Consider the following 115343-nt stretch of genomic DNA (forward strand, 5'->3'; position numbering starts at 1 on the left):
GCGTCAGCACGCCTAGCGTCAGCACGCCTAGCGTCAGCACGCCTAGCGTCAGCACGCCTAGCGTCAGCACGCCTAGCGTCAGCACGCCTAGCGTCTGAGCGCCCGGCGATCAGCTGTATTTACCGAGCAGCCGGGAAAGCAGGGCTTTCATTTCCGCCAGAAGCTCGGGTGAACGCTCAACGGCTGCTTCGCTGCCCAAGCCGATAAAAAACTTCGCGAAGTAGGGTACATCCTCCTTCGAAACGGTTCCGTGAAGCCAGCCGGAGCCGTCTTCGCGGACCGTAAGCCTGGGCTCCGGCCATGGCTCCGCTTCGCACGCCTCGACCCCTTCACGGGTCAGCTCCGCGAATACCGGCACCTCGTCCCGCCTTTTATGTTCCGCAGACACCTTATTTTCGAGATGAACATGGCGGAGATCCAGCGGTTCAGCCGCCGAAGGCACGGCCGAATGGATGCGGTCGCACCGGAATACGCGCATCCCTTCCGACAGGCGGCAATAGGCGGAGCAGTACCACAGCCCGTTTCTTGTGTAAATGCCGATCGGCTGAATTTCACGGTCGGAGTTTTTTTCCCGGGCTTCGTACCGGATGAGCAGAACGTTCTGCCGTACGGCCGCGTCGAGCAGAACAGACAAGAAAGGAGCCGGAGCGTTTCGCACCGGTGTAATGAAATCTACCCGATTTTTCATTTGATCGATACGTTCGCGGACATCTTCGGGCAAAAATGCGTAAAACTTTTTCAAGGCGGCGGAAGACTTTGCTTCAAACGGGAGGGAGGAATAGTGCCGGAGAGCGTGAACGGCGAAAAAGATAGAAACGGCTTCTTCCTCGGTAAAGGCGATAGGAGGCAGCAGTCTTTCCCTCAGCACTTGATACCCGCCGTGCGGACCGACCTCCGAATAAAGGGGAACCCCCAATTCGCCCAGTTCCTGCAAATCCCTTAAAATCGTTCTCTGCGAGACGCCGAATTCGCGCGCGAGCTCTCCTACCGTAAACTTGCGCTTCCGGTTTACGGTCAACATCAGTTCCATGAGGCGTTTTGATTTGGACATCGGGCAGCCTCCATCGACTTTTTTAATTATGACAATAGTTGTCACTATTATGCGATATACTGAGTACAAAGTCCAGAGAAACGCTTTAAGGGGCATACAGAAGCGCCCGTACAGGCCGGGAAAAAAGAGGTAGCGGCCATGCAAAGTTTTCCGCAATGGACAGTAACGCGATAATCGCATGGTTTCAGCCCGCATATTTACGCTTACCAAACGGTCATCGAAGAAAATCAATAAAATTTGAACGAGAAAGAGGAGATTACAAGATGGAACATGCCAAAGAACAATTATCCGCAGAACGCCGCTATTTCAGATCGGGAGCCAATGAGCTTTCTTACGTGGATTACGGTGGGGACGATAAACCGGTCCTGCTGCTGCTGCACGGACATATGAACGATGCCGGGACATTTGCGGACCTGGCCTCCCGCCTTAAAAAAGAGTGGAGAGTGATCGGTCTCGATCAGCGGGGGCACGGCTGGAGCGGACATCCGGCCGATACGGATTATTCCCGGGAAAGCTACGTTACCGATATTCTGAATCTGGTCCGTCAGGAGCTTGGCGGCCAGCCCGTTGTTATGCTGGGCCACTCGCTGGGCGGCATCAACGCTTATCAGTTCGCTGCGCGATACCCCGAGTATGTCCGGGCCGTAATTGTCGAAGACGTAGGGGCGGAAATTCACGCCGACCTTTCTTTTGCGGACAAGCTTCCCGAACGTTCCGCGACCCTGGGGGATTTGAGAGATTCGCTGGCACGGCAGGGACTTAGAGCCATCGATTATTTTTCGGAAAGCGTGTTTGAGGATGAGAGAGGCTGGGGATTCCGGACCGATTTGAAAGGAATGAAGGCTTCCCAGGAAAACAGCAACGGACAGTGGTGGGAAGACTGGCTGGCTTCGACATGCCCGATTCTGCTCATTCACGGTAAAAAAAGCTTTGTCATGAACGCCGAACACGCGGAGCTGATGAAATCCCGGAGGCCGAATACTTCGCTTGAGATTTTTGAACATTGCGGCCATGGAGTTCATTCCGACGATCCCGACGGGTATTATGCCGTTGTGAAACAATTTCTCGACGGTCTGGGCGAAAGCGGGAACGTGAACAAGAATGGGTTAGTGAAAGACTAGACGTGGAAAAGCAAGGCATATCGCCTCCAGATGAAGTGACCGAAAGGCTGGCATGCGGCGAAAGCACAAAAACAAGATAAGGCAAGACAGAAGCAAGAAAATTTCCCGGCATCATAGGCCAGTGGGCACCGCAGTAAGTAAGTGAATTATGCAGAACCTAAGTGAACTTTCTTATAAAAGGAAAAAACATAAGAAAAGGAAGAAGGGCGAGATATGCCTTTCTTCCTTTTTCATGCTTTAAAACCCGGCCAAAGCCAGTACTCCGACCCCTGAGAGACCACAAACAAGTCCAGCCATGTTTCGAAAGAAGCCTTCAGGTTAAGTGGCGTATCATCATTGCAATCCTGCCAGTACAAATACGCCGGCTTTCCTTGCCGTACATCCTCCGACCGGATAAAAAGAACGGCGGCGTTTAGAAACGCAACGGGGTAGCTTCCTTTTGCAAACAGATAGCCGTACTCTTTTCTCACGGCAGCTATATGGTCAAGACTTAGCAAATCTAACCCGCCGCTTTGAGAATCCGCATTCCGAAATAACCCGGCTCCGTTATGAAGCTCCAAGAAAAGTCTATAATCGTCCGGCAAGGCCCAGTGATTTTTTGTAAAAAATTTAGTGACCGCATCCGGGGGGTTCGGAGGCTCGAAAGAACATACCGTCTCCGTAATACAGCCGTCTCTGTTTTGCTGTGTAAAAACGGAGCTTTGCCGGCATCTGGCTTTTAAGCTCCCGAGAGTTTTTTCGAGCAGAGTTTGCATTCGGATTCTCCTCTATCTGTAGTTGAGTGAAATACAAGGAGGAAGATGTCTTCCTCCTTGTGCAAGTTAGTATGAGGCCCACCAGCTTGTTAATTGTGAATGTTTCAGAATACTGCTAGACGAATTGTTATAATTCATAAGTGGAATTAAATTATACACATCATTGCTTCCTCCATATTTTAAAGGCTTCATGTGGTGGATCTCAACCTGATTCCATGAAAACTTGTACGGATTTCCCCAACTTTGTACGTAATGACTTTCGAATTTTGATCGATAGTCACTTGATCTGTCTATGGGATTAATGGGAAGATCTGTCGGAGGGACATATAATTTTATTCCAGACTGTGGATCAGAATAGTTAAGTGGATAACTGGCCCCTTTTCTGTTTAAAAGAAAGGCGCCCCCTGATTCCGAGCCTGCCGGCCAATTTGGGTCTTTTTCAGCATAAATTATATTGTCATATTTCCAAAAATGCGTATTATAGATTTTTTCAATATCAACAACATCTTCTAATACTTTGGCATCTTCAGATTGTTGGGAATATACTCCATAATAACCAGATTGATTTGTTGATACAAGCATTTTCAACCTAACTTCATATTCTTTAGGACAGCCAACGCCCCAACACTTAGTTACTGTGCCAGTATTAACGATTTCGGCACTTGTAGTGTCTGGATTACCTACCACAAAATAAAATTTTACTGAAAAGAAAGCAAGGCTTGATTTCTGGGGAGATATTAGTGATGTAGTTTTTCCGGCCTCGATAATACTTTGAACATCCGAGATTTGCTTTTTAGTTTTGGTGTCAAAGGCTACTAAGTAGGTACCTTGCTTCAATACTTCTAAGTTGCCTTTATATTTTTTTATGGCTTCAGGCTCATAGTTGGTAAGTAACTCGTTAGTATAATCTTTATCAAGATAACCAAGCTGGTGAAGAGCTTTTAATTGTTCTTTTGCTTTCTTGTCCTCTTTTTCTAAAATTTGATTGTCATTTGTTGTGTAGGGAGGTGCTTGCTCAGCATACATCGGTGATGACAGACTAATAACCAAGGTAATGATCAATACAAAGGCAAATAAATTTTTCAAGCTAATACCTCCTTAAATTTTTCTGTCAAAAATAAAAGAAAGATTATAAATCACCTCCACCAATATTTGTAATTTAATATAAAATATGTAAATTAAAATATCAATACCTAAACTGAAATGTTCAAAGATAAATAAAAAAAAGCCATCCCCGAAGATGGCTTCATTCATTTCCCGAACCGGTCTCCCTGACATTCTTGCACAGCAGCAGCGCTTCTTCCCAAGATAAGGAAGGGGCGGCCTGCGCAGGTTTTTGTTCGTCCGGACCGAACTCGATCTCGATCAGCTCAAGGGGGCCTGAGGAATCCGCCAGCAGGGCATGCCCTGTTCCGGCTTCCAGATGAAAGACGTCCCCGGCTTTGACGCCGGTTAAATGCCCGTCCATTATCATCCGGCCGGAACCGGACAGCAGTGTCCAGCTTTTTTTCGCGTTGTCATGGGTCCGGTAAGGGAAAGATTTGCCGGGCAGCAGGGTGATCCGGCGAATTACCGCTTCCGCGTCTGCGCCGTCCTCCGTACGGCCGAGCGTAGTGACGGTGCCCCACCTGTACTCCTCGTACATGGGGGTGCGGTCTTTGCCCGGATTGATTTGCTTGATCCGGCTGCTGCCGGCTTTGCTGGCAACGAGAATTCCGTCTGCGCTTGCCGCCACGATAATCCCCGATACATCGATGACATGGACGGGGGAGGCAAGCTCGTTGACGATGTGCGTGTCCGCCGAATCGTCCGATACTTCCCCGGGGCCGACGGCCCGGCTTTCCAGATGCGGAGCAAGCGCCTCCCAGTTCCCCAGGTCATCCCACCTGCCTTCGTACGGAAGGACGACGATGGGCTCCGTCTTCTCGACGACTTCCTCGTCAAAGCTCAGTTCCGGCAGCCCGCCGTACAAGCTGAGCAGATCCTCGCAGCTGCTTGGCAAACCATGCGATGCCAACACTTTCAGCATAAAAGAATTCGCGAAAGCGAACACGCCGCTGTTCCACAGAGCTCCCCGCGACAAGAGCGCCGCAGCGCCCTGTTCGTCCGGCTTTTCCGCGAATTTCGCCACGGGCAGATAGGGCGCTTTCTCCCCGTCCGGTGCGGCTGCCGGTACGATATACCCGTACTGGGTGGACGGGAAGGACGGTTTGGTGCCGATCAGAGCCATGCGGGCACCGGACTTCGCGAGCACAGAAGGAAGAGAGGCGACCTGCTCGAAGAAAGCGGCGTCCACGAAAGGATCGGCCGGCATAAAGCAGATAATTTCATCGGGGCTTGCGCCTTGAGCGTGAAGATACAGGCTGGCGAGGCCGATGGCCGTGAAGGTACCCCTCTTGTACGGCTCAGCCAGAACGGGGATGTTTTCGCCGATCTGGCTCTTGACGATTTCAAGCTGGCTGAAGTGGGTAACGATAGATGTCGAACTGAGCAGACCCGCCTCGTCCAGCTGTCTGCATACCCGCTGCAGCATGGATTCCCTGCCGCCGTCCGGCGCCGGTAACAGCTTTAGAAACGTTTTGGACCGGATTTCGTTGGACAGCGGCCAAAGCCTTTTGCCGGATCCCCCCGACAGCAAAATGATTTTCACGGCTCTTCCTCCTTGTCTGAAAAATTCCGGTCAGAAAAATAACCGGGCGCCGGGCGTTACTTGGCCTTCTTGGCTTTGAAATAGTAGCCTCCGCGTTTATGAAACGAGAGTGAGCGGAATTTGCCGGCCCATTTCTCCCTTTCGCTGTGCGGGACGAACCGGATGCTTTTTTTGAACTCCTTGTTGCGGGCGGGTTTTAACAGGGAAGTACCCGGATACCGGGCACGAACGAAGTTGCCGTACGTTTCGAATTCGGAAAAACCGAACTGCTTGGCGGTGTTCAGGTTTTTGAGAATGGCTCTGTACCACGGCATTTTGTGACGGGCCGAGATCGCTTTTTTCAGACGGGAAAGCTTGATTTTGTCGTAGAGCATATAGTGATTGACATAGGAAGGGCGGGAGGTGGCTTTCTGCCCCAGAAGCTTGGCATGAATGCGGAAATATTCGGCGTGGCTCCAATTCCGGGTAAAAAACACCTGTTTGCCGTTTTCCAGAAACCGGTGAGGGCGTATAAGCACGGTATCCGCATCGGTGACGAGGAAATAGCGGTTGCCGCAAATTTTATCGCCGTTCAGCTTAAGCAGCTGCTGATACAGCCAGCCGGAACGGTCCCACCGTTTGGAACGGTAGCGGATGTCTTTTTTCGTCAAAGGAAGAACGGAATTTTCATGAACAAACTTGCATTTCTTAACCTTACAAAGTTTTTTGATCCGGGGACTGTCGGGCGAAACGATATAAATGCTGCCGATCGGATGCTTGACATGCCGGCGGAGGCCGTCGATTACGAAGGGGAGAGTTTCCAAATCTTTGTCGATAGCCGGGATCAGCACATCGATGGGTGTTCTGCCGCTTCCGGAAGCTTCGCTCATTCTTGCTTCATCTCCATTTATCAAAATCTATCGATAGTCATGCAGTAAGATATGCGAGGGCGGTCCAACCCGTTTGTGTCACCGTCTACTTCTTTCTTTCATAGACAAAAGAGGGCGGAGGCGGGATAAGAGAATCCTTATCGACATTAACTAAAGCAGGAAAATGCGGCGAAATGTCGAATGTGATACTAAAGACCTAGGTCAATTCGACTCGCTGCCTGCATCGGGTCCTTTTATGTTTTCGCCCGGGGGCGGGAGCGGTCGGGGTGCGGGAAGCTTGCAAATAAACGGAAAGTGACGGAAACACCATGAAAACTAGACAAGTAAAAATCTTGGGAACAGGAGCCTATCTGCCGGAAAAGCGGGTAACCGCGGAAGATTTGGATGCAAAACTCGGCAAACCCGAGGGCTGGGTATATAAAAAATCGGGCGTTAAGGTCAGGCATTACGCCGAAAACGAAAGTGTGTCGCAGATGGGAGCGAAGGCCGCCTTCGCGGCACTGGCGGACGCCGGTCTTGAAGCGGGCCGGCTCGACTGTATTATTTGCACGAATGCGGTGCCGGAACAGCCCATTCCATGTACGGCGGCGCTTATTCAAAGCGAGATGGGACTGGGCGATTCGGGCATTCCGTGTCTCGACGTCAACTCCACCTGCCTGTCGTTTCTTGCCGGTCTGGATCTGATTTCCTACCTGATCGACGCGGGGCGGTATGAGCGCGTTCTGCTGGTGGCCCCGGAAATCGCCTCGGTCGGCCTGAATTACAGCCAGTCCGAAAGCGCGATTCTGTTCGGGGACGGAGCGGCCGCCGTAGTAGTCGGGCGAACCCCTGCGGGCGAAAGCTCGGGTATCCTGGCTTCCCGGATAGAAACCTACGGCTCCGGTGCGGCGCTCTCCGAGGTGAGAGGGGGCGGCTCCAAGCTGCCGTCGATCGCTTACAAACCGGAGCGAATAGATGATTTCCTGTTTGATATGCAGGGGGAAGCCCTGTTTAAGAAAACGTCGAAGCTGCTTCCCCATTTTCTGAAAAAGCTGTTCGGAGAAGGCGGTGTCACGATGGAAGACGTCGGCCTCGTCATTCCCCATCAGGGAAGCGCCATGGCGATGAGGCTTTTGCAGCGAAAGCTGCAAATCCCGGACGGCAAGCTGATGAACATCATCGAACATCACGGCAATATGATTGCCGCCTCGCTGCCGATGGGCCTGCATGAAGCGGTCCGGCTGGGCAGGCTGAAGCGCGGGGATTTGACGGCCGTTATCGGCATCTCGGCCGGACTGTCCCTGGGCGGGCTTCTCCTTGAGTATTAGGAAGAAGCCGGAGAGCCTCCGCATCCTGATTACCGGAGGCCGGGCGCCCGCCGCACTGGATTTGGCCCGCCAGCTTTCCGCCCTCGGCCATACGATTTGCGCGGCGGAAAGTCTGGGGAGCCCTCTGCTGCGCTTTTCCCGCTGCATAGAGAAATTTACCCGCATTCCGGGGCCGCGGGAAAATCCGGACGCGTTTGCGGAAGCGCTGCAAACCGTCGTCCGGGAACAGCGCATCGATCTGCTGATCCCGACATGCGAAGAGATCTATTACATTGCGGCCATCAAGGACCGGCTCCACGGCTGCACCGTGCTGACCGACAGCTTCGCCAAACTGACCGCGCTTCACGACAAAGCGTCTTTTATCCGGCTGGTTGAGGCCATGGGGCTGCCGGCACCTCATACGATTCTGTTGGAAACGGAGGAGGAATTTCGCGCGCTTCCGGAAAAGGATGACGGCCGTAAATGGGTACTGAAGCCCGTTTACTCCAGATTTGCGAACCACGTGCGCCTGTACAGTCCGGGAGAAGATATGCCCCGGATTGACGTTTCGCAGAAGAACCCGTGGGTTGCCCAGCATTTCGTCGAAGGACGGGAGTACTGCACCTATGCGATTGCCCATGAAGGCCGCCTGACCGCCTATGCGGATTATGCCCCCGATTATACGGCGGGGCGCGGGGCCGGTATTTATTTTAAATCGTGCGGCCGGCAGGATCTTTACGGATGGGTGGAGCGATTTGTCCGCGAAACCGGATTTACGGGACAAATCGCGTTTGACTTTATCGTCACTGAAGCCGGGGTTATCTATCCGCTGGAGTGCAATCCGCGGGCAACGAGCGGGCTTCATCTTTTTACGCCCGAAGAGGGGATAGACCGGGCTCTGCTGGACTGCTCGGAAACGGTTGTAACGCCTTCTCCCGGCGGCCGTCCCGCCATGATTACCGCCGCGATGCTGATGTACGGAGCGGCCGCGGACCGTACGCCCGCCGGGTTCCGTCACTGGATCGCCAGCCTTGCGCGCGGCAGGGATGTGATTTTCAGCCCGGGCGATTGGGGGCCTGCCCTTGCCCAAGGGCGGATTTTGCTGGACTTATGGAGAGAGGCGCGGGCAAAACGCGTGCCGCTTAAAGAAATGACCACATACGACATCGAATGGAATGGTTGCTATGAAAGCTTTGGTGACGGGGGCGACAGGTTTTCTCGGAGGAAATCTGGTGCGCCGCCTGCTGGAGGAAGGCTATGAAGTGACGGCGATAGGTCGCAACCCGGAAGCGGGAAGAAGACTTATGCTGGAAGGAGCCGGCTTCCTGCGGATGGACCTGGCGTCTGAGGAGATGCCGGCAGCCGTACGGGGCCACGAGCTTGTTTTTCACTGCGGAGCGATGTCCGCTCCGTGGGGGGCTTACCGGGACTTTTACACCTCCAATGTGACGGGGACGCGGCAGATCATCCGGGGGTGCATGGAGCACGGCGTCCGACGGCTGATCTACGTGTCGACGCCGTCGATCTATTTCGATTACCGGGACCGACTGGGAATCTCCGAAGAAGAACCCCTGCCGCTAAGAGGCGTCAACGGCTACGCACAGACGAAACGTCTGGCGGAAAACGAACTCGATGCCGCCCATAAAGCCGGGCTCCCGGTAATCACGATCCGCCCGAGAGGGCTCTTCGGACCCGGAGACACGGCGATTTTCCCGCGGCTGCTGCGCGCCAACGAGGAGAAGTTCGTGCCGGTTTTCGGCGGCGGACGCGCATTTATGGATGTCACTTACATCGACAACGTGACGGAAGCGCTTCTGTGCTGCGCGCGCGCCGATCAAGCCTGCGACGGGCGGAAGTATAACATCACCAACGGCGAGCCCGTTTATGTGTACGAGCTGCTGGAGGAGCTTTTCCGGCTGCTGGAAATGCCCTTCCGCGCGAGGAAAATACCGTATCCGGCCGCATACGGTGCCGCCGCGGCAATGGAAGCCTTCGCGGCGCTTCCTTTCGTGCGCAAAGAACCGATGCTCACGAGATACACGGTAGCGCTGCTCGCTTTCAGCCAGACGCTGGATATATCCAAAGCGCAGCGTGAGCTCGACTACAGGCCCCCGGTGTCCGTCGCTGACGGTATCCGGCGCTTCAGCCGGTGGTGGAAGGAACAGGAGGAACGAGCATGAAACTGACGATGCACTGCACAGGTACATGCAAACAGCTGGAGAGTTTGTCTATGCGCGGAGGGAAATGGAAGTCCATCGCGTTTCCGGGTCTTTTTGCTATGATAGAGCATCCTTCCGAAGGGTTAATTTTGTTTGACACGGGATATTCCCCGCGGTTTGCGGAGGCGACGAGGCGGCTGCCTTATGCCCTCTACCGCTGGACGACTCCGGTAGATACGGAGGGATATCTGTCCGCGGCAGAGCATGTAAAGGCGGCCGGATACGTTCCGGAGGATGTGACTTCGGTCATTATTTCGCATTTTCATGGAGATCACATCTGCGGGCTGGGAGACTTTCCGAACGCGAAGTTAATCTGCTCCAAAGCGGGCTACGAATCGGTCGCTGCTTTAAAAGGGCTGGCCGCGGTAAAAAGGGCGGTGCTTCCGGACCTGATTCCGCCGGATTTCGAGGCCCGGGCGAGCTGGGTGGAACAGTGCCCGGAAGCGGACCTGCCGGCCGTGTGCCGCCCGTTCGAACGGGGCCGGGACCTGTTTGGCGACGGAAGCGTGACCGCCGTGGATCTTTCCGGCCATGCCGCGCACCAGATCGGCGTTTTCCTCAGAGGAACGGACGGAACCCCCGTGCTGCTCGGCGCGGACGCAAGCTGGTCGGCGCAGGCCGTCCGGGAGAACCGGCTGCCCAGTCCGCCCGCTTTTATTTTGTTCGACGGTAGGCGGGACTACAAACGCACTTTCGGCAATCTCGTCGAGCTGCAGCGCAGGCAGCCGGGGATGCGCCTTCTTTTTACCCATTGCGCGGAAGCGTGGGAACTTTGCGGAAAGGAGGGCATTGAACTCCCGTGAAACTCGCCCTGCTGCTTAAACAATACGCTTTGACCAAATGGAACAAACATAGATGGAAAAGCCGGGAACATCTTGAAGCGTGGCAAAATGCGCGAGTCCGCGCTTTTCTCGAAGAAACCCGGCGCAAGTCGCCATTCTACGCCCGCCTGTATGACGGTCTTCCGCTTGAAAACTGGCGTGAATGGCCGACTATCGACAAGGCGGCCATGATGGACGGCTTCGACGAGCTGAACACAGCGGGCATCACGAAGGACGAAGCGCTCCATGCGGCACTTCAGGCGGAGCGCGAACGCGACTTTACCCCCGAGCTAAACGGCGTTACCGTCGGGCTCTCCTCCGGCACGTCGGGCAGCCGCGGGCTGTTCATCGTCAGCGCCGGGGAAAGAGCGGCGTGGGCAGGGGCCGCACTGGCAAAGGCGCTGCCGGGCTCTCTGCTGCGCAAGCACCGGATCGCCTTCTTTCTCCGCGCGGACAGCAACCTGTACCAGACGGTACAGTCACGGAGAATCCGGTTCAGCTTCTTCGACATGATCCGCCCGGTCCGGGAGCATATCGAGCGGCTCGGCGGGCTGCAGCCGACCCTTCTGATCGCTCCGCCGTCCATGCTCCGGCTGCTGGCGGAAGCGAAGCGGCGGGGGGAATTGGCGATTGCGCCGGACAAGATCATTTCCGTCGCGGAAGTGCTGGAGCCGATTGACCGGCAGGTGATCGAGCATGTTTTCGGTACCCGGCTGCACCAGATTTACCAGTGCACCGAAGGGTTTCTGGGCGCGACGTGCGAACACGGGACGCTGCATCTCAACGAGGATATCGCCGTGATCCAGCGGGAGTATGTGGATGCGGAGCGGCGGACGTTCATGCCGGTGATTACGGATTTCTCGCGTACATCCCAGCCCATCATTCGCTACCGGCTGAACGATCTGCTCACGCTCCGGGATGAGCCTTGTCCCTGCGGTTCGGTGTTCACGGCGGTCGAATCCGTCAGCGGACGCGCGGACGATTTATTCTTCGGCCGGAGTACGGAGGTGGGCGGAGACGTTCCCCTCTTTCCGGATTTTATCCGGCGGGCGGTTATGATGGCTTCGGACGAAATAACCGAGTACAAAGTCGTCCAGCTCGGTCCGGAAAGTCTGGAAGTATCAGTCCGCACAAAAGAAGGAGCGCCGGACGTCACAGGAGCGCTCCGGCGGGAACTGACCGGCATTTTCGGGCAGCATGGCTGCCTGCCTCCCGAAATTACGTTTACGCCTTACTCGTTTCAGCCGGGGTTAACGAAATTGCGTAGAATTGAGCGCGCTTTTTCCGTGGAGAAGGGTAGGGGGGCCGACGAAGAGAGGAACGTCAGAAGATGAATGTGCTTCTCACAGGCTGCCGCTCCTACACGGCTCTGGATCTGGCGAGACGGTTTCGTGCCTGCGGGTGGAATGTTTTTGCCGCAGACAGTGTAAAATTTCCGGTCTGCCGCGGTTCACGGGCGGTGAAAAAGTTTTTCCATATTCCTTCACCGAGAGAAGGATACCGGGAGTTTATTGACGCGCTGTCGGCCGTTATCCGGACGGCCGGAATCGATCTGCTTCTGCCCACGAGTGAGGAAATCTTCTATATCGCTCATGGCCGGGAAGAACTGGCCCGATACTGCCGCGTGTTCTGCGACGATTTCGACGTGCTGAAATCGCTGCACAACAAGTGGACATTTTCCTTGCATACGGAAGGAAAGTCCGTGAAAACTCCCGCGACGAAGCTGCTCACGTCCGCCGCCCGGCTTGAAGAACTCGGCGATCCTTCCGCTTTCGCGTTCAAGCCGGTGTACAGCCGCTTCGCTTCGGAGGCGCTTCTGGCTCCGTCCCGGCTTCCGGCGGGATTTGCGCCGTCCGTGGAGCGCCCCTGGATCGCGCAGAGGTATGTCCGCGGCCGGGAGCTGTGCAGCTATCACTTGGCCGCGGACGGCAAAATCACGGCCTCCGGCTCCTACGAGCCGCTGTACCGGCTCGGCCAGGCTTCCGGCTATTACTTCAAGCCGGTACACCGCGAGAAAATCGACAGCTTTGCGGCCGAACTGGTCCGCAAGCTCGATTTTACAGGGCATGTGGCGTTTGACTACATAGAGGAAAAGGACGGGACCCTGCATGTGCTCGAATGCAACCCGCGGGCGACGAGCGGGCTGCATCTCGCCGGCACCGCGGGGCTGATGAAGCCGTTCGGCGGAATGCGAGAAGCAGTTCCGGAAACAACCGCGGAGAAGTTTTTGGAGGAAGGCGCTGCTCCTGGGGCTGTATATTGCGGGTGGAAACCTGGCGAATTATCATCACATCATGCGCCGGACAACCGACCGGCAGGATCGGCCGGGCGGGCAAGCCCGTCAAACCCGGCAAACCCAGCAAACCCCGAGTCCGCGGAAGCTCCCCGGATGATCGGGTATGCCATGCTGGGAAATCCCTTTTACCACGGCTTTGGGCTCTCCGGAATCGCGCGGTGGCTGAGCGATTTCCGCAGCGGACGGGATGTGCTTTTCAGCCGGGAAGACCCGTGGGTGCCATTGCTGCATGGAGGCAGTCTGGCCGAAACGGTTTTCGACTCGCTGCGGAAGCGGGTCGCTTTTAAGGATGCGGCAACGGCCGACATCGAATGGGACGGCGAAGATTTGAAGTGAAGGTCTGATGCCTGATGCGCTTAAGAACCTTTTTTAACCGCAAAACCTATAACGGAACGGGAGGTGCCGCCGGTGCGGGACTATACTTTTGACGAAACGTTTGTAAAACGAGCGGGGGCGCGGGAAGAAATTTTGGAGATGTTCCTTCGGAATTGGAAGCTTCCCCTGACGGAAGACGAAACTGAAGAGATCGCCGCAAGACAGAAAAATCCTTTTCCGGCGAACTCGCCCTTTTACGATTCCTACATCCCGATCGATCCCGCCGGATGGCGTATGCCGCAGGGGGAACTGCCGCACGCGTATGCGGATTTATTGCGCTACTCGGACGGAGGAGAATTTCAGAACGGGGAACGATATTTCCAATTTTTCTCCACATCCGACTTCCGGGAAATGAACCTGGCGTACGAGCTGCCCGAATATATGCCTTTGTCCGTTTCTTTTGCGATGGACGGCTGCGGAAACCATTATCTTTTCGATATGAGACAAGCGCCGGTGAAAGGCGAATATCCCATCCTTGCCGCGCATTCGGGCAGCCTGGGGTACGATGACTGCGTCCGGGTGGCGGATTCCTTCGAGGAGCTGTGCCGGGGAAGAAGCTCGCTGGACGATGAATTAGACAGCCGTTACACCTGAACGGCCGGGGAGGGACTCAATGACACAGCCGGCTGAATCTACAGAAGAATGGCAGGCGGAGCAGAATAATTTGAACGGGGCTGAGGAGTGTACTCCCGTGAATGAAAGCGGCCCGGGGAAATCTCATCCGGCGAACGAGATGACGAGGGCCTACACAGAGCCGCTGATCGACGGCGGCACCGAAGCGTATATCCGGAACGTGCGGACGACAATGGAACTGGTCCGGGCCGGAGAGCAGCTGCTTCCCGTAACGGTGAACGAAACGGAGTACGAGAACTCCTATGTTTGTTCGCCTTATTCGACCTACGTGTCCTACGCGCTGGAAGAGCTGGTGCTGTTCAAGAGCGAGCTGCTGAAAAGCGTATTGCGGGGAGTGATAGGCTTCCTATCGCCGCTGCTGAAAGGCGCCCGGATCAACCGGAACGTGCATGTCAATAACTGGCTGCTTTCCACGAATTTGTACGAGGAACTGCCGCGGGAGGATATCCGTGAGCTGACCGGCGGTCTGCTGAAGCGTTATCCGTCGCATGCTATCATTTTCAGGTCGCTGAATGAGGTGACCAATCCGCAGCTGATGAAGGATCTGACGAAACTGGGATGGATTTTCGTTCCGAGCCGGCAGGTGTACTTTTTCGACGGGCGCGAGCCGGATTATATGCACAAATCGAACAACGTATGGGACAAAAAGCTGCTCAGGCGCTCACCGCTGCGGATTGTGGGGCACGAGGAGATTGTACCGTCCGATTATCCGCGCATCGTGGAGCTTTACGAGGATTTGTACATCCGTAAATATTCCCGGCTGAATCCGCGGTTTACGGAAGCTTATATCGCCAATTGCCATAAGCACGGGCTGCTTCGGATCGGCGGTTTGAGAGACAGCTCGGGGATATTGCAGGGTGTGATCGGCTGTTTCGAAAAAGCCGGCGTCATCACGGCGCCGCTGGTCGGCTACAACACCTCTCTTCCGCAGAAGGACGGGCTTTACCGGATGCTGATGAATCTGGTGCTGACCCGGGCGGCCGAACAATCGAAGCTGCTGCATTTAAGCTCCGGCGCAGCGCATTTCAAGCGTATCCGGGGAGGAAGCCCGGCCATCGAATACAGCGCCGTTTATATCCGGCATCTGCCGCTGAGGCGGCGGGCCGTATGGCTCGGATTAAGTCGACTTTTGAATGGAGTTGGGGTACCCGTGATGAGGAAGTACCGGTTATGAATCGGACGAGGAACGATGTTAGCAAAACGGACGGCGCGAAGGAATCCGCCGTGTACGCGGAGCTGGAAAAGCACTGGCTGCCGCTCTGCCCGTCGCAGGATCTGAAGCGCAAGCCGCTCGGGCTGACGGTGCTTGACGTGCCGCTCGTCCTGTTCCGCACGGAGGAGGGCGTACACGCCCTGCTGGACCGCTGCCCGCACCGGAATGTGCCTCTGTCGGGAGGGCGACTGAAAGCGGGAAAGCTGGTCTGCCCTTACCACGGGTGGGAATTCGACGGAACCGGAACATGCACCCGGGTGCCGGGTCTGTGCACGTTCAAGCCGGGTCCGCACCAGGACGCGTCTCCGGTTGCCGTGCGTGAGCGGGACGGCTTCGTCTGGGTCCGGCTCGGTGAAGGGAAGGCCGCCGGGGAGCCGGATGGAATGCCCGGTCCGGAGCCTTTGTCCCTGCCGTTTATGAACGACCCGGAGTACTACTCCTTCGTCTGGAAAACGGCCGTCCGGGGATCGCTGCTGAACGCGGCGGAAAACCTGCTGGACGCCACGCACACGCACTATGTCCACGCGGGACTCATCCGGACGGACAGCGGTCGCCAGACCGTGAACGCCCGCATCCGGGCGGAAGGTGCCACCGTTGAGATCGAATATACAGGCGAGTCCGGGCAGGCCGGTCTTATCTCGCGCTTGTTCGAGCGGGACAGGCAGCGGAGCTACGGCCGGTTCTTTATGCCGGGTGTCGCCCAGATAGAATATTCCTCCGAGAAAGGCTTAACGCTGCTCATCACCGCCGTGATGAGACCGACTTCCTACGCTTATCAGGATATTTACGCGGTCATTACCATGAAGCGCGGCCGGTTCACGAACGGGCTGAAGAAGCGGCTGCTTACCCCTTTTCTGAAAAAAGCGCTAAACCAGGACATCGCGATCGTCGAGACCCAGCAGAGGGCCCTGGAACGCTGGGGCGGCGAAAGCTTTCATTCCACGCAGGCGGACCTGATCCGTCCTTACCTGGAGCAGCTTATGAAAGGGAAAGTATACGACGCTCCTTATGAGAAGAAGGTCCAGTTGTTTGTGTAGGCTCTGCATTCGAGCATTCGACATCCGGCTCTTCTTTTAAAATCCGCAGAATTTCAGATAAATGTTGTTATTTCCGTGAATAGAGATGGGATTTCTGGAAAATCTCTTATTTTTTCGAAACCTTTATGCCTGAAAGAGACGGAAGTATAGTACACTTAATAAGATCTTATCTGAAAGTATAGAAAGCTGTGTGATAGCTGTGACAAGAGAGCATCAGGACCAACTCGGTTTTTATAACAATATAGAAGAAGCTGCGGCTCATATCATTGAGGTTGTCAGCGGCCTGCTTCAAGTGAATACCATTTTTGTCGCAACCAACGACGGACGGACCAATACGATTCTGAAGGCGTTCAACCGTCAGGAACAGCTCGTTAGAGAAGGCGACGAGCTCCCTTATGACATCAGCTACTGCAGCCTGGTAGGACGCAATACCGGTGAGCCGCTTGTTATTGCCGACACGGCGGTTAGTTCGCTTACTGCGGATCTGGAAGTAACCCGTGTGCTCGGAAGCCGTTCTTTTATCGGGCTGCCCATCATTTTGAAGAACGGGCATTTTTACGGTACGATCTGTATTCTCGATCATCCGTCTTATCCCGTTTCGGACACGGATCTCAAAACCCTGAGCGCGATGGCGGTCTTTCTGGCCCACGTGGTGGAGCTTGAGCATACGGTCACGGAACTGCGGGAAGCCCAGCAGATCCTTCGGGAGTCGCATGCCGCTTCCGAGCAGTCATCCAAGATCAAGAGCAAGCTTCTTGCCATGATCGGCCAGGAGATCAAGACGCCGATGACCGGCATTATGGGCATGACGGACTTGATGCAGGATACGGAGCTGAGCGAGGAGCAGAAGAGCTACATGAGCATCATTGAAACGAGCAACAACTCTCTGCTCAATCTCGTAACGGACATTCTGGACTACAGCAAAATGGAATCGGGCGGCGTATCGGTAGAGGCGGAGCCGTTCGAGCTGCTCCCCGCCTTGGAAGAAGTCGTGAATCTGTACGGGATCAGGCATGCTGGCGGGCGGGCAGTCCGTCTCGACGCGGCTCCCGGACTTCCTGCGGTTGTCGTAGGCGATCCCGTGAAGATCCGGGATGTGCTGATCAAGCTGCTCGATCATGCTTCCAAAAACGCCCGTGCCGGCGATCTTACACTGGCGGCGGTCCAGATGGCGGATAGGGATCATCCCGATGTGCATCATATCCGTTTTGCCGTTAAAGCGCCGCTTATTACTCCCGATAAACTGGAATTTCTCATGGAAGGAGCCGGCTTCAAAGCCGACGCTTCGTCCGTTCCCGTCTATGAAACGAGTCTGGATCTGGCGATCAGCAAGAAGCTGGTCGATCTCATGGAAGGGCAGATCTGGACGGAGAGCGACAGGCAGAGAGAGACGGATTTGCTCTTCGCCCTTACGCTGAGCAAGTATGCCGAAGCAGCCGAAGCGGCGGCAGTTGAAAAACATAAATAAAAGATGACAGAAGCGCCTCCGCGTTTCTGTCATCTTTTTTTCGTTTGGCGGTCATACTTGTCTTATGGAGAAGGAATCCGGAAAGAACGCGGCAATTGAAAAGCGGCATGGAGAGGAAGGAGGGAAGCCGTGAAAGCCGATCATGAATTCAAAACCATCCGGGCGTCGCTTCCGCAGTGGATAGAGGAAAGCTGCAAGCTGACTTCCCGGGGAAACGTGGCGTCTTATATTCCGGAGCTTGCAAAAGCCCCGGCTTCCGCCCTGGGCATTCACCTGCTGAACGGACAGGGGGAGCATTTGTCCGCGGGAGACTGCGGGCTGCCTTTTACGATGCAGAGTATTTCCAAAGTGTTTACGCTGATTCTCGCACTGATGGATAACGGGGAAGAAGCGGTCTTCTCGAAAGTCGGCAAAGAGCCGACGGGCGACGATTTCAACTCCATGCTGAAGCTGGAGCTTGTGGAGCCCGGCATTCCGTTCAATCCGCTGATCAACGCGGGAGCGATTGCCGTGTCTTCGTTAATCAAAGGCGCCGGTCCCGAAGCGAAGTCGGCGAGAGTGCTGTCGTTTTTCCGGGAGCTCGCCGCTAACGGCAAGCTGGATTACGACGAGGCGGTATACCGGTCGGAGAATGAAACCGGGCATATGAACCGTTCGCTCGCGTATTTTCTGAAAGAGAACGAGGTTCTCGACGGTGGTGTCGAGGAGGTTCTCGAGGTGTATTTCCGCCACTGCTCGATCCGGGTCACATGCGGCGATCTTTCGCGGATGGCTCTGATTCTCGCTTTCGACGGGTACGACCCGCTTACGGGTAAAACGCTCATTCCGCGGCGGTACGTTCAGATCGCGAAAACGTTTATGACCACCTGCGGAATGTACAACGCTTCCGGAGAATTTGCCATCAGCGTTGGGCTGCCGGCGAAAAGCGGCGTTTCCGGCGGCATCCTGACCCTCGTGCCGGGCCGGTACGGAATCGGTCTTATCGGGCCCTCGCTCAACCGCAAAGGCAACAGCGTCGCAGGCGTCGATCTGCTTGAGAAGCTGTCGGCAAGCTATGACTGGAGCTTGTTCTGAATGAATTATTTCCGCCTTGCGCGTGCGGTTTTCGCCCGCCCGGGGCGGCTTTTGGCGCGGGAGCGTGCGGATAACCGGAGCTCGATCCGCTGGAGCTTCACTTCAAGTTCCTTTAAATTTTGCTGGATTTCCAGGTTCTCCTGTTCGGCTTTATAATTGATGGCGATGTCGAGCATTTGCTCCTGTTTATCTTTGGCGGCCTGGCGGTTTTGGCTTTTCTGAATCAGGGTCGATTGGAACAGGGAAAGGATGGACAGGGCGAAGCTGAGAATAAACAACGAGTTTCTTTCGCTGTTGACGAGCATCCAGATCGTAATAATGACCGCCGAGGATGTAACGAACCACCAGCTTCCTGCCAGGACGGCAACGTGATCGGCCAGACGGTCCCAGCGGTTCGTCTTTTTCTCCTGCTGCTCGTGCAGATGGGCCTTGATCTTTCCCTGGTAGTCGCGGACCATATCGGTGACGCGCTCGACATCTCTTTTGTGCAGCTTCTGCCTCGGATATTTCTCCAGCTCCTTCAAAAGCCGTTCTTCGGAAGTTCTCTCCGTCTCGCTTTTATAACTCATGGTGTCTGTTTCCTCCCGGTTTATAGCCTGTTTAAATTTACTGCGGAAATGTTAGCCAATTGGACAGAATCGGGGTAAAATAGGGAATTACCCGGTATACTTCTTCTTTTAACTGGAAAAGTATAGGGGCATCATCGGAATGCGCCCCTTTGGACAGGGCAAATTAAGCAGAAGATACCTACTAAACGACAAGGGAGAAGCCCAATGCGCGCTATTGCGATGCTTCAAAATCCTAAGCAGCGGAAGCTGCTGTTCAGCGCCGGTTTAAGCTGGCTGTTCGATGCCATGGATGTCGGCATTATTTCATTTATCGTCGCGGCTTTAACGGTTCACTGGAAGCTCAGCGCGGGACAGGTCGGCATTCTGACCAGCATTAACTCGGTCGGGATGGCCTTCGGGGCGGCGATCGCGGGGTATTTGGCAGACCGTTACGGACGCAAATCCGTCCTGGTCTGGACCCTGCTCATTTTTTCGGCCGCCAGCGGCTTGTCCGCCCTGGCCGCGAGTTTTACCGTCCTCTGCATCCTGCGGTTTATCGCGGGTGTCGGACTGGGCGGAGAGCTGCCTGTCGCATCCACGCTCGTATCGGAGAGCATGCCCGTGCAGGACAGGGGAAGAGCCGTCGTGCTGCTCGAAAGCTTCTGGGCGGGAGGCTGGATTCTGGCGGCGCTCATCGCTTATTTCGTCATCCCGAAGTACGGCTGGCAGTCCGCCTTCGTCATCGGAGCCGTGCCTGCGCTCTACGCGCTGTATTTGAGGCGGGCGATTGAAGATCCTCCGCGGTTCAGAAAAGAACGGTCGGGCGAATCTTCGTTTACGGCCAAATTGAAATCCGTCTGGTCCCGCGATTACCGGCGGTCGACCGTTATGCTGTGGGTATTGTGGTTTACTGTCGTGTTCTCGTATTACGGCATGTTCCTGTGGCTTCCGACGGTTATGGTGATGAAAGGTTTTACGCTGGTCAAAAGCTTTCAGTACGTGCTCATCATGACGCTCGCCCAGCTTCCGGGTTATTTTACGGCCGCCTATTTTATCGAGAAATTCGGCCGCAAATTCGTTCTCGTCACCTATCTGGTGCTGACCGCTTTCAGCGCCATATGGTTCGGCGGAGCTTCCACGGAAGGCATGCTGATCGCGGCGGGCATGTGCTTGTCTTTCTTTAACCTCGGAGCCTGGGGCGGCCTGTACGCCTATACGCCCGAGCTGTATCCGACGGCGATCCGATCGACGGGGGCGGGTCTGGCCGCCTCGTTTGGCCGCATAGGCGGTATTGTCGCTCCGCTGCTGGTCGGGGTGCTCGTCGGATGGGGAATCGGCATTCAGGCGATTTTCATCCTCTTTTTCGTCATGATCCTGATCGGCGCGCTGGCCGTGCTGTTTTGGGGAGACGAGACCAAAGGCAGAGAGCTTTCTTCCTGACCTGAGGCAAGGCGCAGTTTATGACAACGAATACCGAAACGAGCGGCGTTTGTAAAAAAAGCATATCCCGTCCGTGTGCCGGAAGTCGCCGGCAGACTACCGCAATGTTTCGCCGAGCAATGCGTGCTGTGAGCTTCGCGGATGCGGAAAGCAAACTGCGAAGGCGCAATGAATCAAGGATTGTCTCTACATGGGACAATCTTTTTTTGTCGGCGGATGAAAGTGCCCGATAGGCGGATAAGACCGACTCGCCGAACGGCTGGACTCCGAACAGGAATACACCGGTGACTGGACTGTCATGATGCGGTACCGGCATGAAACTGACATGAAACCGTCATGAAACCGTCATGAAACCGACATGCGGTCCTTTCTTGTGATACTGTCATGCGATCTTTCATGCGATACCGTTATGAGATGCCGCAGTGTGCCCGAAATGATTCGCGGGAAGTGTTTTACAGATCGTAGTTTTTGTGCTATTTTAGATAAAAGACCAATCATCCTATGTTTGGAGGTATAAAAAGACATGCTGGAAAAACCGAAAAAATTAACGCTGGTCGAGCAGGTTGCCGATCAGCTTCAGACTTTAATCGAATCCGGCCGCTGGCCTGTCGGAACGCGTATTCCTCCGGAGCCGGAGCTGTCGGAGACACTGGGCGTCAGCCGCAATACGATCCGCGAAGCCGTGCGGGCGATGGTTCATGCGGGGCTGCTGCAGACGAAGCAGGGGGACGGCACGTACGTGTGCTCGTCCAGTGTCCTCGGCGTCGTTCTGCAGAAGCGGGTCCGCCAGTCCACGCTGATCGAGACGCTGGAAGTGCGGCAGGCGCTGGAGCGCGAAGCGGCCAGGCTTGCGGCGGAGCGCAGGACGGACGAAGACGTCGCTTCCCTGAAGCATCATCTGGACGCGTGCACGGCGGCTGCGGAAGCCGGAGATATGGCCTCCTATTCGGGCGCGGATATCCGGCTTCACCAGGCGGTCGTCACGGCGGCGCATAACGAGCTGTTTAGCGAACTGTACGCTCACATGACCGGAGCGCTGGATCTTTCCGTACGAAGTTTGACGGAGGTTGTCACGGAAGTCGATCTTCATCACCGCAGTCATGCCAGAATGATCGACGCCATTATCCGGCAGGATGTGGAAGAAGCCGCGGAGGCGGTGCACGAATATATCTCGCATTCCAGAAACGATTTGAAACGCTTGGAGGAACTTTCATGAACACTAGAAATATGACACCATCGGAAGACCTGCCGCTTGCGGGACAGGATCAAGCTGCGGCGAGAACGGCCGGCTGGCTGCTGATCGTCGGCATTTTATTTATCGGAGCCGTACTGAGAGCTCCGCTCACATCCGTCGGACCTTTGATCGGCACCATTAAAGGAGAGCTCGGCATCTCCAACACGCTGGCGGGCACGCTGACGACACTGCCTTTGCTCATGTTTGCCGTTATTTCCCCGTTCGCCCCGAAATGGGCCAAGAAGTACGGGATCGAAACGGTATTGCTTGTCGCCGCAACCGTGCTGACCGCCGGAATTATACTCCGGTCGGCATCGGGAGCGGGAACGCTTTTTCTGGGAACCGCCCTGCTGGGGGTGGCCATTGCCCTGTGCAACGTGCTGCTTCCCAGTCTGATCAAGCGGGATTTTCCCGCCCGGATCGGTCTGATGACCGGCGTATACTCCGTGTCGATGAACTTGAGCGGCGCGGCGGCATCGGGCGTCAGCGTACCGGCGGCAAGCAGCCTGGGTCTCGGCTGGAAAGGCTCGCTGGGAATCTGGGCCGCGCTGAGTATGCTGGCTCTGCTGTTTTGGGTGCCGCAGGTGACAGGCGTCCGCAAAGCGCGCCGGGTGGCCCGGATATCCGCCATTTCGGCGAATAATTCCGGCGATAAAACCACTTCCGTCTGGAAATCGCCACTAGCCTGGAAAGTCACCCTGTTCATGGGACTTCAGTCGACGTTTTTCTACGCATTTATCGCCTGGCTGCCGGCAGTCCTGAACACCAGAGGATTGTCCGCGGGGTATGCGGGATGGATGCTTTCCCTTATGCAGCTCGCGCTTCTGCCCATTTCGTTTGTGGTACCCGTCCTGGCGGCGAAAATGGCTAATCAGCGCTTCCTGGTCACCCTTACGTCCGCGCTGTTTCTGGCCGGAATTCTCGGACTGCTGCTGGGAAGCACGGCTCTTGTGCCGCTGTGGATTATGTTGACGGGGATAGCCGGAGGCTGCGCGTTCAGTCTGGCGATGATGTTCTTCAGCCTGCGCACGCGAAGCGCCCAGCAGTCCGCCGAACTGTCCGGCATGGCCCAATCGTTCGGTTACCTGCTGGCGGCGGCCGGCCCGATTTTGTTCGGTTTTCTGCACGATACGACAGGCGGGTGGACGACTCCGCTTCTCCTGCTTGCCGCAATCGCCGTTCTGCTCTTTATCGTCGGGCAGGGTGCCGCGGCTAACCGGTTCATCGGAGAAGAACACGGAACGAAATAAAAGCTTAACGCTGCACGCGTTCACGAGACACGGAAGAAATCCGGCGTTCATCTGTGGTAAGATAAGGAGCATGAACCCGGTAAATGGAGTGAAGCTTTTTGACGAAAAAACAAATCAAGCTCATACTTGCTTTCGGACTGTTCATTGTCCTGATGTTCGCGTTGAAAAACGCGGGAACTTTTCTCGTCTATACGGAAGAGCCGGTTAAATCCGATGTGATTCTCGTGCTTTCGGGAGACAGGGGAGATAGGACAGAGAAGGGAGCCGAGCTGTACAAAAACGGAGTCGCCCCTTTTCTTATGTTCTCGGGGGGTGAAGTGTACCGGAACAGCAAAATGGCCGGCCTCATGAAAGATCACGCCATGGAACTCGGAGTCCCCGAACAAGCGATCGTCCTCGAAGACCGGGCGGACAGCACCTATGAAAATGCCGTTTTTTCCAAAAAAGTCATCGGGCAGCACGGGTTTAAATCCGTGACCGTCGTTTCTTCGGACTTTCACATGAGAAGGGTCAAGCTTCTTTTCGACCGGGTCTTCAAAGATTCAGGCATCCAGCTTCATTACGTGGCCGCTCCTGACAAAAATTTTACTCCCCTGAAATGGTGGGGCAACAATAAAAGTCTGATGGTTACGTTTACGGAATATCTTAAGCTAACCGGTTATTTTTTCGGTAAAAATTCATAAGTTCGCAAGCCGCGCTTTATGCGGCTTTTTTTATTTGGCGCAAAAAAGGCGGCCGGAACGAGAGGCTGACGGGTACACATCCTTTCGGATACGCGGCCGTGCAAAAGCGGTCAAATCTCCGTCCGCACCGCGGCACCATTCCGATGACAAAGTACATGGGCTTTGAGGGCGCAGTGCTTGTGTCCATGCCGATGGCGGACCGCATGCTGCTCTCATGCAGCGGTGCAGCCGTGTATCCTGCCTGAACGGAGTGCCTGTACTAAGCTACCTCCGCTGTGAATACAAATAAACAGAGGGGCCGGTCGAATGCGGAACCGGCCTGCCGTATTGCTGTTTTCGGCCGATCAGGCCTATTCATAGACGAGGAGATGAACCTGTAGATGAATCAGAACAAGACGACTCCCGCAACCGCAATTCTTGGGATAGGCACGGCAGTCCCGGCCCACCGGCTGGAACAATCGGAAGTGGTTCTCCGTTTGGCTCAGGCATTGGAACGTTATCCCGATTCCGCGCGCTGGGCCAAAAGGTTGTTCAAGCAGTGCGGCGTGCAAACCCGGTACACCTGCGAGCCCGGCCTCCTGGAGCCTGTCTCTTCCTGCCGCTATTTGCCGGATACGGAGCCGGGCCTTATCCCGACGACTGCCGAACGGATGGCGGTTTATAAAAAGGAATCGCTGCCGCTGGCGCATCAAGCGGCCGGACAAGCTTTGGCGGACAGCGGTCTCCGCGTTTCGGACATCACGCATCTGATTACCGTAAGCTGCACGGGGCAGTTCCTGCCGGGGCTGGATGCCGTGCTCGTAAGAGAACTGGGCTTATCTCCGGAAGTTTCCCGCATCCCGCTTCAATTTATCGGATGCGCGGCCGGCCTGCGTGCCGTATGCCTCGCCCGTGAAATTGCCGATTCCGCTCCGCAGGCGAACGTGCTGATCGTGAGCGTCGAACTGTGCACGCTGCATATACAGCCCTCGGGCAGCAAAGAAGCTCTTTTCGGCGCGTCTTTTTTCGGAGATGGGGCCTCCGCCTGCGTTATCGGCCGCACGGGACAATCGCGGCACGGAATATTCGGGCTCGGTGAACACCGGTCCGTCCTTATTCCGGAAGCGGCGGAGGAGATGACCTGGGAAGTGGGCAACTTCGGTTTCGATTTATACTTGTCGCCCCATATACCCAAGCTCATCACAAACCGCATTCCGCCGGAAGTCGGTAAACTGCTTGGCGGGGAACGTCTGCCCGAGCTGTGGGCGATACATCCCGGAGGCAAAGGGATCGTGGATGCGGTCCAGCAGGTATATGGCCTGACGGAGGAACAGACAGCGCCCAGCAGACAAGTGCTGCGGGATTTCGGCAACCTTTCTTCCGCTACGATTTTTTTCGTCCTGCAGCAGATGCGTACGGAGCTTCGGACAGCGGGAGCGGATACCGCCGATGGAATCGCTCTGGCTTTCGGTCCCGGAATAACGGCCGAGCTTATCCGCTTCACCTACATGCCGGTAGGCGCGGCGGAGGAGAAAACAGCGCATGCCGCCGTTTGACCGTCTGCGCAGCCGTTCGCCGGAATCGGAGTATATGGACGATTTCACTCGCGGCGGAGCCGAACTCCGGGAAGCTCTGCGGCATCTCCGCAGGCTCAACCGTCTTTTCGCAGCGCCGGGTCCGACTTTGTACGGGATCGGGAGATTGTGGGCGGCCGCCGGAAAACCGCAGCATTTGACCGTGCTTGACGTCGGTTCCGGCTCCGGCGACATAAACCGTCATGTGCTTCGCTGGGCGGATGAACGCAAGGTAAGCGTGAAGATCACCCTTTGTGATATTACGGAAGAAGCCTGCGAGGAGGCACGGCATTTGTTCCGCGGGGAACCTAGAGTGGAGATCCGCCGGGCGGATTTGTCCGAGCTTCCCGAAGGGTGCGCCGATATTGTGACCGCCGCCCAGTTTCTCCACCACTTCTCCCGGGAAGATCTCCCGGACGTCGTGAGGACGATGCTCCGGGCTTCCCGCTTCGGCATCGCCGTCAACGATATTCACCGTCACTGGCTTGCCTGGTCCGCCGTCTGGCTGGCTTCCCGCATCTTATCGGGGAACCGTTACATCCGCCATGACGGACCGCTGTCCGTCGCCAAAGGATTCTCCCGGGAGGACTGGTCCGAGCTGAGAAGAGTACTGGAGATGCCGGATTATCACGTTTCGTGGAGACCGCTGTTCCGCTATGCGGTCGTAATTCCCCGGCAGCCCGGGCCGGAAGCGGACCCGGAGCCGAACCCGTGACTGTAACCGAGACGGATGCTGCCGTTCTGGGAGGCGGCTTAGCCGGAAGCCTTATCGCTAAAAGTCTGGCGGAAAAAGGATGGCGGACGCTCCTGGTGGACCGGAACCGCTTTCCCCGCCATAAGGTGTGCGGGGAGTTTCTGTCGCCGGAAGTCCGGCAGATGCTGGATGCGGCCGGATTGACGGACCGCGTGTCGGCCCTTCGCCCCGCCGCGGTGGAGCGGGTGCGGCTGATTTCCGCGGAAGGCGGACGTGTCGACATCCCGCTGCCGGGAATCGCGATGGGACTCAGCCGCTTCCGGCTTGACGAAGCGCTGCATGAAGCCGCCGCAGAAGCAGGAGCCCGGGTCCGGACATCTTCGGCCGTTCTCTCGGTTGAGAGGCTTTCGGACGAGAGCTGCGAGGTGAGAGTGAGGAGAGGCAGCGGCATTGAGATCATCCGGGCCCGCACGGTTATTGCCGCCTGGGGGGCGAACGGGCAGGCTGCCGTAACCGGTTTTTCGGGCCCGGCAACACCCGGTAACCCAGCAAATCCCGCCCCCTCCGCATTGGTGGATCGCGGCCGGAGCACCTTGTACCCGTGGAGCCGCAGCGCCCCCGACTATATGGGCGTCAAATCCCACTACACGGGCATCGAGATGGAGCCGGTCGTCGAGCTGTATCTCTTCCCGGGCGGCTACCTAGGGCTGTGCCCCGTCGAAGACGGCCTCGTGAACGCGTCCGCGCTGCTGTCGCGGGATGCGTTCCGCGGCGCGGGCAAGAGCGTCTCCGCGCTGCTCGAAGCCGCGGCGCAGCGGTGCCCCCCGCTTCATTCGAAGCTGAAGCGGGGGCTGCCTGTGCCCGGTGCTCAGGCAGCGGTCGCGCCGGTGAAGCTGAACCGGCGCCCGAACCCTTGGGACATGGTGCCGCGTCTGGGGGATTCATCGGTGATGATTCCCCCGCTGTGCGGGGACGGCATGTCCATGGCCCTCCGCTCGGCGCGCCTGTGCGCCCCCCTGGCAGACGGATATCTGCGGGGGGAGCTGAGCCTGGCCGGGTGGGAAGAGCAGTACGTCCGCGCCGTTAAGCGGACCTTCGGGGGGCCGCTGCGGTGGGGAAGGCTGCTGCAGTCGTCCCTCGGCAGTCCGGCCGTGGTCCGCATGCTGCTGCGTCTTGCGCAGCTTTCGCCGGGCGTGGCCTCCGGATTATTGAAGGCCACCCGGCTGAAGCCGGAAGGAGAAAACTGATCTTCGGCACCTATTCGAAAAAGAGGGGAGGACATGGGCTTGCACAGACTGGCTGTCCTCTCTTTCCGCTATCCGAAAATCATTCTCGTCTGTTGGACGGTATGCCTCGTTATTTTCGGGGGCGGCGCCCTCCGCCTTCCCACCGTGCTTGGAGGGCACGGTCTTGATCCCGACGGATCGTCAGGAACGGTCCGGCAGCGGCTGGATGAGGGCTTTAACCGGCCTGCCGAACCGGTCGTGATCTGGTTTGAACAGAACAAACCCGGTTCCAAGGAGGCGTTTAAAGCTTATATCCGGTCCGCTTTGCAGAGTGCCGAAGGCTTGCCCGGACTGGAGAGAATCGTTTCACCCCTCGGTAACGGGGAGATGCTCCGTTCCGGAAAAGCCTACGCGCTGCTGGACATCCGCTTTACCGGACGGGATGAACGAGCGGTGCTGGCCGAGCTGCGCGGGCGACTGCCTGTCCAGTCCGGCTTCGTGTGGATGCTCACCGGGAAGCCGGTCGTTCAGGCGGATGTGAATGCGGCGAGCGAAACGGATATGAGAAAAGCGGAGCTGATCGGACTTCCGGCCGCGTTTCTTATCCTTTGGGCAGCCTTCGGCGGAGTGGCGACCGCTTTGATTCCGGTCGTAATCGGGTCGGTTTCGACAGTCGTCTCGATGGGAATCGTTTACGGGCTGGGGATGCGGACGGAGTTATCCAATTTCGTACTGAATGTCATTCCGATGGTGGGGCTGGCGCTGAGTATCGATTTTTCCCTCATGCTGGTCAGCCGGTTCCGGGAAGAAATGAGCTGCGGGAGGGCCGAACAGGCGCTTCGGGTGACGATGCGGACCTCGGGAAGAGCGGTATTGTATTCGGCCGGCTGTGTGGCGCTTGGCCTGCTCGGCATCCTGTTCATACCTCTGCCGATGTTCGCTTCGGTGGCCTGGGCCGCTCTTACCGTGCTGTTTGTGTCCGTGTTCTTGTCATTTACGCTGCTGCCTGCGGTATTGTCCTTCCTGAGAAAAAGGATCGCAGCCGAGAATACCGTCCGGTCCGACGGAACAGGAGGCATCTTCTGGTATCGCCTGTCCGAGGCCGTTATGAAAAGACCGCTGCGGATGGCGGTGCTCGCTGCCCTGGTCGTTGTCATGTGCATCCTGCCGGTGGGCAGCATGAAAATGGCGGTCCCGGATGCGGCATCGCTTCCGGAGGGTACGGAATCTCGCGCCGCCGCCGAACGGCTGGCCGCTCGTTTTCCTTCCCCGGATGCGACCTTTCTTCTCGGAGTGCGGGCTGCAAGCCCCGGCAGCGGACAAAGTTTTGACTGGCAGTATGCTTACCGGAAGTTTCTACAGCTTCGGCGGGACCCGCAAGTAATCCGGGTAGATTCGGTTTTCTCCAGACTGGACATGAACGGCGAACAGCTATCTCTGCTTCATAAACAGGCGGATATTCGTCACGAAGCCGCCCTGCTTCCCTTTTATTTTCATGAAAATCAGCTGGTCATGGACGTTTATCTCCGCACGGACCCTGATTCGGAAGAAACGAGGCAGTGGCTGCGCAAATGGGAGACGGCCGGAATTCAGGAACGGATTCCTTTCCGGCTTGGCGGAGAAGCCAAGTATCGTCAGGAAGTGTTCGACGCCATTTTTGCAAACTTGTATAAAGTGCTGCTGTTTGTTATCGTTACGAATTTCGTCCTGCTGTACAGGGCGTTCCGGTCCGTGTTTATTCCGCTTAAGACGCTCCTGATGAATGTTCTCGGCATTACCGCTTCCTTCGGCCTGCTGACCTGGATCTTTCAGGAAGGGGCGGCAGGGGACGGCTCTATCGCGATCATGATACCCGTATTCATTTTCGGCCTGGTGTTCGGCATCAGCATGGATTACGGGGTGTTCCTTGTCGCGCGCATTGCCGAGCTTTACGGGCAGACAAGGGACAACGATTACGCGGTTGCGGCGGGTCTGGCTGCGACAAGCCGGATCATTACTTCGGCCGCCGCTATTATGATTGCCGTTACGCTTCCGTTTGCGGGAGCGGACGTAGCGGGGGTCAGACAGCTGGGAACCGGAATCGCGGGGGCGATTTTACTGGATGCGACTTTGATCCGCATGATTCTGGTGCCGGCTTTAATGAAACTTCTGGGCAAATGGAACTGGTGGTCGCTTTAACCGCATATAAGCTGCGAAACCGCAGGTGCTGCGGTTTTTTTGTGTGTTTAATGGGGTTTGAGGTTGTTTTTCAATAAGAATTACTTGTCACTTTTTACGAAGTTATAAATATATCGGGGGTAAGGCCGTTTATTTGTGCTACAATCGAAGTAACTTTGTGCCTTGCGCTTGATCTCTAGTCCAAACTTCGTGAGTGAGGAGCAATCGCTATGTCAGATGATGAACCCGATGATTACCAGGAAACCGGAAGTATCAAGAAAGCCGAACCGGCCGGTATTTCAGCCGGCTTGGACCGCGGGGAGGAACATGCGCCCACGGCCCGTGAAGCGGTTACTTTCTGGAAGCTGCTTGTCTTCTTTGTACCGCTCGGCATAGCGGCCAGTCTGGTCACGATGTCCCATTCGATCATTAACAGTACGCTTGCCCGCGCGCCTGATCCCGAACATGTTATCGCGGGCTACGCCATTGCGATGAGCCTTCTCGGTATAACGGAGAAGCCGGCCGTGCTGCTCCGGCAGACTTGTTCCGCTCTTGTCCGCGACCGGGTTTCGTTCCGCGCCATGCGGCGGGTCGCGTTTTATGTGTTCGCGTCCATTATGGCGGCCGGGCTCATCTTGTCGTATTTGCCGCCCGGTAAATGGCTGATGGGCGCCGTTTTCGGAATCGGCGGCGCTCAGCTCGAAAACGTTCTGAACGTTTACCGGATTCTTATGTTTGTCAGCCTGTTTTCGGGGCTCAGGTGTCTTTATCACGGATTGATCATCTATAACAAAAGAACGTTCTGGCTGACGATCGGAATGGTCGTCCGTCTCGTCGGCATGTATCTGGTCGCGCAGTATTACATACGGGTACACGGAGTTACCGGAAGCAGCGTGGGCGCGATTATTTTTCTGGTCGGCATGATCATTGAGAGCGCCGTTGCGGTATGGGAGGGCACTGCGCTGCTTAAGCGTAAAATACCGGAGAAGGACCCGGAGCATACCGTTGAAAAGACGGGCGATGTTTTCCGGTTTTACAAGCCGCTCCTTTTCTCGTCGTTTATTGCGGTGGTGATCGGTCCGTCGCTGAACGCGCTGCTCGGCAAGGCGGGAGATGCGGTTATCGCTATCGCGGCGTTCGCCGTCGCTTCCAATTTGACGCAGCTCGTGCAAAGCTTTTTTTCGTATATTCATCAGATTGTGCTGAATTTTTACCGGATTCATCCCGAACGCGTCAAACGTTTCGTGCTGGTCATCAGCTTCATTCCGTCCGTTCTGATCGGTTTACTGGCTTATACGGCGGCCGGACCGTGGTTTCTGAGCGAGGTTATCGGTGTCGGCGACCGGCTGATGGAGGAAGTGATCAAAACGCTGCGCGTGTTTATGATTCTCACACTCGTATTTCCCTGGCTCGATTACTGCAACGGCATTCTTATGCTGCGGCGGGAAACTCGGACGATGGTCTATTCGCAATCGGCCAACGTCACCGTGATGTTCGTCTCGCTTGTGCTGCTGATCGTGTTAACGCCGGGCTGGAACGGAGCCATCGGCGCATTTGCCCAGTCGATCGGAACGCTGGCGGAGTTTATCGTCGTCCTTTTTGCGGTAAAGCGGGGCAGGGGAGAAGCACAGATAGACAGCCGTCTGCCACAGGGAAAATCCGTCTGAGCTTTCCGGAAATTTAAACGGAATTTAAACAAAATGCCTCCTCCTTTTAAATGACAGGGTCTAGTATATAGGTGGTCATCCTCGTTATGACGCTATTACTTACCGGTTTACTAGGGGGAATTTCTTTTGCAATATCATCATCAGAAACTAAAAACAATCCGGACGACGATCGCCTTGACGATTGCCGCCGTCTGCGCGTTTCCCACCGCAGGTATGGCAGCCGCCAAACCCGGCGCGGACAGCAAGCCATCCGCCGTCAGTACAACACAGCAGTACGGACGGAACTGGGCGAACTGGATTCAAAGCCATGCTTACGCGCTGGACCGCATTCAGCCTGAAGCAAGCGAGAAAGGCGTCATCGAAAAAGACCGGTTTAAAGATCTGGAATTTCTGAAGCCGCTCCTTATCGATAAAAGACTGGTCTACCTTGGCGAAAACACGCACGGGGCGGCGGAATACAGTTCTTCGAAAGTCCGTCTCATCCAGTATCTGCACCAGGAGCTCGGTTACGATGTCATTGCCTTCGAATCGGGACTCGGGAATGCGTCGGCCGCCCTTGCCAAGAGCGCCGACACGACCCCGGAACAAATGATGAAAGAAGCCGTTTTTGGAGTATGGTGGTCCAAGGAGACGCTTCCGCTTTTTGACTATATCAAGCAGACTCTAGCAACGGACAAGCCGCTGATTCTGAGCGGTTTCGATATGCAGATCCAGTCGCCGTATTCGGATTTCGTCCGTGAATGGATCGGGTCCGGGAACGCCAAACTTGCGGCGGCTTTCGCGGATGCGGAACAGGAGCTGGGCGACTGGAGCTTCAGCGAAGACGAAGCGGGATATGCCAAGGCGAAACCGCGCCTCCTGGAAACGTATAAAAGCATGAGGGCATTTGTGAACGAGAACGCCGGCAAGCTGAAAGCGGACTACCCCCGCAATCCGCACTTGGTCGAGATGACGCTGCGCGTTCTGGATAACCGGATCAAGGTCATAAATACGTATACCGAGGCGAATATCCGCAGCAACCTTGCGCTCAAGAAGAACGATATCGTCCCTTTCCAGGAAACGGTAAGGATGCGTGACGAGATGATGGCGGGCAATCTCACTTGGCTTGCCGACGAGATTTACCCCGACAAGAAAATCATCGTCTGGGGACACAACGTACATATCCGGAAGAAAAACTCGGCGGTTTTAAATTCGGCCTACTCGGGGCTGAGCCTTATGGGCGAGAGCATGCCGGCCCGTTTAAAGAAACAGAGCTATGTGATCGGCCTGTACACGTATCAGGGCGAAGCCGCCAACAATATGGGGCAGAGCTATTCTATCGTTAAGCCGGATAAGGGTTCTCTCGAAGACATTTTGAAACAGCACGGACATCCCTATACGTTTGTCGACCTCAAATACCGCAAAGACAAACCGGGAACTTCCTGGATGTTCGAACCCCGCCTTTCCCTCGATTGGGGATTGATGCAGGAAAGTTTCATTCCGCGCGATCAATTTGACGGGCTGCTGCTGGTCGATACGGTCCATCCGCCGTCTTATATGCGCGATAAACCGGGGCCGCAGTAACACCGCCCCGTCAAAATGCACGGCCGGAATCCGCCCAGGCGGATTACCGGCTTTTTTGTGCAACCGGCACCCGTTATAAAGCCGGAGTATCTTTTTTACTATGGATTAATTATTCATCCGAAACGGGCTCAATGGAAGGATGACGCTAGCATCGTTGCACCTGAAAAGATGCAAGCTGCCGACAACTTCCGCTATAATAGATAGCAAAGTAAAAATGTTCCAGTAACGGGAGGTGGAAGGATGGACTTTTTTAAGGGGCGTATTGAAGCGGAAGCGGAACTGCGGGAGATGCTCGGGTACCCGAACAAAATCGTGGAAGCGATGAAAATTTCGTATATGGAGCGGCACTGCAGGGAGTTTATCGGACTGTCGCCCATCCTGTTTGCGTCAACGGCCGATCGCCGGGGCAATTGCGACGTTTCGCCGAGAGGCGACGCGCCCGGATTCGTCAAGGTGCTGGACGATCATCACCTCGTTATACCGGAAAGGCCGGGCAACCGGCGGATGAATACATACCGCAATGTCCTGGAAAACCCTCATATCGGACTTATTTTTATTATACCGGGCCTCGAAGAAACCTTGCGGATCAACGGAAAAGCGTGCCTGACGAGAGATCCCGGTCTGCTCGCTCCGCTTGAGGCGCACGGCAAGATCCCGAAGCTGGCGATCGGAGTCGAGGTGGAAGAGGTTTTTCTGCACTGTGCAAAAGCGTTTAAGCGCTCGGAACTGTGGGACAGTGGCACCTGGCCCGCGACTTTGCCCTCCGTGCCGGAAATGATCGCCGCCCATGCCAATCGTCCGGATATTACGGCGGATGAGGTTTCCAAAGGGTTGAAGGAAAGCTATGAGAAGAGAATGTACTGAGACGTGGCGGTATACAAATGAAGGAGGCGGGCTTGATGTCAAGCGCCGAGGAAGAAAAGGAGCCTGCCTGGGAACGTCCCGGCTTTGTTTCCTTGTGGGTCGGACGCTTCAGCGGGGATGAAGAACTTGGGCAGTATACGGAATTTACGTATGATGAAGACGGGGAAAGCGTACTGCCGGCATTTTGCGGCGATTTCGGGCTCGGCTGGTTCGACGAAGATTTTATCGAAGCCTATCTCGTTGAGGAAGAAACTTCATCGCTGGCTGAGCTCCTGGAAGGATGTTCGTACGATGAACAGATCATTCCTGCATTTGAGGCGCTAGGTCTTCCGGAGGGAACCGTCTGGAATACGGTGGTGCTCCTTTACGATTTCGCCTACCCTTTGAATAACCGTGGGAAAAGTGCCGCGTCCGGCGCGAACCGTCTTGTATTCGCAGGAACGGCGGAGTACGAGTGAGGAGACAAAATTTTGTTATCTCACCGATTAAAAGGATGATTTTTACAACCGCTTCTTTTGCCTGTAAGGTAGAGAACAGAGGTGAGAATGATGACAACTGATTTCGGAAAAGTATCGGACGATTACGCAAAATACCGGGATGCTCTTCCCGATCTGCTGTTCCGGCAGCTGAAAGCGCGCGGAACCGATTTTGAAGGCAGGAAGGGACTGGATCTCGGCGCCGGCACCGGTATTTTTAGCAGAGCTCTTGCGGAGCGCGGGGCAAATGTTACGGGGATCGAGCCTTCGGCGGAGCTGATCGAAGCGGCTGTCGCGCAAAGCCCGAAAGCCGGATTGGGACTGATTTCGTACGTGCAGGCCTCCGCCGAGGAATTCAGGCTGCCGGACACGTACTCGTTCGTTACAGCCGTCCGGGCCTGGCATTGGTTTGACCGTGATCGGACGCTGGAAAATATCCGGCGGCATCTGACGCCCGGGGGGAGCCTCATCGTGATAAATTCGGTATTCGAATCCGCGTCGAAGGCTGTTCAGCTCACACTCAGGATTTTGAAAGAAAACGGAATCGTCCTGAAACCGGCCGGCTCAAACGCGGAAGTCAGGGAAAGAAGAAGCGGCTTTCCCGCGAATTGGTTTGAGGAATGGGAGCGGCATGGATTCCGTCTCAGGCACGAATGGGAACAGACTTATTCGCTTGCCTATACCCCCGAAGACTGGTGCGGCAAAATCAGGTCGGTTTCCTGGCTGGCAAACGAATCTGAGGAGCTCCGAATGAAGGTGAGCGGGGAACTGCTGCGGAACTTGTCCGCCTTTGACCCGGTTCTGTCTATTCCGCACAAGTACTCGGTGATCGTGTTGACTCTGGAGAGCTAAGGGTCTCCACACATGTTCAGGAAAGAGGGTGACTTCCATGATTATTTGGGTGAACGGCGCGTTCGGCTCCGGCAAGTCCCAAACGACTCACGAGCTGCACCGGCGCATACCCGGTTCGTTTTTATACGATCCCGAAAATGCGGGATATTTTATACGCAAAAATGTGCCATCTTCCACGGCGCTGGATGATTTTCAGGATTATCCGATGTGGCGGGAAAGCAATTACGGCATGCTGAATTACATAAGCGGTAAATTTGACGGTGTTATCCTCGTTCCGATGACTCTCGTCAACCCGGTCTATTTCGACGAGATTGTGGGGAGGCTCCGGCGCGAAAACAGGACGGTTCACCATTTCGCTCTCTGCGCGTCCAAGGAAACGCTGCTCCGAAGATTAAAATCGCGGGGAGAAGGGTCGAATTCGTGGGCGGCCCGCCAGATTGACCGCTGCAGAGAGGGACTTTCACAGGAAGTCTTTAAACATCACCTTGATACGGATTTGTTGACAATCGGCGAAGTAAGCGAGAAAATCGTCGCCCTTGCCGGAATAAGGCTGCTCCCCGACAACAGGAGCACGCTTCGGAAGAAGGCCGACCGCCTGCTTACCCAGCTTAAACAAATCCGCTTCTAGAAAGGAAGCCACCGTGACGACCGTTCAAAGAACCACAGGCCTGCTGCTGCTCTTATTCGGAACGTTTTTCTCCTTGGCGGCCGGTAATTTGCCGGCGGCATTTATAAGCCTGGTAGGGGGTTTTGTCCTGATGTCCCTGTCTAAGCTTGTGGAATTTCAGCAGGCGGCGTATCTCAAATCCCTCGGACTGCCGGTAACGGGTGAACAGCTCCACCTGATTATGAAATATTCACCGGAATATGAGGTAGAGTCCGGGGATTTTAACGTATATCCGGAGGGGCATAAGGAATATACTCTCCTTCGTCTGGAAGGCGAGTTATACATATCGGCGCAGGTGTTTCAAAACGTAATGACCCGGGTGGAAAGCGAGTACACATTCAACTTCCCGGGCCGCGAGCCCGTTATTCTGTTCCGTGCACAATCGATCTACAAAGGGGCCGAGTTGTTCGAATACGGAGGAGGGGCATTCGTCAGCATTTCGGCACTGGATCTGGAGTGCCAATTATGCGAGGGACGGCTTCTGCTGAATTTCGCGGCACAGGGGAGAGAGACCGACGATTAAACTAGGGCTTCTTTGCAGCACAAACAGGCGGCGGAATTGGCGGCCGAGTCAATGGTTAACGGGGTTAACGATTGGCATGCCCGCTCTGGCGGAACGGAAGAAAACGAGTGGATTTAAGGGACGGAAAGCTATCTCGGCCGGGCGGACGTTATTTTGGTCATGGAAAAAAGCTTTGGAGAAGGATGTCATCTCGGCGCTTATCTTAGCGTTTTGTGCGGTTGCCCGGGAAATGAAAGATTTATTTCTCAATTTATTTCCTGTAGCAGAAAGCATGGAGGGAACGGAGGGACGCGTATATGGAGGTAAACGTCATCGGCTGGCTGACCTTGGCACTCATCAATGCGGGCCTGGCCCAGGGAAAAAACAGGAGCGGATTAAACTGGTTTTTCATCTCGCTGCCGATGGGACCGCTGGCTACTCTGCTTATTGTCGTTTGGGATAGGATCCCAAAGGAGCCCGAACGGAAAAGAATGTACTAAAAAAAGAGCTGTTTCCCTGCGAGGGAGACAGCTCTTTGCATTACCGTAACCGGGGAGCGGGATGATAAGACGGCGCTCCGATTCGCGTCATTTCTACTGCGACGGAACCCATAAACTGGGCCAGCTTGCGGATGGCGATTATGGCGACCGGAGCCGCCAGGATGCCGATTCCCGTAAAGATGAAGGAAAGCTGCAGGGAGTCGATCCGTTCGTTCATCAGGAAGAAGTTCAACTGATCCTGGAAAATATCGATGTGGAGGGTTTGAAGAAGAACCCAGTACACAATCGGAGAAACCACCAGAGCCAGCACGCCCAAGGCAAGAGATACCGCGAACGCAAACGCGAGAATGCCGAGCGGCAGGCGGATGAACTGCCAAAGCAGCGCGCTGAACGAGCGTGTATCCACCACTTCAGCGCCAAGCCGGGCCCAGAAGGACTTCCCTTCTTCGGCAAATGCGCTTCCGGAAGTTTCCGTCTCCGTCTGGGGTTCCAGGCCGAGAAGCCGGGATGCGAGGCGGGCGTCCAGGTCCGTCAGGTGCCGGTTCGTCCGCAGTACGAACAGAAGAAGCGGGAACCCGATAAAGATCGGCATGAGCCCGACGGACAACGCTATTCCTACTACCGCATATACAAATCCGAAAATTCCCATGGGAAGAAGTGCGAGCAGATAAAAAAACGATGCCGTAAAGTCTGGAGATTTGTTCAATGCTTCCACCGTCCTTAAGTGATTTGCATACTAAGACGACGGTGGAGAAAGGTTCCCTTCAAAAACCTACAAAAAAGGGATTTTGAAAGATTTTTTGTACAGCGGATACAGCCATTTCACACCGCTTGGCGTCAAGGTATCGGCGAACAGATGGGAGAAGTAGCCCGCGACGGCGACCATCATAATGCCCTCCAGCTGCAGTTGTTTCTCCAGCTCCATGCCGATGGCGCCCCATGCCGCAAGCGCCCATACCGTGTGCGTCATTCCGCGGTGTTTCAGCCAGGGAGCCCACACGACAAAAGCGCCGAGTCCCATCAGCCACTTCATCTGGGTATCCCAGCCCCAGTAAATGAGACCCGCTCCGACCAGGCTGACAAGCGCGTTGCGGATGATCCCTTCTTTGGTCACAAAGCCTATCAGAAAGATCATGACCGCGATCGTCATCCGTTCGGGGTAAAACTGATGCTTCGTAAAGAACAGGTAGGCCACGGCCGCTACAAGCAAAGCGCCTCCCCACAGAAACACTTCGCGGAGCCATTTGGATATTTTGCCGAGCTTGCTGCTCAGCATGCTGGGGCCGTCCAGATCCGCGCTTAGCGCGGAGAAAGCGGCCACCGATATGTATACCGCGGCGTTCGTTAAGGTAAAAGGATGAATAGCGGACGCGGCAAGTCCGATGGCCGTACCGATTGCGAGATGAGTTGATCCTTTCATAAGGCCTCCGTTGACTGACGATGATAGTGAAGGCAAACATATGTTTGCTAAGACAGTATACAAGGAAAGCCCGATTCACACAAGACACGGAGGAAAAATATACCCTTTGCCGGAACAAAAAACAGGAAACCCGAAGGCTTCCTGTTTTAGCCGGATCTATTTCCGTATCCTCGCACATTCAATCCCCGTACATTCAATCAAAGAAATTACCGAAATTTTTAATACGAAACTCGGCTTTGACATGAACTTGTATAGCCGGATACGTCTCTTCCCAGTCCAGCTTCTTCCACTCCGCGTACCCCAGCTTGTTCCGGACGTACCGGCCGAGCCCGATGCTGTCGGTGCCGCTTTCCTGGAGTATGGAGAATACCCTTTCGGAATGCTCGGAAATATAAGCGCCTACTTTCTTCTCCACCTTGGAGAGATCATTCGAGCTTAGATCGAGGCTGCCGATATATTCAAGAACGCTTCCTTGGACGGCCATATGGATGTCCGCGTGAATAACGCCCTTTTCGTCGGTACGGATTTTAATTTTCCGTTTGCTGGAGATGGCATTGAACATGATCGATTTAACTTCCTCGTCGTTCAAGGCGAATGAAAATTCACCCTGTCTCTGGTTCTGGTACAGCAAATTAAAGAAGATCATGTCTTTCGTAGGAAGCTTGGTGACATAGACATCGTTCTTGAATAAACCGATTCCGCTGATCTCCAGGTCTTTTCCGGATGCGCGGATAACTGTCGCGATCGGATCGATGCCCTCGTCGAAATAATCCCGGATAAACTGATGGAGAAGAATGCGGGGCATGTTTTGGAGCTGAAACTCTTTCTGCACCAGCTTGGCCACATACTGCTCCGTTTTGGGGTGGCCGGGATAATCGCGGCTGATGATATCGCGCGCTTCGCCTTCCACAAGGATGATGTTGGCTCTTTTGGAGATGGAAGGATCGCGCAGCAGGCTGTCCATATGCTGGCGAAGGCCGGTTTCGGCCAGCTTAATGCCGTAAAGCAAGTTCCTGAGCTGTCCGCTGACAAGCGTCCGGCTCGTTTTCCGGGAAAGCAGGTTTTTCGCCGCTTTATTGCTAGATGCCGTTATCATCAATACTTCGTCGTGGCCGTCCTGGGATTCCCTCTCAATAACGGGGATGCTCAAGGTGGCCTTCATTTTATTGTCCGGCGCCCAGTCATAGGCGGCAGACTGCACGTAGCCGATTTTTTCGAGAATGTTCTGGTCGCTTGTGCAGCCGGCAAGAAGAAAGAGCGCCGCAAGGACAAGAATGCCCGGCTTATGCATTTGCCCCCCTCCTTTTACGGAAAAGTAAGACAACGAGAGCAAATACCGGCAAAAAGAACGCGAGAAAAATCGTCATGACACTGAGATAACCGAACCACTTTTCCACGGTGATTAGGGTTTTGGGAATGTACGAAATGAAAAAGGTGACTAGCACGATCGCAGTGGACATATATTTTGCGTTTACTTTGGGAGCCAGCCGGGCCAGTGTTTCTTTGCCGCTCCAGAAATACATGGAGGCCGTTACGATCACGGAAATGAGAAAAACGCTGTACAAGAAATTTTGAACGCGTTCCATAAACGGAAATTTCACATAAGCGAGCAGGTCCAGCAGCGGAAAAGACTGATGTTTAAGCTGGATATAGCTGAAAACGCCGTAACAGATGAACGTGACCATCATATACACGAACATCACCACAAAGTTTCCGAGGTAAACCCCCTTCATCCAATTCACGCTCCGGCTGGCATAGGGAATAAGGAACAGGCTGACTTCGTAGCCCATAAAGGCGCTGTACATTTTGACAAACCCTGAGGCCATGCTTTCCCCGTCTTGAAAAAAGGAAGTTGTGAGCCGGACGGAATCGAACTCCGTCGTGAAAGCGACGAAAATCGGAGCGAGCAGCAGAAGCAGCAGGCAGAAAATGATGTTTGCTTTCGAGATGGTGTAAATGCCCTTGAGAAGCAGCAGCAGGACGAGAATGTCCAGAACCATTTTCAACACCATATCGGGCGTCGAAGGAAAAATCAGCAGCTGATAAATGAGCGCATACTGCTTGACCACCAGGCATCCGATCATGCTGAATACGCCTGTCATGAACAGATAGAGCGGCGCCAGCAGCCATGCGGGAATCGCCTTCTCCACGATTTCGAAGAAGGACGCTCCTTTACCGTGCTTGTTCACAAGCGAGATCAGATAAATATTGAAAGTAACGAGAACCCCGACGAAAAGCATGGATGCCCAGCCGTTCGTTCCGAAATGAGTGGCCGCGATCCGCGGGAGAGTGAAGAATACGACACCCATCTGCGTGTTGAAAACGAGAAACCCGGCATGGTGGGTATATAATTTCTCCCTGGACAAAGCCGACCACCTACTTTTTGAGCTTGTTGTATTTTTTGTTCATGGCAAGGGACTGGGTAGGCCTGCTTTTCAGGCTCCAGAAAGGGGCCCGGATAAAGATGTCCTTCCAGTCCTTGAATTTGATGGGAGCGACCGGAATCGTGTACGGAGCGCCGAGGCTCGTTAATTTGGCCAGATGGATGATGACCAGGGCGATGCCGGCCATCAGGCCGAAATTGCCCAGCACGCCGGCCGCGATCACCAATCCGAAGCGGATCAGCCGGATGGAAGCGCTCATCGTATAGCTGGGAATCACATAAGAGGCTATCGCCGAAGAAGCCACCGCAATGATCAGGATATTGCTCGTAAAACCCGCCTGCACGGCCGCCTGTCCGATGACGATACCGCCTACGATACCGATCGTCTGTCCGATTTTGGTGGGGAGCCGGGCTCCGGCTTCCCGGAGCAGCTCAATCGTCGTCTCCATGAGAAGCGCTTCAAAAACGGGCGGAAAAGGGACACGGCTGCGTGATTCCGTCAGCGTCATGATCAGATTGTCCGGAATCATCTCGTAATGGTACGTCGTAATGGAAACATACAAGGCCGTAAACGAGATGGTGATAATAAAAGCCGCATAACGCAGCAGGCGGGTCATGGTGCCGACCGCCCAGCGGCTGTAGTAGTCGTCGGGTGAAATAAAAAACTCGAAAAAGGATGTCGGTCCGCAGATGACCGACGGGCTTTGCTCCACGATAGCGACGACTTTGCCTTCCACGAGTTTGGAGGCCGCAACGTCGGGACGTTCCGTGTTCAGCATGATCGGGAATACCGAGTTGGGATAATCGTCAATAAGCTGGACGAGCATGGTCGCATCGAAGATCGCGTCCGTCTCGATAGCCTGTATACGCTGCGACATCGTGTTCACGTAATCCATGTTGGCGATTCCGTCGATATAGAGGACGAATATTTTGGTGTTCGTAACCTCGCCCACGGTAAACGTCTGGACTTTCAGATGACTGCTTTTTACCCGCCTGCGGATGAGAGACAAGTTCGCTTCCAGAGATTCCGTAAAAGCGTCGTGGGGGCCGACGATTACGCCTTCCGCCTCCGACTGCTCGATAGCGCGGACTTCAGGCCCGTAAATATCGACGGTATAAGCGGTCCCCCTGACAAACAGGGCGGCCCAGCCGCTTACGATTTTTTCGACAAGCAGGCTTTCCTCGGTCACACGGATAAAAATCGAATTTTTCAGCAGCTCGTCCGTTTCGTCCGCTTGAATATTTTCGAGAGGGGTCAAAATTTCGCGCTCGAACAGATCGGGGCTGACCATATGTTTGAAATAAAAAAGCGTGATCCCAAGCTCCGGAAACTCCCGCTCGGTAAGATCGCTGCAGTCTTTAAACTGTGCTCTTATCGCTTCAAGCACGGGAGGGACGGCATGGATTTGCCGGATTACGGGCGAAGGGGGATTCGTGCCGGACAACAAGCGCATCCATTTTTTGAAAAGCATTGCCCCATCTCCTCCGCCGGTTTTTCCTATTTTGTGAAAAGCGGGAAGATTTATACCTCCTGTCGAATTTTGCGCTTTAACGTACGTCCGCACCCGTAGAACTCATGGAATGCCCGGACAGAACCGATTTTTTTGCGGTGAATGGGGTAAGTATAAACAGGAACAGCGTTTTCTGGGAAACTACGGAGTAAGAAAGGAGCCGAACAGATGGAAAATACATTTGAAGACAAAAGGATGCCGGTCACGTCTGTCAAGAGCGGAGAAGGGACCGAGGTTACCCCGGATATCTACTGTCTAACCTTGCAGATCGTGAACGTCGTATTTGTGGGGGAAGTCAGCAATCCGCAGGGATGGGTGCTCGTGGACGCCGGAATGCCGCGCTCCGCGGACGACATCGCCGAAGCCGCGGAAAAGCGCTTCGGGACGGTGCCTCCGCGCGCGATTGTATTGACCCACGGTCATTTCGATCATGTAGGCGCCATCGTCGAACTGGTCAAGCGGTGGAATGTGCCCGTATACGCGCACGAGCTTGAGATTCCTTATTTGAACGGCATGCAGGACTATCCGCCGGCCGATCCCGATGTGGACAGCGGGCTTGTCGCGAAGATGTCGCCGACTTTCCCGAACGAAGGAATCGATCTGGGCAGCTACCTGCGCAAGCTTCCTGCGGACGGGTCCATCCCGGAAATGCCGGACTGGAGATGGATTCATACGCCGGGCCACACGCCGGGGCACATTTCTCTTTTCCGGGACAAGGATAAGGCATTGATTGCGGGAGACGCTTTCGTGAACGTCAAGCAGGAGTCGCTTTATAAAGTGATCATGCAGACGCCGGAGGTGAACGGGCCCCCGAAATATTTTACGACCGACTGGGAAGCGGCCAAAATCTCCGTCCGTTTTCTGGAAGGACTGCAGCCTTCTCTGGCCGTTACGGGACACGGAAGACCTGTTTCGGGACAAGAATTGGCGGAAGGATTGCGAACACTTTCTGAACATTTCGAAGAACGGGCGATGCCGGAGGGAAAATAAGAGCTGAAATCTCTCTTTTTTTAAGGTGAATTGTCTGAAAACTTGGCGAAAAACCCGGCAATCTATGAGCTTTTTACCAAAAAAACCATAATTGCCGGTTAAATTGTGAACTCTTGTGACAAAATGCGCAATTTTTTTGGACTTTTCTATAGACTGCATTATAATAAGTATTGTAATTTCCACATTTGATGACGATACCTGAAATTGAGAAGAGATTCTCGACGAGGAAGGCTATCGTTATTGTTATGCTAGAAGTTCTTTACGAGCAGAACTAATATCTTAAAAGTGAGGCGGAAAATTACAGCTATGAAGAATGAAGTGGAAGGCAGTCGATGGCCCTGGGAATCTTATTACGGGCCGAACCTAGGTTACATTCAAGAGAAGTATGAGCAGTATCTGAACGATCCCGATTCTGTGGAAGCAGCTTATCGGGACCTGTTTGCGCGTTTTGGAGCGCCTCCGGCAACGGTACAAACCGTCCAATCGGAAGGTCAGGCAAACGCAGGAACCACTACCACCAGCGACCCGAACGTGCTGAAGAAAGTCGTCGCCGTCGGCAAACTGGTGTGGAATATTCGCACATACGGGCACTTAGCTGCCAACCTGGACCCGCTGGGTCTGAGCACCAACCCGGATACAAGACTGCTTGAGCCGGGCACATACGGCCTGACAAAGGAAGATCTGATGGCTATGCCCGCTTCAATCGTCTGGGAAGAAGCACCTTCTGACGTGGCGAACGGCTGGGAAGCGATCGAGCGCCTTCGTCAAAGGTATTCCCAATCGATCGGTTTTGAATTCAGCCACGTTCACGAAGAAGACGAGCGCAACTGGCTGAACCGCCAAGCGGAATCCGGCGCCTCCATCGAGCCGCTGACGAAAGAAGAGCGCACCAAGCTTCTTGACCGGCTTGTGCAGACAGAGCAGTTTGAAAACTTCCTGCACCGCACGTTTGTCGGACAGAAACGTTTCTCACTGCAAGGCACGGACGTACTTATTCCACTTTTAGATGAAATCGTGCATGAAGTCGTTCACGACGGAGCGGAGCACATTCTGATGGGGATGGCTCACCGCGGACGCCTGAACGTGCTTGCTCACATTCTGGGTAAGCCGTACAAGAAAATTTTTGCTGAATTCCATCATTCGCCGAACAAAGACATCATTCCGTCCGAAGGTTCCACAGGAATCAACTACGGCTGGACAGGGGACGTAAAGTACCACCTGGGTGCAAGACGCTCAATCAAGGAAGGCGAAACTAGAGAAGCCAAGCTGACTCTCGCGAACAACCCGAGTCACTTGGAGTTTGTAGGCGCAGTCGTTGAGGGCTTTGCGCGTGCGGCACAAGATAATCGTGAAAATCCCGGCTATCCAGATCAGGATCTGAACAAGGCGGCTTGTATTGTCATGCACGGCGACGCCGCTTTCCCGGGTGAAGGAATCGTTGCCGAGACGCTCAACTTTACGAAGCTGACCGGTTACGAGAACGGCGGAACGATCCACATTATCGTCAACAACCGGGTAGGCTTTACGACCGACAGCTCGGACTCCCGCTCCACTCATTATGCGAGCGACCTGGCCAAAGGCTACGAGATTCCGATCGTTCACGTTAATGCGGACGACCCGGAAGCGTGTCTCGCGGCGGCGCGTCTGGCTTGCGAATACCGCAACCGGTTCAAGAAGGACTTCCTGATCGACCTGATCGGCTACCGCCGTTACGGCCACAACGAGAACGACGATCCGGAAACGACTCAGCCGCTGATGTACGGCAAAGTGAAGAGCCATTCCACGATCTCCGTTCTGTATGCGGAAAAGCTGAAACAGGAAGGGCTTGTAGACGATAACGGCTACCAGCAGATGATCCAGAACATCCAGAACACGCTTCAGGAATCGTACGAGCTCGTCAAAAATCACCAAGGCAAGGGAAAGCGTGTCGCCGAGCCGGCTATTTTCGACGATCTCAAGAAAATCAAAACGGCCGTTCCGCTTCCGGAACTGCAGGAAATCAACCGCGAGCTGATCACATGGCCGGAAGATTTCAACGTCTATCCGAAATTGCAGCGGATCCTGGAACGCCGCGGAGACGCGCTTAACGAGGGCGGCAAGGTAGACTGGGCTCTGGCGGAAACGCTGGCGTTCGCTACGATTCTGGCCGACGGCAAGCCGATCCGGATCAGCGGACAAGACGTGGGCCGCGGAACGTTCGCGCACCGTCACCTTGTTCTGCACGATGTAAAGAACGGCTCGACTTACTCGCCGCTGCACAAGCTGCCGCAGGCGCGCGCATCGTTCGCTATTTACAACAGCCCGCTGTCCGAAGGCTCCGTTCTTGCTTTCGAATACGGCTACAACGTATATTCGCCTGAAACGCTCGTTATCTGGGAAGCCCAGTACGGCGATTTCGCCAACGCGGCGCAGGTCATCATCGACCAGTTCATCTCCGCGGGCCGTTCCAAATGGGAGCAAAAGTCCAGTCTCGTGATGCTTCTGCCGCACGGCTACGAAGGTCAAGGACCGGAACACTCCAGCGCCCGTCTGGAACGTTTCCTGCAGCTTTCCGCCGAGAACAACTGGACGGTCGCGAACCTGAGCAGCGCGGCGCAGTATTTCCATATTCTCCGCCGTCAAGCCGCCATTACGGAACGCGAAGAGGCTCGTCCGCTCGTCATTATGGCGCCGAAAAGCCTGATCCGCAACGCGCGCGTGTCTTCCGACGGCAAGGAGTTCAGCGAAGGTTCCTTCCTGCCGGTCATGGAACAGAAAGGCCTTGGCGATCAGCCGAAGAAAGTGAAACGTCTTGTGCTGACCACCGGTAAAATGGCGATCGATCTGGAAGAAGCGGTTGAAACTTCCGAAGACCGCGATTTCTCGTGGCTTCATATTGCCCGCGTCGAGCAGCTTTACCCGCTGCCGGAACAGGATATCGCGGACATCATCGCGAAGTACCCGGGACTGAAGGAAATCGTCTGGGTACAAGAAGAACCGCGGAACATGGGCTCCTGGAACTTCATGGAATCCCGCATCCGTTCCCTTGCGCCGGACAAAGTCAACGTGCGTTACGTAGGTCTGCCTGACCGCTCCAGCCCGGCCAGCGGCTTCCAGGAGATTCATACGTACGAACATAACCAGATTATCTCGCTCGCTCTTAAACAACCGGAATAATAACCATGCATAGGAGGTCACCATCGTGGCTGATATTAAAGTGCCTGAACTAGGCGAATCTATTACTGAGGCAACCATTTCTAAATGGCTTGTTACTGAAGGAAGTACGGTAAGTCAAGGCGACTTGCTGCTTGAACTGGAAACGGACAAAGTAAACCTGGAAATCAGCGCGGAACAGGACGGCGTCCTGTCCGAAATCCGCAAGCAGGAAGGCGACAACGTATCGGTCGGCGAAATCGTCGGCGTGATCGGCGCTTCCTCCGGCGCACCGGCGTCTGCGGCTCCGGCGGCAGCGCCTGAAGCTCCGAAAGCGGCGGAAGCTCCGGCAGCTTCCCCGGCAGCTCAAGCGCCAGCGACAGCTCCAGCGGCTTCCGCAGCGGAAAGCGATAGCGCGGCACTGGCTGCTTCCCCGGCCGCCAGAAAGCTTGCCAGAGAGCGCGGTATCGACCTGAGCCAGGTCAAATCGCAGGATCCGATCGGCCGCGTGTACCCGGACGACGTGAAGTCCCACGGCACGCAAGCGGCACAACCGGCAAGCGCGCCGGCTGCCGCGAAGTCCGCGGGTGCTGGACAAGCCGCTCAGCAAGCGGTACCGGGCAAACCGGTTGAGCGCAAGCGCATGTCCCGCCGCCGTCAGACTATCGCGAACCGTCTCGTGGAAGCTCAGCACACGGCTGCCATGCTGACGACGTTCAACGAAGTCGACATGACGGCGATCCTCGACGTGCGCAAACGCCGCAAGCAGGCGTTCCTGGACAAGCACGAAGTGGGCCTCGGCTTTATGTCTTTCTTCACGAAAGCCGTCGTCGGCGCTCTGAAGAAATTCCCTCATCTGAACGCGGAGATCGACGGAGACGATATCGTCGTGAAGCAGTTCTATGATATCGGTATCGCCGTATCCGCGAAGGAAGGTCTGGTCGTTCCGGTCGTACGCGAAGCGGACCGTCTGAGCTTTGCGGATATCGAGAAGCAGATCGGGGACCTGGCTGCCAAGGCGCGTGCCAACACCCTGGCACTGTCCGACCTTCAAGGCGGCACGTTCACGATCACGAACGGCGGCGTATTCGGCTCCCTGCTGTCCACGCCGATTCTTAACGCTCCGCAAGTGGGCATTCTGGGCATGCACAAAATCCAGATCCGTCCGGTTGCGATCGACGCGGAAAGAATGGAAAACCGTCCGATGATGTACATCGCGCTTTCCTACGATCACCGTATCGTAGACGGCAGCGAGGCCGTTCGCTTCCTCGTCACCGTAAAAGAACTGCTCGAAGATCCGGAATCCCTGCTGCTTGAAGGTTAATCGCTCCCAGGGAGTTTAAACGGGCGGCACATTCACACAACCTAGCTTATTGATATAAAAGCCTGCCGGGCATTTGTCCGGCGGGCTTTTTTGCAATTAGATGCGGCGGCCCTACGAAAATCAGTCTAATTAAAGTGATTTTAATGATGCTAATTATTAATGAGATTAACTAAAGTATTTCAGACAGTCTTCATCTATTTCTATTTCGACTTTCACTTCTAATTCTGCTCTGTGCTTCTACTCTACTGATCCGTCACGATACCCCAGTCTGTCAGTTCTTTTTCCCGGCGGCTCCATTACAAATCGAGGTTTGCCGGACCCCGCAGACGTTTTTAAAATCCGGAAGGCTCCGACTGTCATAGGAAATGCTTTTCTGGGTAATGAATGAAGAGAAGCGGACACAGCGACAGAACAGACAGACCATTTCGAAGGGGGAAGCAGAGATGAAAATTATGATTACGCAGAGCGAAGCGCTGGAAAGAGGAATCTGGCCCGAAGTGATGAGCATGTTCGGCTTAAATCAAGAGGACGATGTGTGGGCCAATGAAGAATTTGTCTTGACCGAGGAACAGGCCAAAAAGCTCGGATTGCTCTCTTGAAGATTCGGAGCCGGAAGAGAGGGATGGGAAATTCCCGGATTCGGTGTATAATAGGCTTCGAAGGTTTTGATGAGAAAGGAATGCTGACATGCTGACGATTACGGCTTATAGTGCAGAACTTGTAAAAGACCCGTTCGGAATTATTCCGGGCAAGCGTTATGAATTTAATCTGGAGGTAGACGTACCGGAAGACGACGAGCTGTACACGGCGAACGGAATCTATCTGCGGGTGATATACGGCGTGGATGAAAATCAAAGCCGGATCATCAAGTACGATATCCACGAAAATTCGACGGATGCCTATCTTGAGTTCGATCTTGAGGACGAAGAGCTTGCCGTCGTCGATACGTTTTGCAGGGAACACCTTCCGCAGGACGAATAAAAGGGGAGGACGAAAGGGCGTTCAGTGCGCTCACCCGACCCCGTCGTTTTGGCAAAAGGCTTACCAGGACCGTCTCCGGACGGCCTCGTAAAGCCTTTTTTTATGCTTTATTTGCTGTACATGAGGGAATGCTCGCCATAAAAGTGCCGTGCGGATATAAGCCGGCCGCATAAAAAGCCTGCTCCTAAGGGAACAGGCTCGGCAGCTGTAAGTAAGGGAAGCGAAGGGATTGCTGGATTTAATCCGAAACTTCTTCGGACGCCGCTTCTTCAACGGCTTCATCTGGCTCGGCGTTTCCACCGGCTTCCGGCACTTCGCCGTCGTCCGTTTCCGAGATATCTTCCGGCGTGTCCTCGTCCGGTTCGCCATTTTCCGCCGTTTCGTCTTCCGCAGCTTCGGCGGCGTTTTCGGCTTCAGCCGTGGTATCCTCAACCGCCTCAACCTCGCCGGCAGTGGCCGTTTCTGTGCCTGTGGCTTCTTCTTCGGACAATTGAATTTCTTTTTCGGATTCTGCCATCGTTCATCCCTCCATTTGTACACTTAGTTCTCTAAGCGCACTTCCAGCATACCAGACGGTAAGGGAAGAAAATGTCGGAGGTTGAGAGCGCACTCATTAAAGTTCTATAAATCTTGGGACATCCGGACCATATCGATCACCTGCATTCCGTTCTCGTAAATTTCTTCGTCATAGTGCCGGACAAAAAAGTCCTTGTCGATTCCCGTAATCCGGAATCCGCATTTCTGATAAAGCGCAAGCTGGGCGACCCCGGTGCTGCCTGTCCCGATTTCGATCGTTTTGAAGCCGAATTCCCTGGCCTGCCCGATGGCATGAAGAACCAGCCGCTTGCCGTAGCCTCTGCCGTGACAATCCTCGCGGACCGCCACGTTAACGAGCTCGACCGTACCCGGGCGGGTCGGCAGCAGCACGTAGACGCCTATCACGGTCCCGTCGGCAGCCGCAGCGGTAAAGCAGCGTCCTCTTTGTATGTATTCCCGGACCAGCTCTTCCGAAGGATCGGCAAGCAGAAGCAGGTCCATCGGATAGGGCCCGCCTGGGCGTAATTCCGTAATGTTCATACTATTTTCTCCTTTTATACGAGTTCTGTTTTCTGGTAACTCCACACCTTAATCCTATTAAACATCCATCCCCTAATTCCTGTTTCACGGAAGGGAAAAACACTTTTCGGCTCGAATTGTTTTGGGAACAGGATTCGGGAGGCGTTGCACATGGAACCTATCGTGAACTATTACAGCCGATTCGACGAGTGGGGGAGACTGGACCGGGAACCGTGGGAGTACCTCATAAATATCTCTTTTATCAAAAAGTTTATCCCCCCGGGCGCCGCTGTTCTGGATAACGGAGCGGGGCCCGGCAAATACGCCATGGAGCTGGCTCGCCTAGGCCACCGGGTAACCCTGGCCGATTTAACGCCCAAGCTCGTGGAAACGGCGCGAAGCAAAGCGGAAGAGCTGGGGCTTCTGGATCGGTTCGGCGGCTTTCATGCGGCGGATGCCAGGGACCTCAGCTTGTTCGGAGACGGTCAGTTCGGCGCATCCCTGATGCTCGGTCCTCTGTATCATCTGCAGGCCGCAGAAGACCGGGTGAGGGCGGTACGCGAGCTGCACCGGGTAACGGCCAAAGACGGCTGGGTCTTTGTCGCTTTTATGCCGCGGATCAGGCATCTCGCCAATTCCCTGCGCTTTCCGCGGAACTGGAGGCCGAACGATACCGTCAGCGGCCTGGAAGCTTTCGCCGAAACGGGCGCCTTCAATCACAGCGAGGAAGGGCGCTTTACCGGCGCGTACTATTTTCAGGTGGGAGACATCGTCCCGTTCATGGAATCACACGGCTTCGGGACCGTCAAGCTGATCGGTTCGGGAAGTATCGCCGGCGAAATGACAGAGGAGCAGTGGGATTATTGGCGCGCGCAGGGGGAGGAAGTTTCCCGCAGAGTGCTGGATCTGATCCTGCAGGCGGCCGAAGATCCGTACAATCTCGGTTCTTCTTCGCACCTTTTGTATATCGGCCGGAGACTTTGAAGCGGCCCTCTGATTATTCTCTGTATAGGGATTGGAATAAGCAGGTTTTAACGCTATAATCGAGGTAGGATTTTTAGCTTATTTTTCGATCCATTAAATTCAAACGAAGTAAGGAGCCTTTACTGATGGAAAAAACATTGATTTTCGGACACAAAAACCCGGACACCGACACCATTTGTTCCGCACTCGCATATGCAGACCTGAAAACCCAGCTTGGCGAAAACGTAGAAGCGGTCCGCCTGGGAGCCGTAAGCGGCGAAACCCAATTCGCGCTGGATACTTTTAAGGCAGAAGCTCCCCGTCTCGTCGAGACGGTTGCCGGCGAAGCCAAGACCGTTATTCTCGTCGATCATAACGAACGTCAGCAGAGCGTAAGCGACATCGATCAAGTGCGCGTTACCGAAGTCATCGACCACCACCGCATCGCGAACTTCGAGACAAGCGGCCCGCTCTACTACCGCGCCGAACCCGTCGGCTGCACGGCAACGATTCTGAACAAGCTGTACAAAGAAAACGGCAAGACCGTCCCGCAAAACATCGCCGGACTGATGGTATCCGCTATTATTTCGGACACGCTGCTTCTGAAATCGCCGACCTGCACGGAGCAGGACGTGGCGGCTGCCCGCGAACTGGCGGAAATCGCCGGCGTTAACCTTGAAAGCTACGGGCTGGACATGCTCAAAGCGGGCGCGGACCTTAGCGACAAAACGATCGAGCAGCTCATTTCGCTGGACGCGAAAGAGTTCCAGATGGGCTCCCACAAGGTGGAAATCGCGCAAGTGAACGCGGTGGACACGAACGATATTCTCGCTCGTCAGGACGAGCTGGAAGCCGCTTTGAACGCGATTATCGAGAAAAAAGGACTGGATCTTTTCCTGTTCGTCGTAACCGACATTCTTAACAACGATTCCATCGGTCTGGCGCTCGGCTCTTCCGCCAAAGCGGTTGAGGAAGCGTATAACGTAACGCTGGCCGACAACAAAGCGGTGCTGAAAGGCGTCGTTTCCCGCAAATCGCAAATCGTGCCTGTCCTGACGGACATTTTGAGCAAATAAGCTTTAACGATAACGGCCGCCGGGCATCCAAGCCCGGCGGTTTTTTAACGTTCACTGACGCCGGAACGGATGCCGGTACCGATTGCGTCAGTCGGAATGGCTGGCCTGCCCCTCAAACATATGCTCACAGCACGTACGTTACGCTTAATGCAAGGCCCAGGCGTTTCTTGAGGCGGCAACAAAGTCGGCTGAGGAAAAATCGAGAACCAGCAGGCATTTAGAACGCGATGGCAAAAAAAGTTAGCTTTGCCTCTTGACGAAACGGCCGCTCGGCTTTTATTATTTATTTATCAATAAATAAAAAGGGGGTGCGGAATTGGTTGTCCGCGAAGATCGCAAAGAACAGATTATAGACGCAGCCGTGGGAATATTCGCGGAACTCGGATATTATAAAGCAACGACAGCCATGGTGGCTAAAGCGGCGGGCGTAACGCAGCCGTACGTGTTTCATTTTTTCAAGAACAAGGAAGAACTGTTCAAGGCCGTGGTTGACCGGGCCGTACTGCGGCTCTACAATGCCTTCATGCAGGTGGAGGCTCCGGGGAATCTCATTATGGAGTCGATGGGCCAGGCATTCAACGAACTGATGCGGGTCAACCGGGCGGAAATGTTAATGGTGCTGCAGGCGCCGGCCATATCGGAACCCGAAATCCGCAGACATATGGGCGAGAAGTTTTCGCTGATACACACTTCAATCGTGCGGAAATTCAAGGAAGCCGGGGTAGACGATGTCGAGACGGCGGCCGGCAATTTCATGGCAATCGGACTTCTGATCGTAACTTCGGATGTGCTGCAGCTTCCCGAGCTGCTGCCTTTCAAAGACTTGAACTGCTAGGACAGATCAAGGCGGCACGTTAAAGCTGCCTATTTTTTTGCAGAATCATTTATTGACTAATAAATAAATATCCAAGAAGAGGAAGTGCTCAAAATGAAACCAGCTCTTTTTAACGGACACAAAGACTCCAATTCAATGTTTTCAGGCGAACGTATACTAATCTGGACGGGGTTGGCAGGCTTTATACTGGCGGCTTTTATGGCGGTTTATATGACCTTATACGGAAGCCGGGTTCTTCCGGAAGGGAACTTGGAAAGCGCCTTTTCCTTTAACGCCGCACTAGGCATGTTTATCCTGTCGATAGCGGCCATTCTGCCTTTGGCCCGTATGAGCGTCCGCTCGCGCAAAGTGTACCGCTGGATGCTCGCCTTCACCGCAGGGGCAGCCTATCTGCTGGAATCCGTTCAGCACCTGAGGGGAATCAATCCGCGCTTTACGCAGGCGGGCTCCACCGTCGACCGTATCGCGGGCATCACCTTCGGTATGGACTCCATGCTGCTGATTGTTCTTATTGTCTGGCTTGCAGCGGCTTTTTTCAGAAAAACGGCCTTAAGGGACCGGCCGCTTGTCATTCTCGGCATCCGGTACGGGTTTCTCTCCACTATGGCGGCCGTCGCGGCGGGGATCGGCATGGTCGTTCTCGAGAGCCGCTATACCGGTGCTGCTGGCAATCTGATCGTCCTGCACGGGCTCGGATTTCATGCGGTTCAGACGATTCCGCTGCTTGGCTGGCTGCTGGAAAAATCGGACGAAGGCCAGTCCCGCAAAGTCCTGCTTGTCCACGCAGGCGCAATCGGCTGGATGCTTGCGGTCGCCGGTATCGCAATCCAGACGGCTTCGGGCATGTCCGTCGCCGAGCTGTCGCCCTGGACGCTCGCGGCGGCCGCCGGGATGCTCGTGTGGCTCTTTGCCCTCGGCACGGCTCTCCGGATGTCGGTAACCGTAAGCTGGAAAACCCGGGCGGGCCTGCCGAAACTGTAACGGCTCCAAGGCGCGGCGAGGAGCCGCATGCCGGAGGTTAACTATAGCCGGACGCGCCGGATTGGCGGTTGATCCATGGCCGGATTTCCTTGCAGACGAAGGAAATCCGGTCTTTTTTTCGGCTGAGCAAAGAGAGATTGAAAGTTTTGGAGGGAGGAAGTAATTTCGGCGTTTCTAAATGGTTCGTTGTTGTTATAATAACTACATCGAACCTATCTGTTTTCCGGCCGGATCACCGGTTCGGTGAAACAGCGCCCCTCATTTAGGGGGCAGAAAGCAAGGAGGCTTCCCGTGAACATCCCTTCGCAGGCTAAAGAAACCCTTTTTACTCATTTGTACGGTCAGGCCGCGAACGGTCTTGTATTTGCATCTCCGGAAAACGGGGAGTGGCTAAGCATTAACCCGGCTTTGTGCGGCATTCTGGGTTATTCGGAAGCGGAGCTGCGCGAAAAAAACGAGCAAGAGATTGTGCATCCCGAAGACCGGCTCACCGACGAGCACGGACAGGTGATGGAAAAGTTGACCCGTTTTCCCGGTGAGATTTATGAAAGGGAGAAACGGTATTTTCATAGGAACGGGAACGTCATCACGGTATCCACCCGTACAACTCTCGCACGCGATAACGCGGCAGGCCATCCGCTCTATCTTATCCATGAAATCGCGGATATAACGGATAAAAAAGCAGCCGAAAAAGAGCTGGAGGACAACCGTGATCTTTCCCTGCTTTTTTCCAAAAACATTCAGGATGTTATCTCGTTCAGCTCGCCGAGCGGGACGATTCTATATATTTCCCCTTCCGTAGAAGGGCTCCTCGGCTATAAACCGGAAGAAATGATCGGGCGCAAGCGCGTCGATTTCTACCACCCCGAAGATGCTTTCCAAATGCGAAGCCGCGACAAGCTTTATTCGGAGAAAGAAGTTTTTATAAGGCGGGTCCGGCACAAGCAGGGCCATTATATTTGGCTGGAGACCGCTTTTCAGCTGGTACGTAACAGTGAAGGCCGCGTTATCAAAATATTGGCGATCGGGCGCAACGTGACGGAGCGGAAAAAGTATGAAGAAACGCTGGCCGAGGCACAGCGGATTGCGCATATCGGTTCGTGGGAGTGGGACCTGCTGAGTTCGCGGCTTTCTTTCTCGGATGAAATGCGCCGTATTTTCGGTTACGCCATCCATTCCGTCGATTCCAATGCGGATTTATTCATGAGCTGCATTGACCCCGGAGATCTTCCGCGTGTCCGCGAAAGCATCGGGAATGCGATAGCAAAAGGGGAGTCCGGCGAGCTGGTCTACAAAATCTGTCTGCCGGACCAGTCGGTCCGTACCATCGCGGGCCAATGGGAGGTTGTTACCGACGAATTCAACCATCCCATTCAAATCATCGGAATGGTGCAGGATATAACCGAACGCCGGAGGATGGAAGAACGGATTCTGGAAAGCGAGCAGAATTACCGGCTTATCTCGGAATACTCGCTTGATTTTATTTCCCGGCATGCCGTCGATGAGCAGGCGACGTTCCTGTTCGTGTCTCCGATCTGCCGCACGATGCTCGGTTACGAGCCCGAGGAAATGGTGGGCACACCGGGGCTAGGCTATATTCACCCCGACGATGTCGACAACGTTAAAGAGTATCTCCAGGAAAATCTCCATGGGGAAGGCGACGAGAAGATAACGTTCCGGTTTTTCCGCAAAGACGGCACGTATGTCTGGTTTGAAACGACCAGCCGCTACACTGTGGACGATCAGAACAGAAATCAGGAGATCGTGGCCATTTCCCGCGATATTACGGAGCGCAAAAACACGGAGCTGCGCCTCCAGGAATACAAATCGCTGTTTGATTACAATCCCGTCGGCGTAGCCTCGCTTGATCTCCAAGGAAATCTGCTGACGGCTAACCGGGGCCAGCAGATGTTAACGGGATACTCCGAGAAGGAGCTGACCGACCGGCATTTCGCCGCGCTCGTTCATCCGGACGATTACGAGAAGACCCTCCGGCACTTCGGGCTGGCGGTGAAAGGGGATCCGCAAGCTTACGAGATCGGCCTCATTCATAAAGACGGACACCGCATCGAAGCGAATATCCTGAACGTTCCGATTGTGCTTGGCGGCAGCATAGTCGGGGTGTACGTCCTGACGAGCGACATTACGGACCGGAAAAAATATACGGAAGAGATCGAGAAGCTGAGCTATGAGCACGCGCTGATTCTCAATTCCGTTTCCGAAGGAATTTTCGGGCTGGACTTGCTCGGGCAGGGGATGTTTATCAATCCCGCCGGCGCATCCATGCTCGGGTTTAACCCGAAAGAACTGATCGGAAGCCGTTACCTCCAAACCGTTGAGCAGGCTTGCCCGGACGGCAATCACTATCTTCCCGGAGACTCGCCGATCGAACGGGCGGTAAGGGACGGCGTATCGGTATCTCCGAGCGAAGGCATATTCTGGCGGAAGGACGGAACGAGCTTCCTGGCGTCCTATCAAGTTACCCCTCTGTTCGATAAGGGAGAGAGGAAGGGCGTCGTGGTCGTTTTCCGCGATGTGACGAACGAGAAAGAAATTATCCGGGCCAAAGAATTTGCCGAACAGGCCGACCGGGCAAAGTCGGAGTTTCTGGCCATTATGTCCCATGAGCTGCGCACGCCGATGAACGGAATTATCGGCATGACCGGCCTCCTTCAGGAAACGATGCTCGACGAGGAGCAGCGCAGCTACGCGGATATTATCCGGGAGAGCAGCGACGCCCTGCTGCACATTTTGAATGAAATTCTGGATTTCTCCCGGATCGAGGCCGGCAAAATGGAATTAAACCTGGGGGCGGTCGATTTAAGGGAAACGCTCGCGGGTGTTATGGAGCTGTTCCGGGTGAAGGCGGAAGAGAAAGGGCTGGAGCTTTCGCATGATATTCCGGCCGGATTACCCCGGTACGTGATGGGGGACGAGGCGCGAATCCGGCAAGTGCTGATCAATCTGATCAGCAACGCGATCAAATTTACCGAGCAGGGAAGCGTATCGATAGCCGTGGAAATGACCTCTGCCTCCGATCACCGGTCGGTTCTGCTGGAGTTTAAAATCCGCGATACGGGGATCGGAATTCCCGCAGGCAAAATTCACCGGCTGTTTCAATCGTTCTCGCAGCTGCATCCCGCCATTAACCGCAAATATGGCGGTACCGGGCTCGGCTTGTCGATCAGCAAGAAGCTGGCCGAGCTGATGGGGGGCGAAATCGGTGTGGAGAGCGAAGAGGGCGCCGGCTCCACCTTCTTCTTCACCCTTCCCTCCGGTTTGGGCCTTGCGGAGACTTCAGATCCCGCCGCCGATACCTCCAAGGCACCGGCCGCCATGGTCCCGTCTCTTCCGGAAGCGCAGCCTGAGCCTTTGCGGCTGCTCATTGCGGATGATCATCCGATGAACCGGACGCTGCTGCTGACGTTAACCGGCAAGCTCGGATACGCGGCAGATGTCGCAACGAGCGGCGCGGAGGCCGTGCAGGCTGCGGGAGAGCATGCGTACGATATCATCTTTATGGATGTGCAGATGCCCGTTATGGACGGGTTTGAGGCGACCCGTCTCATCCGTGAGAAATACGGGGAAGGTCCGTCAGCTCCCGTCATCATTGCCGTCACCGCCTTTGCCAGGGAGGAAGACAAACAGCGGTGCCTGGCATTCGGGATGAACGATTATATCAGCAAACCTATTCTTTCGGATGAGCTTAAACGTCTGCTTGCCGAGTGGTCCGCCCGGATAAAAGAGCGATAGAACCCGTGAAAACCCGCCGTGAAGCGGGTTTTTTTGTTGCAAAAGCCGGATTACCGGGATTAGGCGAACCGGAGGCGATTTGTGAAGTCGCTCATAATGTTTTATAATTAGCTACATTTAAACCTACAATAGATTAGCCGCATACAATAGTTTAGGTGAATACGTCAGTATATTACTGGAGGAATCTTCATGCAGTTTATTAAGCAGGCAGCGGTTCAGCAGGTTCTTGATCTGCTTAAGGCCCAAGACCTGTATATTCATCTGGAAATGACCAACGGGGCGTACGCATCTCATCTGGATCAGTCCAAACATACGGCCTCGACGTTTATCCGCAATTCCAAGATCCGTTATATACAGGGATCTATTGCCGGAAACGGTCCCTACCGGGTCGGGCTTAAAATGGAAGAAGGCTGGGTTTATTCCGAAGGACTTACCCATTGGGACGAAACGGAGACGGAGAGACTGATTTTATCGGGACATGATAAAGACGGCAAGCTTGTCGTTTCCCTGCAGTTGAGCCGCAGCCCTTTTTAACTTACAAAGAGAGAAGGTAAATGGAGATGGAACGACACATACTGGTCGTCCTGCCGCATCCCGATGACGAAGCGTTCAGCGTGTCCGGTACGCTTGCGGGCCATATACGGCAAGGAACTCCCGTGACTTACGCGTGTTTGACACTGGGAGAAATGGGACGCAATATGGGAAACCCCCTTGCGGCCAACCGCGTGACGCTGCCCGAAATCCGCAAAGCCGAGCTTGAGGAATCGTGCCGGTCGATCGGAATTGAGGATCTGCGCATGCTGGGCTTTCACGATAAAACGATTGAGTTCGAAGACCGGGAACTGCTCGTCGACAAAATCCGCGGGCTCATAGAGGAATTGAATCCTTCACTGGTTATCACGTTCTATCCGGGCTACAGCGTGCATCCGGACCATGACGCCACAGGGGCGGCCGTTATAGATACCGTTCAAAGAATGCCCCTGGAAGAGAGACCGGCCGTTCACTGCATCGCTTTTTCCAAAGGCTGCGAAGAGGTACTCGGTAAAGCGGACATCGTGAACGATGTTAGGGCTTATATGCCGCAGAAGCTGGGCTCGATCCTTGCCCACAGCTCCCAGTTCCAGCTAAACGGACAGCTCAGCGGTAAATCCGCAGGCGACCAAGAGGTACTGGACCGGTTCGGCCGCGAGCGGTTATGGACCTACCGGTTTCAATAAAAGGGTGAGGGCGTAGAGGCGCTGCCGCAACCAGGGAAAGACCGTCAGGGACATTGGAATGTCCTTATCGGTCTTTTTCCGCAGCTTATGCCAAGTGGCGGGAATCGGCAAGTTGTCAGCACCTGATGGTTCCAGCTCTACTCTTGCTTTGGACCGATTCCGGAAATTTTTTCCCGTTTCCCTTGCTCCGCTCATTTGCCAAAACGGCGGATTTGAACTACTATTAACCGTGAAGTTGTTTGACATGTTACGTTCGTATCTTAAGACAATTGAATATTCAACATTCTTTATCAAACAGGTTCCGGTTCATTCTTCAATGAGAGGGAACGGATTAAAAGGGAAGTCCGGTGCAATTCCGGCACGGTCCCGCCACTGTAAGGGAAAAGGGGGATATCCCCCGGCCGAAGCGCATTATGCCACTGGGTAAACCCGGGAAGGCGCGCAGGGGATTCCCGAGTCAGGAGACCTGCCTGTTTACCGGTAACTTCATTCCTACGCGGATATAGGATGGCGTTGATGCGAATGTTCTCCCTGATCGCCAGGGTCTTTCAGCTTTCATCTGTTAATGGAACGGACCCGCGCGTATTTATGCGACGAACCCGAACATCCTGCCTCCGGCGGGATGTTTTTTATTTGCACCTAAATGAAATCCGCCCCATCATGACCGCAATCAATGCGCGTAAGAAACAAAGGCAGCCGGAACCGACTATTTACCACCGCATGGGGAGGAAAAGAGATGTATTACGGAGTGAAACTGAATACGAATTACAAAACCCTCTGGCAGGAGGGGATGAAGGATTGGGACGGAAATCTCCCCGTAAGGATGACGGATGACGTCAAGGAAGAAGGATTCTGGAACGCTTTTATGAAAAAGAAAGAAGAATCCGGTGTGGATTCCTGGGTCGCCAATCTGCGCAAGGAGCTTATCTCATTTATCGATCCCGGCGAGGACGTGCTGGAAATCGGGCCCGGCTGGGGCAACTATACGTTCGAAGCGGCCGAGAAAGCGGGTTCCCTTACATGCGTCGACAGCTCCGAGAGCGTGCTTGCTTTCTTGAAAGCCGCAGCGGAGCGGAAGGGCTGGAATCACGTAAACTTCGTGCATGCCAAGTGGGAGGAGCTTCCCGAGGTGGAGCCGGCCGACGTTGTGTTCGGGGTTAACTGCTATTACCGGATGCAGGAGATCGACCGTGCGCTTCTGCATATCAACAACACGGCGAAGCGCCTTGGAATCGCGGGGATGGTAAGCGGCCCCGAAAAACCCCATTACAAAGACATCGAGGAGCAGTTGGGCTGCAGAATCAGGTTTCAACGCAGAGATTATATCCATTTGCAGAATCTGCTCTATGAGCTGGGAATCGATGCGAACTGTAAAATCGTCAACCTGCACAAAACATATGCGTATGACACGGAGGAGGAACTGCTGAAGGACAACCTGAGCGCGGTTCTGGACAAGGAATTTGACCGGAAGAAGGCTGCCCGGCTGCTGTATGCGTATGTGCGTGAAGCCGACGGCAAGCTGATATACCCGCACAATTTCAAAGCGGCTCTCCTTTACTGGAAGCCGGAGAAAAGGCTGGAGCCTGCGGTCCTGCATCCGGAAGTTATGCGGGCCGTCCAGGTTTGATGAGGCCGCTTGAACTGTTTTCCCGGATAACGCGACTTTGCGTTCCGGGCTTTTTTTTGTTTTCCGAACAGAAAAAGGAGTGCGGAGAGGAAAGAGCTTGTCATAGATGAAGACAGGCTCGCATAGGATGAATTACGTGAATCGTCTGAGGGAGAAGTCTTTTTTGTTGAAAAGCGTAATTATTACGATTAAAATAAGGGGACTGGCGCAAACAGGAGGGAAGATCGTGTACGTTGACGGAACAAGCAGAAGGATGAGGAATAGAAATCTGATCGTTATCGCAGCGGGAAGTTTCCTGGCCGTACTGGCCTGGCAAGCCCTGCGGACCGGGAGTGTGGTTTTGCCGGACCCCTCTGTCATCGGGCTGTTCAAAACGATGTTCATCGGCATCGTGCTCGAAGCGGTTCCTTTTATTATGCTGGGTGTGGTGCTTTCCTCGTTTATGCAGGTCTACATCCCGGAGACCTGGATCCGTAAAGCGATCCCCCGGAATCCTTTTCTCGGACTCGTGTTTGCCTGTCTGCTAGGCATTCTGTTCCCGATTTGCGAATGCGGCATGATCCCGGTCGTCCGGCGGCTGATCAACAAGGGAATGCCCTTGTACATAGGCGTGGTCGTCATTCTTGCGGGACCCGTCGTCAACCCGGTCGTTTATGCGGCCACCTATACGGCCTTCCGGATGAATCCCGAAATGGTGTATGCCCGAATGGGACTGGCTCTTGGAACGGGCGCGCTGATCGGCTTGTTCGTTTACGCGTTTATCAACAAAAACCCTCTGAAACACAGGCTGGATACGCTGTACTCCGGGAACGGGCAAGACTGCGCGCACGCGCAGGGAAGCGGTAAATTTTTAGCGATGACGAGCCATGCGGGCACGGAATTTTTCGACATGGGGAAATACCTTATTTTCGGTTCCCTCATTACGGCCGTTATTCAAGCGTTTGTACCGAGAGGAGATTTGTCGGCGCTGGGAGAGGGAGAGGTGCTTCCTCATCTGTTTATGATGGGGTTTGCCTACATTCTGTCCCTATGTTCGACCTCGGACGCCTTTGTCGCTTCCTCCTTTCTGCAGACGTTTTCCAAAGGATCGCTGCTCACGTTCCTTGTCTTCGGACCTATGCTCGATTTCAAAAGCACGCTGATGCTTTTGTCCGTTTTCAAAACGAAGTTTGTCCTGCTGCTTGCCCTGCTCATTACGGTGACCGTGTTTGCCGGTTCTGTCTTGGTCGAGCACTTATTTTTCAGATAAGCAGTTGAAATCGGGAGGTGGACCGGGTGGAAGACAGGCGCATGTACGCCTTTCATTATTTTTTCAGAGCGGCAATTTTATGCGGGTTTTCGTTCTATATCGTTTATCTCGTCAAAACGGGCGGCTTGGCACATTATTTGGCGCCCCGTCTGTTCCCTTACGTCAAAGCTTCGGCGATCGCTTTGTTCGTATTGGCGGTGATCCAGATTTATCTGGCTTTACAGCCTGCCGCAAACAGCGAACCCGACTGCGGATGCGAGCCCGTTATACGCAAATCCAAGCTTTCGCACGGTGCCGCCTACTCCTTGTTCCTTTTGCCGCTGCTGCTCGGTTTTCTGCTGCCTGACCGTGTAACGGGAAGCGATATCGCTCAGGTGAAAGGGATTCAATTGAATGCCTCCAACCTGCAAAAGCAGCAGGGAGCGGAGCCGCAGGAAAAGCCGGCAGAAAAGCCGAAAACATCGGGAGAAGTACGGCAGGGCGGAGAGCAAACCGACGAAAGCAGGCTTAAGGAGATGTTTAAGGGCAGCCGCTTTACGGAAGAGTATGCGAAGCTGGCCATGCGGCTTTACCGGAACGAAACCATTCTGATCGGAGAAAAAGGGTTTATGGAAAAGCTGACGGCAGTGGATCTGTTTGCCGGCCGTTTTGCGGGGAAGCAAATGGAAATCAGCGGCTTCGTGTACCGGGAGGAAGGGATGCCCCAAAACCGGTTTGTCGTAGCCCGGCTGACGATGCAGTGCTGCTCGGCCGATGCCTCCCCGTATGGCGTGATCGTTGAGGCGCCGGATGCGGGTTCGTATCCGAAGGATACCTGGGTAACGGTGAAGGGCACGATCCGGAAGTCCGTGTATGAAGGCAAAGACGTGATGAAGCTGGAGGGAGCCGTTATCCGGAAAATAAAAGAGCCGTCGTCTCCATACGTTTATCCGTATGCCGGCGATTTCGCCGATCTTGGAAAATAGCGCTAAGGCAACAAAACCGCTTTCCGTCGGAAAGCGGTTTTGGACGTTGCAGGAGCAGGTAGGTGCAAGAGCCAGCAGGTGTAAGAGCTGTAAGTGCAAAGAGCTGGTAAGTGCAAGAGCCGGTAGGTGCGAGAGCCGGTAGGTGCAGGAACTGGTAGTGCAAGAGCCGGCAGGTGTAAGAGCTGGTAAGTGCAAGAGCCGGTAGATTCAGGTTATCGTACCGCTTGCGGCTCCCAGCGTACGGTGATTCGCTGTATGACGGCGGCCGGTCCACCAACTCGACTACGGGTAGACACAATCGGCAGAATAGGGAGCCGGTACAGCAAATCGTTCCGCACCACGCAAGGTGCCTATGCTCGATGCTTGGTTGGCGTTTCAGGACAGCTTGGCTGAGCGGCAGGCACCTGACTGATTGTAGCTGGGGCTAATTCCGGCGGACCGGCCCTGGTTCAACGGGCAGCGGCTTTCCCGGCAGCCGTTTCCACTCTTCGCTCAGCCGTTCCGTATCCAGATCGATCCCTATAAACACGAGATAGGGTTCTCCCCGGTAAAAAGAAGGCTCCCAGACACTCCGTTTTCCGGCGTACTGAAGCAGATGTGTGTGTCCGGATTCTGAGAAGGTCACATACCCTTTGGCGCGGAGCAGCCCGTCCTTCCAGCGCTGGAGGAAAGCGTCCACGTCTCCTTTGGTCAGCCCCGCAGCCTGATTCCACGGGAGAGTAACGGTGCGGACGCGGGAGTGGGAGGGAGCCGTTTGCAACGGGGCAGGCGAGTTCGCGGAGCGCTTGCCGCTTTCCGCACCGGCTGTGCTGGGCTCCTTCGGATGAGTCCGTATCTTCGTCATCCGGATAGGCCGGACCGTCAGAGGCCCATTCTGCGCAGGCTGGACGCCTTCCAGGATCGGCTGCAGCTCAACGCGGCAGTGAGTGGTATACACGAGCATGGCATGCCCGTTCAGCTTGCGTATCGCCTTCTCGATTTGATGCAGCCGGATGCGGTGCACATAATCCGTTTTGTTGACCAGAATCAGGTCGGCCACTTCAACCTGCCTGCGAAGCGTCCTCACGAGCTGTCTGTCCGATGCGAACAGGCTGTTGTAATCCATGAAATTTTCCGCATCGAGCACCGTGATGACCTGCTTCAGAAATACACGGTTCAGCAGACCGGGCTCCGTAAGCACATCGGCGATTTCTTCAGGATTAGCGACCCCGGTCAGTTCAATGATAAGGATGTCCGGATTGCGCAGCATCAGCGTCTGCAAACTGCCTGTAAGCTCGCTTTTCTTACTGCAGCAGACACAGCCGTCCAGCAGTTTCTCAATCGATGCGGAGCTGTGTCCTTCCAGAATCAAGCCGTCGACATCGGCTTTGCCCAGCTCATTCATCAGAATCCCGGGGCGCAGGCCGAGTGTCTTCGATTCTTCGAGCATCCGGAGCAGAAGCGTCGTTTTACCGCTGCCCAAAAAACCGCTGAGTACGAACACAGGTATTTTCACGGCTCAGTTCCTTTCTGAGAGCAAATAGTTGTTAATATTGTATTCTTGTCCGGGATGGAACATGTGATAAAATCGTAATTATTACGTTTAATTTTATTTTACAGGAAGCAGGGTCGTCCGGCAAGCCGGATACCATTTCAAGTGGGGAGGGAAAGGGAGGATCAAAGGCTGCTATACTTTCTAAATTTGTAACTTCTATAATTATATCCGGGTAAAAAGTCCTAAATTATTTGAAGTGGTAAAAAAATCCTCCAAACCCATTAAAGAGTCGGAGGATTTTTAACTAGCCTATGCTTTTATTGCAGGGACTGTTGAGTTTTGGTGGAACCCGCAAAGGTTTGAAATTGATCCTTTAATTTCTGACGGGCGTCTTTATTGCGGAGTAAGTAAGCAGCTCCTAGACCAATTGCAGTAAACATCATTTTTTTACCCATTTTCGTTTACCTCCTGTATGTTAAGGTTGCTTGCTCTACAGAAAATTACCCGCTCAGCCCGATGCTAAACATTTTTCGATTCATAAACTAAAAATAGAGGATGCTCTCCCCGGAAAAAGCCTTCTTTTTCAATAAAAAAGACCACCCGATAAGAAATCGGATGGTCCTGCTTGTTGAGTAAATTAGACGGTTTTCCAAACGTCTGCTTTACCAGGGATGTCGCCTTGTGTCCACCATTTGGCTTCGTATACGACACCGTTGTAAGTAACGCGGTTGCCTACTGTGTAAACAGAGGACGCGCTCCATGCAGGTGCAGTAGTGCCGCCGCCAGTACCGCCGGCAGTTGTTTTAGCCGTTACAGCGGAGCTTGCAGCGGAAGTGTTGCCTGCTGCATCTTTCGCTTTAACGGTGAACGTGTAGCTAGTGTCAGCCGTCAGGCCTGTCACTGTGAAGCTTGTAGTTGCGGAAGTTCCCACTTTAGTGGAACCTTGGTATACATCGTAACCAGTTACGCCGACATTGTCGGAAGAAGCGCTCCAGTTCAGAGTTACGGAGTTAGCCGTAACGCCGGAAGCAGTTACACCTGCAGGTGCAGTTGGAGCTTGAGTGTCGGTAGGTGTGCCAGTCCCGCCACCGTTAACATTAACGTCGATTACGTTGTAGAAAGCGTTAGGCGTATCTGCGATTTCCCAAACAGCCAGGATTACGTTGTAACCGCTGCGTGCAGGAACGTTACAAGTGTGGGAAGTGGCAGGATCCGGTTTTTTACCGCCGTCTTGGAAAGAGCAGAACAGTTCGAAATCGGAACGTTTCAGAGGGGCGTTAGGATTCCAGCCTGTTTTCGTGATGTAGTATTTCCATTCTCTCGTTGCGTGTGCGGCAGTGAGCTTCCAAGTGAACGTGTTGCTTCCGCTGTTGATGTTCACTTTGGACCAGCGGTCTGCAGTTTGAGCGTTCAGCTCAGGGAAAGCGGCGCCAGCGCCGGCGATTTGACCGTCAGCAGGACCGCCTGTTGGGTAGCTGCCAGGTGCTTCAAGGCTTTGCGGCTCGTATACGATGGCTCCGCAGTTCTTGTTGATGCCTTGGTTACAAAGAGCCGCGCGGCTTGCTGGACCGGTGATGTAACCGTGAGCGGAAGCGCTTTCAGCGAAAACAAGCGAACAGATAGCTCCGATTACAAGCGCTGCGAAAGCCACGAGAAAAGGAGAAACTTTGAAAAGAGAGCGGTTCCAAGAAATGGATTGGGACATTATTTAAATACCTCCGATTTTAGTGAATTGGAATACAGGGAATTTAGAGCTATACTGCCGAGAATCGTACAAGAAACAATAATGACTCAAACCAGAGCAATCTGGTGGATAGGTCAGGATTCGGCATCGTAAGCAGTGAATGGCTATCTACCGAGAACAGCAAATGAGCTTTAATTCCTGCCCGTCAAAATGTTTAGCATCTACCTCCTGTCAGTTTATGTCTAAACGTTTTATTTCACCTCCTCATATCCATATTATAGTACAAGGTAGAAGTAATGGAAGTAGGTCTTTAGAACTATTTATAGACATAAAATGGCGAAAATAGTAAAACATATCCTCCGAAATATCCTTGAATTTTGGATCTTTTTTGCAAACACCGCGTGACGGAAAAAAGTTTAGAAATAAAAGGGAAAAATGTCGAAAGGAACGAATTAGATGTAAACATGTTTAGAACAGGAAGGAAGTGAGCCGGATATGAGTGTGGCGGCAGACATAAAACTGTTTATTTCAGTCAAAAAAGCGTGGGTTCTGGTTCTGGCGATGATTTTATACGGAATCGGCGTCGGGATTTTGGCGCCCATGAACGCCATTTATTTAAAAGAAGGAGTCGGACTCGGGAAAGGCGAAATCGCTTCGATTTTTGCCATTTCGCTCCTGCTTAATATGATTTTCACGATCAGTGTGGGCATCCTGAGCGATAAGATTCCGCGGAAGAAGATCATCCCCATGGCGGCCTCGGTGGTGTGTGCGGCCGGGCTGCTGATTTATATGAGAGCCGACGGATACGTATCCGCGCTCGTGGGCATGTCAATCGCATCGGCCCCGTCAGGAATGGTGATGGGCCAGATGTTTGCCATGGCCCGGAATCATTTCTCGAAGCTGGCGCCGGACATCGTGGAGATTTCGCAGCTCTGGCTGCGCGCGTCTTTCAGCGTGGGCTTTTTTACGGGACTGCTGCTGGGTGCGAACATTTATTTATGGTTTACTTTTTACGGGGTGCTCTGGGGCAATCTTGGGGGATATATGGCACTCTTCGTTCTTCTGTTGTTTTACCGGGAAACGGTGGAAGCGCCTTCCAAAGCGGTCGTTAAAAAGAGCGGCGAGCCGTTCTCGCTGGCAATGCTGATCGCGCTGCTTATGCTCTCGTGCGCCGATGCGATACGGGGATTGTATCTTCCCCTTGTCGTGAACGAGAAGTTCGGCAATCCGGAACTGATGTCTTACATATGGAGCGCGCAGGCAGTATTCGAGCTCTTGTTTATGACGGTTGCGGGCTATTGGGCGCTCAAATACGGCTTCAAGCCGGTCATTTTATTCGCCAGCCTGTTCGCGCTCATCGTTTATCTGGTGTACGCCAATGTCGATTATTTGCCGCTCTTTTTCGCCATGCAGCCGCTGTATTCGTTTTATGTGGCCGTGCTGCTCGGGGTGGCCATGGGCTACGTCCAGCGGATGTTTTTGCACAAAACGGGATTCGGAGCCAGCCTGTACGTCGTGATTTCCCAAATGGCTTCTCTGGTCGGCTATTTCCTGCCGCTGCTTATAGAAGGCATCACTCCGGCTATCTTTTATATCCCCGGTATGCTCATCGTCGTTTCCATGCTGCTCATCACCAGAACGATGCTGAAAGAACGCCGCAGCAGAAAGGCGGAAAACGTACAAACCTTGTAAGTGATGCAGTGCAAACAGCCTGCGGCAGAGAAATCGCTCCGGTACTTTACCGGAAACGCCGGCTGTGCTAAACTGAGGCCACTGGAACGGTGTGTAACTGGCGGAACGTGGGGAACCACGGGGGAGCACACGGGAAATATAGCCGTACGCCTGGGCGAAAGTATTTGCGGATAACGGGAAACCGTGTCCGCGGATACTTTTTTTGTTTTCTTTTTGCAGGAAACCAATAAATCGGGGGGGCGGAGAACGTGGGAATGTTGATGAAAACGGCAGATCTTGCCGGTCGGTTAAGGGAATCGATCCGAATAGAGACGGACATGTGGAAAAAGAAGGGGATCGAGCCTTCCCTGGCGGTTGTGCTCATAAAAGGTGATCCGGCTTCCGAATACTACGCCAAAGCCAAGGAAAAAACGGCCCAAAAACTCGGCATCGGTTACCGTCTGATGGAATTCGATCCGGCTATTACGCAAACGGAACTGCTCGGTCATCTCGGAGAGCTGAACGCGGATAACAACGTGCACGGAATCATGCTGGAGCTTCCGCTGCCCCGGCACTTGAACGGGGTCGAAGCTGCGGGTCTTATCCGTCCCGATAAAGATGTGGACGGGATTAACCCAGGCAGCAAACTTGCCTGTTATCTCGGCACGGAGGGACTGTACCCGGCAACTCCCCAGTCTTGTATCCGCATTCTGCAGGAATTCGGATTTGAGCTGAAAGGACGGCATGTGGTGCTCGTCGGGCGAGGCGAAACCGTCGGCAGGCCCTTGATGCCTATGCTGCTGCGGGAGCACGCGACACTTACGGTGTGCCATTCGCACACGCAGAATCTCGCGCGTCATATTGCCGGTGCGGACATCCTCATTACAGCGGCCGGCCGGGCGGGGATGGTTACCGCGGATATGGTGCACCCGGATCTGGTCATTGTCGATGCGGGCATCAACGAAACGGACACCGGAATAGCGGGGGATGTTAGTCCGGATGCTCTGCAGCGGGTGAAAGCGATGACGCCGGTGCCGGGAGGCGTAGGAACGCTGACGACGCTCATCTTGTTTGAAAATCTGCTGAAAGCGGTCGGAATGCAGATCGGGGAGGGAAAACTCTGATGAGTGTGTACGATCAGTCCATTCGCGAATTTCTGGCCGAGGCTTCTTCGGCCTCTCCGGTTCCCGGAGGAGGAAGCATTGCCGCTTTGGCCGCAGCCCTCGGAGCCTCCATGGGTTCGATGACGGCCCGGTTGACCACGGGTGCCAAGTTCAAAGAGCAAGAAGCCGCGATGCTTGAGAACGCGGAGCTTTTCCGGCAGGCCATCGAACGGTTCGAAGCCCTGCAGGAAAAAGACATGGCTTCATTCAACCGGTTCATGAAGGCGCTGAAACTGCCGGCCGCCACTCCCGAAGAGAAGGAACGCCGGAGTCTCGCCATCCGGGAAGCCTCCGTATATGCGGCGGATGTGCCGCTGGAACTGATGGAGGCGTGCCTTGCTGTCATGCGGCGGCTGGCGGTCCTGGCCCCGGAAGTCAACAAGAACGTGGTGTCCGATCTGGGAATTGCCGTACTGATGCTGGAAGCCGCGGTACAATCCGCCTGGATCACCGTGGAAATCAACTTGAATACAATGTCCGGCGACAACCGGAAAGTGTATAGGGATAAGGGAACGCTTCTTTTGGGTGAAGCGGAAGGAATAAAGCGGGACGCTTTGGCCCAAGTAAGAGAGCGGATTTGAGCGGCCGCGCGGTAGGCAATGCTTTCCGGCCGCCGCCGGCAACATGAACCGCTTCGGATTGTGCCAGAAAAAAACCGTCTGAGATTCTTCTTGGAAAGAAGAGTTTCAGACGGTTTTTTTTGCTGGCTTAACGGGGCCGGCGCGGACACTATTCGTACCGGCGAGTGGCCGGCCAGGAGCCTTGAAGCTTGCGAATCAGCACGATCTCGCCGGTATGAAAAGCATCGTGCTGGATAATGCTGCCGATGCGGAAACCGACCGGATGATCGCGGTATAGAGCGTCCATGTCCGGATCGGATTTGGTGTCCAGCAGGCCCCCGATCCGGGTATGAACGTCGTCAAGCTCGCGGAGCGTCCGCTGCCACGCTTCTTCGGAACCGTGGGTATCGGGCGTTTTGAACGTATCGTCGTTGTTTCGGGCCGAGTGGTTCTGCTCTTCGCCCAGGAGCAGTTCCAGCAGACGCTGCTTGTAATAGACCAGATGGTTAACGGTTTCCCAGATCGTATTGCCCGCTTCGCCTTGGGGCCGCCAGGAAGCCTGTTCGGCGCTTACGCCGCTGACGGCGTTTTTCAGAGGGGCATACCAGTCTTCCGTTCCGTAAGCGTTCTCCCAGCCGCGTTTAAGAAGATCCAATCCGTTCATTGCATTTCCTCCTAAATTAAGAATGGTGTAAAATTAAAAAGGCGGTGTGTTCATACGTGGACAGGTGATGCAAGAAGCCTGCCCGGTATGCGAACCATTCGCACAGCTACATTGTAACCATCTAAATAGTTTATGGTAGTTACATTCTGAATTTTAACATGTATTGGAAGAAGACTCAATCTTTATCCGGAGGTTGTTTTGGAAAATTCGGCTTTAGAGTTTATGAACAGCCAGTGGTATGACTGGCGGGGGACGGGACGGAGCGAGGACAGGCTTGACCGGCCCGGCTGGCTGGAAGCCTTTCTGGAGAAATGGGAGCTGGAGGCTCCGCTGCCTCCACAGCCCCATGAACGCGCCGCTCTCGGCGAGCTCCGGCGGGCCATGCGCGCCGTCACGGAATGCGTCAGCTCCGGCAGAGAGCCTGACGATGAAGACGTTTTACGGCTGAATAAAGCGATGGCCGAAGTGTCTTCCCGCCCGATGCTGGCTAGGGAAGACGGGGTCTGGCGGCTGGAGCGACGGACGGGCGATAAGGGCTGGGAAGCGGTCATGGGCCAGGTGGCTGTCGCGTTTGCCCGTCTCCTGGCGGAGGAAGACGTGCGGCGCCTCAAAATTTGCGCGAACGAAGACTGCCGCTGGGTTTTCTTCGACGAGAGCAGAAGCCGGACGGCCCGGTGGTGCGACGATAAGATGTGCGGCAACCTGATGAAAGTCAGGCGCTTCCGCCAACGCCGGAAAGAAAGCGAATGATCCGGCGTCCGCACGTTTTTGCGGATAGGACACAAGGAAAACGGCTTCGAAAGTCGAAGAAGTAAGAGGACCTTACATAACGTGCAGTGTGGCAGTGAATATACCTCAAAGGAGAATGAAGATGGCCGATCAATTCGAAAGAAATCTGGGAAAATACGCCGAGCTGGCGGTGAAAGTCGGTTTGAACATACAGCCGGGTCAGTCCTTATGGGTGAACGCTTCCATTCAGCAGGCCCCTTTAGCCCGTCTTATTACGCAAAAAGCATACGAAGCGGGAGCGAAATCGGTTTACGTCGAATGGATGGATGACGCTATAACGAAGCTGAGATATACGCTTGCTCCCGACGATTCGTTCGATACCTACCCGGCGTGGAGAGCGCAGGCGGTAGAAGAGCTTGCCGAAAACGGCGGCGCTTATCTGCTTGTCGAATCGGGCAACCCGGAACTGCTACAAGGAGTGAAGCCCGAACGTATTGCGGCTTATTCCAAGGCTGCGGGCAAGGCGCTTGCCAAATGGAGAGAATACATGACCTCTCACAAGATGACGTGGTCGATTCTCGCCGCTCCGTCCACCGGCTGGGCCGGTAAAGTATTCCCGGATCTGCCTGAAGAAGAAGCCGTAGCCGCTTTGTGGGAGGAGATTTTCAAAGCTACCCGCGTGGACCAGGATAATCCCGTCGAGGTCTGGGAGCAGCACAATGCGACGCTCCGCGCTAAAGTCGAGGAGCTGAACGCCAAGCAGTACCGGAAGCTTCACTACCGGGCGCCGGGAACGGAGCTGAGCGTAACGCTGCCGGAGCGGCACATCTGGTCCGGCGGTTCGACGGTGAACGAGAAGGGCGATGCGTACAATCCGAACGTTCCGACGGAGGAAGTATTCGTATCGCCGCTTAAGGACGGCACGAACGGAGTGGTACGCAGCACGAAGCCGCTGAGCTATCAGGGGAATCTGATCGAGAATTTCACACTCACGTTTGAGAACGGCCGTGTTGTGGATTTTCAGGCGGAGAAAGGTTATGAGGCGTTAAAAGGACTTCTCGAACTGGACGAAGGAGCCCGCCATCTGGGCGAGGTTGCGCTTGTGCCTCATGAGTCGCCTATTTCCGCAAGCAACATCATCTTCTTTAACACTTTATTCGATGAGAACGCGTCGAATCACCTTGCCCTGGGGAAAGCCTTCGGCTTCAGCATCCCGGACGGAACGAAAATGTCGGTGGAAGAGCTGACGAAGGCGGGTCTCAACGACAGTATTACCCACGTGGACTTCATGATCGGCTCGGCGGACATGGACATTGACGGCGAACTGGCCGACGGGACGCTCGAACCCATTTTCCGCAAAGGAAACTGGGCATAAGGTTCTGCAAAAAGCCGGACGTCCCGCCTGTGCCTGTAAAGGCATGGTACGTGCGCTGGAAAGATAGAAAAAGTCAGCCGGATTGCCGGCTGGCTTTTTCTTTGTGAGCGATACGCGTGCAATTGTCCTTATTTCGGCAAGCGGGTATAATGGGGACAATCCGCCGACTCCCGCTGCCGGAGGCGGCAACCTTTTTCTTAACCGAGATGAAAGTCTGTCGCAACAAAGGAGATTGAGCTTATGTATACGATCATGATTGTGGAGGATGACCCCAAAATCGCAAATTTGCTTCAGGCCCATATACAAAAAAACGGGGATGAAGGCGTTGTGGCGGAAGATTTCGACGGGGTGCTGGAGCAGTTCCGGCGGATACAGCCCCATGTGGTTCTGCTCGATATCAACCTGCCCCGGTTTGACGGCTACTACTGGTGCCGCCAAATCCGCTCGGAATCGACTTGTCCGATTATTTTTATTTCAGCCCGCAGCAGTGAATTCGACCAGGTAAGAGGGCTTGAAAACGGAGCGGACGATTATATTACGAAGCCGTTTCACTATGAAATCGTTATGGCCAAAATCCGCAGCCAACTGAGACGGGCATTCGGGGATTATGCTTCCGGAACGCAGGAGCGCACCGTCGAGAAAAAAGGGATGATCCTTTACCCGGAACGGATGGTGCTTCAGTTAAAGGAGAACAGCGTAACGCTTACCAAAAAAGAAGCCGTTCTGATGGAGACGCTGCTCCAGCGGAGTCCCCGGGTTGTCAGCAGAGAGACGATTCTGGACAAGCTGTGGGACGACACGTTCGTAGACGACAATACGCTCAGCGTAAATATAACCCGCATCCGGAAAAAACTGCACGATTTCGGTATTGAAGATGCCTTGGAAACCGTGCGTGGAGTAGGATACCGGCTCAACGTGACCTGGACGGGCGGAGAGCGGCCATGAAACTGTTCTGGCGCGAACAGATGCCTCTGATCGGGTTTACGGCGGTCATCCTCTTGCTAGTGCTGCTTGTTTACCGGTATGACGGATACACGGACGTCCTTACTTCTCTGTACGCCGTTTTTCTGGGGATTTGCGTGCTCGGCGCCTATCTGGCTTACAGGTATTTCAGCCACCGGGAATTATACAGGCGCCTCTCTAAGCCGCCCGGCTCGCTGGGAAGCTCTGTGCAGAAATCGGATGCGGCACCGCTGTCTGCGGCGCTCGGACGCCTGCTTGAGACGCAGTACAGTCACTATCAGAGTGAAATAAAAGCGTGGGAGCGCACACAGCGCGACCATCTTACGTTTATAAACCAGTGGGTTCATCAAATGAAGACTCCGCTTTCGGTCATTGAGCTGATCACGGAGGAAGACAATGATCCGCGCTTTGCCAGTATTGCGGAAGAAACGGACCGGATCAGAAGAGGTTTGGAGATGGTTCTCTACATGGCTCGTATGCAAACCTTCGAGCAGGACTTTTATGTGGAGTCCGTGGCGCTTAGAGAACTGGTAAGCGAGGCGATCCATGATTATAAACGTTTCTTTATTCACAGTCATGTATACCCGGTAGTTGTGATAGAGCAGGAGCTTGAGGTGGAAACGGATTCCAAATGGCTCCGCTTTATTCTCCAGCAGCTGCTCTCCAATGCCATTAAATATTCGGCGGGAAGCGGTAAAAAGGTTGAAATCGTTGCGTTTGAGGAAGACAACGCGGTCGTTCTGGAGGTGCGCGACAGCGGCATCGGAATTCCTCCCGAAGACATTCCGCGTGTGTTCCGGCCGTTTTTTACGGGAGAAAACGGACGCAGGTTTAAAGAATCGACCGGCATGGGTTTGTATCTGGTGCAGCAGGTTGCGGCGAAACTTCATCTTACGGTCAGCATCCGGTCACGGGTCGGGGAAGGAACAACGGTTCGGCTCACGTTTGAAAGCAGCAGAGCCGTTAAGACGAGCGGGTAAGCCGCTCGTTTTTTTGTCGTTTCGCCGTTGCGGGAAGATTACATTCTTACAAAGTTGTCATCTGTCTGAAAGAAAGGCCGATAGGAGATCGGCGCAGCCTCGGGTAAACTTTTAGGAGAAATAGCCCGGACTGAATAGAGGAGGATAAACCTATGGAAATTTTGAAAGTTTCTAATCTCAGCAAAATATACAAGGGCACGATCTCTTACGAGGCGCTTGTCCATATAGATTTGACGATCCCAAAAGGTGAGTTTGTCGGTATTATGGGGCCTTCCGGCAGCGGCAAAACGACTCTGCTTAATCTCGTCTCCACCATCGATACGCCGACATCCGGAGCGGTGCTGATTAACGGAAATGATCCGCACCGTCTGACAGCGGACGAGCTGGCCGTATTCCGCCGCCGCGAGCTGGGATTCGTGTTCCAGTCGTTTAATCTGCTTCATACGCTTACGGTGAAGGAGAATATCCTTCTCCCGCTGACTCTTGACGGTACCGATTTGACGGAGATGAACAGGCGCGTGGAGGAAATCGCCGACAAACTCGGCATCTCCGGAATTTTGAACAAACGCACGTATGAAATATCCGGAGGCCAAGCCCAGAGGACGGCTATCGCACGGGCGCTTATCCATACGCCCAAGCTGGTGCTTGCGGACGAGCCGACAGGCAATCTCGATTCCAAGTCCGCCCGTGACGTCATGGAGCTCCTGACGATGCTCAACAAGGAAGAGGAAGCGACCATGATGCTCGTTACGCATGATGCGATGGCGGCAAGCTACTGCAACCGGGTCGTTTTTATCAAGGACGGGAAGCTGTATAACGAGATTTATTGCGGTGACAGCCGGGAAGCCTTTTACCAGAAAATTATCAATGTCTTATCGTTGCTAGGGGGAAGCGGGAATGAATTTTCGACAATTCGCGTTTAACAATATTGTCCGCAACAAGCGGACCTATATCGCTCATTTTCTCAGCAGCGCGTTTTCCGTCATGATTTTCTTCACGTATGCTCTGCTCCTGTTCCATCCCGATCTGCAGGGAGAGCTGTCTTCGACAAGCGCAACGATCAGCCATTTGAGCACGATGGGCATGCGGGTATCGCAAGTGTTGATATTTATTTTCTCGTTCTTCTTTCTGCTGTACTCCGTCAGTTCGTTTCTTAAAAACCGGAAGAAGGAATTCGGGCTTCTCATGGTGCTCGGAATCTCCCGCAAGCAGCTGAAACAGCTTATTTTTCTGGAAAATATGATGATCGGGGGGGCTGCAATTGCCGCCGGCATAGGAACAGGCCTTATTTTCGCCAAGCTTATCCTGCTAATCAGTTCCAAAGTGCTTTATATTATGAACGGACTGCCGTTCTACCTGCCGGTAAAAGCGGCCCTGACGACGACAGGGGCTTTTCTGCTGCTATTTCTGCTGATTTCGTTCTTTACCGCAGGTCTGGGTAAATCGGGGCCGCTTGTTGACCTTCTCCAATCGGAGGATAAGCCGAAACCCGAGCCGAAAGCGTCCGTATCGTTGTCGCTGCTGGCTTTGGCGCTGATTGCCGCGGGGTACGGGTGTGTCTTTTATTTTACTCTGGAGCGTGCCTTTCTATTTTCTCTGCTCGGTGCCGGAGTCATCTTGACGGTTGCGGGAACGTATTTTTTGTTTACCCAGTTGAGCGTGTACGTGATCGGATCTCTTAAAAGAAGAGAACGGCTGTTTTTTAACAAAACGAACCTGCTTACGTTATCCGAACTGAGTTACCGGATGAAAGATAACGCGATTATGTTTTTCATGGTGGCGATTGTGTCGGCCGTCGCTTTCACGGGTATCGGTACCTCCCTGGCGATCAGCGACCCCGGTTTGTCCGAAATGCAGGACCCTTACGCATTCAAATATATTTCTCCGCAAAATAACCCGAAGGAGAAGGAACATGTTCAGGAAATCCGGACGCGTCTTGAGGATGCCCGTTATTCTTACAAGCAGGCCGTGGTTACCCCGTTCCAGTCGGAAAATGCCTACACGGTCCTGAAATTAAGCGAATATAACAAATTGGCGGATATGCTCGGCTACGAGAAAGAAACGATCGAAGACGACAGCCAAGTGATTATTTCGCCGCACACGATCAGCGAGAAAAACAAATGGGACCAAGAAAGACCGGATATAAAGACGCTTGACCTCGTCTATGACAATCAGCAGCAGATCTTGAACGTGCAGAAAATAACCCGGGAGCTTGTACTACCGTTGAGCGGGAAGGTTGCCGTCGTGACGGATACGATGTTCGGTAAACTGCCTGTACAGGAGTATCGGCAGACCTACTATCTGTTTGTGGTGGAAGGCTGGGAAAAGTCGGCGGAAGTCTCCCGGCTGTTATCCGACAGCATCAACGATTCGGGGTCGGACGGGAGTTTTTACTTCGAGGCTCTCGTGCACGAATGGCTCTCGGCTAAACAGAAGAACGGCATACTGCTGATCGTAAGCGTGCTGGTCGGGATCGTCTTTTTTACCTTCGCGGCAAGTTTTGTATACTTCCGGTTATATGCCGATCTGGAGCGGGATGAAAAACAGTACCGGATGATAGCGAAGGTCGGTTTGAGCCGCAAGGAACTCAGACGGATTCTGACGCGACAGCTCCTTCTCATGTTTTTTCTTCCGATTGCCATGGCCTTGGTACACAGCGCGGTAGCATTGACCGCTCTTCAGCTGCTTGTCGGCTATTCGATTCTGCAATCTTCGCTGACGGTTTTTCTCGCCTTTCTTACCGTGCAGGCTGTTTACTTCATGATCGTCAGGTGGCGTTATCTTCAGCATTTGTACCGGAAAATCGCTTCAGCGGTTTAGCCGCAGGCTTGGAGAGGTAGATGGGAAAGGAGCCTTTAACGGCTCTTTTCTTCGGAGGTTAAGTATGTGTGAGTTTATTCCGGTGCACAGTCGCTTGAGCGCTTCCGGGTTGAAGGACGTTGAGAGGACCCATCTCTACAGAGATATACAGGCTGCTTATACAGCTCGTTTTGCGTTTCTTCCGGAAGCGTGAGGCGGGCTTTTTTAATTTAAACAAAGGTTTATTTGGAATTCCCTGGAATATCCTCTTATACTTACAAAAGTGGCTTTATCAAACACACGGGGAGTGAGGAAATGAGCGTTTACGAGCATCTGATCCAACCGAATTTAACAGGCGACTTGAAACAAGATGTATATGCTTTTCTGGCCAAAAACGGGCACCGGAAAACCGCGGAACACTGCATGAAGGTAGGCGAGCAGGCCCGCGAATTGGTCATACGGCTTTCGATAGACCATGCCGCATTTGCCTATACCCGTTACTCATGGAATCGGAAAGACACATGGCGGGTCGTTCATCCATGGCTTCAAGAAAGTTGCAAGAATCTGTTATGGCGGATCGGAAAAGAGGCGGAACCATGCGGAACTTAAGCCGCGGAAAGATGATCGCGCTGTTTATCGTTCTGATTATGTTAACGGCTCCGGTTGTTTATGTTCAGGGAAATAAAATGGCCTATGCGGAAAGAGTCAGGAGCTACCTGCTTCAGGAAAAAGGCTACAAAGAGGAAGAACTGGCATCGGTCAAAGGAATTTGGGGAATCAAGCTGCCTCCCTTCTATACTCTCGTTGTTTTCAAGGATGAGCCCCATGTGGAGTATGTTTATTTTTCTCATAACGATGTGATCCAGTTCGATCAGCGGATTTCTCCGGACGGAGTGGAGAGGGGGATAAAGCCCGAAAACCTGAAACATGCGGAAAAGCTCAAGGAAAGATAACCGGCGGGTTGAGGGAACGAGCGGGCACTACATATACATTACCAAACGAATTAAATTTTTGTTGACCTAAAACAAAACGTTGTTATATTATGTTTGTGTAATAAGTAAACAAAAAGGAAAAACGTTTATTATTCGGATTTTCTGCTGAGTCTGAAAGAGCTCAGGGGGGAAACCAGAGGAAGGGGTTCTCAGTCGTGTTTAATAATGCTTTTGTCAGAACGATTATTATGTCCAACGTTCTGCTGCAGCTTGGCATCTGGATTAGAAACTTTGCCATTTTGCTGTATGTGACAGATATAACGAACAACAATCCCAAATTTGTTTCGTTAATCTCAGTCGCCGAATTTACTCCGATTTTTCTATTCGCGATTATCGGGGGAACGTTTGCGGACCGCTGGAGACCGAAGCGGACGATGATCGTTTGCGATCTTCTCTCGGCGTTGTCCGTATTCGCCGTGCTGCTCGTCGTGATGTACGGGTCGTGGCAGGCGTTGTTTTTCGCTACGCTGGTGTCGGCGATTTTATCGCAATTCTCGCAGCCGTCCGCGTTAAAGCTGTTCAAACAGCATGTCCCGGAAGAGCAGCTTCAAGGGGTCATGGCGATGTTTCAGACGCTGATGGCCATCTTCATGGTATTCGGGCCGATTCTCGGCACCTTCGTTTACCAGCACTACGGTCTGGAAATTTCGATTGCCGTGATGGGGGTTTGTTTCATCGCTTCCGCCGCCGTTCTTACTTCACTACCGGCCGATCAGAAGAATCCGGCCAAAGCGGAACGCAATTTCATGCAGGAAATGAAGGACGGACTCCGTTACGTATGGAGCAGCCGGGCATTGAAGACGCTTGGGGGAACGTTCGCCGTTTGCGGCTTTGCGGTAGGTATTATTCAGCCCTTGATGCTGTTTATCGCCATCGAAAATCTCGGGCAGGATAAACTGTTTCTGCAGTGGCTTCTCGCGGCAAACGGAATAGCCATGCTGGCGGGCGGGGGAGTCGTCATGGCACTCTCGAAAAAAATGCAGCCGCAATCGCTGCTCGCGGCGGGGCTTGTCGTCAGCACCGTGGGAACGATAGGAATCGGCTTGTCCGCAAGCGTTCCGCTGACGATCTTTTTCCAAGTCGTAAACGGTCTGTTTTATCCCTGCATAATGATCGGAATCAACACCATGATGATGAAAAACACGGAAGCGGCTTTTATCGGCCGCGTGGGGGGCGTGCTTACACCCTTGTTTATGGGATTTATGGTCATCGGCATGTCCGGCGCGGGATTTATTAAGGAGACCTTATCCCTTCAAGCGGTGTATACCGGAAGCGGAATTCTCTTCTTCCTCGGCGCACTGCTGCTCGTTCCGTTGATGCTGCGGCGGCCGGAACCTCTCGGCGAAATTCATGGAACCGCAGCGGCCGCAGACAGCACCGACTAACTCAGGGCAGTCAAGGGTAGCCGCAGCCAAGCCGTGCGCTGCTTCCGGTTACGGCAGCAGCGGCACAATTAGGCGGATCCACCAACCTTAAAAAACGCCACCCCTTCATGAAGACGGGGTGGCGTTTTGGCGTCCTAAGGCGCCGTATCGGCGTGCTGCAATCCGGCGTGACGGCTGAGCGCGCGGGTCAGCGTGCCGTCTACCAGATCGCTGATCCGTTTCATCATCGTTTCGGGCAGTTCCTTCATGCCCGTTTTGACCCATTTGACGACGATGCCAACGAATGCGAAGGTGTAAAATTCCGCGATAAAACATATGTCGGACTCCGAAACGTCAAGACCGGCGGAAGCGTCGTCCACGACACGTTTGATCATATCTTTGGTTGCCTCGAACAGATAGTCGTCAAACGCATTTTGTCCCGGAGTGTTGAGCGCATTGATATAGAACAGCCGGTTGTTCATCAGATAATGCAGGATTTGTACGGCCATGTCGCTCCAATGCCCGTAATCGCGGTAATCGGCAATGCTTTCCACCGCTTCCGAATAGTAGATCCAGTGAACCAGGTCGTATTTGTCTTTGAAATGGTAATAAAAGGTTTGTCTGTTCAGCCCGCTGCCGGAGGAAATATCCTGAACACTGATTTTTGCCAGAGATTTCGTTTCCATCTGCTTTTTAAGCGATGCGGCCAGCGCTTTTTTGGTCATTTGCGAATCGGTCATGATGTCACCTCGTTATGGTTCTCCACTTCCACTTTTACATAGTATAAAGGAATCTTTTTCTTTTTTAAAATGCAGGGGATTGACCAGGGAACACCTGTTCTTTATACTAAATTATGGAAGAATAATGAATAGGATGGACGGTGGTACTGTATGGTTTTGCAAGAAAAGGAACTGCGATTATTTATTGTGGAAGCTAAAAAGAACGCGTACGCCGCAGGAGCGGCAAGCGGCGATGTTCTGTCGGGACCGGGCGCCAAAAATTTTCCTTATGCTGCCGGGAGCTACAGCTATCTGGACAGCTATTTCGGAGAAACCGATTTTGCGGGTCAGGAATTGGTCAGGAGGAACGGGACCCCGCTCTGGGCATTGAACTATTACGGAACCACACTGAATCCGGTTGACGGATTTCCTGAATTTTTGCTGGAGTGCCTCGGAAAAGTGACGGAAGCGGCTCCGTTCAGAGGACCCGAACAGTATCGCAACGAAAGGTTTGAGTACAACTGCTTTTGGAGCGGGGATATAAGCCGTTTTAAAGGAGAAGAGAGGCTTTTGCACCGCGGTGAAATGATCTTTACGCTTACTTTTCACGGAGGTTTTATTACATAGTCCGCTCAAAGGTCCGTTTGTAAGGTACATATCCTAACTTTTACTCGAATGACGGCTCTCTCATGTGAACGAAAAACCGGAATCGCACTGCTAGACATAACTTGGGAAAATGTTTCGTTTTTGGACATTTCACTGAAATTGTCTATTGGGACGAACCGTTTTTTTGTTCTATACTGGAAATGATTTCATAAAGCAGCCATTGAAGTGGTAATTTTTGCGCAGGCTGCCCCTAAGCCCGAAAAGAAATGGATAGCGATTCCTTTCTTTTCAAATAGTAGTCATGATGTGTAAATACCCGTAAGGCATCAACAAGGAGGGCGAGAGTGTCTTGGCTAAATCAGAATCTTTAATTCCGCAGCCCAAAACATACGGGCCGCTCGGTAATCTTCCGTTAATTGATAAAGAAAGCCCGCTGCAATCGATGATGAAACTGGCGGACGAACTGGGCCCCATCTTCAAGCTGGAAATGCCCGGCCGGACGCAGCTTCTGATCTCCAGCCACGAGCTGGTCGCCGACGCGTGCGACGAGTCCCGTTTCGACAAGAAAATCGGAGCCGCTCTTTCGAATGTGCGCGCATTCGGCGGGGACGGGCTGTTTACCGCCCACACGTACGAGCCCAACTGGCAGAAGGCGCATCATATTCTGCTGCCGACGTTCAGCCAGCGTGCCATGAAGGGATACCACGACATGATGGTGGACATCGCGCTCCAGCTCATCCAGAAGTGGTCCCGGCTTAATCCGGACGAAATCATCGATGTTCCCGAAGATATGACGCGCCTGACTTTGGACACGATCGGATTGTGCGGATTCAACTACCGGTTTAACAGCTTTTACCGGGAGCAGCCGCATCCTTTTATTATAAGCATGGTAAGAGCGCTTCATGAAGCGATGAATCAGACCCAGCGTCTCGGACTTCAGGACAAGCTGATGGTCATTACGAAGAGACAATTCAACCATGACATCCAGGCTATGTTCGCTTTGGTGGACAAACTGATTGCCGAACGAAGGGCCCAGGGAACGGAAGGTATCGATGACCTGCTGTCTCACATGCTGAACGGCAAAGATCCGGAAACGGGCGAATCTCTCGACGACGAGAATATCCGTTATCAAATCATCACGTTCCTGATTGCGGGACATGAGACTACGAGCGGACTGCTGTCGTTTGCGCTTTATTTCCTGCTCAAAAATCCGGACAAGCTTCAGAAAGCGTACGAGGAAGTGGAGCGGGTGCTGACCGATCCCGTGCCGACTTACGCGCAGGTCCGCGGGCTTCACTATGTCCGGATGATCTTGAACGAAGCGCTGCGGCTGTGGCCGACGGCCCCGGCTTTCGTGCTTTATGCGAAAGAAGACACCCTGCTGGCCGGAAAATATCCGCTGCAGAAAGGGGACAGCCTGACGGTTCTCATTCCGAAGCTTCACCGGGACAAGTCCGTATGGGGGGAGGATGTGGAATCGTTCATTCCGGAGCGTTTCGAAGACCCGGGAAAGATTCCTTACGACGCGTACAAACCGTTCGGCAACGGCCAGCGTGCCTGTATCGGCCAGCAGTTTGCCATGCAGGAAGCTACGCTGGTTCTCGGGATGGTTTTGAAGCATTTTAACATCAGGCAGCATACGGATTATGTCTTGAAGGTGAAGGAAACGCTGACGATGAAACCCGAAGGGTTTACGATGAAGGTGGAGCCGCGCCATCAGGGTGTTTCCGTCACCATTCCGGGAACCGCGGTTTCCGGGGCGGAAGACAAGAAGGTCAAAGAGCAGGCGGCACCGCTCAGCGGAAACGCCCATAACACGCCGCTGCTTGTGTTGTACGGTTCAAACCTCGGCACGGCCGAGGGCATTGCCCGCGAGCTGGCCGATGCGGCGAAATACCAGGGCTTCCGTCCCGAAGTCGCTCCCATGAACGACTATGCGGGCAAGCTGCCCAAGGAAGGGGCGGTGTTCGTTGTGACCGCCTCCTACAACGGCAAGCCGCCGAGCAACGCCAAAGACTTCATGGACTGGCTGGAAAGCGCGGAGCCGGACGAAATCGCCGGCGTCAAGTTCGCCGTGTTCGGCTGTGGCGACCATAACTGGGCAAGCACGTACCAGGACGTTCCGCGGCGGGCCGACGAGCTGCTCGCCTCCAAGGGAGGACAACGCCTGGCCGGGCGCGGAGAGGGCGACGCCAGCGGCGATTTCGAGAAGCAGCTGGAGGACTGGCGCGAAGCGCTGTGGCCGGATGTCATGAAGGCGCTGGGCCTGGAGCTTAACGAAATCTCGGAGAAGGAGAAAAGCTCGCTCAGCCTGCAGTTCGTGAGCGGTTTCGCCGTTACGCCGCTGGCGGAATCCTACGATGCGGTGCATGCGGTCGTCGCCGGCAATACCGAGCTGCAGCGGGAAGGGAGCGGGCGAAGCACCCGCCGGATCGAAGTGAAGCTGCCCGAAGGCGTAACCTACCGGGTCGGCGACCACCTGGGCGTTCTGCCGCGCAACTCCCGCGAAAGCGTGGCGCGCGTACTCCGCCGGTTCGGACTGCAGGGCAGCGACCACCTCATCCTGAGCGGAAGCGGACGGAGCGCCGCCCATCTGCCGCTGGACCGCCCGGTGAGCCTCGACGATCTGCTGGGCCACAGCGTGGACCTGCAGGAAGCGGCCACCCGGGCCCAGCTGCGGGAGCTGGCGGGCTGCACGGCTTGTCCGCCGCACAAGCGCGAGCTGGAAGCCCTGCTGGAGGAAGACGCGTACCGCGAGCAGGTGTGGAAGAAGCGCGTGTCCATGCTCGACCTGCTGGAGCGCTACGAAGCGTGCGAGCTGGGCTTCGAGCGCTTCCTGGAGCTGCTGCCGCCGCTGAAGCCGCGGTACTACTCGATCTCCAGCGCCCCGCAGGTGCAGCCCGACGAGGCGAGCATCACAGTCGGGGTCGTGAAGGGCCCGGCGTGGAGCGGTCGCGGCGAGTACCGGGGCGTGGCGTCGAACTACCTGGCGGAGCGCCGGGAAGGCGATGCGGTCGTCATGTTCGTCCGGACGCCGGAATCGGGCTTCGGGCTGCCGGACGATCCGAAGACGCCGGTCATCATGGTCGGTCCCGGCACGGGCGTCGCGCCGTTCCGCGGCTTCCTGCAGGCGCGCAGCGCGATGCGGCAGGAAGGGACGGAGCTGGGGGAAGCCCATCTGTATTTCGGCTGCCGGTGCGAGAGCGACTACATTTACCGCGAGGAGCTGGAACAGTATGAGCGGGAAGGCATCGTCAAGCTGCACACAGCATATTCACGGGCTGAAGGAACGCCGAAGACGTACGTGCAGCACCTGATGAAAGAGAATGCGGCCGAGCTGATCGCCCTGCTGGACCAAGGCGGGCGGCTGTATGTATGCGGCGACGGAAGCCGGATGGCGCCGGACGTGGAAGAGCAGCTTCAGCAGGCTTACGCGAATATTCATGGGGTAAGCCCCGACGAAGCCCGGAAGTGGCTGGACGGCCTGCAAACGGACGGACGTTACGCCAAAGACGTCTGGGCGGGAATTTAGCGGGGACGGTAAGCTGAACGTTTCATCCGATTTTATGTACAGCGGCCTCCGCAAGCAGACAAATCTGCTTGCGGAGGCTTTTTGTTTTGCTTTTTGCGAGAAGGAAAAGAATGAGGAAAGGGCGCGGCAGTGCCGTCCTCCCTTTAACCTGATTTTCCTTATCTGCGTCCAACGTTGGTTTTTACTACGCCCACGTCCGAAGCGTTGATGGCGAATGCGTTGCCGCCTTGACCCGTACGAGCCTTGGCCGCTTGCTTAACGATGACCGTGTTACGAGATTTTTTTACTTTCGTAACCTTCACTTTCGTGTGTTTCTTCTCATGTTTGTGTTTCTTCCAGTGTTTAGCCATTTTTTTCACCTCCTTTCAAAGTGTTTTATCCCGTTAACGTTTTTTGTCTTTTTTAAACACTTTTACATTAGCCGCGTTGCTTGCCAGTGCATTTCCCGAGCGTGTTTTGGCGACTGCGGACTGGACGATTTTGATGACAAGGAATTTGTTTTTTCCCACTTTATAGGTGTAGGATTTGGTCTTCGTATGAACCACTGGTTAAGACCTCCTTATCCGTTAAGATATCGTAGTATATTAAGGGGGAGCTCTAACTGAAGCGGCAGATGACAGAGGCGATGAGTTGATATTGGAAAAATATGGGTTAATTGTCAGGTGTGCAAAAACTTCCCGGTTTTCCCGGAAGTAAGGGTGGGAAAGCGGAAGCTTTTAAGGTAAGCTTAGGCTAACGTAAATGACCTTCCAAATGACCCCGAAAGGAATAAACGGAATTCATGACTATTTCAGACATCTTGGCCTATGTAACCAATGAAGACAATTTAAAAAATCTGCTCGAACAATACCGGTCGCTCGGTCCGTTTCCGGGCATTTTGCTTACCTTTCTGAAATCGTTTATCCCCCCTCTGCCGACTCTGCTCATTGTAGGGGTAAACGCGGCGGTTTACGGGCTGTGGGCCGGTTTTCTGTACTCGTGGATCGGGATCGTGAGCGGATGCCTCGTCACCTTCCTGATCGTCCGAAAAATCGCCGGTCATCCTTACCTCGAAAAGCTGGCCCGCAAGCCGAAAATCGCAAGAACGACGAAGTGGATCCGTCGGAACGCTTACAGCTACGTTTTTCTGCTGAGCCTGTTTCCCGTCGGTCCGTTCGTAGTCATTAACATAGCGGCCGGTCTGGCCGGCATGGGCCTTCGTTCCTTTCTAATGGCCGTTCTGATCGGCAAAGGCATCATGGTGTTCACCGTTTCGTACATCGGCTACGATGTGGCTAAATATATCGAGAATCCGTACCAGCTGCTCTATGTCGTCCTGTTCGTCGCGGTATCGCTGATCGTCAGCAAAAAGATAGAGAAGCGGTTTTCGACCGGTCAGACGATGGAGCTGGAATAGGTCCAAAAGCCTGATGAACGCCCGCTGTGCGCGGGCACCGCATCCGCAAGCCGCCTGGCTGCGCTAAGCTTGTCCTTCTTCCGCCTTCGGATAATGTTCCGGCCGCCCGCATATGTATGAAGGAGTGAAGGATACGGAACGGGGAGAGGAGCTTGGCTAGTGAGCGGATACGGTTATAGGGCCGGCCCGGCGAGTTATCACAAAAGTTCCGGCATGCCCAATCTCGCCTTTAACGTTGGCGATAACGTGCTGTTTAAGCGCAACGAAGACAATGTGGCGTATGAAGTCACCTCAACGCAGCTTCCGCCCATGACGGGTGGAGCTTTTACGGATCTGCGGCTCGGCAGGGGACATATCCGGGAACCCCACTGGCATCCGAACGCGTGGGAGCTTCATGTCATCGTAGCGGGGGAGGCCGAGATTTCGGTGATGTGTCCCGACAATCCCCGGCTCGTAAACTACCGTGCGAAGGAAGGGCAGGTCATTTTCGTCCCCACGGGCTGGTGGCACTGGATTACCCCTGTTTCCGACAAGGTGCATCTGCACGGTTTTTTCAACCACGAGCAGCCCGAAACGGTTTACGGCTCCGATATCCTGCGGCTGACTCCCCCGGAAGTACTGCAGAACGCCTACAACGTCAATGCGGCTCTTGCCGGCAAAGCCTTCGCGCCGATCACGGAATCGGTCCGTATCGGCCCGCCGGTCTCGGTGCATAACGAACCGGGTAAACCGGCCAATCCCGGGCAGCCCTATCTTAATGAAAAGAAGAAAACCTAGTCATTTCGGCCCCGGAGGCCGCTGTTCATCTAAAGCTTTCCGCACTCTTTCCAGAGCGGGAGGCTTTTTTTTGTAAACAAAAATTTGGAGACAGGGAGTACGACCCCATTTACAGATGGAAAAATATAGGGTAATATATGATCTATAATCATATTATCAATGATAATATAAATAAGGCGGTTCATTTCTATGAATATCGAACAAGTGATTTTGGGTTTTATTTACGGAGAAGCGATGACCGGCTATGAGCTGAAAAAGCGGTTCGACGAGTCAGTCGCCCATTTCTTCGGAGCGACTTTCAGCGGAATTTACCCGGCGCTCAGACGGATGGAAAGGGAGGAACTCATTGAGAAGGAAGTCGTCGTCCAGGAGGGCAAACCCTCCAAAAATATAGTCCGCATTACGGAGAAAGGGCGGCAGTCGTTTGCGGATTATTTGAAATCTCCGTTGTCGCCCGGGGTGCAGAAATCGGATCTGCTCGTCCGTTATTTTTTCGGAAGGTATGCCGCGGCGGGTCAGATACAGGGCTGGCTGCTGGAGGAACGGGCGAGGCTTGCACATACGAGAGAAGGCCTCCTTCATATGCGGCAGGAAGCTTTGAAAGATCCGGACAGCGATGCGTTTCGTCTGAAAACGCTGGAGATGGGTATTGCCCAGATTGAGTTCTCCCTCCGCTGGATAGACGAGGAACTGACGAAACAGTCCGGTGGAGGTTCCGGTGCCCAAGAGAAGCCCGGCAGGTAGGAGAAGGTGTGAATCCTATGAATATTCCCGCAAAAAGCCCGGATTCACTCGTTTCTTCCGGCATAGGCAGTGCGGAAGCTGAAGCGAACGCTTCTTGTGCAAGGCTGCCGGAGCTCGGCGCCGCGGAAATGGCCCGCGGAATTAAAGCGGGCCGCTGGACGTCGAGCGAGCTTGTGGAGGCGCATATCGCCCGGATCGGACAAATTCAGCCGCTGATCGGAGCGGTTGCCGCCCCGCTGTTCGAGGAGGCGCGCCGGGCGGCGGCGGAAGCGGACCGGAGGACCGCTTCGGGAGAACCGCTCGGTCCTCTGCACGGAGTGCCGGTCAGCGTCAAGGAATCCCTCGATGCGGCGGGAACGCCGTCAACATGGGGGCTGACGGGACGCGCGGCGCCCGCTTCTGAGGACGATCCGGCCGTCGCCGCTCTCCGCCGGGCCGGAGCGGTCGTCCTGGCTAAGACGAATGCGATGCAACTGCTCATGGGTTGTGAAACCGTCAACCCTGTATACGGACGCACAAGCAGTCCGTGGAACCCCGCCGAACGATCATCCGGCGGAAGCAGCGGCGGTGAAGCCGCCCTTATCGCGGCGGGCGGATCGCCGCTCGGTCTCGGCACGGATGTCGGCGGCTCCATCCGTACGCCGGCGCACTTCTGCGGCGTCCACGGGCTGAAGCCGACGCCGGGCCGGGTAGCCTCGCGCCCGCCGGCGGGCATCACGCACGTCTGCCGCGAGGCGGCGGAGATGGCGAGCACCGGGCCGCTGGCGCGGAAGGTCGAAGACCTCGCGCTCGCCATGGAGGTGCTCGCTGAGCCGGAGACGCTGCAGGCGCATCCTCTGCAGCGCCCCGGGGAGATCGATCCGGCGCGGCTGCGGATCGGCTTCTACACGTCGGACGGCATTTTGCCGCCGTCTCCCTCCGTGGAGCGGGCGGTCTTGGACGCCGCGGAAGCGCTGCGTGCCCGAGGAGTGCCCGTGAAGCCGTTCCGTCTGCCGGAGCCGGATTTGGCGCTGCATGAGTTCTACGCGCTGATGTCGGCCGCCGGGGCGAAAGGCATCGCGGAGACGGCCGGCACGGATGCGCTTGTCCCGCAGGTGGAAGGCACACGCCGTTCTTTCGGGCGCTCGCGGACGGCGAATCGATTGCTGGCGCTGCTGCTGCGGAGAATGGGACAGAATATCGCCGGCACGCACATTCTTCCTTACCTTGGGCGCAAAAGTCGAGAGGAACTCGGGAAAGCCGTGCAGCTCCGCCAAGCCTACCGTGAAAAGTTCGCGGCGGAGATGGAGCGGCAGCAGGTCGACGTCCTGCTGTCGCCGCCGTTTCTTACGCCCGCAATCCCGCACGATCATTCTCTCGCAATGACGTATGAAGGCTCTTATGCGCTATTGTACAATTATCTCGGCATGCCCGCAGGGGTCATCAGCCTCAGTCAGGTACGGGCAAGGGAAGCCGCATCAATGCGGGCCGCCGGAAGCCGCGACAGACTGGTTCAGGCCGCTGCCCAAGCGGACTTGAACAGTGCCGGGCTGCCCGTCGGTGTGCAGGTCGCGGCCGCGCCTTGGCGGGAAGACCGGGTGCTTGCGGTGATGGATATGCTGGAGAAGCTTTTCCGGGACCGGCCGGATTACCCGGCGGGAAAATTTGCGGCCGCTTCTTTGCCGATTGCCAATAAATGATTGCCAGGAGGAACGAGAATGCCCGGAGCTATTTTTAAAGAAAACGTGAAGAAAGAAACGGGAATATCCTGGGACGAATGGGTTGTGGAGCTCAATCGTTCCGTGAACGAGCTTTGGTCGCACGAACAGATCAAGGAGCACATTTGCAAGTCTCACGGCGTTTCGGACGAGTGGGGCGAATGGCTGGCTGCCATGTACGCCCCTTGTCTGGGGAGGACTCCCGTCGGTGTGACAAAAGACGCAGGCGTTCAAATCGGTGTAAGAAAAACCGTTGCGATGACTCCTCTGCAGGCCTGGAATTATTTGACTTCGAGCCGGGGGTTGGCGCTGTGGATCGGAAATGTATCCGCCTTCCCTCTTGAGAAAGGAGCGGAATTTTCCTCCGCCGAAGGAGTTACGGGAAAGCTTGCCTCGGTCGTTCCGTTCCAGAAGCTGCGCATGACTTGGAAGCGTAAAGATTGGATGAACCCTTCTCGGCTTCAGCTTACTTTGACGGCTGCAAAGTCTGGAGGAACCACGATTTCCATTCATCAGGAAATGCTCGACGATGTCTATATGCGGGAAATGATGAGACGGGAGTGGGAATCCGTGCTGAACCACATTCGTGAGCTGGGGACGGAAGAACCCGGATAATCCCTCCCGGTCATTGGTGTTTGGAAATGGATTGGTTGTGCGGCCATCGGATACATAGAAAAATAATTACCAAAAGGTACCATCCGGGTGTAAACTGTAGAGAACGGATCAACTATTCCAAATCTGTTCAAAGGCGGTGCGGACATGAAGCTGAATCATCTTAACTTGACGGTTACCGACGTTCAGGCGTCCCAAGCTTTTCTGGAAACATATTTCGGTTTGAAAACCACGGGCACTCGCGGCAGCGGATTCGCGGTTTTGTCCGATGACGGCGGAGCGGTCCTGACATTGATGAAAGGCTCGGAAGTCAGCTATCCGAAAACGTTTCATATCGGTTTCATCCAGGACAGCGAAGAAAAAGTGAACGAGATCAACCGGCGTCTCAAAGAGGACGGGTTCGACGTGGAACCTCCTCAAAGAATGCACGGCTGGACATTTTATGTAAAAGCCCCGGGCGGCTTCGTCGTCGAGGTGCTGAGCTGAAAATCGCCAAGGAGGATTTACTCAAATTGGATATCCGCTACAGTCATTCCAACGAAATCAACAAAGACGAGCTCCGGGAGCTTTTCCTGTCCGTAGATTGGGAATCGGGCAAGCACCCCGACGAGCTGCACCAGGCGATTCTGAACTCTCACTCGGTCGTGACCGCATGGGACGGGGAAAAGCTTGTCGGGCTGGTTAACGCTCTTTCCGACGGCGTGATGACGGCGTATTTCCATTACATGCTGGTAAGGCCGGATTACCAGAACCGCGGGATCGGCAAAGAGCTGATGACCGCGATTCTCGGCAAGTACAGGGAATACAAAACGAAAGTGCTGATTTCTTACGAGGGAGCGGAATCCTTTTACCGTTCGTTGGGTTTTCGGCCCGAGCAGGGAACTCTTCCGCTGTATATTTCCGAATTGGTTTAAGGATATGGTTGATAAAACCAAGTTGACAGCTTGGAAAAATATGTTATAAGATATGGAAATAACGGCTTCTTCCTGCTCTATGCGGGGTTGCACAGCATGAATTTCCTATCCAGACAGCCTCGGGCGGATCCTTAGGGACAGCCGTTGGGCTGTTTTTTTATGCACGCAGGAGGTGGGTGAAAATTTCGAACCGGTACTAGCACTGTCTTTAAACCTTGTTATCCGGTGTGAATAGACGGTTTAACTTTAGGAGGATAATTGTGCATCTCGATACGGACTTTATGTGGAAACATCTGCCCGATTTTGTTCGAGCCGGAGGGGAAACGCTCAGAATCGGGGGCATCGCGATCTTATTTTCTCTTCTCGTGGCTGTCCTTCATTCGTTCATTCTGTATTTCCGCATTCGTCCCTTGACTTGGGCCGTCCGGCTGCATATCGAATTAGCGAGAAACACACCGCTGCTTATCCAGCTGTTTTTTCTGTATTTCGCCCTGCCGCAGCTGGGAATTAAACTTTCCGCGATGACGACGGTTTTTATTGCGATGACCTTCCTGGGAGGCGGATATTTTACGGAGGTTTTCCGTTCCGGAATAGAAGCGGTGGACAAATCCCAGTCGGAATCGGGGCTTGCCGTCGGGCTTTCGAAATGGCAGTTGTTCCGGTATGTCATCCTGCCGCAGGCTTTGCGGATTTCCGTCCCGTCTTTAGTGGCGAATGTGATTTTTCTGCTGAAAGAAACGACGGTCGTGTCCGCGATTGCGGTCCCGGAGCTGCTTTACACAACGACCAGCTATATCTCGCTCTACTACAAAACCTACGAGATGCTTCTGATGATGACGCTCTGCTATCTCGTTATATTTCTGCCTCTGTCCTTTCTGCTCGGCTATCTGGAAAGGAGGTTCCGTCATGGCGCTTTCGGCTTATGAGCTGCTGGCCAGAAGCCTTCCCCAGCTTGGTGAAGGGCTGTGGGCAACGCTCAAAATCTCGCTTGTGACTATCATGTTCAGCGTGATCCTGGGAACCGGATTCGGGGTGCTCCGGACTTCGCGCCGGTTTGTGCCGCGCCTGCTGTCCGGAATAGTTCTGGAACTGGTCCGCAGCGTTCCGATCCTGGTCTGGCTGTTTTTCTTTTTTTTCGGGCTGCCGATCCTGTTTGATGTTCATCTTTCCGCATTCGGCTCCGCGCTGCTTGTCCTGTCGCTCTGGGGAATGACGGAAATCGGAGAAATTGTCAGAGGAGCTCTGCAATCACTGCCCAAAGGGCAGACGGAGGCGGGAAAATCCCTGGGGCTGAGCGGTCCTCAGCTGCTGGTTTATGTCCTTGTCCCCCAGGCGTTGAGGCGCATGGTGCCGCCGGCTATTAACGTGTTTACGCGGATCGTCATGACAAGCTCCCTGACGGTGCTGGTCGGAGTGACGGAGCTGATCAAATCGGGCCAGCAGATCATAGAACGCCATTACACGCTTTCTTACGCCTCCGTTGTGATTTACGGCCTTATGGCTCTGCTGTATTTTGCTTTATGTTACCCGCTGTCCGTGTTCTCGCGCAGACTGGAAAGAAGATGGACCGGCTAGCTGCCGCTTACCGGCCGGAAAGGAGGCTGTCATGGGAGAAGCGCTTCTGCAGCTGAGGCAAGTGGAGAAATCGTTCGACGGACACCGGGTGCTCAAGAGCATCGATCTGGACGTCGCGCCGGGAGAGGTCGTCGTCATTCTCGGGCCCAGCGGATGCGGCAAAAGCACGCTGCTCCGCTGCTTGAACGGGCTCGAACCGATACAGGGCGGGACCCTTCTGTTCAAAGGGGAAGACCCCAGTGCCGGAAAAGTGCCCTGGCGGGCGGCCCGCCAGAAAATCGGCATGGTTTTTCAAAGCTATCATCTGTTCCCGCATATGACGGTGCTCGATAATATTTTGCTGGGACCGCTCAAAGTACAAAAGCGGAGCCGGCGCGAAGCGGCCGCGGATGCGGAAAAGCTGCTTGCGCGCGTCGGCCTGCTGGATAAAAAGAACGCGTATCCCCGGCAGTTATCGGGCGGCCAGCAGCAGCGGATCGCCATCGTCAGGGCGCTTTGCATGCAGCCCGAGGTAATGCTGTTCGACGAAGTCACGGCGGCTCTCGATCCCGAGATGGTGAAAGAAGTGCTGGAGGTGATGCTGGACTTGGCCCGGGAGGGCATGACGATGCTTATCGTGACTCACGAGATGAGATTTGCCCAGGCGGTGGCCGACCGGATCGTCTTTATGGACGAAGGCGAGATTCGTGAAACCGGAACGCCGGATACGTTTTTCAACAGCCCTCAAAGCGGGCGCGCCAAACAGTTTTTGAATCAGTTTTTTGAATTGGAGACGGGAAAAGGGAGAGAAGAAGCATGGTGAAACGAATAGCCGTATGGGCGGCGGTCATTCTGCTTGCGGGAGTATTGGCCGCTTGCGGAGCCGTCAAAGATCCGAAAGACGCTTCGGGAAGCGTTGCTAAACCGGCAGCGGCCGGAGAAAACGGCGGTGGAAGCATCCAGAAAATTAAAGACCGGGGCAAGCTGGTCGTGGGCGTTTTCACGGACAAGCCTCCGTTCGGCTTTACCGATGACAAAGGGAACAAGATCGGCTTCGACAGCGATCTTGCCAAGCGTTTCGCGAAGGATCTGCTCGGAGACGAATCGAAGATCGAATTCGTGACGGTCGAGCCCGCCAGCCGCATTCCGTTTCTGCAAAGCGACAAGGTGGATCTCATCGTGGCGAATATGACGGTGACCGACGAGCGCAAGGAAGCGGTGGATTTTACGAATCCGACGATGAAGGTCGCCACGCAGGTGCTCGTATCCGAGAAAAGCGGACTCAAGACGCTGGCCGATCTGAAGGGCAAAAAAATCATCGTCACGAAGGGAACGACCGCCGATCTCTTCTTGACTAAAAACCGGCCCGACGTGGAGCTGGTGAAGTACGAGAAAAATACGGAGTCCCTGCAGGCGCTGAAAGACGGGCGCGGAGACGGCTATGCCCAGGACAACTTCGTTCTCTTCGCCTGGTCCCGGCAAAATCCCGGCTTCACGCTGATTCCGGAGAAGCTGGAAAAAGAAGCGCCTATCGCTCCGGCGGTCAAGAAAGGAAATACCGAGCTCCGGGATTGGGTGAACAAGGAGCTGGAGACGCTCGGGCAGGAGAAGTTTCTGCTTCAGCTTTACGACAAGTACGTCAAAGAGGAGCTCGGCGCAAGTACCGATCCGAACGACGTCATTACAGAAGGCGGCAAGCTTTAAACGGCGCCTTATGCAAAGCAAAGCATCCCCTCTTCCGATTAAGGAGAGGAGATGCTTTTTCTTTGCCTGCGCGGCATGTACGGCCGACTTTCCTTGGCTTTTGAAGCCCGGTTGATTATCATAGACGCAGGGAAAGCAGTAAATACGGAGCAGTCCGCAAGGAGGGAAACCGGATGTCGCCGAGAAATGTGGAACGGGATTTACGCGTCAGGGAAGAACGGATCGGGCTTATTCTGGATTCGGCCATTACAGTCATTTCGGCAAAAGGGTTCGGAGCCGCGAGCATCAGCGATATCGCCAAGGAGGCCGGTATCAGTATCGGCACGATGTACCATTATTTCAGCTCCAAAGTCGAAATTTTCGCCGACGTGTTAAAACGCGGGCAGCTCGACTACGGGAAGAGAGCGGCGGAACTGGCCGATGAGCAGACGATGCCCCCGCTTCTTAAGCTGCACGAATTCGCGGCGGGATGGCTTGCCAATCCGATCAATTGGGCGTACACGATCATGCTGCAGAGCGCACGGACGACCGAAACCGTACCTGCGGAGATCAGGCAGGCCGTCACGGACCGTTTTACGGCCAATCTTAAGCCGATCGCACGCATCATGGAGGACGGACAAGGCCGGGGAGAAATTATGGCCGGAGATCCGCTTCAGCTGGCTTTTTATTATGTGAGCCTGATTCAAGGGCTGACCCTGCAAAGGGCGCCGGGTTTTGAAATCCCCGTTTCTATCGAGGCGGACGCGCTGATTCGTTTGTTTGAGGCTTGATTTAAACCCGATTTATCCGATAGGAAAAAAGTGTTGACAATAAGGTTTTCAGCCTGATAGAATTCGGATAACAAACCGAATCTTTATTCAAGTTGTGAAAAAGGCAAACCGAATAACAACCTTTTACGCACTCGACCAGACAGCTGGAGATTGGCGGCAGGCTAACAAGCGGGGAAATACACCTGCTTGGCGACCTGCGGCCATTTTTTTTCTCAAAACCAATTAAACATGTAGGTTTTGTCGTTTTTGTAAGGGGGATTACATGTTCAAGCAATCATTGGTGTTTAAGCACGCAGCCCGCACATTTGCGCACCGGTAAGGCATTTCGGATACTATGCCGGAACGTGCTGCATCCGTTCGAGAAAGGGGAGGAGCCCAAGCTGGAGATGGGCGCGGGCATTTGAGCGAAAAGGATACAATTAACAATGGATATACATACGGAGGAGAGAAAGATATGAAAACATGGACAACGGCGCTGGTTCTGCTCGTAACGGTTATGTTCGCGGCCGGCTGCGCCCAGAAAGACGGGGCGGCTCAGACGGCAAACGGAGGCAAGCCGGATTACAAGGGGCTGACCCTCAAGCTGGGCGTACAGGGAAGCGGAGGCATGTATGCCAAAGCGAGGGAAGAGCAGTGGTTCGAGAAAGCCTACGAGCCGCTGGGCGTAAAAATCGAATGGGCGGAATTTCAGAGCGGCCCGCCCATGACGGAAGCGATGGCCTCGGACAAACTGGATTTCGCGTCTCTCGGGAATATGCCGGTCATTGCGGCCCAGTCCGCCGGGATAAAGTTCGAGATTATTTCCCAGATACTGGACGGCAAACGAAATACGGCCATTATCGTGCCGGCGGACAGTCCGCTCAAGGATATCCGGGATTTGAAAGGCAAGAAGGTTGCCGTGACGAAGGGCAGCAACGCCTATAATCTGCTGACCCGGGGACTTCACGATGCGGGGGTTAACCCTGCGGACGTTCAAGTCATCCAGCTGCAGCCGAATGAAGCGCAGCCGGCCTTCGATTCCGGCAAGGTCGATGCCTGGGCGTCCTGGGATCCGTATATAACCGTCAACACCTTGACGGGAAAAGGAAAAGTGCTGGCCGAAGGCGAAACGCTGGGCGTCCTGGCCCCGTCCTTTGTCATCGTACGCAAAGAGATTGCGGATAAATATCCGCAGCTGGCCACCGTTTATTTAACCGTACTGGAGAAAGCGAGGCTGTGGGAAGAGCAAAACACCGCGGAAGCCCAGAAGCGGTATGCGGCGGATTACAAAATCCCCGAAGCGGTCGTCGGCGGGATGCTGGCTCGTTCGAAATCGATTAACATTCCGGTCAGTGAGGCTACCGCTGCGGAGCTTCAGAAAACAGCCGATTTCCAGGAGTCGGCGGGAACGATCCGCAAGAAGATCGAAGTGGCCGACGCCGTGAACAACACCTTTATCGAAGAGGCGCTCAAAGCGGCCTCAGCGGCAAAATAATATCCGAAAGAGAGGCGCTGCACATGCTTTCGGCGAGTACCCGAAACAAATTTATGAACGGCGGGCGGACGGGGAGCACAACTTCGGCCCGAAAATCACGCCGGGGAACTCTTCTTGCGGCCAACCGGCTCATCGGATTCCTGCTTCCTCTGAGTCTGCTTGCCGGCTGGCAGATTGCCGGATCCGCCGGATGGCTGAATCCGATCCTCCTGCCGTCCCCTTTCGATATACTCGGAGAATTCGGGACGATGCTGGCCAGCGGGGAACTGTTCCGCAACCTGGGAGTCTCGGCATGGAGAGTGCTGTGCGGCTTTCTGATGGGAGGAAGCCTTGGGCTTGCGGCGGGGCTGTGGGTCGGATTTTCATACAAGGCGGAAAGACTCCTGAATCCCACGCTGCAAATGCTGCGCACGCTGCCGCATCTGGCGATCGCGCCGTTGTTTATTCTCTGGTTCGGCTTTGGAGAGGAATCCAAACTGCTTCTGATTGCGAAAGGATCTTTTTTTCCGCTGTACATTCAAACCTTCCTGGGCATACGTTCGGTGGACAATAAATGGTTCGACGTGGCGAGGGTGCTTGAGTTCAGCCGTTTTCAGATGATTGCCAAGCTGATTATGCCCGCATCTCTGCCCAACATTCTGCTCGGCACCCGGCTGTCGCTCGGCGTGGCGTGGCTGGGGCTCGTTGTCGCCGAGATGATGGGCTCCAGCACAGGCATCGGATTTATGATCAATGATGCCAGGTCCATGTCGCTAACGACGGTTATGTTCGTCGGCATTATCGTATTTGCGGTAATGGGCAAGCTGTCCGACTCGCTTGTTCTCCTGGCCGAACGCAGGCTGCTCCGCTGGAGAGACAGCTTCTCGGGAGAGGGGGGATGAGCGTGGCGAAATCCGTATCCGTTAAAAACCCTGCCGCAACGCTCCGGGGCAAGGCGGCTCCGGACGCGTACGGCAGGACGGCCAGAGACTTGGGCTGGCTCGGTGTATTCCCGTCCTGGACGCACGGGCTGCTTGTTCCGTTCGTCCTGCTGGCGTTATGGCAGACGGCCGCTATGAGCGGACTGGTCGGCAAGGAGCAGCTGCCGGCGCCCTCGGACATTGCCCGGCGCTTCGCCGAGCTTGGCCTGAGCGGCGAATTGCTGGAGCATATCGGCGTGAGCTTCATCCGGGCCGCAAGCGGATTCGGGCTTGGGGCGCTTGCCGGACTTCTCGCCGGACTATTCACCGGAATCGGCAAAATGATCGAACGGACGCTGGACCCTTCGCTTCAAATGCTGAGGACGGTGCCGCTCCTTGCCTTGATTCCGCTGTTTATCCTGTGGTTCGGAATCGGGGAATTCAGCAAAATTCTGATGATTTCGCTTGCCGCTTTTTTCCCGGTTTACCTCAATACGTTCACAGGAATCCGGGGCGTGGATTCCAAGCTCTATGAGGTGACCCGCATTTTACAGTATTCGCGCACCCGGCAGCTGACGAAACTTATAATCCCTTCCGCACTGCCCTATATTTTGCTGGGTCTGCGTCTGGCTATGGGCGTTTCGTGGCTTGTACTCGTTTTCGCGGAACTGATGGGAACAAGCGCGGGCATCGGATACATGATCGAGGACGCCCGGACGTATTCGAACACGGATATCGTATTCGTGGGGATTATCCTGTTCGCGCTCGTCGGTTCTTTATCGGACCTCGCGGTCCATGCGCTGGAGAAACGCTGGCTGGGCTGGCGGGATACGTTCAAGGGTTGAACGGAACAGATGATTAGAGGAGGTTAAAAGCCGATGTCCAAACGCACGGACCAGCTCCATCTGGGAGCTTTCATTTATTATGCCGGCCATCATCATGCGGGCTGGCGCCATCCGGAATCCGGGGTGGAGGGCATGTACGATTTCGACTTGTACCGCTCCATCGCCGAAACGGCCGAACGCGGCAAGTTCGACATGATTTTTTTCGCGGATTTATTGTATGTGCAGCATGTGGATATGGCGGCTTCGGGGATGCTGGACCCCATAACGCTGCTGTCGGCTCTGGCCGCCGTTACGAAACGGATCGGCCTTACCGCGACCGTATCCACCACCTATAATCATCCTTACAATGTGGCACGGAAGTTCGCGTCGCTCGACTATATCAGCAAGGGGAGGGCGGGCTGGAACATCGTGACTTCCCAGCTCGATATCGAAGCCCATAACTACGGTCTGCCGAAGCATCCCGATCATGCGCTTCGCTACGAAATGGCCGAGGAATTCGTCGAAGCGGTCACCCGGCTGTGGGACAGCTGGGAAGACGACGCGCTTGTGCTGGACCGGGAAGCGGGGATCTATGCCGATCCGGGCAAAGTGAAGGCGGTCGATTACCGGGGAAAATGGTTCTCCAGCAAAGGCCCGCTGAACGTTCCGCGCCCGCCGCAGGGGAATCCGGTCCTGATCCAGGCGGGCTCATCCCCGCAGGGACAGGAATTCGCTTCCCGTTACGGCGAGGTCATTTTCACCGCGCAGCAGTCGCTGGAGGCGGCCAAAACGTTCTATGCCGCCGTCAACGGCAGGCTGTCCGGAGCGGGCCGAAAGCCGGGCAGCCTGAAAATTATGCCGGGGATCTCGCCGATTCTCGGATCGACGGTAGAAGAAGCCCGGCGGAAAGAGCGGGAGCTGACGGATCTAATTCCGGCCGAGCTTGCCGTCATGGCTCTGTCGGGCATGGTCAGCCACGATCTGTCGGCATATCCGCCCGACGGTCCGCTGCCGGATATTCCCGATCCGGTGGAGAAATCCAACGGGATGAAAAGCCGCGTCCAGCTTATTATGGATACCGCCCGTACCGAAGGGCTCTCCATCCGGGAGCTGGGGCAGAGGATTCTGGGCGCCCGGGGGCACTTGCAGTACGTCGGCACGCCGGAAGGGCTTGCGGACCTCATGGAACAGTGGTTCCAGGAGAAGGCATGCGACGGCTTCAACGTCATGGGGCCGGTCCTGCCGGGAGACCTGGAGACGTTTACCGATGAGGTGGTCCCGATTCTGCAGCGCCGAGGGCTGTTCCGTACGGAATACAGCGGAACCACACTGCGGGATCACTTGGGCCTGGAGCGGGCGGAAGCCGGACATTTCGGCAGACGTGATGCGGCGAAGGCCGGCGTGAACGGATAGGAAGAAGCCGTCCTCCCTCCGAAGTGCCGGCATTCCTGTTAAAGGCCGTTTTCCTGTTGCGGGAAACGGCTTTTAAATTGGCATAAAATCAGGTTCTTCTATAAAAGGCATTAAAAACCTCAATAGATAAAAATTACATATTTCTGTTAAAATGAAAGGGATCCACCCATTTTACTTGAAAGGTGATAGAAAAGTTTGCCGGCGGAAGCGGTGAACCACGGATTTCGGTGTGACAAAACGAGAGAGAAGGATGGGAGAAAACCATGAAAAAATTGACTTACCTGACGACGGCGGCTTTTCTGGGACTGAGCCTGATCGGCGGTTTCGGCGTTCCTGCGGCAGAGGCGGCTCAAACGGCGTCCACGACTACCCCCAAAAATGTGGCGGCGGGAGGCTCCGTAACGGCAAGCGGCGAATATGCGCCGACCCAGACCAAGGAAAGCGCATTCGACCAGTCTCTGTATTCAAAATGGCTTACGTTCAGTTCCACAGGCTGGATTCAAGTCAAACTAGACACCGCGAAGACGGTCACCTCTTACACGATTACGGCCGCTGAAGATTTTCCCGAAAGAGACCCGAAAAACTGGGTGCTCAAAGGCTCCAATGACGGATTGACGTGGACCGAGCTCGATACCCGGCAAAATGAAGATTTTACATACCGTCATCAGACAAAATCTTACTCGTTAGCGAACGCGTCCTCTTTTAAATATTTTAAATTAGACGGCATTACAAACCATTCGGGCGGAATCCTCCAGATCTCTGAAATCAAATTATTCGATGGCTCCGTCGATACGTGGACCACAATTAAGCCCACCGTTACGGCCAGCGCTGAAAATACGCCTAGCGAAGGCAAAGATAATCTGGTAGACGGAACCAGCGTGACCAAATGGCTGACATTCAATGCCACGGGCTGGCTGAAGTTCGATTTCGGCAAACCGGTCACGATCGACGGCTATGCGCTTTCGGCCGCCAACGATTTTGCCGAACGCGATCCCAAGAGCTGGGTGCTTCAGGGGTCCAACGATAACACCACATGGACGAACCTGGATACCAAGAGCGATGAATCGTTCAGACTCCGGCATCAGCGGAATCATTACGTTCTGAACGGCAACAACACCGCTTACCAATACTACCGGCTGAACGATATTACCAATCACAGCGGGGGCATCCTGCAGCTCGGTGAAGTCGAATTCTCGCGCAAGGATGACATTTGGCATGCGGTGAACCCGGTCATCGAGGTTCAAAATCTTGACGCCGCAGGCAACGGACAACTGTTCGACCAGGCGCTGCCTAATGCGACCGACGATATCCGGGTTATCGTGCGCAAAGTAAATGAACTGCTGTACAACAATCCAAGCGAGGCTCAGGGCGGTGTGCAGAAAATCAAGGTCACGATCGAAGACGTTCCCGGAGTGGCATGGGCGTCGGGCGACCACATCCAGAAAACGGTCGGCTTCAGCTCCCGGTTTTTGCGTGATATCGCAAACATGCCGGACAAGTCCGTGCGTGACGAAATTCTCGGCGTCCTGTACCACGAGCTGACTCACTGCTACCAGTTCGACGACAACCGGTATGCCGACAAAAGCGTCGGCGGTCTCAGCTACATGGTCGAGGGTCTGGCCGATACGGTCCGGTTCACGGTCGGTTATCATAACCGCTACAGCATGACCAAGGGGGGAACGTGGCAGGACGGCTACGGCATTACGGGCAACTTCTTCCGCTGGATCGAGGAAACGAAAAAGCCCGGATTTGTCCGCCAGCTTAACGCGAGCCTGACCCCGTTCGACGGTCAGGACTGGACGGAAGGCAAAATCCAGGAGCTGACAGGCACGAACGTAAATACGCTATGGACGGAATATCAGGCGACGCTTCCCAACTAAGCGTTGAATATATTCCATTTGGAAAGGCTGCCGGAAAACCGGCAGCCTTTCTTTCTTGGCACAAGCGCGTCGCTCTTAGGAGGGGAAAAAACCGTCCGAATGCAGATGATGACCGCAGATGGACAACCGCCCGGGGCGGACTCTGCAAAGCGAGGGAGGACGGATATGTTCTCGGGACCCGCGTTAACAGGGACAAAACGCCCGGCATCCTGGAAAGAGGAAGCTCCTGCCGCCGCAGGCCATTTTATAAAACACACATCCATTTACGAGGGATTTGTGTTTTTTATTTTGAAGAAAATAATTTTTACTTTATTGGTTTAAAAAGAAAATAAACATTTGTGTCATGTTCTTGTATAATATGTAATATGAGGTATAATATGAGGTGTATTTTCGGCCGTATGCACCCGGTTCCACGTTCCAGCCGAATAGCTGTGGCCATGCAGCTTATGTACCGGCTGTTTTGAAATCGCTTACGCATACAGCCGTGATCGTAAAGAGGCGCGCACGCTTTAATGCAGCAGGCCGCTTACCTGTGAAAGGAGGAGGATGCAGGGGTATCGCAGGAATGATCCTACCGCTGCCCGTTCATGATCCAGCTTAACCCGGTCCCAGAGCCGGCATTTGTTAAAACGGTTTCATTTTCATTGCCCATTAAAAGGAGGAATTTATAGTGACCACTCGTTTGCCCTATCAAGGGATGATCAAGATGCTTGCGGCCGGAGCCATGATGCTCGTGCTGTCCATCGCCATGCTTCTTCTGCTGGAAAACAAAGCTTCCGCTCACGGGTATGTCAGCAACCCGTCCAGCCGTGCGGCTCTTTGCGCAAGCGGAGTGAACAAAAACTGCGGTCTCATTATTTACGAGCCCTACAGCCTGGAAGCGCTCAAAGGCTTCCCTGCTGCCGGACCTGCCGACGGTAAAATCGCAAGCGCGAACGGCCTGTTCGCACCGCTCGACGAGCAGTCGTCCACCCGCTGGACGAAAGTAAACCTCAGCCCGGGCCCGACGACTTTCAACTGGACGCTGAAAGTTCCGCATGCCACTTCCGCCTGGAAATATTACATTACGAAGCAGGACTGGAATCCGAACGCGCCTCTGACCCGCGCTTCCTTCGACCTGACGCCTTTCTGCAACGTGCCGTACAAGGGACAGCCTTCCGGTTCGTACTCCGACACGTGTAACGTTCCAAGCAGAACAGGCTATCAAGTTATCCTGGCCGTATGGGAAATCGCAGATACGGCAAACGCTTTCTATAACGTAATCGACGTAAACTTCGGCGGTTCCCCGGGTACTCCCGACACGTCCGCTCCGACTGCGCCTGCAGGCCTGACGGCTTCCAATGTTGCCGCTACAAGCGCTACCGTATCCTGGACGGCATCTTCCGACAATGTCGGTGTAGCCGGCTACCGGATCTACAACGGTTCCACTCAAATCGGCACGACCAGCGGAGCGCTCAGCTTCAACCTGACGGGGCTGACGGCAAATACGGCCTACGCGATTACGGTCAAAGCAGTTGACGCAGCCGGCAATGTATCGGCAGCAAGCAACACCGCCAGCTTCACGACCGTCGCAGGCACGACTTACCCGGCCTGGAACGCTTCGACTGCTTACCCTGGTGGAAGCAAAGTTACGCACAACGGCGTGAACTACGAAGCCAAATGGTGGACGCAAGGCGAAACACCAAGCAGCAGCTCCGGCGTTTGGAAAGTAATTGCATAACAGCCGCCGCTGATCGATCGATCCAAGATGACTTCCGGGTATTCGGAAGTCATCTTTTTTGTCGTGGGAGCACTTAAACTTAACTTATAGGGGCTGTTGTATGCAAGTATGAGGCAAGCCCTATACCGCAGGCACCCTGCCCGGATGACATGAGAAGCCCGGCCGTTCATCGGGATGAACGGCCGGGCTTAGTCGTTTCCCGCCATAGGGTAAACCGGCGGGGGCATAATTGCGGGTCCGGGAGCGCCGCTGCGGGGGTGTTTTCACGTTTGGCGCCCCGCTGTCCCGTTGTCTTTCCGCACCGCGCGAAGCTCCCGGCGCGCGGTGCCCGGCGTTACATGAGGGTAGTCGTTGCCGCTGTCCAAGCGGCAGGATTAGGAGCGGATAACCGATACACTGTCACCGCTGCTGTTGGTCACATACACCCGGTGCGATTTGGAATTCACTTTGAGATCCGACGGCCGGCCGCCGACCGTAAGGGTGGCAATCACCTTGTTCTTGAAACCGCTGATGACCGAAACGGTTCCTCTCGATAAATTCGGTGAAGCGTTGACGACGTAAACGCGGTTCTTTTTTGAATCGATGCCCAGGACGGACGGCTGGCTGCCGACTCCGATCGTGTCGATCACTTTCAGTTTTTTTCCGCTGATGACGGAAACCGTATTGGCGTTCGAATTTGCGGTATAGATCCGGTTGGTTCGGATGTTGACTTTGATATCGGCAGGAAATGCGCCGACACGGATCGTTTTAATGACTTTATTCGTTTTTCCATGGATGACTGAGACGGAGCCGCTGTTCGTATTCGCGACATAGATCAGGTTGGTCACGGGATTTATCGCGATATTATCGGGCCCTGTGCCTACTTTAACCGTAGCGATGACTTTATTGAGGCTTCCGTTAATGACGGAAACGGTGCCGGCGCTGTTGTTCGACACATAAATCCGGTTGGTAAACGGATTGACGGCCGCGAAAAACGGCGTGTCGCCCACTTTAACGGTTGTGACGATTTTGTTGGTCCGGCCGTTGATTACGGTAACCGAGTCGCTGCCCGCATTGACGGCATACACCCGGCCGGTTGCGAGATTCAAGGCGATATCCGCGCCGTCCTTGCCGACGTTAACGGAAGAAACAAGCCGGTTCGTGACGCCGTTCACCAGACTCACGCTTCCGGTAAATCCGCGCGGATTTGACGTTACCGCCGTATTTAATGTGTGAATGCGGTTTTTGCGGGTATTGACCACCAGATAATTCGGGGCGTTATCGATAGGGATTGTTTTGATGACACGATTTGTAAGGCCGTTGATGACAGCCAGCGCATCCAGACTCCGGGTTACATATACCCGGTTCGTTTTACGGTTAACGGCCACGTGCAGGGGAGAATTGACAGGGATTGTAGCAATGACTTTCGGTAATTTTTTTCTCCGGTGAGGGATTGCTTTAAGCATGGATCGCAGTCCTGCCTTTCTATAGGGAACTACGACACTTTATTCAAGATCAAGACGGCTGCTTATGCATATGCCCATAGGGGAAGCTGTCAAGCTTGACTTTTTGCGGAGGTTTGACCGATTTTCAGGGGTTAACAAAGTGAAGCGGATACGACCCTAAGGGCGGCAAAAAAAGAAAGAGAGAAGCTAAGGCAGGTCCGATCCGCTTCAAAAGCCTGGCGGCTGCGGAAGGCCGCGACGAGCGGTTTTTTTGCCTTTTAGTCAAGTCTGGAAGAGAAGACGGAAGCCTGTACGGGTCCTTTCACAGAAAAATTTCAGGATGCGGGAGCGGAAGGCGGGAAGTAAAGAAGTGTATATAAAAGTCAGAAGTTATCTCTTTTATTGGAAAGGCGTGTCTCTTAAGGTTACAGTGTAGGCGCTTTCATAATCATTATTTTAGGAGGGAAATTATGAGTTCGAACAAAAAATGGCTGTCGCTGGCACTGGGAGTGACCCTGATGGCGACGATGCTTCCCCAGGCATACGGCGCTCAGGCTCAGCCTGAAATGCGGAACCTTGCCAAAGGCTTGAAGTATGAATGGTCCGAAGCTCCCCATTCAAGCTATCCGGATACGACCGGCAAGCTTACCGACGGAGTGATCGGCAGCGCCAATGTGACGGACCCGTCCTGGGTCGGAAGCTTGAATAAGCGGACCCGTGAGATTGTTTTCGACCTCGGAGAGGCCAAGTCTATTTCCAAGATCCGGGCCCATTTTTTACAGGATTGGCCGGGCTCGGCGGTTCTTTTCCCTCTGACGGTCTCCATGTATGTGTCGGACGACAAGCAGAACTGGGGCACGGTTGCCCATAAAGCGACGGAGCATCTGTGGGTGGACGGTCCTCCCGTCGACCAGTTCTATACGTGGGAAGGAACGAAGGACGGCATTCCGAATGCGGGTTCCGCTGCGAAGATGGCCTACGCCCGTTATGTCAAAGTGGCGTTCTCCATGCATCCGAAGGCGTGGGAGTTTATCGACGAAATTGAGATCTGGGGCACCGACGGGAAAATCGAAGGGGCGAAGCAGGTGCCGGCGGAAGCATTCGATTATATGCAGCCCGGTGAAAATACGGCCGGTATCCGCAACCTCTCGCTGCTGTATAACGGCTACTACTCGGACGGCGTCAAAATGACGAAGGAAAAACTCGTTCCCGAGATCGGTTATGTGAACAAGGAAGGACAGCCTGTCGACTGGTTTTTTGACGGAGCGCTTGTCCTCGGCCTGCAGTCCCCTCAAGGACGCGATTTCGGGGAAGGGGCGGCGCTGCTGACCGACTGGAACTGGTACCTGGATAAAACGTTCGCGGCTCAGGGGGACCTGGAGCAGCTGAACGAAGCGACGAAGGAAGTCGGGCAGAAGCTGGGTCAGCCCGGCCACAAAACGAAAACGGTCATGATGATCCCGAATCCCGGTGAGTATACGACCGATTTCGGGGATATCGACGGAGACGGCATCACCGAGAATTTCAACGAGAGCGCGGTCGGCAAGGATAAAGCCGTCGCCAACCGGCAGAAGGTGATCCGCTGGTGGATCGACGAGGTCAGCCGCAAGTTCCAAGAGAAGAACTATTCCAATCTGGAGCTTTCCGGTTACTACTGGCTGCAGGAGCAGGTGGGAACAAGCAGTACGGGGCCGGACCTGCTGCGTTTTACGAACGGTCTCGTTCACGAGAAAGGGCTGAAGTCGTTCTGGATTCCCCATTTCCTCGCGTACAAAAGCTATATGTGGAAGGATGTAGGTTTTGACGCGGTCACTTTCCAGCCGAACTATTATTTCGAACCTCTGAACATAGACCGCCTGCAGGATGCGGCCGAAACGGCCAAGCGTTACGGAATGGGCGTCGAGCTTGAATTCGACGACCGGATGCTGACCGATGCCGTATTCCGCAAAAGATTCCTGGAATATCTGGATGCGGGCGAACAGTTCGGCTATAAGGGAAGCGCATTCAAGGCTTACTATAAAGGCAGCGGGCCTGTCATGGCCCGGGCGGCGGCAAGCTCCGATCCCGAGATCCGCGGCCTGTACGACAAGCTTTACGAGTTCACGAAAAACGGACCGGCAGCCGGCGGGGCTCCGGTCGCTTCGGACAGCGCGCTAAGCACCGCGCCGGATACGCCCGTCTCCGGTACTCTGCCGGCGGCGGATGAAGACGGCGATCCGCTGACTTACAGCATTGTGCGTAACGGCGCCAAGGGAAATGCCGCAGTGACGGATGCGTCCAAAGGAACGTTCACGTATACGCCGGGCAAGGGCCAGACCGGGACCGATACGTTCACGTTCAAAGCCAGCGACGGCAAGACGGATTCCAACATCGCCACGGTGACAGTGACGATTGCGGCGGGCCAGACGGGCTGGCAGACCGTACTCACAGGCAGCGGAACGGTTCCGGCGGGAGAGAAGTTCTCCGTCACCTATGGGCTGACGGGAGGTTCGCAGGCGGTGTACGCGCAGGACCTTAAGGTCGAATATGATGCCTCCTTCATGGAGTTCGTTTCGGCGAAGCCTGTCCTGGACGGACTTTCCCTGCTCGAAACCGACAAGAAAACGCCGGGACAGCTCCGTCTCCTGGTGGCCAGTCAAGGCGACAGCCATGCCGTGAACGGTCCCGCCAAGCTGCTGGAATTTACCTTCCGCAGCAAAAAGGACAACGAGACGATCAAAGGAGTCGTCTCTGTCACGAATGCGGTGCTGGGTGACCGTGAAGGAAAAGAAACGGAGGCCGGACCGTCTTCGCTGACGGTACAAAATCCGGGATCGGTACCGGGAGATTATAACGGGGACGGCAAAGTGAGCGTCGGCGACCTGGCTATCGTGGCGGCTCCGTACGGAAAAACGAAACAAAGTCCGGATTGGGACCAGATCAAACACCTGGATATCAAGAAGGACGGAAAAATCGACAATCAGGACCTCTCTGCCGTTGCGGGTAAAATCTTGAAATAGCCGCCGGCCGGCATTCCGCTCTTTATCGCCCGCGGTGACTGCGTCCATGATCAAAGGCTGCAAGAGCAACCAAAGTTTGCTGTTCAAGCATGCGTCGAAATAAAAAGGGCCTGACCCTGGTATACTTCCGGCATGCCTGCGTATACGCACAGGAAGGCCCCATAGAAACGCCGCCCGCTTCCTTCAAGGGAAGCCGGGCGGTTTTTTTGTACAGACATGCAAGGGGGAGGGCGGCGGGATTAATCCCGTTCCATCAAACCCGCTTCTTTGCAAAGCTCGACGAGCTCCGACACGGCCCGGAACTGCTGCCGGTTCCTTTCATGAATGCTCAGGAGAGCCTGCTCCGTCACTTTTTTCGCTTTCCCGATGCTCTGGTGTTCCACGGCTTGTACGATATCCTTCATTCTTTCCAGGAAATAAACCGTTCTGCGCAGCGTGCGGATCAGCAGAATCTGCCGGATGTGCATGGGCGTAAAGATCCGGTAACCGTTGTCGGGATCTCTTCCCGGTTTGAGCAGTCCTTCCTTCTCCCAGTGGCGGATAGCGGAGTCCTGGACACCGGTGAGAGAGGCGGCCTCGCCGATGGTCATCGCGCTTTTCAGCTTTTTGTTGGCCAGGATCGGCAGCTCGGGGTCCTGCAGGAGAGCGAGCGTCTTGTCGGCCACCGCTTTTTCATGCTGGAGAACGGACTGCTCACGGCTGACGAGCCAGAACGCGCTGTCCATATCGCCGCGCTGGATATGGCGCAGCACGTCACAGCTGATTCCGACGCCGAAGGCGGGGAACATGGCGCGCAGACAGCGGAAATAAGCTAGGTGTAAATTCGTGTACAGGCGGTACCCGTTAGCGGCCCGGTCCGGTGCGGGTACGACGCCCCACGATTCGTAATGCCGCAGGGCGCTCGTGCTGATGTTCAGCCTCCGGGCTATATTGATGGGCTTGTAGGTGTCCAAATCTCCGACCTTTCTCCGCACGGAAAGCGGCGGGTTTTAACGTTCGTTCAGGACGATTTTCCGGATGCTCCGGACTCTGCGGCAAAAGACAAGCCCTTGGCCGCCAGAGCGGGGCGCAGCACTTTAATCCCTTTGGGGCCCATGCCGTGCAGCTGCAGGAGCTCTTTCTCGGTAACCCGAGTCAGTTGTTCCAGCCGCTGAAAGCCGGCTCCGGCAAGCGCGCGGAGAGCGGGCTTGGACAAGCCTGCGGGAAAATCCGAATCGGGTGCGGACGACGCGGCTTTTTTATCCGGATCGTCTTGAAGGTTAGTCGGCATAAGAATACCTCCTCTCCGTGTATAGGTGTGAATGTCTTACAACGATGCGGTTGAAGCAATGCTTACTATACCACGCAGCCGTTGATGTTTTTTCTTAGGAATTGCGGACCTTAAAAAAAGATAACTCATGTTAAGTGACGGTATCCCGATCGAGAAGCCCGTAAGGTACACTTCAATCATACCAAACAAAGCAAGGGTGATGGAATGTGAGCTATAGCGGGACCGGACTCGAAGCCGGAACGAAAAGACAGCGAACGAGGAAAAAGGCCGGTTTTTTCTCCTATTACAGCCGGTTCAAAGTGTTGTATCTATTGTCACTCCCGGGTATCGCGTATTTCCTGATCTTCAAATATATCCCGCTGACGGGATCTGTAATGGCGTTTCAGGATTACAACATCTTCGCGGGAATCTGGCAAAGCGACTGGATCGGGCTAGACAACTTCAGGCGGATGATCGAGTACGCGGATTTCTGGCGCATTCTGGGAAATACGCTCGCTATCGGGTTTTACACACTGCTGTTCGGCTTCCCGATTCCGATCATTCTGGCGCTGATGATGAACGAGCTGCGCAATGCGGCTTACAAACGTTTTGTCCAGACGTCGGTTTATCTGCCTCACTTCCTTTCGTGGGTCGTCGTAGGCGGAATTGTGATCGAACTCCTCTCCCCGACGAGCGGAGCCGTCAATTATGTCCTGGGCCTCTTCGGCCGGGAACCGGTGTACTTTATGGGTGAGGATTCATACATCCGCACCATTATCGTAAGCTCCGGGATCTGGCGGGACGCCGGATGGAGCACGATCATTTATCTCGCGGCGATGAGCGGCATCAATCCCGATTTGTACGAAGCCGCACAGATGGACGGGGCGAGCCGGTGGAAGCAGACGTTCTCGATTACGATTCCGTCGATCATGCCGACGATTACGATTTTGTTTTTGCTGCAGATCGGGAATTTTCTGGATCTCGGTTTTGAAAGGGTTTTCGTTTTCCTGAATCCTTTGACGAACGGAAGCGGCGACATTCTCGATACGTACATCTACAGAGTGGGCCTGATCCAGCGGGAATACAGCTATACGACGGCCATCGGCCTGTTCAAATCGGTGATCGGTTTCGTGCTTATCGTATCGGCGAATAAATTCAGCAAAAAAACTACCGGCGAAGGATTATACTAGAAAGGAGGAATAAGCTTGTCTCCCTTGGAAAAACAAAGCAAGACGGCGCTGCTCAATCCCGTGCTGCTGCTTCTGATCTCGCTTGCCATGGTTTTGCCGATCCTGAACATCATAGCCAAATCGTTCAGCGGAGCCGGAGCGCTCAGCAGCGGCAGCGTTCTGCTGTGGCCCTCCGACTGGACACTGTCGAACTATACCACCGTGCTCCAGCAGACGGCGATCTGGAGGGCCTTAGGCATCAGCGCGCTCGTCACGGTCGCCGGGACGCTGATTGCGCTGGTGATGACGGCCAGCCTGGCTTACCCGCTGTCCAGGACCGAATACAGGGAGCGCAAAGGGATTCTCGTGCTCGTGCTGATCACGATGATCTTCCACGCGCCCCTGATCCCGAACTACCTGCTCATCCGGTCGCTGGGGATGCTCGACAGCCTGTGGGCCCTCATGCTTCCCGGCGCGATCAGCGCGTTTAACCTGTTCGTGATGCGCTCCTTCTTCCAGTCGATCCCGAACGAGCTTATCGAGTCGGCCCGGATAGACGGAGCGGGGGAGATGCGCATCCTGTGGACGATGATTCTGCCGCTTTCCAAGCCGGCAATGGCCACGATGAGCATCATTTATTCCGTAGCCCTCTGGAACAACTATTCCAACGCGCTTTATTATATTAACGAACGGGCTTTGTTCCCGCTCCAGGTGAAGCTGAGGGAATACGTCGTCACGGATTCCTCAGACCTTGCCAATACGGCGGGCGATATAGCCAACTTGTCACCGGAAGGCCTCAAAATGGCGGTCATCGTCATCGCGACGATCCCGATCATGCTTGTTTATCCGTTCCTGCAGAAGCATTTCATTAAAGGAATGCTGATCGGATCGATCAAGTCTTAATCCGGGACCGCAGGATGCTGTACAAGGGGTTAACACACGCACCTTAAGGGGGATATCCACATGAAAAGATGGAAAAAAAGCGCACTGCTCCTCACGTTGACCGCATCTCTGGCTCTGACGGCCTGCGCGGGCCAGGGAGCTAATCCGAAGGAACCGTCGGGACCGGTGAAAGTATCCTTGTCGCTGAGCGATTCCTTGAACAAATACGCGCTCGCCAGCACGGATATCAACAACGACAAGTGGGTGAAAAAGCTCGGCGAGATGACCGGCGTGCAGTTGGATATCAAGCTGGTGCCGCACGCCGAATTCAAGCCCAAAACGGCGCTCATGTTCGCCAGCAACGATATTCCCGATGTCATGAACACCATTCAGGGGATGTTTCCGGAAGGGCCGGATATGCTCGGCGCGATTAAAGGCGGGCTGTTCATGCCGCTTGACGATCTGCTGAAAGAATACGGCCAGGATTTATTGAAAGCGATTCCAAAAGAAGCGTGGGACGAAGTCAAATACAAAGGAAAAATTTACGCCATTCCGGAATATTTGTCGGTGCCGACCCGGAGAGCCACGTTTATCCGCAAGGATCTTCTGGACGCGACGGGGCTGCCCGCTCCGAAGACGATCGACGAGTTTCTGAATGTGCTGCGGGCCATGAAAAAGAACGGAGTCGAGCAGCCGTTCGCTTTCCGGCAAAATTTCGTTTACTCCGATTTTATTTTCGGGGCCTACGATGTCATGCCTTACAGCACGATGTTCGAGAAAATCGGCGACGAGGTCGTGCCGAAGTTTTTTAAAGTCGAGCAGATGCAGAAAGCCCTCCAGGTTTATAAAACGATGTACGACGAAGGGCTGATGACCAAAGACTTCGCCAGCGTGGACGGCAACAAATGGACGAACAACATTAATGCGGGCAAATCCGGCATCTGGAATCACAACGCCAACCTGCTCATGACATGGATCAACACGACGAAGGTGACGAATCCGAAATCCGAAGTCGTCATCATCCCGTCTCCGGTCGGCGACGACGGCAAAGGCGGCATGATGAAATACAGTTATACCGGCGGGTTGACGTATATCAACAGCAAGGTGAGCAAGGAGAAGGCGGCCGCCATCGTCAAAATGCTCAATTTCATGGTGACCGATAAGGGCGACAAGTTCTTCAACTTCGGGATCGAAGGCGATACGTATCAGACGCAGGACGGCAAAGTGATCTACAAGCAGCCTAAAACGCCGGAAGAAACGTACGAGGAGCAGTTCCGCTCGGTTATTCTGCGCCTTGTCGAGGATACGGCTCTGAATCGTACGCTGCTGAACCAGACCGAGGACGGCAAGAAGCTCATTAATCAATTCGATACGATCGTGGCCAAAGAAGGCCGGGACGGTATTTCGTTCGCGCCTGAGCTTACGTCCAGCGCCAAATTTACCGATGCGGGGTTGAAGTTCTCCGACATGCCGCCGGTTATCCTCGACCATATGCTTAAAATGGTATACGGCAAGGAACCGATTTCCGATTGGCCGAAGGTGCTGGAGGAATGGAAAGCCAAAGGCGGAAATGATATCATTAAGGAAGCAACCGAGCGGTACAACAAGAAAGAAGGCGTCAAGCTCGGCGATTCGAAATAACGGCTTAAACATTTATCCACTCTCCGGGGCGGATAAATGTTTTTTGCCTTCCACAACATCAGATCCTTATATGAAGGAGGGGGCGGCATGAAGCGAATTTTGGTGGTCGACGACGAACCGTTGATCCGTCAGGGGCTGGTCGCCATGCTGGGACAGCTGCCGTACGATTTCGAATGGGTAAGAACCGCCGGCAACGGCCAGGAGGCGCTGGACAGGATGAACGAGAGTCTGCCTCAGCTTCTTTTAACCGACATCCGCATGCCCAAAATGGACGGGCTGGAGCTGTGCAGGCAGGTGTACGACAAATACCCTCTCGTGCAGAAGGTGATCATCTCCGGGTACGGGGATTTCGAATATGCGCAGAATTGTATTTCGTACGGCGTCAAAGAATATATTTTGAAACCGTTTACAACCGCTAAAATCGGGGATTTGCTGAACCGGCTCATCTCTCAGGGGAACCCGGCTTTGTCGATTTCCAAATATGAGGATCTCATCGGAGACATAGCGGAATCGGTGTGGTCGATGCGGATCGAAGAAATGGAGACGGTTTTCGAGCAGCTCAAAACCTACTGTCTTACGGCTTCCCGGACGGATTACGATTTTGTCCAGCTTTTGAAAGATTGTCTTCCGATGCTGAAGAAAAGGCTTGCCCTGAAAGGGTTTTACCCGGCAGTCGGGGAAATACCGGATTCGGGCGATCATCTTCGTTATTTCGAGATGCTGCACGTCAGCATTCTGAAAATTATCGACGAGCTTGCGCTGCAAAGAGGGGGACAGGATCTGATGCTGAAGGCCAAAGACTACATGGACGCTCATATCACGAAGGAGCTTTCGCTGGAAGACACGGCCGATTATTTGGGCATTACCCCGCAGTATTTAAGCTTTCTGTTCAAAAAAGTGCACAAAGAGACGTTCGTCCAGTACCGGATACTCAAGCGGATCGAATTGGCCAAAAAGCTGCTGGAAATTCCGCGTTACCGCACCAACGATATCGCATACGAGGTCGGCTACGAGAATTACCCGCATTTTTCGCGGATGTTTAAAAAAGTGACCGGCGTTTCCCCGCTTGAATACCGGCAGCAGCTGGGCATCAAATAGATGAAAAAGACGTTGTCCCGGACCATTTTTATTTATATCGCGGTTGTCGTGATTATCACGGCCGCGTCGATCGGCTGGTTTTCCTACCATATTTCTTCCAGTCAGCTGCGGCAGCAGAACGAACAGCATCTGATCGAAGCTGTAACCAACGCGGTCAACCATACGGATCTGTATTTGAAGCTGTACGAACGTGCCCATCTTTCTCTTTTTACCCACCCGGATATAAGAAAATTTCTCGATTCGCCGCCGAAGGACGATTATGCGTATTTTCAATATACCGATTCGCTCAAGAAGCAGGTGATCGATCCGCTTTTTCTGAAAACACCGGAAATTATGACCGTTTATTTGACGGATTACAACAAGAACTGGGTCTACTTCGTAAATCCGGCCCTGAAAATTATTCAAGATCCCGTCCCCGGAGCGACGCTGGAGGAACTGGACAAGGAAACGGATTCCAACGGTAATCTGACGATCATCAACAACAGTGTGTTTTCGGAAAGCGACACCCAGCTGATTACGCTTTCGCGTAAAATACACGGCCAGGTGTTTAACGAATTCAAAGGCATTTTGACGATCCAGATCAAATCGGATGAGTTCTCCACGCTTTGGAAGGGAGTCAACCTCGGACGGGGCGGGTTCTTTTCCATCGTGGATCACGAAGGAAGGATTGTGCATCATCCCGATAAAACCCGGATCGGTCAAGTAATCGGCGGGGAACTGCTGGCCAAGCTTGAAAACACGCAGCTGACTTCGTTCACGGACGCCTCTTTCGGAGAAGAGCGCATGATCGTCAGCCGGAAGTCCTCGTACTCGGGATGGAATCTCATGGTGTCGATTCCGACCGAAGACATTAACAGGCCGATCGCCAGCATCCGGTATTTATCGTTTCTCGTCGGAGGCGTCACGCTGCTTATCGCGCTGCTCATTTCGTACCGGTTCGGCCGGGTCATCACGAAGCCGATCCATATTCTTAAAAGAGGCATGCGGCAGACCGAGCAGGGAAACTGGATGAAGATTCCCCAGCTGCGCACACGCAATGAATTCAGCGAGCTTATCGACCGCTACAATTTGATGGTTGCAAGCCTGTCCGAGCTGATGGATACCTTGTACAAAACGGAGCTGAGCAAGAAAGACGCGGAGCTGGAGCGGCAGAAAGCCGAGCTTCAGTCGCTTCAGCTCCAGATCAATCCCCATTTTCTGTACAATACGCTCGAAAATATTATCTGTTACGCCGTGATCCGGCAGTCGGAAGAAATCACGGAAATCGTGGACGCGATCGCCGCCATGTTCCGTTACTCGGTACAGACGCATATCGAAGAAACCGCCATCGTCAACGAGCTTAAGCATGTGCTGAACTATATGACAATCATGAAGCACCGGGTAGGCCGGGATTTCGAACTGGATGTGCGGATAACGCCCGAGTTTTTCCTGAAAAAAACGGCCCGCCTCACGCTTCAGCCGCTGATCGAAAATGTGTTTCAGCACGCGTTCGCGGACGGAATCGAAGATTACCATTATATCCGTCTGGACGCCTGGACGGATGAGGAGGACAGGGACCTCGTCATCGTGATCGAGGACAACGGGGTAGGCATTCCGCCCGAGAAGCTGGCCTCCCTGCAGCGCCAGCTTGAATCCAACCAGCTGGCGGATTCCACCCTTGCCGGCCGCAAAGGGCACGGAGGGATCGGGCTTATGAACGTGCACCGCCGCATTCAGCTCGTATTCGGAGAGAAATACGGCCTGTCCATAAGCAGCATCCAGGGCCAGGGCACCTTGATTTCCATCCGTTTTCCGAATATCGGTTCCTGAGCCGGAACCGGGTGTTACAGCAAGCATCGCCTGTTCGAATAGAGCAGGCATTTTTTTATTTTGCGGAGGCGGCGGAAATTAAAAAAACACAATGAAGATTAAAAGGCGTCATGGGTTTGCGGTCCGGCGGAACTTATAATAGGCATGAAATGAACCGAGAGGATGGTGGATGGATGATTAAGAGCATGCCGGGTTTTAGAGCACGTGTCCGTGTCTTTCTAAGTTTGCAGCTGGTTCTCTCTCTATGCCTTTCTTTAGCTTTCGCCACAACTGTAAGCGCTGCCGAAACGGACGGGGCCGAGAATTTCACCCCTCCGGCCGCAGCCGCCGGCGTAACCGGCCCGTGGCTTGAACCTTTCGAGAGCTACGGATCATCCCAGACGGGATACACATCTCCGGTCGGAACAGCCCCGACAGCAGCCCAGCCCTGGAAAGCAGTCACGGGCGGAAGCGCAGCCTGGGGCATAGGCGAAGAGACTGTTCCGGGATCTTCCGGGATCAATCATTTCCTGCAGCAGACCGATCCCGCGAGCGGTATGGCCTATCTGATCACGAACGGCTACTGGGGAACGGACAATCCCGTACTTACGGACGGCAGCATAAGCTTGTCCGGCCGGGTAAAGGTAACCGGGGCCAACAGCACCTACGCGGGACTGGCCGCCAAGTATTCGGTTAACGGAACGGCGCCGGCTTATTACCGGTTTATGACCAAGAAAAATTCGGTAAGCTACCAGTTTTATCTGGAAAGGGTGACGGGGACTTCCAAAACGGCCGTCCCTCAGACACCCGGAAGTCCTAACGCCAGCGGCGTATCGGTTGCGAATACCGTGCTAAATCCTTCCTTCGACAGCCAAGGCTACCTGCCGATGAAGCTGGACGTGATTCACCAGGGAGACGGCAGCCTTAAGCTGGACGCCTACTACGGCGGCACGCTAGTCCTGTCTGGCACCGACGCTTCTCCGCTGACGTCGGGCGGGATCGGTCTATACAGCCAGTCCGGCACCACCGCCTTCGACGACATTCAGGCGGCAGCCTACACGGGCGGCGGGCCCGGGCAGCCGGGTGTTCCGTCGGCTCCGGTGGGCGTAACCGCATCTCCCTCGGGAGCGGGAGCCGTCAAGCTGACGTGGACGGCCGTTCCTTCCGCCGCCGGGTATAACGTGAGCATGTCCGCAAGCGCCGGCGGACCTTTCACGAAGCTCAACGCGTCAC

At 54.5% G+C, this 115343-nt stretch carries 104 protein-coding genes and 2 riboswitches (1 of these 106 only partly in view); of the genes, 81 read left to right on the top strand and 23 right to left on the bottom strand.

The window, feature by feature from the left end; genetic code table 11:
* Positions 1 to 109: 109 nt before the first annotated feature.
* Positions 110 to 1051, bottom strand: coding sequence for a YafY family protein (locus tag C4S74_RS04005; RefSeq protein ID WP_103994039.1), 942 nt, complete (start codon positions 1049 to 1051; stop codon positions 110 to 112).
* Positions 1052 to 1314: 263 nt separating this feature from the next.
* Between C4S74_RS04005 and C4S74_RS04010 the strand changes: the two genes are divergently transcribed.
* Positions 1315 to 2172 carry an alpha/beta fold hydrolase gene (locus C4S74_RS04010; protein WP_103994040.1) on the top strand — a complete coding sequence of 286 codons (858 nt, stop codon included), beginning with the start codon at positions 1315 to 1317 and terminating at the stop codon, positions 2170 to 2172.
* Positions 2173 to 2402: 230 nt separating this feature from the next.
* Here the strand turns inward: C4S74_RS04010 and C4S74_RS27240 are convergent, their stop codons facing one another.
* From C4S74_RS27240 to C4S74_RS04030, 4 genes are all read right to left on the bottom strand, one after another.
* Positions 2403 to 2927 carry an SMI1/KNR4 family protein gene (locus C4S74_RS27240; RefSeq protein WP_103994041.1) on the bottom strand — a complete coding sequence of 175 codons (525 nt, stop codon included), beginning with the start codon at positions 2925 to 2927 and terminating at the stop codon, positions 2403 to 2405.
* Between the two features lie 66 nt (positions 2928 to 2993).
* A complete protein-coding gene (locus C4S74_RS04020) occupies positions 2994 to 4013 on the bottom strand; it encodes an HNH endonuclease (protein ID WP_103994042.1) in 1020 nt (339 codons plus the stop codon).
* Positions 4014 to 4173: 160 nt separating this feature from the next.
* Positions 4174 to 5577 (bottom strand): sugar phosphate nucleotidyltransferase, encoded by a 1404-nt coding sequence (locus C4S74_RS04025; protein WP_103994043.1) that lies wholly within the window; start codon positions 5575 to 5577, stop codon positions 4174 to 4176.
* 56 nt (positions 5578 to 5633) lie between these two features.
* Positions 5634 to 6446 (bottom strand): DUF6492 family protein, encoded by an 813-nt coding sequence (locus C4S74_RS04030; RefSeq protein ID WP_103994044.1) that lies wholly within the window; start codon positions 6444 to 6446, stop codon positions 5634 to 5636.
* 308 nt (positions 6447 to 6754) lie between these two features.
* On the opposite strand from C4S74_RS04030, the gene C4S74_RS04035 reads away from it, so the two are divergent.
* The 11 genes from C4S74_RS04035 (at position 6755) to glsA (ending at position 18868) form a co-directional block, all read left to right on the top strand.
* Entirely contained in the window at positions 6755 to 7753 is a 999-nt protein-coding gene (locus C4S74_RS04035) for a beta-ketoacyl-ACP synthase III (protein ID WP_103994045.1), read from the top strand.
* Positions 7743 to 8993: an ATP-grasp domain-containing protein gene (locus C4S74_RS04040; RefSeq protein WP_103994046.1), complete on the top strand. Its 1251-nt coding sequence runs from the start codon at positions 7743 to 7745 to the stop codon at positions 8991 to 8993. The genes C4S74_RS04035 and C4S74_RS04040 overlap by 11 nt, the downstream gene beginning before the upstream one ends.
* Positions 8917 to 9912 (top strand): NAD(P)-dependent oxidoreductase, encoded by a 996-nt coding sequence (locus tag C4S74_RS04045; protein ID WP_103994047.1) that lies wholly within the window; start codon positions 8917 to 8919, stop codon positions 9910 to 9912. The genes C4S74_RS04040 and C4S74_RS04045 overlap by 77 nt, the downstream gene beginning before the upstream one ends.
* Positions 9909 to 10754 carry an MBL fold metallo-hydrolase gene (locus C4S74_RS04050; protein ID WP_103994048.1) on the top strand — a complete coding sequence of 282 codons (846 nt, stop codon included), beginning with the start codon at positions 9909 to 9911 and terminating at the stop codon, positions 10752 to 10754. The genes C4S74_RS04045 and C4S74_RS04050 overlap by 4 nt, the downstream gene beginning before the upstream one ends.
* A complete protein-coding gene (locus C4S74_RS04055) occupies positions 10751 to 12106 on the top strand; it encodes a F390 synthetase-related protein (protein ID WP_103994049.1) in 1356 nt (451 codons plus the stop codon). The genes C4S74_RS04050 and C4S74_RS04055 overlap by 4 nt, the downstream gene beginning before the upstream one ends.
* On the top strand, positions 12103 to 13404 hold the full coding sequence (locus C4S74_RS04060) for an ATP-dependent carboxylate-amine ligase (protein WP_103994050.1): 1302 nt from the start codon (positions 12103 to 12105) through the stop codon (positions 13402 to 13404). The genes C4S74_RS04055 and C4S74_RS04060 overlap by 4 nt, the downstream gene beginning before the upstream one ends.
* 72 nt (positions 13405 to 13476) lie before the next feature.
* Positions 13477 to 14037: an SMI1/KNR4 family protein gene (locus C4S74_RS04065; protein ID WP_103994051.1), complete on the top strand. Its 561-nt coding sequence runs from the start codon at positions 13477 to 13479 to the stop codon at positions 14035 to 14037.
* 97 nt (positions 14038 to 14134) lie between these two features.
* On the top strand, positions 14135 to 15250 hold the full coding sequence (locus tag C4S74_RS04070; RefSeq protein WP_258042367.1) for a GNAT family N-acetyltransferase: 1116 nt from the start codon (positions 14135 to 14137) through the stop codon (positions 15248 to 15250).
* Positions 15247 to 16326, top strand: a complete 1080-nt coding sequence (locus tag C4S74_RS04075; RefSeq protein ID WP_103994053.1) for an aromatic ring-hydroxylating dioxygenase subunit alpha — start codon at positions 15247 to 15249, stop codon at positions 16324 to 16326. The genes C4S74_RS04070 and C4S74_RS04075 overlap by 4 nt, the downstream gene beginning before the upstream one ends.
* Before the next feature lie 190 nt (positions 16327 to 16516).
* Complete coding sequence (locus C4S74_RS04080; RefSeq protein ID WP_103994054.1) at positions 16517 to 17794, top strand: HAMP domain-containing sensor histidine kinase; 1278 nt, start codon at positions 16517 to 16519, stop codon at positions 17792 to 17794.
* 129 nt (positions 17795 to 17923) lie between these two features.
* Complete coding sequence (gene glsA / locus C4S74_RS04085) at positions 17924 to 18868, top strand: glutaminase A (RefSeq protein WP_103994055.1); 945 nt, start codon at positions 17924 to 17926, stop codon at positions 18866 to 18868.
* A gap of 5 nt (positions 18869 to 18873) precedes the next feature.
* Here glsA and C4S74_RS04090 read toward each other — a convergent pair whose 3' ends face one another.
* Positions 18874 to 19437: a DUF1003 domain-containing protein gene (locus C4S74_RS04090; RefSeq protein WP_103994056.1), complete on the bottom strand. Its 564-nt coding sequence runs from the start codon at positions 19435 to 19437 to the stop codon at positions 18874 to 18876.
* Between the two features lie 204 nt (positions 19438 to 19641).
* Here C4S74_RS04090 and C4S74_RS04095 point away from each other — a divergent pair, with 204 nt between their 5' ends.
* The 16 genes from C4S74_RS04095 (at position 19642) to C4S74_RS04170 (ending at position 36744) form a co-directional block, all read left to right on the top strand.
* A complete protein-coding gene (locus C4S74_RS04095; RefSeq protein ID WP_103994057.1) occupies positions 19642 to 20856 on the top strand; it encodes an MFS transporter in 1215 nt (404 codons plus the stop codon).
* 523 nt (positions 20857 to 21379) lie between these two features.
* Entirely contained in the window at positions 21380 to 22072 is a 693-nt protein-coding gene (locus tag C4S74_RS04100; protein ID WP_103994058.1) for a FadR/GntR family transcriptional regulator, read from the top strand.
* Positions 22069 to 23340 carry an MFS transporter gene (locus C4S74_RS04105; RefSeq protein WP_103994059.1) on the top strand — a complete coding sequence of 424 codons (1272 nt, stop codon included), beginning with the start codon at positions 22069 to 22071 and terminating at the stop codon, positions 23338 to 23340. Before C4S74_RS04100 ends, C4S74_RS04105 begins: the two co-directional genes overlap by 4 nt.
* 98 nt (positions 23341 to 23438) lie before the next feature.
* Entirely contained in the window at positions 23439 to 24023 is a 585-nt protein-coding gene (locus C4S74_RS04110) for a YdcF family protein (RefSeq protein ID WP_103994060.1), read from the top strand.
* A 380-nt stretch (positions 24024 to 24403) separates the two neighbouring features.
* Entirely contained in the window at positions 24404 to 25558 is a 1155-nt protein-coding gene (locus C4S74_RS04115) for a type III polyketide synthase (RefSeq protein ID WP_103994061.1), read from the top strand.
* The gene (locus C4S74_RS04120) at positions 25545 to 26291 is read left to right on the top strand and encodes a methyltransferase domain-containing protein (protein ID WP_103994062.1); all 747 of its coding nucleotides are present in this window, start codon (positions 25545 to 25547) and stop codon (positions 26289 to 26291) included. Before C4S74_RS04115 ends, C4S74_RS04120 begins: the two co-directional genes overlap by 14 nt.
* Positions 26288 to 27517 (top strand): NAD(P)/FAD-dependent oxidoreductase, encoded by a 1230-nt coding sequence (locus C4S74_RS04125; protein ID WP_103994063.1) that lies wholly within the window; start codon positions 26288 to 26290, stop codon positions 27515 to 27517. The genes C4S74_RS04120 and C4S74_RS04125 overlap by 4 nt, the downstream gene beginning before the upstream one ends.
* Before the next feature lie 33 nt (positions 27518 to 27550).
* Positions 27551 to 29674 (top strand): MMPL family transporter, encoded by a 2124-nt coding sequence (locus tag C4S74_RS04130; protein WP_258042368.1) that lies wholly within the window; start codon positions 27551 to 27553, stop codon positions 29672 to 29674.
* A gap of 209 nt (positions 29675 to 29883) precedes the next feature.
* Positions 29884 to 31320 (top strand): multi antimicrobial extrusion protein MatE, encoded by a 1437-nt coding sequence (locus C4S74_RS04135; protein ID WP_103994064.1) that lies wholly within the window; start codon positions 29884 to 29886, stop codon positions 31318 to 31320.
* 126 nt (positions 31321 to 31446) lie between these two features.
* Positions 31447 to 32883: an erythromycin esterase family protein gene (locus C4S74_RS04140; protein WP_103994065.1), complete on the top strand. Its 1437-nt coding sequence runs from the start codon at positions 31447 to 31449 to the stop codon at positions 32881 to 32883.
* A 240-nt stretch (positions 32884 to 33123) separates the two neighbouring features.
* Positions 33124 to 33747: a pyridoxamine 5'-phosphate oxidase family protein gene (locus C4S74_RS04145; protein WP_103994066.1), complete on the top strand. Its 624-nt coding sequence runs from the start codon at positions 33124 to 33126 to the stop codon at positions 33745 to 33747.
* A 35-nt stretch (positions 33748 to 33782) separates the two neighbouring features.
* Positions 33783 to 34205: an immunity 22 family protein gene (locus C4S74_RS04150; RefSeq protein ID WP_103994067.1), complete on the top strand. Its 423-nt coding sequence runs from the start codon at positions 33783 to 33785 to the stop codon at positions 34203 to 34205.
* Positions 34206 to 34292: 87 nt separating this feature from the next.
* Positions 34293 to 35075, top strand: coding sequence for a class I SAM-dependent methyltransferase (locus C4S74_RS04155; RefSeq protein WP_258042369.1), 783 nt, complete (start codon positions 34293 to 34295; stop codon positions 35073 to 35075).
* Positions 35076 to 35112: 37 nt separating this feature from the next.
* On the top strand, positions 35113 to 35703 hold the full coding sequence (locus tag C4S74_RS04160) for an AAA family ATPase (protein WP_181024292.1): 591 nt from the start codon (positions 35113 to 35115) through the stop codon (positions 35701 to 35703).
* 13 nt (positions 35704 to 35716) lie between these two features.
* Positions 35717 to 36265 (top strand): hypothetical protein, encoded by a 549-nt coding sequence (locus C4S74_RS04165; protein ID WP_103994070.1) that lies wholly within the window; start codon positions 35717 to 35719, stop codon positions 36263 to 36265.
* 296 nt (positions 36266 to 36561) lie between these two features.
* On the top strand, positions 36562 to 36744 hold the full coding sequence (locus tag C4S74_RS04170; protein WP_103994071.1) for an antitermination protein NusB: 183 nt from the start codon (positions 36562 to 36564) through the stop codon (positions 36742 to 36744).
* Positions 36745 to 36784: 40 nt separating this feature from the next.
* Here the strand turns inward: C4S74_RS04170 and C4S74_RS04175 are convergent, their stop codons facing one another.
* The 5 genes from C4S74_RS04175 to C4S74_RS04195 all read right to left on the bottom strand — a co-directional run bounded on the left by C4S74_RS04175 (position 36785) and on the right by C4S74_RS04195 (position 42019).
* Positions 36785 to 37450, bottom strand: a complete 666-nt coding sequence (locus C4S74_RS04175; protein ID WP_103994072.1) for a sensor domain-containing protein — start codon at positions 37448 to 37450, stop codon at positions 36785 to 36787.
* 66 nt (positions 37451 to 37516) lie between these two features.
* Positions 37517 to 38164, bottom strand: coding sequence for a metal-dependent hydrolase (locus C4S74_RS04180; protein WP_103994073.1), 648 nt, complete (start codon positions 38162 to 38164; stop codon positions 37517 to 37519).
* 193 nt (positions 38165 to 38357) lie between these two features.
* On the bottom strand, positions 38358 to 39455 hold the full coding sequence (locus C4S74_RS04185; protein ID WP_103994074.1) for a Ger(x)C family spore germination protein: 1098 nt from the start codon (positions 39453 to 39455) through the stop codon (positions 38358 to 38360).
* Positions 39448 to 40530: a GerAB/ArcD/ProY family transporter gene (locus tag C4S74_RS04190; RefSeq protein ID WP_103994075.1), complete on the bottom strand. Its 1083-nt coding sequence runs from the start codon at positions 40528 to 40530 to the stop codon at positions 39448 to 39450. Before C4S74_RS04190 ends, C4S74_RS04185 begins: the two co-directional genes overlap by 8 nt.
* A gap of 10 nt (positions 40531 to 40540) precedes the next feature.
* Positions 40541 to 42019 carry a spore germination protein gene (locus C4S74_RS04195; RefSeq protein WP_103994076.1) on the bottom strand — a complete coding sequence of 493 codons (1479 nt, stop codon included), beginning with the start codon at positions 42017 to 42019 and terminating at the stop codon, positions 40541 to 40543.
* Positions 42020 to 42226: 207 nt separating this feature from the next.
* On the opposite strand from C4S74_RS04195, the gene C4S74_RS04200 reads away from it, so the two are divergent.
* From C4S74_RS04200 to C4S74_RS04215, 5 genes are all read left to right on the top strand, one after another.
* Positions 42227 to 43048 carry an MBL fold metallo-hydrolase gene (locus tag C4S74_RS04200; RefSeq protein ID WP_103994077.1) on the top strand — a complete coding sequence of 274 codons (822 nt, stop codon included), beginning with the start codon at positions 42227 to 42229 and terminating at the stop codon, positions 43046 to 43048.
* Positions 43049 to 43354: 306 nt separating this feature from the next.
* A complete protein-coding gene (locus tag C4S74_RS04205) occupies positions 43355 to 46204 on the top strand; it encodes a 2-oxoglutarate dehydrogenase E1 component (protein ID WP_103994078.1) in 2850 nt (949 codons plus the stop codon).
* A gap of 25 nt (positions 46205 to 46229) precedes the next feature.
* Positions 46230 to 47504: a 2-oxoglutarate dehydrogenase complex dihydrolipoyllysine-residue succinyltransferase gene (gene odhB, locus C4S74_RS04210; RefSeq protein WP_103994079.1), complete on the top strand. Its 1275-nt coding sequence runs from the start codon at positions 46230 to 46232 to the stop codon at positions 47502 to 47504.
* Between the two features lie 443 nt (positions 47505 to 47947).
* Positions 47948 to 48103 (top strand): hypothetical protein, encoded by a 156-nt coding sequence (locus tag C4S74_RS26375; protein WP_181024293.1) that lies wholly within the window; start codon positions 47948 to 47950, stop codon positions 48101 to 48103.
* Positions 48104 to 48191: 88 nt separating this feature from the next.
* The gene (locus C4S74_RS04215; protein WP_103994080.1) at positions 48192 to 48485 is read left to right on the top strand and encodes a DUF6509 family protein; all 294 of its coding nucleotides are present in this window, start codon (positions 48192 to 48194) and stop codon (positions 48483 to 48485) included.
* 238 nt (positions 48486 to 48723) lie between these two features.
* Here the strand turns inward: C4S74_RS04215 and C4S74_RS04220 are convergent, their stop codons facing one another.
* Positions 48724 to 49002: a hypothetical protein gene (locus C4S74_RS04220; protein ID WP_103994081.1), complete on the bottom strand. Its 279-nt coding sequence runs from the start codon at positions 49000 to 49002 to the stop codon at positions 48724 to 48726.
* 104 nt (positions 49003 to 49106) lie between these two features.
* Positions 49107 to 49562: a GNAT family N-acetyltransferase gene (locus C4S74_RS04225; RefSeq protein WP_103994082.1), complete on the bottom strand. Its 456-nt coding sequence runs from the start codon at positions 49560 to 49562 to the stop codon at positions 49107 to 49109.
* A 150-nt stretch (positions 49563 to 49712) separates the two neighbouring features.
* On the opposite strand from C4S74_RS04225, the gene C4S74_RS04230 reads away from it, so the two are divergent.
* From C4S74_RS04230 to C4S74_RS04275, 10 genes are all read left to right on the top strand, one after another.
* Positions 49713 to 50525, top strand: coding sequence for a bifunctional 2-polyprenyl-6-hydroxyphenol methylase/3-demethylubiquinol 3-O-methyltransferase UbiG (locus C4S74_RS04230; RefSeq protein WP_103994083.1), 813 nt, complete (start codon positions 49713 to 49715; stop codon positions 50523 to 50525).
* A 125-nt stretch (positions 50526 to 50650) separates the two neighbouring features.
* Positions 50651 to 51580, top strand: a complete 930-nt coding sequence (locus C4S74_RS04235) for a manganese-dependent inorganic pyrophosphatase (protein ID WP_103994084.1) — start codon at positions 50651 to 50653, stop codon at positions 51578 to 51580.
* Between the two features lie 316 nt (positions 51581 to 51896).
* Positions 51897 to 52415, top strand: a complete 519-nt coding sequence (locus C4S74_RS04240) for a TetR/AcrR family transcriptional regulator (RefSeq protein WP_103994085.1) — start codon at positions 51897 to 51899, stop codon at positions 52413 to 52415.
* A gap of 93 nt (positions 52416 to 52508) precedes the next feature.
* The gene (locus C4S74_RS04245; RefSeq protein ID WP_103994086.1) at positions 52509 to 53396 is read left to right on the top strand and encodes a hypothetical protein; all 888 of its coding nucleotides are present in this window, start codon (positions 52509 to 52511) and stop codon (positions 53394 to 53396) included.
* A gap of 291 nt (positions 53397 to 53687) precedes the next feature.
* On the top strand, positions 53688 to 57149 hold the full coding sequence (locus tag C4S74_RS04250; RefSeq protein ID WP_103994087.1) for a PAS domain S-box protein: 3462 nt from the start codon (positions 53688 to 53690) through the stop codon (positions 57147 to 57149).
* A 189-nt stretch (positions 57150 to 57338) separates the two neighbouring features.
* On the top strand, positions 57339 to 57683 hold the full coding sequence (locus C4S74_RS04255) for a YojF family protein (RefSeq protein WP_103994088.1): 345 nt from the start codon (positions 57339 to 57341) through the stop codon (positions 57681 to 57683).
* 26 nt (positions 57684 to 57709) lie between these two features.
* The gene (gene bshB2, locus C4S74_RS04260; RefSeq protein WP_103994272.1) at positions 57710 to 58366 is read left to right on the top strand and encodes a bacillithiol biosynthesis deacetylase BshB2; all 657 of its coding nucleotides are present in this window, start codon (positions 57710 to 57712) and stop codon (positions 58364 to 58366) included.
* A 279-nt stretch (positions 58367 to 58645) separates the two neighbouring features.
* A riboswitch (cobalamin riboswitch) is annotated at positions 58646 to 58855 on the top strand.
* A 247-nt stretch (positions 58856 to 59102) separates the two neighbouring features.
* Positions 59103 to 59993 carry a class I SAM-dependent methyltransferase gene (locus tag C4S74_RS04265; protein ID WP_103994089.1) on the top strand — a complete coding sequence of 297 codons (891 nt, stop codon included), beginning with the start codon at positions 59103 to 59105 and terminating at the stop codon, positions 59991 to 59993.
* A 163-nt stretch (positions 59994 to 60156) separates the two neighbouring features.
* Positions 60157 to 61242, top strand: coding sequence for a permease (locus C4S74_RS04270; protein WP_258042370.1), 1086 nt, complete (start codon positions 60157 to 60159; stop codon positions 61240 to 61242).
* Between the two features lie 26 nt (positions 61243 to 61268).
* Complete coding sequence (locus C4S74_RS04275) at positions 61269 to 62207, top strand: TIGR03943 family protein (RefSeq protein WP_103994090.1); 939 nt, start codon at positions 61269 to 61271, stop codon at positions 62205 to 62207.
* Between the two features lie 424 nt (positions 62208 to 62631).
* On the opposite strand, the gene C4S74_RS04280 is transcribed toward C4S74_RS04275, so the two are convergent.
* The 3 genes from C4S74_RS04280 to C4S74_RS04285 form a co-directional block, all read right to left on the bottom strand.
* Positions 62632 to 63702 (bottom strand): GTP-binding protein, encoded by a 1071-nt coding sequence (locus tag C4S74_RS04280; protein ID WP_103994091.1) that lies wholly within the window; start codon positions 63700 to 63702, stop codon positions 62632 to 62634.
* A gap of 296 nt (positions 63703 to 63998) precedes the next feature.
* A complete protein-coding gene (locus C4S74_RS26380) occupies positions 63999 to 64136 on the bottom strand; it encodes a hypothetical protein (protein WP_181024294.1) in 138 nt (45 codons plus the stop codon).
* Positions 64137 to 64318: 182 nt separating this feature from the next.
* Positions 64319 to 65386, bottom strand: a complete 1068-nt coding sequence (locus C4S74_RS04285; protein WP_103994092.1) for a lytic polysaccharide monooxygenase — start codon at positions 65384 to 65386, stop codon at positions 64319 to 64321.
* Between the two features lie 474 nt (positions 65387 to 65860).
* Here C4S74_RS04285 and C4S74_RS04290 point away from each other — a divergent pair, with 474 nt between their 5' ends.
* The 3 genes from C4S74_RS04290 (at position 65861) to C4S74_RS04300 (ending at position 68780) form a co-directional block, all read left to right on the top strand.
* A complete protein-coding gene (locus tag C4S74_RS04290; protein ID WP_103994093.1) occupies positions 65861 to 67057 on the top strand; it encodes an MFS transporter in 1197 nt (398 codons plus the stop codon).
* A gap of 83 nt (positions 67058 to 67140) precedes the next feature.
* A riboswitch (ZMP/ZTP riboswitch) is annotated at positions 67141 to 67220 on the top strand.
* An 85-nt stretch (positions 67221 to 67305) separates the two neighbouring features.
* Complete coding sequence (locus C4S74_RS04295) at positions 67306 to 68160, top strand: bifunctional 5,10-methylenetetrahydrofolate dehydrogenase/5,10-methenyltetrahydrofolate cyclohydrolase (protein ID WP_103994094.1); 855 nt, start codon at positions 67306 to 67308, stop codon at positions 68158 to 68160.
* A complete protein-coding gene (locus C4S74_RS04300; protein ID WP_103994095.1) occupies positions 68160 to 68780 on the top strand; it encodes a cyclodeaminase/cyclohydrolase family protein in 621 nt (206 codons plus the stop codon). Before C4S74_RS04295 ends, C4S74_RS04300 begins: the two co-directional genes overlap by 1 nt.
* A 148-nt stretch (positions 68781 to 68928) precedes the next feature.
* On the opposite strand, the gene C4S74_RS04305 is transcribed toward C4S74_RS04300, so the two are convergent.
* Entirely contained in the window at positions 68929 to 69423 is a 495-nt protein-coding gene (locus tag C4S74_RS04305) for a DinB family protein (RefSeq protein ID WP_103994096.1), read from the bottom strand.
* 198 nt (positions 69424 to 69621) lie between these two features.
* On the opposite strand from C4S74_RS04305, the gene C4S74_RS04310 reads away from it, so the two are divergent.
* From C4S74_RS04310 to C4S74_RS04350, 8 genes are all read left to right on the top strand, one after another.
* Entirely contained in the window at positions 69622 to 70173 is a 552-nt protein-coding gene (locus tag C4S74_RS04310) for an ABATE domain-containing protein (protein WP_103994097.1), read from the top strand.
* Between the two features lie 121 nt (positions 70174 to 70294).
* The gene (locus tag C4S74_RS04315) at positions 70295 to 71527 is read left to right on the top strand and encodes an aminopeptidase (protein ID WP_103994098.1); all 1233 of its coding nucleotides are present in this window, start codon (positions 70295 to 70297) and stop codon (positions 71525 to 71527) included.
* Between the two features lie 240 nt (positions 71528 to 71767).
* Positions 71768 to 72472, top strand: coding sequence for a response regulator transcription factor (locus C4S74_RS04320; protein ID WP_103994099.1), 705 nt, complete (start codon positions 71768 to 71770; stop codon positions 72470 to 72472).
* Positions 72469 to 73470, top strand: coding sequence for a HAMP domain-containing sensor histidine kinase (locus tag C4S74_RS04325; RefSeq protein WP_103994100.1), 1002 nt, complete (start codon positions 72469 to 72471; stop codon positions 73468 to 73470). Before C4S74_RS04320 ends, C4S74_RS04325 begins: the two co-directional genes overlap by 4 nt.
* Before the next feature lie 152 nt (positions 73471 to 73622).
* Complete coding sequence (locus C4S74_RS04330; RefSeq protein ID WP_103994101.1) at positions 73623 to 74393, top strand: ABC transporter ATP-binding protein; 771 nt, start codon at positions 73623 to 73625, stop codon at positions 74391 to 74393.
* Positions 74368 to 76290, top strand: coding sequence for an FtsX-like permease family protein (locus C4S74_RS04335; protein ID WP_103994102.1), 1923 nt, complete (start codon positions 74368 to 74370; stop codon positions 76288 to 76290). The genes C4S74_RS04330 and C4S74_RS04335 overlap by 26 nt, the downstream gene beginning before the upstream one ends.
* Positions 76291 to 76865: 575 nt before the next feature.
* A complete protein-coding gene (locus C4S74_RS04345) occupies positions 76866 to 77222 on the top strand; it encodes a DUF3139 domain-containing protein (RefSeq protein WP_103994104.1) in 357 nt (118 codons plus the stop codon).
* Positions 77223 to 77416: 194 nt separating this feature from the next.
* Positions 77417 to 78646: an MFS transporter gene (locus C4S74_RS04350; RefSeq protein WP_103994105.1), complete on the top strand. Its 1230-nt coding sequence runs from the start codon at positions 77417 to 77419 to the stop codon at positions 78644 to 78646.
* 134 nt (positions 78647 to 78780) lie between these two features.
* On the opposite strand, the gene dhaS is transcribed toward C4S74_RS04350, so the two are convergent.
* Complete coding sequence (dhaS, locus tag C4S74_RS04355; RefSeq protein ID WP_103994106.1) at positions 78781 to 79365, bottom strand: dihydroxyacetone kinase transcriptional activator DhaS; 585 nt, start codon at positions 79363 to 79365, stop codon at positions 78781 to 78783.
* Positions 79366 to 79515: 150 nt separating this feature from the next.
* Here dhaS and C4S74_RS04360 point away from each other — a divergent pair, with 150 nt between their 5' ends.
* Positions 79516 to 79971, top strand: a complete 456-nt coding sequence (locus C4S74_RS04360; protein ID WP_103994107.1) for a DUF5680 domain-containing protein — start codon at positions 79516 to 79518, stop codon at positions 79969 to 79971.
* 328 nt (positions 79972 to 80299) lie between these two features.
* Entirely contained in the window at positions 80300 to 83482 is a 3183-nt protein-coding gene (locus tag C4S74_RS04365; protein ID WP_103994108.1) for a bifunctional cytochrome P450/NADPH--P450 reductase, read from the top strand.
* Positions 83483 to 83640: 158 nt separating this feature from the next.
* Here the strand turns inward: C4S74_RS04365 and C4S74_RS04370 are convergent, their stop codons facing one another.
* Both C4S74_RS04370 and C4S74_RS26385 read right to left on the bottom strand, forming a co-directional pair.
* Positions 83641 to 83832 carry a hypothetical protein gene (locus C4S74_RS04370; RefSeq protein ID WP_103994109.1) on the bottom strand — a complete coding sequence of 64 codons (192 nt, stop codon included), beginning with the start codon at positions 83830 to 83832 and terminating at the stop codon, positions 83641 to 83643.
* A 33-nt stretch (positions 83833 to 83865) separates the two neighbouring features.
* Positions 83866 to 84027 carry a hypothetical protein gene (locus tag C4S74_RS26385; protein ID WP_181024295.1) on the bottom strand — a complete coding sequence of 54 codons (162 nt, stop codon included), beginning with the start codon at positions 84025 to 84027 and terminating at the stop codon, positions 83866 to 83868.
* Between the two features lie 236 nt (positions 84028 to 84263).
* Here C4S74_RS26385 and C4S74_RS04375 point away from each other — a divergent pair, with 236 nt between their 5' ends.
* The 18 genes from C4S74_RS04375 (at position 84264) to C4S74_RS04465 (ending at position 101860) form a co-directional block, all read left to right on the top strand.
* Entirely contained in the window at positions 84264 to 84878 is a 615-nt protein-coding gene (locus tag C4S74_RS04375; RefSeq protein ID WP_103994110.1) for a TVP38/TMEM64 family protein, read from the top strand.
* Positions 84879 to 85037: 159 nt separating this feature from the next.
* On the top strand, positions 85038 to 85655 hold the full coding sequence (locus C4S74_RS04380; protein WP_103994111.1) for a cupin domain-containing protein: 618 nt from the start codon (positions 85038 to 85040) through the stop codon (positions 85653 to 85655).
* Positions 85656 to 85844: 189 nt separating this feature from the next.
* Positions 85845 to 86399 (top strand): PadR family transcriptional regulator, encoded by a 555-nt coding sequence (locus C4S74_RS04385; protein WP_103994112.1) that lies wholly within the window; start codon positions 85845 to 85847, stop codon positions 86397 to 86399.
* Between the two features lie 17 nt (positions 86400 to 86416).
* Positions 86417 to 88078 carry an amidase gene (locus tag C4S74_RS04390; protein ID WP_103994113.1) on the top strand — a complete coding sequence of 554 codons (1662 nt, stop codon included), beginning with the start codon at positions 86417 to 86419 and terminating at the stop codon, positions 88076 to 88078.
* Positions 88079 to 88096: 18 nt separating this feature from the next.
* A complete protein-coding gene (locus C4S74_RS04395) occupies positions 88097 to 88711 on the top strand; it encodes an SRPBCC domain-containing protein (RefSeq protein ID WP_103994114.1) in 615 nt (204 codons plus the stop codon).
* A 144-nt stretch (positions 88712 to 88855) separates the two neighbouring features.
* Entirely contained in the window at positions 88856 to 89194 is a 339-nt protein-coding gene (locus tag C4S74_RS04400) for a VOC family protein (protein ID WP_103994115.1), read from the top strand.
* Between the two features lie 26 nt (positions 89195 to 89220).
* Positions 89221 to 89622 carry a GNAT family N-acetyltransferase gene (locus C4S74_RS04405; RefSeq protein ID WP_103994116.1) on the top strand — a complete coding sequence of 134 codons (402 nt, stop codon included), beginning with the start codon at positions 89221 to 89223 and terminating at the stop codon, positions 89620 to 89622.
* A 260-nt stretch (positions 89623 to 89882) separates the two neighbouring features.
* Positions 89883 to 90548: an amino acid ABC transporter permease gene (locus C4S74_RS04410; protein ID WP_103994117.1), complete on the top strand. Its 666-nt coding sequence runs from the start codon at positions 89883 to 89885 to the stop codon at positions 90546 to 90548.
* Positions 90529 to 91197, top strand: coding sequence for an amino acid ABC transporter permease (locus tag C4S74_RS04415; RefSeq protein WP_103994118.1), 669 nt, complete (start codon positions 90529 to 90531; stop codon positions 91195 to 91197). The genes C4S74_RS04410 and C4S74_RS04415 overlap by 20 nt, the downstream gene beginning before the upstream one ends.
* A 31-nt stretch (positions 91198 to 91228) precedes the next feature.
* A complete protein-coding gene (locus C4S74_RS04420; RefSeq protein WP_103994119.1) occupies positions 91229 to 91999 on the top strand; it encodes an amino acid ABC transporter ATP-binding protein in 771 nt (256 codons plus the stop codon).
* A complete protein-coding gene (locus tag C4S74_RS04425) occupies positions 91993 to 92880 on the top strand; it encodes a transporter substrate-binding domain-containing protein (protein WP_103994120.1) in 888 nt (295 codons plus the stop codon). The genes C4S74_RS04420 and C4S74_RS04425 overlap by 7 nt, the downstream gene beginning before the upstream one ends.
* A gap of 173 nt (positions 92881 to 93053) precedes the next feature.
* Positions 93054 to 93650 carry a TetR/AcrR family transcriptional regulator gene (locus C4S74_RS04430; RefSeq protein WP_103994121.1) on the top strand — a complete coding sequence of 199 codons (597 nt, stop codon included), beginning with the start codon at positions 93054 to 93056 and terminating at the stop codon, positions 93648 to 93650.
* 454 nt (positions 93651 to 94104) lie between these two features.
* Positions 94105 to 95124, top strand: a complete 1020-nt coding sequence (locus C4S74_RS04435; protein WP_103994122.1) for an aliphatic sulfonate ABC transporter substrate-binding protein — start codon at positions 94105 to 94107, stop codon at positions 95122 to 95124.
* Between the two features lie 23 nt (positions 95125 to 95147).
* Entirely contained in the window at positions 95148 to 96005 is an 858-nt protein-coding gene (locus tag C4S74_RS04440) for an ABC transporter permease (RefSeq protein ID WP_103994123.1), read from the top strand.
* A gap of 2 nt (positions 96006 to 96007) precedes the next feature.
* Positions 96008 to 96868 (top strand): ABC transporter permease, encoded by an 861-nt coding sequence (locus C4S74_RS04445; RefSeq protein ID WP_103994274.1) that lies wholly within the window; start codon positions 96008 to 96010, stop codon positions 96866 to 96868.
* Between the two features lie 33 nt (positions 96869 to 96901).
* On the top strand, positions 96902 to 98260 hold the full coding sequence (locus C4S74_RS04450; protein WP_103994124.1) for an LLM class flavin-dependent oxidoreductase: 1359 nt from the start codon (positions 96902 to 96904) through the stop codon (positions 98258 to 98260).
* 263 nt (positions 98261 to 98523) lie between these two features.
* Positions 98524 to 100140, top strand: a complete 1617-nt coding sequence (locus C4S74_RS04455; RefSeq protein ID WP_103994125.1) for a basic secretory protein-like protein — start codon at positions 98524 to 98526, stop codon at positions 100138 to 100140.
* 670 nt (positions 100141 to 100810) lie between these two features.
* Complete coding sequence (locus tag C4S74_RS04465; RefSeq protein ID WP_103994127.1) at positions 100811 to 101860, top strand: lytic polysaccharide monooxygenase; 1050 nt, start codon at positions 100811 to 100813, stop codon at positions 101858 to 101860.
* A 374-nt stretch (positions 101861 to 102234) separates the two neighbouring features.
* Here C4S74_RS04465 and C4S74_RS04470 read toward each other — a convergent pair whose 3' ends face one another.
* Positions 102235 to 103305 (bottom strand): hypothetical protein, encoded by a 1071-nt coding sequence (locus C4S74_RS04470; RefSeq protein WP_103994128.1) that lies wholly within the window; start codon positions 103303 to 103305, stop codon positions 102235 to 102237.
* Between the two features lie 449 nt (positions 103306 to 103754).
* On the opposite strand from C4S74_RS04470, the gene C4S74_RS04475 reads away from it, so the two are divergent.
* Positions 103755 to 106283, top strand: coding sequence for a DUF4855 domain-containing protein (locus C4S74_RS04475; RefSeq protein ID WP_103994129.1), 2529 nt, complete (start codon positions 103755 to 103757; stop codon positions 106281 to 106283).
* 239 nt (positions 106284 to 106522) lie between these two features.
* Here the strand turns inward: C4S74_RS04475 and C4S74_RS04480 are convergent, their stop codons facing one another.
* Both C4S74_RS04480 and C4S74_RS04485 read right to left on the bottom strand, forming a co-directional pair.
* Positions 106523 to 107236 carry a TioE family transcriptional regulator gene (locus C4S74_RS04480; protein ID WP_103994130.1) on the bottom strand — a complete coding sequence of 238 codons (714 nt, stop codon included), beginning with the start codon at positions 107234 to 107236 and terminating at the stop codon, positions 106523 to 106525.
* A 47-nt stretch (positions 107237 to 107283) separates the two neighbouring features.
* Positions 107284 to 107553, bottom strand: a complete 270-nt coding sequence (locus C4S74_RS04485; RefSeq protein ID WP_103994131.1) for a DNA-binding protein — start codon at positions 107551 to 107553, stop codon at positions 107284 to 107286.
* 206 nt (positions 107554 to 107759) lie between these two features.
* Here C4S74_RS04485 and C4S74_RS04490 point away from each other — a divergent pair, with 206 nt between their 5' ends.
* From C4S74_RS04490 to C4S74_RS04515, 6 genes are all read left to right on the top strand, one after another.
* Positions 107760 to 108722 carry a sugar ABC transporter permease gene (locus tag C4S74_RS04490; protein ID WP_103994132.1) on the top strand — a complete coding sequence of 321 codons (963 nt, stop codon included), beginning with the start codon at positions 107760 to 107762 and terminating at the stop codon, positions 108720 to 108722.
* A gap of 15 nt (positions 108723 to 108737) precedes the next feature.
* Positions 108738 to 109604 (top strand): carbohydrate ABC transporter permease, encoded by an 867-nt coding sequence (locus C4S74_RS04495; protein WP_103994133.1) that lies wholly within the window; start codon positions 108738 to 108740, stop codon positions 109602 to 109604.
* A 60-nt stretch (positions 109605 to 109664) separates the two neighbouring features.
* A complete protein-coding gene (locus tag C4S74_RS04500; RefSeq protein ID WP_103994134.1) occupies positions 109665 to 111224 on the top strand; it encodes an extracellular solute-binding protein in 1560 nt (519 codons plus the stop codon).
* A gap of 87 nt (positions 111225 to 111311) precedes the next feature.
* Positions 111312 to 112322, top strand: a complete 1011-nt coding sequence (locus C4S74_RS04505; RefSeq protein ID WP_103994135.1) for a response regulator — start codon at positions 111312 to 111314, stop codon at positions 112320 to 112322.
* Positions 112323 to 114131, top strand: coding sequence for a sensor histidine kinase (locus C4S74_RS04510; RefSeq protein ID WP_103994136.1), 1809 nt, complete (start codon positions 112323 to 112325; stop codon positions 114129 to 114131).
* Between the two features lie 173 nt (positions 114132 to 114304).
* Positions 114305 to 115343, top strand: partial view of a chondroitinase-B domain-containing protein gene (locus C4S74_RS04515; RefSeq protein ID WP_103994137.1) — the 5' portion only. 2681 nt of this gene lie beyond the right edge of the window; 1039 of the gene's 3720 nt are visible here — the first part of the coding sequence; it begins with the start codon at positions 114305 to 114307; the stop codon falls past the right edge of the window.

The sequence above is a fragment of the Paenibacillus sp. UNC499MF genome (assembly GCF_900107975.1).
In the GTDB taxonomy this organism is placed as follows: domain Bacteria; phylum Bacillota; class Bacilli; order Paenibacillales; family NBRC-103111; genus Paenibacillus_F.

Coding starts and splice junctions, on each gene's coding strand:
- C4S74_RS04005 (WP_103994039.1), bottom strand. CDS start 1,051: ATGTCCAAATCAAAACGCCTCATGGAACTGATGTTGACCGTAAACCGG.
- C4S74_RS04010 (WP_103994040.1), top strand. CDS start 1,315: ATGGAACATGCCAAAGAACAATTATCCGCAGAACGCCGCTATTTCAGA.
- C4S74_RS27240 (WP_103994041.1), bottom strand. CDS start 2,927: ATGCAAACTCTGCTCGAAAAAACTCTCGGGAGCTTAAAAGCCAGATGC.
- C4S74_RS04030 (WP_103994044.1), bottom strand. CDS start 6,446: ATGAGCGAAGCTTCCGGAAGCGGCAGAACACCCATCGATGTGCTGATC.
- C4S74_RS04035 (WP_103994045.1), top strand. CDS start 6,755: ATGAAAACTAGACAAGTAAAAATCTTGGGAACAGGAGCCTATCTGCCG.
- C4S74_RS04045 (WP_103994047.1), top strand. CDS start 8,917: ATGAAAGCTTTGGTGACGGGGGCGACAGGTTTTCTCGGAGGAAATCTG.
- C4S74_RS04050 (WP_103994048.1), top strand. CDS start 9,909: ATGAAACTGACGATGCACTGCACAGGTACATGCAAACAGCTGGAGAGT.
- C4S74_RS04060 (WP_103994050.1), top strand. CDS start 12,103: ATGAATGTGCTTCTCACAGGCTGCCGCTCCTACACGGCTCTGGATCTG.
- C4S74_RS04075 (WP_103994053.1), top strand. CDS start 15,247: ATGAATCGGACGAGGAACGATGTTAGCAAAACGGACGGCGCGAAGGAA.
- C4S74_RS04090 (WP_103994056.1), bottom strand. CDS start 19,437: ATGAGTTATAAAAGCGAGACGGAGAGAACTTCCGAAGAACGGCTTTTG.
- C4S74_RS04095 (WP_103994057.1), top strand. CDS start 19,642: ATGCGCGCTATTGCGATGCTTCAAAATCCTAAGCAGCGGAAGCTGCTG.
- C4S74_RS04100 (WP_103994058.1), top strand. CDS start 21,380: ATGCTGGAAAAACCGAAAAAATTAACGCTGGTCGAGCAGGTTGCCGAT.
- C4S74_RS04105 (WP_103994059.1), top strand. CDS start 22,069: ATGAACACTAGAAATATGACACCATCGGAAGACCTGCCGCTTGCGGGA.
- C4S74_RS04115 (WP_103994061.1), top strand. CDS start 24,404: ATGAATCAGAACAAGACGACTCCCGCAACCGCAATTCTTGGGATAGGC.
- C4S74_RS04120 (WP_103994062.1), top strand. CDS start 25,545: ATGCCGCCGTTTGACCGTCTGCGCAGCCGTTCGCCGGAATCGGAGTAT.
- C4S74_RS04130 (WP_258042368.1), top strand. CDS start 27,551: ATGGGCTTGCACAGACTGGCTGTCCTCTCTTTCCGCTATCCGAAAATC.
- C4S74_RS04135 (WP_103994064.1), top strand. CDS start 29,884: ATGTCAGATGATGAACCCGATGATTACCAGGAAACCGGAAGTATCAAG.
- C4S74_RS04145 (WP_103994066.1), top strand. CDS start 33,124: ATGGACTTTTTTAAGGGGCGTATTGAAGCGGAAGCGGAACTGCGGGAG.
- C4S74_RS04150 (WP_103994067.1), top strand. CDS start 33,783: ATGTCAAGCGCCGAGGAAGAAAAGGAGCCTGCCTGGGAACGTCCCGGC.
- C4S74_RS04155 (WP_258042369.1), top strand. CDS start 34,293: ATGATGACAACTGATTTCGGAAAAGTATCGGACGATTACGCAAAATAC.
- C4S74_RS04160 (WP_181024292.1), top strand. CDS start 35,113: ATGATTATTTGGGTGAACGGCGCGTTCGGCTCCGGCAAGTCCCAAACG.
- C4S74_RS04170 (WP_103994071.1), top strand. CDS start 36,562: ATGGAGGTAAACGTCATCGGCTGGCTGACCTTGGCACTCATCAATGCG.
- C4S74_RS04180 (WP_103994073.1), bottom strand. CDS start 38,164: ATGAAAGGATCAACTCATCTCGCAATCGGTACGGCCATCGGACTTGCC.
- C4S74_RS04185 (WP_103994074.1), bottom strand. CDS start 39,455: ATGCATAAGCCGGGCATTCTTGTCCTTGCGGCGCTCTTTCTTCTTGCC.
- C4S74_RS04195 (WP_103994076.1), bottom strand. CDS start 42,019: ATGCTTTTCAAAAAATGGATGCGCTTGTTGTCCGGCACGAATCCCCCT.
- C4S74_RS04200 (WP_103994077.1), top strand. CDS start 42,227: ATGGAAAATACATTTGAAGACAAAAGGATGCCGGTCACGTCTGTCAAG.
- C4S74_RS04205 (WP_103994078.1), top strand. CDS start 43,355: ATGAAGAATGAAGTGGAAGGCAGTCGATGGCCCTGGGAATCTTATTAC.
- C4S74_RS26375 (WP_181024293.1), top strand. CDS start 47,948: ATGAAAATTATGATTACGCAGAGCGAAGCGCTGGAAAGAGGAATCTGG.
- C4S74_RS04215 (WP_103994080.1), top strand. CDS start 48,192: ATGCTGACGATTACGGCTTATAGTGCAGAACTTGTAAAAGACCCGTTC.
- C4S74_RS04220 (WP_103994081.1), bottom strand. CDS start 49,002: ATGGCAGAATCCGAAAAAGAAATTCAATTGTCCGAAGAAGAAGCCACA.
- C4S74_RS04225 (WP_103994082.1), bottom strand. CDS start 49,562: ATGAACATTACGGAATTACGCCCAGGCGGGCCCTATCCGATGGACCTG.
- C4S74_RS04230 (WP_103994083.1), top strand. CDS start 49,713: ATGGAACCTATCGTGAACTATTACAGCCGATTCGACGAGTGGGGGAGA.
- C4S74_RS04235 (WP_103994084.1), top strand. CDS start 50,651: ATGGAAAAAACATTGATTTTCGGACACAAAAACCCGGACACCGACACC.
- C4S74_RS04245 (WP_103994086.1), top strand. CDS start 52,509: ATGAAACCAGCTCTTTTTAACGGACACAAAGACTCCAATTCAATGTTT.
- C4S74_RS04255 (WP_103994088.1), top strand. CDS start 57,339: ATGCAGTTTATTAAGCAGGCAGCGGTTCAGCAGGTTCTTGATCTGCTT.
- bshB2 (WP_103994272.1), top strand. CDS start 57,710: ATGGAACGACACATACTGGTCGTCCTGCCGCATCCCGATGACGAAGCG.
- C4S74_RS04265 (WP_103994089.1), top strand. CDS start 59,103: ATGTATTACGGAGTGAAACTGAATACGAATTACAAAACCCTCTGGCAG.
- C4S74_RS26380 (WP_181024294.1), bottom strand. CDS start 64,136: ATGGGTAAAAAAATGATGTTTACTGCAATTGGTCTAGGAGCTGCTTAC.
- C4S74_RS04285 (WP_103994092.1), bottom strand. CDS start 65,386: ATGTCCCAATCCATTTCTTGGAACCGCTCTCTTTTCAAAGTTTCTCCT.
- C4S74_RS04290 (WP_103994093.1), top strand. CDS start 65,861: ATGAGTGTGGCGGCAGACATAAAACTGTTTATTTCAGTCAAAAAAGCG.
- C4S74_RS04300 (WP_103994095.1), top strand. CDS start 68,160: ATGAGTGTGTACGATCAGTCCATTCGCGAATTTCTGGCCGAGGCTTCT.
- C4S74_RS04305 (WP_103994096.1), bottom strand. CDS start 69,423: ATGAACGGATTGGATCTTCTTAAACGCGGCTGGGAGAACGCTTACGGA.
- C4S74_RS04315 (WP_103994098.1), top strand. CDS start 70,295: ATGGCCGATCAATTCGAAAGAAATCTGGGAAAATACGCCGAGCTGGCG.
- C4S74_RS04320 (WP_103994099.1), top strand. CDS start 71,768: ATGTATACGATCATGATTGTGGAGGATGACCCCAAAATCGCAAATTTG.
- C4S74_RS04325 (WP_103994100.1), top strand. CDS start 72,469: ATGAAACTGTTCTGGCGCGAACAGATGCCTCTGATCGGGTTTACGGCG.
- C4S74_RS04330 (WP_103994101.1), top strand. CDS start 73,623: ATGGAAATTTTGAAAGTTTCTAATCTCAGCAAAATATACAAGGGCACG.
- C4S74_RS04335 (WP_103994102.1), top strand. CDS start 74,368: ATGAATTTTCGACAATTCGCGTTTAACAATATTGTCCGCAACAAGCGG.
- C4S74_RS04345 (WP_103994104.1), top strand. CDS start 76,866: ATGCGGAACTTAAGCCGCGGAAAGATGATCGCGCTGTTTATCGTTCTG.
- dhaS (WP_103994106.1), bottom strand. CDS start 79,365: ATGACCGATTCGCAAATGACCAAAAAAGCGCTGGCCGCATCGCTTAAA.
- C4S74_RS04360 (WP_103994107.1), top strand. CDS start 79,516: ATGGTTTTGCAAGAAAAGGAACTGCGATTATTTATTGTGGAAGCTAAA.
- C4S74_RS04370 (WP_103994109.1), bottom strand. CDS start 83,832: ATGGCTAAACACTGGAAGAAACACAAACATGAGAAGAAACACACGAAA.
- C4S74_RS04375 (WP_103994110.1), top strand. CDS start 84,264: ATGACTATTTCAGACATCTTGGCCTATGTAACCAATGAAGACAATTTA.
- C4S74_RS04385 (WP_103994112.1), top strand. CDS start 85,845: ATGAATATCGAACAAGTGATTTTGGGTTTTATTTACGGAGAAGCGATG.
- C4S74_RS04390 (WP_103994113.1), top strand. CDS start 86,417: ATGAATATTCCCGCAAAAAGCCCGGATTCACTCGTTTCTTCCGGCATA.
- C4S74_RS04395 (WP_103994114.1), top strand. CDS start 88,097: ATGCCCGGAGCTATTTTTAAAGAAAACGTGAAGAAAGAAACGGGAATA.
- C4S74_RS04400 (WP_103994115.1), top strand. CDS start 88,856: ATGAAGCTGAATCATCTTAACTTGACGGTTACCGACGTTCAGGCGTCC.
- C4S74_RS04415 (WP_103994118.1), top strand. CDS start 90,529: ATGGCGCTTTCGGCTTATGAGCTGCTGGCCAGAAGCCTTCCCCAGCTT.
- C4S74_RS04420 (WP_103994119.1), top strand. CDS start 91,229: ATGGGAGAAGCGCTTCTGCAGCTGAGGCAAGTGGAGAAATCGTTCGAC.
- C4S74_RS04425 (WP_103994120.1), top strand. CDS start 91,993: ATGGTGAAACGAATAGCCGTATGGGCGGCGGTCATTCTGCTTGCGGGA.
- C4S74_RS04430 (WP_103994121.1), top strand. CDS start 93,054: ATGTCGCCGAGAAATGTGGAACGGGATTTACGCGTCAGGGAAGAACGG.
- C4S74_RS04435 (WP_103994122.1), top strand. CDS start 94,105: ATGAAAACATGGACAACGGCGCTGGTTCTGCTCGTAACGGTTATGTTC.
- C4S74_RS04440 (WP_103994123.1), top strand. CDS start 95,148: ATGCTTTCGGCGAGTACCCGAAACAAATTTATGAACGGCGGGCGGACG.
- C4S74_RS04450 (WP_103994124.1), top strand. CDS start 96,902: ATGTCCAAACGCACGGACCAGCTCCATCTGGGAGCTTTCATTTATTAT.
- C4S74_RS04455 (WP_103994125.1), top strand. CDS start 98,524: ATGAAAAAATTGACTTACCTGACGACGGCGGCTTTTCTGGGACTGAGC.
- C4S74_RS04470 (WP_103994128.1), bottom strand. CDS start 103,305: ATGCTTAAAGCAATCCCTCACCGGAGAAAAAAATTACCGAAAGTCATT.
- C4S74_RS04475 (WP_103994129.1), top strand. CDS start 103,755: ATGAGTTCGAACAAAAAATGGCTGTCGCTGGCACTGGGAGTGACCCTG.
- C4S74_RS04485 (WP_103994131.1), bottom strand. CDS start 107,553: ATGCCGACTAACCTTCAAGACGATCCGGATAAAAAAGCCGCGTCGTCC.
- C4S74_RS04500 (WP_103994134.1), top strand. CDS start 109,665: ATGAAAAGATGGAAAAAAAGCGCACTGCTCCTCACGTTGACCGCATCT.
- C4S74_RS04505 (WP_103994135.1), top strand. CDS start 111,312: ATGAAGCGAATTTTGGTGGTCGACGACGAACCGTTGATCCGTCAGGGG.
- C4S74_RS04510 (WP_103994136.1), top strand. CDS start 112,323: ATGAAAAAGACGTTGTCCCGGACCATTTTTATTTATATCGCGGTTGTC.